Origin of the sequence: Pseudomonas sp. LH21 (assembly GCF_036549575.1) — a bacterium.
Classification (GTDB): domain Bacteria; phylum Pseudomonadota; class Gammaproteobacteria; order Pseudomonadales; family Pseudomonadaceae; genus Aquipseudomonas; species Aquipseudomonas peradeniyensis.
Map to the genome: position 1 here is coordinate 3,563,032 of NZ_CP144367.1, position 115,343 is coordinate 3,678,374.

At 64.8% G+C, this 115,343-nt stretch carries 95 protein-coding genes, 2 tRNA genes and 5 pseudogenes (2 of these 102 only partly in view); 56 read left to right on the forward strand and 46 right to left on the reverse strand.

Annotated features, from left to right (window positions below):
* From VUG52_RS16090 to VUG52_RS16110, 5 genes and pseudogenes are all read right to left on the reverse strand, one after another.
* Positions 1–4,960: the 5' portion of an amino acid adenylation domain-containing protein gene (locus tag VUG52_RS16090; protein ID WP_331831755.1), read on the reverse strand. 3,683 nt of this gene lie to the left of the window's left edge; only the first 4,960 of its 8,643 coding nucleotides appear in the window; the start codon lies at positions 4,958–4,960; its stop codon lies off the left edge, out of view.
* A 1-nt stretch (position 4,961) separates the two neighbouring features.
* Positions 4,962–14,495: pseudogene (locus tag VUG52_RS16095) on the reverse strand (amino acid adenylation domain-containing protein); the annotation flags it as partial.
* A 153-nt stretch (positions 14,496–14,648) separates the two neighbouring features.
* Positions 14,649–25,601: an amino acid adenylation domain-containing protein gene (locus VUG52_RS16100; protein ID WP_331831757.1), complete on the reverse strand. Its 10,953-nt coding sequence runs from the start codon at positions 25,599–25,601 to the stop codon at positions 14,649–14,651.
* Positions 25,598–29,002, reverse strand: coding sequence for a non-ribosomal peptide synthetase (locus tag VUG52_RS16105; protein WP_050706529.1), 3,405 nt, complete (start codon positions 29,000–29,002; stop codon positions 25,598–25,600). Before VUG52_RS16105 ends, VUG52_RS16100 begins: the two co-directional genes overlap by 4 nt.
* A gap of 186 nt (positions 29,003–29,188) precedes the next feature.
* Positions 29,189–30,172 carry a TauD/TfdA family dioxygenase gene (locus tag VUG52_RS16110; RefSeq protein ID WP_050706530.1) on the reverse strand — a complete coding sequence of 328 codons (984 nt, stop codon included), beginning with the start codon at positions 30,170–30,172 and terminating at the stop codon, positions 29,189–29,191.
* Positions 30,173–30,488: 316 nt separating this feature from the next.
* Here VUG52_RS16110 and VUG52_RS16115 point away from each other — a divergent pair, with 316 nt between their 5' ends.
* The 9 genes from VUG52_RS16115 to VUG52_RS16155 all read left to right on the forward strand — a co-directional run bounded on the left by VUG52_RS16115 (position 30,489) and on the right by VUG52_RS16155 (position 37,842).
* The gene (locus VUG52_RS16115; RefSeq protein WP_262974622.1) at positions 30,489–31,682 is read left to right on the forward strand and encodes a PepSY-associated TM helix domain-containing protein; all 1,194 of its coding nucleotides are present in this window, start codon (positions 30,489–30,491) and stop codon (positions 31,680–31,682) included.
* Positions 31,683–31,796: 114 nt separating this feature from the next.
* The gene (locus tag VUG52_RS16120) at positions 31,797–32,999 is read left to right on the forward strand and encodes a PepSY-associated TM helix domain-containing protein (protein WP_262974621.1); all 1,203 of its coding nucleotides are present in this window, start codon (positions 31,797–31,799) and stop codon (positions 32,997–32,999) included.
* Positions 32,996–33,532, forward strand: a complete 537-nt coding sequence (locus VUG52_RS16125; protein ID WP_262974620.1) for a thiamine pyrophosphate-binding protein — start codon at positions 32,996–32,998, stop codon at positions 33,530–33,532. Before VUG52_RS16120 ends, VUG52_RS16125 begins: the two co-directional genes overlap by 4 nt.
* A complete protein-coding gene (locus VUG52_RS16130) occupies positions 33,529–33,846 on the forward strand; it encodes a hypothetical protein (RefSeq protein ID WP_050706534.1) in 318 nt (105 codons plus the stop codon). Before VUG52_RS16125 ends, VUG52_RS16130 begins: the two co-directional genes overlap by 4 nt.
* Entirely contained in the window at positions 33,843–34,412 is a 570-nt protein-coding gene (locus VUG52_RS16135) for a DUF6162 family protein (RefSeq protein ID WP_262974619.1), read from the forward strand. The genes VUG52_RS16130 and VUG52_RS16135 overlap by 4 nt, the downstream gene beginning before the upstream one ends.
* 10 nt (positions 34,413–34,422) lie before the next feature.
* Positions 34,423–35,334: a metal ABC transporter substrate-binding protein gene (locus tag VUG52_RS16140; protein ID WP_050706536.1), complete on the forward strand. Its 912-nt coding sequence runs from the start codon at positions 34,423–34,425 to the stop codon at positions 35,332–35,334.
* Positions 35,331–36,077 (forward strand): metal ABC transporter ATP-binding protein, encoded by a 747-nt coding sequence (locus VUG52_RS16145; RefSeq protein ID WP_050706537.1) that lies wholly within the window; start codon positions 35,331–35,333, stop codon positions 36,075–36,077. The genes VUG52_RS16140 and VUG52_RS16145 overlap by 4 nt, the downstream gene beginning before the upstream one ends.
* On the forward strand, positions 36,077–36,976 hold the full coding sequence (locus tag VUG52_RS16150; protein WP_050706538.1) for a metal ABC transporter permease: 900 nt from the start codon (positions 36,077–36,079) through the stop codon (positions 36,974–36,976). Before VUG52_RS16145 ends, VUG52_RS16150 begins: the two co-directional genes overlap by 1 nt.
* A complete protein-coding gene (locus VUG52_RS16155; protein ID WP_050706539.1) occupies positions 36,973–37,842 on the forward strand; it encodes a metal ABC transporter substrate-binding protein in 870 nt (289 codons plus the stop codon). Before VUG52_RS16150 ends, VUG52_RS16155 begins: the two co-directional genes overlap by 4 nt.
* 168 nt (positions 37,843–38,010) lie before the next feature.
* Here VUG52_RS16155 and VUG52_RS16160 read toward each other — a convergent pair whose 3' ends face one another.
* Both VUG52_RS16160 and VUG52_RS16165 read right to left on the reverse strand, forming a co-directional pair.
* Positions 38,011–39,093 (reverse strand): DUF1615 domain-containing protein, encoded by a 1,083-nt coding sequence (locus VUG52_RS16160; protein WP_305728808.1) that lies wholly within the window; start codon positions 39,091–39,093, stop codon positions 38,011–38,013.
* Positions 39,090–39,641, reverse strand: a complete 552-nt coding sequence (locus tag VUG52_RS16165) for an isochorismatase family protein (RefSeq protein WP_331831759.1) — start codon at positions 39,639–39,641, stop codon at positions 39,090–39,092. The genes VUG52_RS16160 and VUG52_RS16165 overlap by 4 nt, the downstream gene beginning before the upstream one ends.
* 984 nt (positions 39,642–40,625) lie before the next feature.
* Here VUG52_RS16165 and VUG52_RS16170 point away from each other — a divergent pair.
* The gene (locus tag VUG52_RS16170) at positions 40,626–41,000 is read left to right on the forward strand and encodes a DUF2784 domain-containing protein (RefSeq protein WP_331831760.1); all 375 of its coding nucleotides are present in this window, start codon (positions 40,626–40,628) and stop codon (positions 40,998–41,000) included.
* On the opposite strand, the gene tam is transcribed toward VUG52_RS16170, so the two are convergent.
* Positions 40,977–41,753: a trans-aconitate 2-methyltransferase gene (gene tam, locus VUG52_RS16175; RefSeq protein WP_331831761.1), complete on the reverse strand. Its 777-nt coding sequence runs from the start codon at positions 41,751–41,753 to the stop codon at positions 40,977–40,979. The genes VUG52_RS16170 and tam overlap by 24 nt on opposite strands.
* 153 nt (positions 41,754–41,906) lie before the next feature.
* On the reverse strand, positions 41,907–43,316 hold the full coding sequence (locus VUG52_RS16180; protein ID WP_331831763.1) for an amino acid permease: 1,410 nt from the start codon (positions 43,314–43,316) through the stop codon (positions 41,907–41,909).
* Positions 43,317–43,754: 438 nt separating this feature from the next.
* Between VUG52_RS16180 and VUG52_RS16185 the strand changes: the two genes are divergently transcribed.
* On the forward strand, positions 43,755–45,179 hold the full coding sequence (locus tag VUG52_RS16185; RefSeq protein WP_050705242.1) for an aminotransferase-like domain-containing protein: 1,425 nt from the start codon (positions 43,755–43,757) through the stop codon (positions 45,177–45,179).
* 115 nt (positions 45,180–45,294) lie between these two features.
* Here the strand turns inward: VUG52_RS16185 and VUG52_RS16190 are convergent, their stop codons facing one another.
* From VUG52_RS16190 to VUG52_RS16215, 6 genes and pseudogenes are all read right to left on the reverse strand, one after another.
* Complete coding sequence (locus VUG52_RS16190; protein ID WP_162232962.1) at positions 45,295–45,645, reverse strand: EF-hand domain-containing protein; 351 nt, start codon at positions 45,643–45,645, stop codon at positions 45,295–45,297.
* 210 nt (positions 45,646–45,855) lie between these two features.
* A pseudogene (locus VUG52_RS16195) lies at positions 45,856–46,418 on the reverse strand (hypothetical protein).
* Between the two features lie 26 nt (positions 46,419–46,444).
* On the reverse strand, positions 46,445–46,726 hold the full coding sequence (locus tag VUG52_RS16200) for a type II toxin-antitoxin system RelE family toxin (protein ID WP_050705241.1): 282 nt from the start codon (positions 46,724–46,726) through the stop codon (positions 46,445–46,447).
* On the reverse strand, positions 46,716–46,961 hold the full coding sequence (locus VUG52_RS16205; RefSeq protein WP_050705246.1) for a type II toxin-antitoxin system Phd/YefM family antitoxin: 246 nt from the start codon (positions 46,959–46,961) through the stop codon (positions 46,716–46,718). The genes VUG52_RS16200 and VUG52_RS16205 overlap by 11 nt, the downstream gene beginning before the upstream one ends.
* Positions 46,962–47,026: 65 nt before the next feature.
* Positions 47,027–47,767 carry a hypothetical protein gene (locus VUG52_RS16210; protein WP_050705240.1) on the reverse strand — a complete coding sequence of 247 codons (741 nt, stop codon included), beginning with the start codon at positions 47,765–47,767 and terminating at the stop codon, positions 47,027–47,029.
* Between the two features lie 267 nt (positions 47,768–48,034).
* On the reverse strand, positions 48,035–48,781 hold the full coding sequence (locus tag VUG52_RS16215; protein ID WP_262950063.1) for a sulfite exporter TauE/SafE family protein: 747 nt from the start codon (positions 48,779–48,781) through the stop codon (positions 48,035–48,037).
* A gap of 244 nt (positions 48,782–49,025) precedes the next feature.
* Here VUG52_RS16215 and VUG52_RS16220 point away from each other — a divergent pair, with 244 nt between their 5' ends.
* The 4 genes from VUG52_RS16220 to VUG52_RS16235 all read left to right on the forward strand — a co-directional run bounded on the left by VUG52_RS16220 (position 49,026) and on the right by VUG52_RS16235 (position 55,723).
* The gene (locus VUG52_RS16220) at positions 49,026–52,421 is read left to right on the forward strand and encodes an Ig-like domain-containing protein (protein WP_050706234.1); all 3,396 of its coding nucleotides are present in this window, start codon (positions 49,026–49,028) and stop codon (positions 52,419–52,421) included.
* Between the two features lie 145 nt (positions 52,422–52,566).
* Positions 52,567–53,532, forward strand: a complete 966-nt coding sequence (locus VUG52_RS16225) for an SCO family protein (protein WP_050706235.1) — start codon at positions 52,567–52,569, stop codon at positions 53,530–53,532.
* 75 nt (positions 53,533–53,607) lie between these two features.
* On the forward strand, positions 53,608–54,885 hold the full coding sequence (locus tag VUG52_RS16230; RefSeq protein WP_331831765.1) for a bifunctional O-acetylhomoserine aminocarboxypropyltransferase/cysteine synthase: 1,278 nt from the start codon (positions 53,608–53,610) through the stop codon (positions 54,883–54,885).
* 64 nt (positions 54,886–54,949) lie between these two features.
* Complete coding sequence (locus tag VUG52_RS16235) at positions 54,950–55,723, forward strand: hypothetical protein (protein ID WP_331831766.1); 774 nt, start codon at positions 54,950–54,952, stop codon at positions 55,721–55,723.
* A 141-nt stretch (positions 55,724–55,864) separates the two neighbouring features.
* Here VUG52_RS16235 and VUG52_RS16240 read toward each other — a convergent pair whose 3' ends face one another.
* Complete coding sequence (locus VUG52_RS16240) at positions 55,865–56,161, reverse strand: DUF3077 domain-containing protein (protein WP_050706238.1); 297 nt, start codon at positions 56,159–56,161, stop codon at positions 55,865–55,867.
* 416 nt (positions 56,162–56,577) lie between these two features.
* Between VUG52_RS16240 and VUG52_RS16245 the strand changes: the two genes are divergently transcribed.
* The 4 genes from VUG52_RS16245 to VUG52_RS16260 all read left to right on the forward strand — a co-directional run bounded on the left by VUG52_RS16245 (position 56,578) and on the right by VUG52_RS16260 (position 61,275).
* Positions 56,578–57,633 carry a GlxA family transcriptional regulator gene (locus tag VUG52_RS16245; RefSeq protein ID WP_331831767.1) on the forward strand — a complete coding sequence of 352 codons (1,056 nt, stop codon included), beginning with the start codon at positions 56,578–56,580 and terminating at the stop codon, positions 57,631–57,633.
* 131 nt (positions 57,634–57,764) lie between these two features.
* Positions 57,765–58,970, forward strand: coding sequence for an NAD(P)/FAD-dependent oxidoreductase (locus tag VUG52_RS16250; RefSeq protein WP_331831768.1), 1,206 nt, complete (start codon positions 57,765–57,767; stop codon positions 58,968–58,970).
* Positions 58,971–59,231: 261 nt separating this feature from the next.
* A complete protein-coding gene (dkgB, locus tag VUG52_RS16255; RefSeq protein ID WP_262950068.1) occupies positions 59,232–60,035 on the forward strand; it encodes a 2,5-didehydrogluconate reductase DkgB in 804 nt (267 codons plus the stop codon).
* A 58-nt stretch (positions 60,036–60,093) separates the two neighbouring features.
* Positions 60,094–61,275, forward strand: coding sequence for an MFS transporter (locus tag VUG52_RS16260; protein WP_050706242.1), 1,182 nt, complete (start codon positions 60,094–60,096; stop codon positions 61,273–61,275).
* A 105-nt stretch (positions 61,276–61,380) separates the two neighbouring features.
* Here VUG52_RS16260 and ahpF read toward each other — a convergent pair whose 3' ends face one another.
* The 7 genes from ahpF to VUG52_RS16295 form a co-directional block, all read right to left on the reverse strand.
* A complete protein-coding gene (gene ahpF / locus VUG52_RS16265) occupies positions 61,381–62,943 on the reverse strand; it encodes an alkyl hydroperoxide reductase subunit F (RefSeq protein WP_050706243.1) in 1,563 nt (520 codons plus the stop codon).
* A gap of 124 nt (positions 62,944–63,067) precedes the next feature.
* Positions 63,068–63,631, reverse strand: coding sequence for an alkyl hydroperoxide reductase subunit C (gene ahpC / locus VUG52_RS16270; protein ID WP_008090543.1), 564 nt, complete (start codon positions 63,629–63,631; stop codon positions 63,068–63,070).
* Positions 63,632–63,879: 248 nt separating this feature from the next.
* On the reverse strand, positions 63,880–65,235 hold the full coding sequence (gorA, locus tag VUG52_RS16275; protein ID WP_331831769.1) for a glutathione-disulfide reductase: 1,356 nt from the start codon (positions 65,233–65,235) through the stop codon (positions 63,880–63,882).
* A 97-nt stretch (positions 65,236–65,332) separates the two neighbouring features.
* A complete protein-coding gene (galU, locus tag VUG52_RS16280) occupies positions 65,333–66,172 on the reverse strand; it encodes a UTP--glucose-1-phosphate uridylyltransferase GalU (RefSeq protein ID WP_050706245.1) in 840 nt (279 codons plus the stop codon).
* A 231-nt stretch (positions 66,173–66,403) separates the two neighbouring features.
* A complete protein-coding gene (locus tag VUG52_RS16285) occupies positions 66,404–67,318 on the reverse strand; it encodes a c-type cytochrome (protein ID WP_050706246.1) in 915 nt (304 codons plus the stop codon).
* Complete coding sequence (locus VUG52_RS16290; RefSeq protein ID WP_050706247.1) at positions 67,315–67,965, reverse strand: c-type cytochrome; 651 nt, start codon at positions 67,963–67,965, stop codon at positions 67,315–67,317. The genes VUG52_RS16285 and VUG52_RS16290 overlap by 4 nt, the downstream gene beginning before the upstream one ends.
* A gap of 145 nt (positions 67,966–68,110) precedes the next feature.
* Positions 68,111–68,470 (reverse strand): hypothetical protein, encoded by a 360-nt coding sequence (locus VUG52_RS16295; RefSeq protein WP_050706248.1) that lies wholly within the window; start codon positions 68,468–68,470, stop codon positions 68,111–68,113.
* Between the two features lie 164 nt (positions 68,471–68,634).
* On the opposite strand from VUG52_RS16295, the gene VUG52_RS16300 reads away from it, so the two are divergent.
* The 8 genes from VUG52_RS16300 to csrA all read left to right on the forward strand — a co-directional run bounded on the left by VUG52_RS16300 (position 68,635) and on the right by csrA (position 74,385).
* Positions 68,635–68,937, forward strand: a complete 303-nt coding sequence (locus VUG52_RS16300) for a DUF1883 domain-containing protein (protein WP_050706249.1) — start codon at positions 68,635–68,637, stop codon at positions 68,935–68,937.
* Positions 68,938–68,952: 15 nt separating this feature from the next.
* Complete coding sequence (locus tag VUG52_RS16305) at positions 68,953–69,123, forward strand: hypothetical protein (protein ID WP_177330847.1); 171 nt, start codon at positions 68,953–68,955, stop codon at positions 69,121–69,123.
* Positions 69,124–69,157: 34 nt separating this feature from the next.
* Positions 69,158–70,222, forward strand: coding sequence for an NAD(P)H-dependent flavin oxidoreductase (locus VUG52_RS16310; RefSeq protein ID WP_331831772.1), 1,065 nt, complete (start codon positions 69,158–69,160; stop codon positions 70,220–70,222).
* Between the two features lie 103 nt (positions 70,223–70,325).
* Complete coding sequence (modA, locus tag VUG52_RS16315; protein ID WP_262950072.1) at positions 70,326–71,084, forward strand: molybdate ABC transporter substrate-binding protein; 759 nt, start codon at positions 70,326–70,328, stop codon at positions 71,082–71,084.
* Entirely contained in the window at positions 71,084–71,764 is a 681-nt protein-coding gene (gene modB, locus VUG52_RS16320) for a molybdate ABC transporter permease subunit (protein WP_198742694.1), read from the forward strand. The genes modA and modB overlap by 1 nt, the downstream gene beginning before the upstream one ends.
* 1 nt (position 71,765) lies before the next feature.
* Positions 71,766–72,857 carry a molybdenum ABC transporter ATP-binding protein gene (modC, locus tag VUG52_RS16325; RefSeq protein ID WP_050706253.1) on the forward strand — a complete coding sequence of 364 codons (1,092 nt, stop codon included), beginning with the start codon at positions 71,766–71,768 and terminating at the stop codon, positions 72,855–72,857.
* A gap of 58 nt (positions 72,858–72,915) precedes the next feature.
* Positions 72,916–73,938 (forward strand): DNA topoisomerase IB, encoded by a 1,023-nt coding sequence (locus VUG52_RS16330; RefSeq protein ID WP_331831773.1) that lies wholly within the window; start codon positions 72,916–72,918, stop codon positions 73,936–73,938.
* Between the two features lie 252 nt (positions 73,939–74,190).
* Positions 74,191–74,385 (forward strand): carbon storage regulator CsrA, encoded by a 195-nt coding sequence (gene csrA, locus VUG52_RS16335; RefSeq protein ID WP_023628788.1) that lies wholly within the window; start codon positions 74,191–74,193, stop codon positions 74,383–74,385.
* A 76-nt stretch (positions 74,386–74,461) separates the two neighbouring features.
* On the opposite strand, the gene VUG52_RS16340 is transcribed toward csrA, so the two are convergent.
* From VUG52_RS16340 to VUG52_RS16355, 4 genes are all read right to left on the reverse strand, one after another.
* The gene (locus tag VUG52_RS16340) at positions 74,462–74,821 is read right to left on the reverse strand and encodes a response regulator (protein WP_331831775.1); all 360 of its coding nucleotides are present in this window, start codon (positions 74,819–74,821) and stop codon (positions 74,462–74,464) included.
* A gap of 4 nt (positions 74,822–74,825) precedes the next feature.
* Positions 74,826–76,271, reverse strand: coding sequence for an ATPase domain-containing protein (locus VUG52_RS16345; RefSeq protein WP_262950075.1), 1,446 nt, complete (start codon positions 76,269–76,271; stop codon positions 74,826–74,828).
* A 6-nt stretch (positions 76,272–76,277) separates the two neighbouring features.
* A complete protein-coding gene (locus VUG52_RS16350; RefSeq protein ID WP_331831776.1) occupies positions 76,278–77,438 on the reverse strand; it encodes a two-component system sensor histidine kinase NtrB in 1,161 nt (386 codons plus the stop codon).
* 80 nt (positions 77,439–77,518) lie between these two features.
* Positions 77,519–77,803 (reverse strand): hypothetical protein, encoded by a 285-nt coding sequence (locus VUG52_RS16355; RefSeq protein WP_050706258.1) that lies wholly within the window; start codon positions 77,801–77,803, stop codon positions 77,519–77,521.
* Positions 77,804–77,905: 102 nt separating this feature from the next.
* Between VUG52_RS16355 and VUG52_RS16360 the strand changes: the two genes are divergently transcribed.
* From VUG52_RS16360 to VUG52_RS16370, 3 genes are all read left to right on the forward strand, one after another.
* A complete protein-coding gene (locus VUG52_RS16360) occupies positions 77,906–78,118 on the forward strand; it encodes a hypothetical protein (RefSeq protein ID WP_050706259.1) in 213 nt (70 codons plus the stop codon).
* A gap of 93 nt (positions 78,119–78,211) precedes the next feature.
* Positions 78,212–78,296: transfer RNA gene (locus VUG52_RS16365), tRNA-Leu, on the forward strand.
* 105 nt (positions 78,297–78,401) lie between these two features.
* Positions 78,402–78,815: a DoxX family protein gene (locus VUG52_RS16370; protein ID WP_050706260.1), complete on the forward strand. Its 414-nt coding sequence runs from the start codon at positions 78,402–78,404 to the stop codon at positions 78,813–78,815.
* 17 nt (positions 78,816–78,832) lie between these two features.
* On the opposite strand, the gene VUG52_RS16375 is transcribed toward VUG52_RS16370, so the two are convergent.
* Positions 78,833–79,021, reverse strand: coding sequence for a hypothetical protein (locus tag VUG52_RS16375; RefSeq protein WP_050706261.1), 189 nt, complete (start codon positions 79,019–79,021; stop codon positions 78,833–78,835).
* Positions 79,022–79,260: 239 nt separating this feature from the next.
* Here VUG52_RS16375 and VUG52_RS16380 point away from each other — a divergent pair, with 239 nt between their 5' ends.
* A complete protein-coding gene (locus tag VUG52_RS16380) occupies positions 79,261–79,935 on the forward strand; it encodes a polysaccharide lyase family 7 protein (RefSeq protein WP_331831777.1) in 675 nt (224 codons plus the stop codon).
* Positions 79,936–80,231: 296 nt separating this feature from the next.
* Here VUG52_RS16380 and VUG52_RS16385 read toward each other — a convergent pair whose 3' ends face one another.
* Entirely contained in the window at positions 80,232–80,669 is a 438-nt protein-coding gene (locus VUG52_RS16385) for an anti-virulence regulator CigR family protein (protein WP_050706263.1), read from the reverse strand.
* Positions 80,670–81,153: 484 nt separating this feature from the next.
* Between VUG52_RS16385 and VUG52_RS16390 the strand changes: the two genes are divergently transcribed.
* Positions 81,154–81,873, forward strand: a complete 720-nt coding sequence (locus tag VUG52_RS16390; protein ID WP_256206007.1) for an META and DUF4377 domain-containing protein — start codon at positions 81,154–81,156, stop codon at positions 81,871–81,873.
* A gap of 55 nt (positions 81,874–81,928) precedes the next feature.
* Here the strand turns inward: VUG52_RS16390 and VUG52_RS16395 are convergent.
* Positions 81,929–82,270: pseudogene (locus tag VUG52_RS16395) on the reverse strand (nuclear transport factor 2 family protein); the annotation flags it as partial.
* A gap of 47 nt (positions 82,271–82,317) precedes the next feature.
* Entirely contained in the window at positions 82,318–82,968 is a 651-nt protein-coding gene (locus tag VUG52_RS16400) for a DsbA family protein (RefSeq protein ID WP_050706266.1), read from the reverse strand.
* A 112-nt stretch (positions 82,969–83,080) separates the two neighbouring features.
* Between VUG52_RS16400 and VUG52_RS16405 the strand changes: the two genes are divergently transcribed.
* Together VUG52_RS16405 and VUG52_RS16410 are read left to right on the forward strand one after the other, a co-directional pair.
* A complete protein-coding gene (locus VUG52_RS16405) occupies positions 83,081–83,974 on the forward strand; it encodes a LysR family transcriptional regulator (protein WP_050706267.1) in 894 nt (297 codons plus the stop codon).
* 91 nt (positions 83,975–84,065) lie between these two features.
* A complete protein-coding gene (locus tag VUG52_RS16410; protein ID WP_050706268.1) occupies positions 84,066–84,272 on the forward strand; it encodes a DUF6434 domain-containing protein in 207 nt (68 codons plus the stop codon).
* Positions 84,273–84,340: 68 nt separating this feature from the next.
* Here VUG52_RS16410 and VUG52_RS16415 read toward each other — a convergent pair whose 3' ends face one another.
* The 4 genes from VUG52_RS16415 to sohB form a co-directional block, all read right to left on the reverse strand.
* The gene (locus VUG52_RS16415) at positions 84,341–84,556 is read right to left on the reverse strand and encodes a hypothetical protein (RefSeq protein WP_050706269.1); all 216 of its coding nucleotides are present in this window, start codon (positions 84,554–84,556) and stop codon (positions 84,341–84,343) included.
* 324 nt (positions 84,557–84,880) lie between these two features.
* Positions 84,881–85,843: a hypothetical protein gene (locus VUG52_RS16420; RefSeq protein WP_050706270.1), complete on the reverse strand. Its 963-nt coding sequence runs from the start codon at positions 85,841–85,843 to the stop codon at positions 84,881–84,883.
* A gap of 386 nt (positions 85,844–86,229) precedes the next feature.
* Positions 86,230–86,303, reverse strand: a tRNA-Cys gene (locus tag VUG52_RS16425).
* A gap of 144 nt (positions 86,304–86,447) precedes the next feature.
* Positions 86,448–87,464: a protease SohB gene (gene sohB, locus VUG52_RS16430; protein ID WP_050706271.1), complete on the reverse strand. Its 1,017-nt coding sequence runs from the start codon at positions 87,462–87,464 to the stop codon at positions 86,448–86,450.
* A 199-nt stretch (positions 87,465–87,663) separates the two neighbouring features.
* Between sohB and VUG52_RS16435 the strand changes: the two genes are divergently transcribed.
* From VUG52_RS16435 to VUG52_RS16450, 4 genes are all read left to right on the forward strand, one after another.
* The gene (locus VUG52_RS16435; protein ID WP_050706278.1) at positions 87,664–88,377 is read left to right on the forward strand and encodes a histidine phosphatase family protein; all 714 of its coding nucleotides are present in this window, start codon (positions 87,664–87,666) and stop codon (positions 88,375–88,377) included.
* Between the two features lie 54 nt (positions 88,378–88,431).
* Positions 88,432–88,749, forward strand: coding sequence for an SCP2 sterol-binding domain-containing protein (locus VUG52_RS16440; protein ID WP_050706279.1), 318 nt, complete (start codon positions 88,432–88,434; stop codon positions 88,747–88,749).
* A 197-nt stretch (positions 88,750–88,946) separates the two neighbouring features.
* Positions 88,947–90,014: a phosphotransferase family protein gene (locus tag VUG52_RS16445; protein WP_050706280.1), complete on the forward strand. Its 1,068-nt coding sequence runs from the start codon at positions 88,947–88,949 to the stop codon at positions 90,012–90,014.
* Positions 90,015–90,041: 27 nt separating this feature from the next.
* Positions 90,042–90,809, forward strand: a complete 768-nt coding sequence (locus VUG52_RS16450; protein WP_046856224.1) for an SDR family oxidoreductase — start codon at positions 90,042–90,044, stop codon at positions 90,807–90,809.
* Positions 90,810–90,935: 126 nt separating this feature from the next.
* On the opposite strand, the gene VUG52_RS16455 is transcribed toward VUG52_RS16450, so the two are convergent.
* Positions 90,936–91,757, reverse strand: a complete 822-nt coding sequence (locus tag VUG52_RS16455) for a class I SAM-dependent methyltransferase (RefSeq protein ID WP_050706281.1) — start codon at positions 91,755–91,757, stop codon at positions 90,936–90,938.
* Positions 91,758–91,893: 136 nt separating this feature from the next.
* Between VUG52_RS16455 and VUG52_RS16460 the strand changes: the two genes are divergently transcribed.
* Entirely contained in the window at positions 91,894–92,928 is a 1,035-nt protein-coding gene (locus tag VUG52_RS16460) for a PAS domain-containing protein (protein ID WP_331831780.1), read from the forward strand.
* A gap of 19 nt (positions 92,929–92,947) precedes the next feature.
* On the opposite strand, the gene VUG52_RS16465 is transcribed toward VUG52_RS16460, so the two are convergent.
* Positions 92,948–93,298, reverse strand: coding sequence for a hypothetical protein (locus VUG52_RS16465; protein WP_186733684.1), 351 nt, complete (start codon positions 93,296–93,298; stop codon positions 92,948–92,950).
* Positions 93,299–93,475: 177 nt separating this feature from the next.
* Between VUG52_RS16465 and VUG52_RS16470 the strand changes: the two genes are divergently transcribed.
* From VUG52_RS16470 to VUG52_RS16485, 4 genes are all read left to right on the forward strand, one after another.
* A complete protein-coding gene (locus tag VUG52_RS16470; RefSeq protein ID WP_046855050.1) occupies positions 93,476–93,655 on the forward strand; it encodes a hypothetical protein in 180 nt (59 codons plus the stop codon).
* A gap of 74 nt (positions 93,656–93,729) precedes the next feature.
* Positions 93,730–94,110, forward strand: coding sequence for a glycine zipper domain-containing protein (locus VUG52_RS16475; RefSeq protein WP_050706284.1), 381 nt, complete (start codon positions 93,730–93,732; stop codon positions 94,108–94,110).
* 275 nt (positions 94,111–94,385) lie between these two features.
* On the forward strand, positions 94,386–96,215 hold the full coding sequence (locus VUG52_RS16480) for an SLC13 family permease (RefSeq protein ID WP_262950085.1): 1,830 nt from the start codon (positions 94,386–94,388) through the stop codon (positions 96,213–96,215).
* 115 nt (positions 96,216–96,330) lie between these two features.
* On the forward strand, positions 96,331–97,749 hold the full coding sequence (locus tag VUG52_RS16485; protein ID WP_262950086.1) for a GGDEF domain-containing protein: 1,419 nt from the start codon (positions 96,331–96,333) through the stop codon (positions 97,747–97,749).
* A 1-nt stretch (position 97,750) separates the two neighbouring features.
* Here the strand turns inward: VUG52_RS16485 and VUG52_RS16490 are convergent, their stop codons facing one another.
* Positions 97,751–98,512 carry a sulfite exporter TauE/SafE family protein gene (locus VUG52_RS16490; RefSeq protein ID WP_050706287.1) on the reverse strand — a complete coding sequence of 254 codons (762 nt, stop codon included), beginning with the start codon at positions 98,510–98,512 and terminating at the stop codon, positions 97,751–97,753.
* A gap of 101 nt (positions 98,513–98,613) precedes the next feature.
* On the opposite strand from VUG52_RS16490, the gene VUG52_RS16495 reads away from it, so the two are divergent.
* Positions 98,614–99,531 (forward strand): LysR family transcriptional regulator, encoded by a 918-nt coding sequence (locus VUG52_RS16495; RefSeq protein WP_331831781.1) that lies wholly within the window; start codon positions 98,614–98,616, stop codon positions 99,529–99,531.
* Between the two features lie 121 nt (positions 99,532–99,652).
* Here the strand turns inward: VUG52_RS16495 and VUG52_RS16500 are convergent, their stop codons facing one another.
* On the reverse strand, positions 99,653–99,844 hold the full coding sequence (locus tag VUG52_RS16500; RefSeq protein ID WP_028691846.1) for a hypothetical protein: 192 nt from the start codon (positions 99,842–99,844) through the stop codon (positions 99,653–99,655).
* A gap of 614 nt (positions 99,845–100,458) precedes the next feature.
* On the opposite strand from VUG52_RS16500, the gene VUG52_RS16505 reads away from it, so the two are divergent.
* On the forward strand, positions 100,459–101,019 hold the full coding sequence (locus tag VUG52_RS16505; protein WP_331831783.1) for a cysteine hydrolase family protein: 561 nt from the start codon (positions 100,459–100,461) through the stop codon (positions 101,017–101,019).
* Between the two features lie 2 nt (positions 101,020–101,021).
* Here the strand turns inward: VUG52_RS16505 and VUG52_RS16510 are convergent, their stop codons facing one another.
* The 3 genes from VUG52_RS16510 to VUG52_RS16520 all read right to left on the reverse strand — a co-directional run bounded on the left by VUG52_RS16510 (position 101,022) and on the right by VUG52_RS16520 (position 102,697).
* A complete protein-coding gene (locus tag VUG52_RS16510; RefSeq protein ID WP_220689834.1) occupies positions 101,022–101,375 on the reverse strand; it encodes an SH3 domain-containing protein in 354 nt (117 codons plus the stop codon).
* 47 nt (positions 101,376–101,422) lie between these two features.
* The gene (locus VUG52_RS16515) at positions 101,423–101,914 is read right to left on the reverse strand and encodes a GNAT family N-acetyltransferase (protein WP_050706290.1); all 492 of its coding nucleotides are present in this window, start codon (positions 101,912–101,914) and stop codon (positions 101,423–101,425) included.
* A gap of 78 nt (positions 101,915–101,992) precedes the next feature.
* Entirely contained in the window at positions 101,993–102,697 is a 705-nt protein-coding gene (locus VUG52_RS16520; protein WP_331831784.1) for an SDR family oxidoreductase, read from the reverse strand.
* Between the two features lie 103 nt (positions 102,698–102,800).
* Here VUG52_RS16520 and VUG52_RS16525 point away from each other — a divergent pair, with 103 nt between their 5' ends.
* From VUG52_RS16525 to VUG52_RS16545, 5 genes are all read left to right on the forward strand, one after another.
* Complete coding sequence (locus VUG52_RS16525; protein WP_331831785.1) at positions 102,801–103,742, forward strand: LysR substrate-binding domain-containing protein; 942 nt, start codon at positions 102,801–102,803, stop codon at positions 103,740–103,742.
* 269 nt (positions 103,743–104,011) lie between these two features.
* Positions 104,012–105,040: an alpha/beta fold hydrolase gene (locus VUG52_RS16530; protein ID WP_331831787.1), complete on the forward strand. Its 1,029-nt coding sequence runs from the start codon at positions 104,012–104,014 to the stop codon at positions 105,038–105,040.
* A gap of 297 nt (positions 105,041–105,337) precedes the next feature.
* Positions 105,338–105,523, forward strand: coding sequence for a hypothetical protein (locus VUG52_RS16535; protein WP_052895982.1), 186 nt, complete (start codon positions 105,338–105,340; stop codon positions 105,521–105,523).
* Positions 105,524–105,859: 336 nt separating this feature from the next.
* Positions 105,860–106,819, forward strand: coding sequence for a nucleoside-specific channel-forming protein Tsx (locus VUG52_RS16540; RefSeq protein ID WP_331831788.1), 960 nt, complete (start codon positions 105,860–105,862; stop codon positions 106,817–106,819).
* Positions 106,820–106,842: 23 nt separating this feature from the next.
* Positions 106,843–107,886 (forward strand): purine-nucleoside phosphorylase, encoded by a 1,044-nt coding sequence (locus VUG52_RS16545; RefSeq protein ID WP_331831790.1) that lies wholly within the window; start codon positions 106,843–106,845, stop codon positions 107,884–107,886.
* Between the two features lie 89 nt (positions 107,887–107,975).
* Here VUG52_RS16545 and VUG52_RS16550 read toward each other — a convergent pair whose 3' ends face one another.
* A complete protein-coding gene (locus tag VUG52_RS16550; RefSeq protein ID WP_442964607.1) occupies positions 107,976–108,173 on the reverse strand; it encodes a hypothetical protein in 198 nt (65 codons plus the stop codon).
* A 694-nt stretch (positions 108,174–108,867) separates the two neighbouring features.
* A complete protein-coding gene (locus tag VUG52_RS16555; RefSeq protein ID WP_331831792.1) occupies positions 108,868–109,170 on the reverse strand; it encodes an ArsR/SmtB family transcription factor in 303 nt (100 codons plus the stop codon).
* A 66-nt stretch (positions 109,171–109,236) separates the two neighbouring features.
* Here VUG52_RS16555 and VUG52_RS16560 point away from each other — a divergent pair, with 66 nt between their 5' ends.
* The 3 genes from VUG52_RS16560 to VUG52_RS16575 all read left to right on the forward strand — a co-directional run bounded on the left by VUG52_RS16560 (position 109,237) and on the right by VUG52_RS16575 (position 112,949).
* On the forward strand, positions 109,237–110,052 hold the full coding sequence (locus tag VUG52_RS16560; RefSeq protein WP_331831793.1) for an alpha/beta fold hydrolase: 816 nt from the start codon (positions 109,237–109,239) through the stop codon (positions 110,050–110,052).
* 108 nt (positions 110,053–110,160) lie between these two features.
* Entirely contained in the window at positions 110,161–110,490 is a 330-nt protein-coding gene (locus VUG52_RS16565) for a DHCW motif cupin fold protein (RefSeq protein ID WP_331831794.1), read from the forward strand.
* 1,574 nt (positions 110,491–112,064) lie between these two features.
* Positions 112,065–112,949 carry a hypothetical protein gene (locus VUG52_RS16575; RefSeq protein WP_331831796.1) on the forward strand — a complete coding sequence of 295 codons (885 nt, stop codon included), beginning with the start codon at positions 112,065–112,067 and terminating at the stop codon, positions 112,947–112,949.
* A 121-nt stretch (positions 112,950–113,070) separates the two neighbouring features.
* On the opposite strand, the pseudogene VUG52_RS16580 reads toward VUG52_RS16575, so the two are convergent.
* A pseudogene (locus VUG52_RS16580) lies at positions 113,071–113,398 on the reverse strand (transposase); the annotation flags it as partial.
* On the opposite strand from VUG52_RS16580, the pseudogene VUG52_RS16585 reads away from it, so the two are divergent.
* A pseudogene (locus VUG52_RS16585) lies at positions 113,393–113,761 on the forward strand (helix-turn-helix domain-containing protein). The pseudogenes VUG52_RS16580 and VUG52_RS16585 overlap by 6 nt on opposite strands.
* A 90-nt stretch (positions 113,762–113,851) precedes the next feature.
* Here the strand turns inward: VUG52_RS16585 and VUG52_RS16590 are convergent.
* Positions 113,852–114,934 carry a GTP pyrophosphokinase gene (locus tag VUG52_RS16590; RefSeq protein ID WP_331831797.1) on the reverse strand — a complete coding sequence of 361 codons (1,083 nt, stop codon included), beginning with the start codon at positions 114,932–114,934 and terminating at the stop codon, positions 113,852–113,854.
* Positions 114,935–115,041: 107 nt separating this feature from the next.
* Between VUG52_RS16590 and VUG52_RS16595 the strand changes: the two genes are divergently transcribed.
* Together VUG52_RS16595 and VUG52_RS16600 are read left to right on the forward strand one after the other, a co-directional pair.
* Complete coding sequence (locus VUG52_RS16595; protein ID WP_331831798.1) at positions 115,042–115,290, forward strand: hypothetical protein; 249 nt, start codon at positions 115,042–115,044, stop codon at positions 115,288–115,290.
* Positions 115,224–115,343, forward strand: the start of a protein-coding gene (locus tag VUG52_RS16600; RefSeq protein WP_331831799.1) for a hypothetical protein. It continues 177 nt past the right edge of the window; only the first 120 of its 297 coding nucleotides appear in the window; it begins with the start codon at positions 115,224–115,226; its stop codon lies off the right edge, out of view. Before VUG52_RS16595 ends, VUG52_RS16600 begins: the two co-directional genes overlap by 67 nt.

A 115,343-nucleotide genomic window follows, 5' to 3' on the forward strand; every position in this document is an offset into this window, starting at 1 on the left:
GCAACGCCGTCGGCAAGTCGGCCTGGTCACGCCAGTCCAGCTCCACCAGCGGCAGGCGCGCCTCGCGCAGGACCACTTGCAGCGACTGGTCGTAGCCGCTGACAAAGCTGCTGCGCAGCACCTCGTGGCTGTCCAGGGTGGCCTGCCAGGCCGCGACGAAGCGCGGCACATCCAGGCCCTGCACCTCGACCCGCAGCTGGTTGATGTAGTTGCCCGCCGCCTGCTCGTAGAGGCTGTGGAACAGCATGCCCTGCTGCATCGGCGACAGCGGGTAGATGTCCTCGATATTGCCCGCCGCCACCGGCAACGTCGCCAGCTGGCGCTGGTCAAGGCGGGCCAGCGGGAAGTCCGACGGCGTCACGCCCGCCACGCCCGGGGTGATGCAGTGGGCGATGAGCAGGCGCAGTTCCTCGGCGTATTCGTCGGCCAGGCGCTGGATCTGCCCACGCTCGAACACCGCGCTGCTGAAGCTCCAGTCCAGGGCCAGTTCACCGGCATAGACCTGGCCATCGATGCTCAGCAGGCTGCCCAGCGGCGCCTCCGGGCTCTGCCCCTGCCCCGCGCCTTCCGGCGCCGGGACGAACAGGCCTTGCTCGCTGTCGAAGCTGCCGTCGAACTGCCCCAGGTAGTTGAACACGATACTGCCCTGGGCCAGGGCGCCGAGGGCCTGGCGGGCCTGCTCGTCACCCAGGTAGCGCAGCACGCCGTAGCCGATGCCCTTGGCCGGCACGGCGCGCAGCTGTTCCTTGACCGCCATGATCGACGCACCCAGGTCGCTCGCCGGGATCAGTTTCAATGGATACAGGCTGCTGAACCAACCCACCGTGCGGGTGATGTCGAGGTCGTCGAACAGGTCTTCACGGCCATGGCCTTCCAGGCGGATCAGCGCGTGCGCCTCGCCGGTCCAGCGGCGGATGACCCGCGCCAGCGCCGTCAGCAGCAGGTCGTTGACCTGGGTGCGGTAGGCGGCTGGCGCCTCCTGCAGCAGTTGCCGGGTCAGCTCGGCGTTCAGCAGGGTGCGCACCGAGATCTCATGCTTGCGTTGCTGGCCGCCCTGCGGGTTGGCCCCAGGCAGGGCGTCGCTGACGCCCTGCAACTGCGCCTGCCAGTAGGCCAGCTCGGCCACCAGCGCAGGGCTGCGGGCATGCTCGCGCAGGTGCTCGGCCCAGGCCTTGAGCGAGCTGCTCTTGGCCGGCAGCACTGGGGTCTTGCCGGCCGCCAGGGCCTGGCAGACCGCCTGCAGGTCTTCAAGCAGAACGCGCCAGGACACACCGTCGACCACCAGGTGGTGGATCACCACCAGCAGGCGCTGCTGGCCTTCGGGCAGGTCGATAAGCACCACCCGCAGCAGCGGGCCATGCTTCAGGTCCAGGCTTCGCTGGGCTTCGTCAGCCAGTTCCGGCAGGCGCGCCGCATCGTCCAACTGATGCACCCACAGCAACTGCTGCGCATCGACCGACGCGAACTGCCCCTGCCACTGCCCCTGCTCCTCACTGAACCGCAGGCGCAGGGCGTCGTGCTGCGCCACCAGCAACTTGAGCGCAGGCTGCAGCAACGCCACCGTCAAGGGCTGGCGCGGGCTCAGCAGCACCGCCTGGTTCCAGTGGTGACGCTGGGGAATCGCGCTGTCGAAGAAACGCGCCTGGATCGGCAGCAACGGCAGACTGCCGCTGACCTGCTCGACCACCTCGGCCGCCGGTTTCTTCTCGATCAGCTTGGCCACCGCCGCCAGTTGGCCGATGGTCTGTTTCTCGAACAGTTGCTTGGGGCTGAGCTTGATGCCCTGGCGCTTGGCCCGGGCGATGATCTGCAAGCTGAGGATCGAATCGCCGCCCAGCTCGAAGAAGTTGTCGGTGCTGCCCACTTGCTCGCGCTTGAGCACTTCGCACCAGATCGCGGCAAGTTTCTCCTCGATTTCGCCCACCGGCGCGATGTAGCGCTGCTTGGCCACGCCTGGTTTGGGCAGCGCCTTTTTGTCCAGCTTGCCGTTGGCGGTCAGCGGCAGGCGCTCGAGCAACAGCACCTGCGCCGGCACCAGGTACTCCGGCAGGCGCGCCTGCAAGGCCTGGCGCAATGTCTCGGCCTGCAGTTCGACGCCCGCCGCCGGCACGGCCCAGGCCACCAGTTGCAGGCGCGACGGATCGCTGTCCAGAGGCAGCGCCAGCACCACGGCCTCGCCGACCCCGGGCAGGCCTTGCAGCACCTGGCCGACCTCGCCCGGCTCGACCCTGTAGCCGCGGATCTTCACCTGGTCGTCGCCACGGCCCAGGTATTCCAGCACGCCCTGATCCAGGCGCGCGCGGTCACCGGCACGGTACAGCCGCTCGCCGTCCTGGCCAAAGGGATCGGGGACGAACCGCTCGGCGGTCAGTCCCGGCTGGCCGACGTAGCCCTGGGCCAGGCCCTGGCCACCCAGGTACAGCTCGCCGGCCACCCGCTCGGGCAGCGGGTTGAGGTAGGCATCCAGCACCCGCGCCTGGCCGTTGTCCAGCGGCCGCCCCACCGGCACGCTGCGCCAGCCGGGCAGGCGCTCGCCGACTTCGTGGGTGAGGATGCCCACGGTGGTCTCGGTCGGGCCGTAGTGGTTGATGATCCGGCAGCCGGGCTTCAGGCGCCGGACCTGTTCGATCAGTGCCCATGAGCTGGCCTCGCCGCCGAGGATCAGCAGCTGTTCGGGCAACACCCGCTCAGGCTGCGCGGCCTGCAGCAGACCCTGCAGGTGGCTGGGCACGATCTTCAGCACATCGACCCGGTGCTCGGCCATGTAGCTGGCAAAGCCGTCCGGGTCGAAGCCCTGGTCGTGGCCCAGCAGGTGCAGCAACCGGCCCGAGGCCAGCGCGCCGAACAGCACGGTGTGGCCCAGGTCCGCGGCCACGGTGGAGACCATCGCCAGGCTGGCGCCGGGTTGCAGGTCGAGGCGTTGCAGCACGCCCTGCAGGTAGTTGGCCAGTGCACCGTGGCTGATCACCACGCCCTTGGGCTGCCCGGTGGAACCCGAGGTGTAGATGATGTAAGCCGCTTGCTGCGGTTCAATGCGTACCGCCGGCGGCTGGTCGCTGCAGCCAGCGTGCTGCGCCGCGTCAAAGGCCAGCGTCGGGCATGCGCCCAGCCCCGCCGCCTGGGCATCGCCCAAGGCATGCACCAGCAGCCGCGCGCCACTGGCCTGCAGCAGTTGCTGCAGGCGTTCGGCGGGCTGGCGGCTGTCCAGCGGCAGGTATACCGCGCCCAGCTTGAGCACCGCCAGCAGGCTGGTCACCCACTCGATGGAGCGCTCCTGGCACAGCGCCACGGTCATGCCTGGGGCGATACCCTGCGCCTTGAGGTAATTGGCGAAGCGGTTGGCCTGCTGCTCCAGCTCCGCGTAGCTGACCATGCGATCACCCGCGCGCAGCGCTGGCTGCCCGGCACCGGCCAGCAGGCCTTGGCGCCACAGGGCGAGGAAGTCCGGCCGCGACCAGTCCCGATGGTTGGCCTCGACCTGCGCGGCCTGGGCATCGGGATGCTCGAACAGCGCCGCCTCAGGATACTCCACGAGGGTGCGCAGCACCGCCTGGAATGAAGCAGCGATGCGTTCGATGGTCGCGGCTTCGAACAGGTCGGTGCTGTAGGTGAAGTAGCCTTGCAGGCCGTCGGGGGTTTCGGAGAAGTCGAAGGCCAGGTCGAAGCGGGCATCGCGGCCTTCGACCGAAAAACCGCTGACGCTCAGGCCGCCCAGGGTTTGCCGGGCCTGGGCGGCGGCTTCGCTGTCGGCCAGGTTCTGGTTGATCTTCACTTGGAACAATGGGTTGTGGCCCAGCGTGCGCTCCGGCGCCAGGGCGTCCACCAGGTGCTCGAACGGCAGTTCCTGGTGCGACTGCGCGCCGCTGACCACCTGTTTCACCTGCTCCAGCAGGGCCGCGCCGCTCTGGCGCTCGTCCACCTGTACCCGCAGCACCTGGGTATTGATGAAGAAGCCGATCAGGCCTTCGACTTCCTTGCGGTTACGCCCGGCGTTGGGCGCACCGATGCGGATGTCGGCCTGGCCGCTGTAGCGCGCCAGGGTCACGGCCAGGGCCGCGAGGGTCAGCATGAACACGGTCTGCCCCTGGCTGCGCGCCTGGGCCTTGAGCTTGGCCGACAACGCCGCCGGCACATCGCTGCGCAGGGTCGCGCCGCGGTAGCTGGGGTGCGCCGGGCGCTCATGATCCAAAGGCAGCTCCAGCACCGGGTGCTCGTCGCCCAGTTGCTGTTTCCAGTACTGCAACTGGCGCTCGCCCTCGCCGGCCTCGAGCCAGGCGCGCTGCCAGATCGCATAGTCGGCGTACTGCACCTCGAGCGGCGGCAGGTCGGCGGCACGGCCCTGGGACAGCGCTTCGTACAGGTGCACGAACTCCTGCACCATCAGCTCGCCCGACCAGCCGTCGGAGACGATATGGTGCATGCACACCGTCAGCACATGTTCGCTGGGCGCCAGGCGCAGCAAGCGGACCCGCAGCGGCGGCCCTTCGAGCAGGTCGAAGGGCGCATCCAGCGCCTCGCGAACCGCGCCGCGCAGGCACTGTTCGAGATCTTCGCCCGGACCGGCCTGCACCTCGCGCACTTCCAGGCTAACGCCCGACTGCTCAAGGACCTGCTGGTGGAACTCACCCTCTTCTGAGACGAAACGCGTGCGCAGGCTTTCGTGGCGCCGCACCAGCGCGTCCAGGGCCTCGGCCAGGGCCTGCTGGTTCAGCGAGCCACTCAGGCGCACCGCCATCGGCACGTTGTAGAAACTGCTCTGCGGCTCCAGCTGCCAGAGGAACAGCATGCGCTGCTGGGCATAGGACAGCGGGATGCGCGGGCTGTCGTGGCGAGTGACGGCGATCGGCAGCAGGCGGAAGCTCTGCCCGGTCTCGCGCATCTTGTCGAGGATCTGCCGACGCTGCTCCAGGGCAAGGCCGACAAAGCGCTTGGCGATACGTTCTGCTGTGCTCTTGTCCATCTCAGACGCCCGCCATTTCATTCATCATTCTTTCGATATCGGACAAGCCGTCGTCACTCAACGACAGGCCGGTGGAGGCACAGGCCTGGGCAAAATCATTCAATTGCGGTTTCTCGAATAGCAGGCGCAGCGGGATGTCGATCCCCAGGCCCGAGTTGATCTTGGAAATCAGCTGGGCCGCCAGCAGCGAATGCCCGCCCAGCTCGAAGAAGTCATCCATCAGGCCCACCCGCTCGACCTCCAGCACCTCGGCCCAGAGCGCCGCCAGCTGCTGTTCCAGCTCGCTGACCGGGGCCACGTAGGCCGACTGCGCCTGGCGGGTATCGGGGGCCGGCAGCGCCTTGCGGTCGAGCTTGCCGTTGGGCAGCAGCGGCATGCGCTCGAGCAGCACCAGGTACATCGGCACCATGTAGTCCGGCAGGCTGGCGCCCAGGTGCGCCTTCAGTTCGGCGCGCAGGCCAGCGTCCTCCTCGGGCATCGCGTCGGGCACCAGGTAGGCGGCCAGCTGCTTGCCGCCCGGGCCGTCGATATCGACCACCAGCACTTCGCGCACCGCCGGGTGCTCGCGCAGGCGCGCCTCGATCTCGCCCAGTTCGATGCGAAAGCCCCGGATCTTCACCTGGTGGTCGATACGCCCGGCGTACTCGACCACACCCTGCTCGCGGTAACGCGCCAGGTCGCCGGTGCGATACAGGCGGGCACCCGGCGTGGTGGCGAACGGATCGGGGATGAAACGTTCGGCAGTCAGCCCCGGGCGGTTGTGATAACCGCGAGCGAGCAGCTCGCCACCCACCAGCAGTTCGCCGATGGCCCCCGGCAGGGCCAGGTCGCCGTCGGCATCCACCAGGTGGATCGAGCGGCCGGCCAGGGCCTTGCCGATCGGGATCTGCACCGGCAGGGGCTGCTCGCCAGTGACATAGGCGCTGCAGTCATGGCTCATGACACTGACGGTGGCCTCGGTCGGCCCATAGGTGTTGAGCAGGCGCACATGGCCGAGCCCGGCCTGTTGCCAGGCCAGCACGGCGTCGGCGGCCATGGCTTCGCCGCCCATGTGAATCTGGCGCAGCACACCGTAGTCACGCGGCCCCTTGGCCGCGAAGTCCTTGGCCAGCAGGTGCCAGTAGGCGGTCGGCAGGTCGGCGAAGGTGATGCCTTGGGTCACCACTTCGCGGTAGAAGGTCTCGCTGTCCCACAGCGTCGGGCCGCGCACCACCACGCTGGCGCCGCAGATCAGCGCCGGGTACAGCTGCTCGACGAAGGCGTCGAAGTTGAAGGTGGAGAACTGCAGCACCCGGTCGGCCGCCGACAGCCCGCAGAAGCCCTTGGCGACATGGGCGTGCCGACTCAGGGCCGCGGCGCTGATGCCCACGCCCTTGGGGCGGCCAGTGGAACCGGAGGTGTACATGATGTACGCCAGGTTGTCGGGGTTGCCCAGTTCAGGCAGCGCATGGTTCGGCCAGGCGTCGAGGGGTTCGCTGTCCAGGCACAGGCAGCGTACCTGCGGCGCCACCGCCAGGCCTTGCAGCTGTGCGCTGTGGCCGAGCAGCAGGACGATGCCGCTGTCCTCCATCATGTACGCCAGGCGCTCGTGCGGGTAGTCGGGGTCCAGCGGCACATAGGCGCCGCCGGCCTTGAGCACCGCCAGCAGGCCGACCACCATGTCCAGGCTGCGCGGCAGGGCGATGCCCACGCGCACGTCCGGGCCGATGCCTTCCTGGCGCAGGCGGTGGGCCAGCTGGTTGGCGCGCAGGTCCAGGGCCTGGTAGGTGAGCTGCTGCCCTTCGCAGATCAGCGCCGTGGCCTGCGGCGTGCGCGCGGCCTGGTCGGCGATCAGCTGCTGCACGGTGCGCTGGTCGGGGTAGACCGCCTCGTGTCGGCTCCACTGCCCAAGGATGGTCTGGCGCTGCGCCGCGTCCAGCAGCGGCAGCTCGACAATGCGCTGGGCCGGCTGGGTGCTGACCGCCTGCAACAGGTTGAGCCAGTGCGCGGCCATGCGCTCGATGGTGGCGTGCTCGAACAGGTCGCAGACGTAGGTCAGGGTCGCACCCAGGCCATCCTCGCTTTCGAAGGTGTCCAGGGCCAGGTCCAGGTGTGCCGTTGGATTGCCCCAGCTCAGGCCTTCGATGCTCAAGCCCGGCAACTCGCGGGCCTGATCCGAGCGCTGGGCCTGGTGGTTGAACATCACCTGGAACAGCGGGTTGTGGCTCAGGCTGCGTTCGGGCTGCAAAGCCTCGACCAGTTGCTCGAACGGCAGGTCCTGATGGGCCTGGGCCTGCAACGCGGTGTGCTTGACCTGCTGCAGCAGCTCGCTGAAGGTCGTGTGCAGCTCGAACTGCGCCTTGAGCACCTGGGTGTTGACGAAGAAGCCGATCAGCCCCTCGGTCTCGGCGCGGGTGCGGTTGGCGATCGGTACGCCGACGCGGATGTCGGCCTGCCCGGTCTGGCGGTGCAGCAGGCTCTGGAACGAGGCCAGCAGCAGCATGAACAGCGTCACCCCTTGCTGGCGCGCCTGGGCCTTCAGGGCCTGGACCAGCGGCGCCGGCACCTCGATGGCGAGGCTGCGTCCGGCGTGGCTCTGCACGGTGGGACGCGGGTGATCGGTGGGCAGTTGCAGCACATAGTGCTCGCCGCCCAGCTGGGCCAGCCAGTAATCGAGCTGGCGGGCCTGCTCGCCGGCCGCCATCCACTGGCGCTGCCAGGCGGCATAGTCGGCGTACTGCACGGCCAGGGCCGGCAGCTCGGGCTGGCGGCCCTGGCTCAAGGCCAGGTAGGCGCTCACCACCTCGTCGACCATGATCGGCATCGACCAGCCGTCGGCGACGATATGGTGCAGGGTCAGCACCAGCACATGCTCGTCTTCGGCCAGGCGCAGCAGGCGTACCCGCAGCAGCGGCCCCTGGGTCAGGTCGAACGGACGCTGGATCTCGCGGGCCACGCGCTCGCGGACCGCCTCGGTGGAGGTGTCCTGCAGCGACTCCATGACCAGGGTGAAGGTCGCGGGCGCCTGGATACGCTGTAGTGCCTCGCCCTCCTGTTGCTCGAAGGTGGTACGCAGGCTCTCATGCCGCGTGACCAGCGCCTCGAAGGCCTGGCGCAGCGCCTCCAGGTTGATCCGGCCCTTCAGTTGCAGGGCTGCGGGGATATGGTAGGCGGCGCTTTCCGGCTCCAGCTGCCAGAGGAACCACTGGCGTTGCTGGGCGTAGGACAGCGGCAGCGGTTGGCTGCGGTCCACCGCAGTGAACGCCGGCGCCTGGCTGGCCGAACCCTGGCCTGCGGCCTGGGCGAAGGCCAGCAGGTCGGCGGACTCGAACAGGCTGCGCAGCGGAACTTCCAGGTCCAGGCGCTGGCGGATACGCGAGGTCACCTGGGTGGCCAGCAGCGAGTGGCCGCCGAGTTCGAAGAAGTTGTCGTGCAGGCCGACCTGCTCGACCTTCAGCACTTCGCTCCAGATCGCGGCCAGTTGCTGCTCCAGCTCCGTACGTGGGGCCACGTAGCCCTGTTGCAGCTGACTGGCATCCGGTTTCGGCAGGGCCTTGCGGTCCAGCTTGCCGTTAGCGGTGAGCGGCCATTGTTCCAGCACCAGGAAGTGCGTGGGGACCATGTAGTCCGGCAGGTTGGCTTTCAGGTGTTGTTTCAGCGTGTCACGCAGCGTTGCGTGATCGGCGTTAGTGTCCTGTGCGATCAGGTAAGCGGCCAGTTGCTTGCCCCCTGCCCCGTCGATATCCAGCACCAGCACTTCGCGCACCGACGCATGCTCTTGCAGGCGTGCCTCGATCTCACCCAGTTCGATACGGAAGCCACGGATCTTCACCTGATGGTCGATCCGGCCCACGTACTCGATCACGTCCTGACCGCGATAACGCGCCAGGTCGCCAGTGCGGTACAGGCGCCCACCTTCGCTGGAAAACGGGTCCGGCACGAAGCGTTCGGCAGTCAGCGAAGCACGGTTGTGATAACCACGCGCCAGACCGGCATGGCCGACGTGCAGCTCGCCAGTGCAGCCCTTGGCCACCGGATTGAAATCGGCATCCAGCACGTACATCGACAGGTCCGGGATCGCCGCACCAATCGGGCTGCCCGGCTGTTGCGTATCGGCGAAGCGAATCGGCCGGTAGGTCACGTGGACCGTGGTCTCGGTGATGCCGTACATGTTGATCAGGTTGTCGCAATCTTCGCCGAAGCGCTCGAACCATGGTTGCAGCGCGGCCACATCCAAGGCTTCGCCGCCGAAGATCACGTAGCGCAGTGCCAGATCATCAGCGCTGTCACAGGCCACCCGCATCAGCGGCTTGAACGCCGACGGTGTCTGGTTCAGCACGGTGACACCCTGCTCCACCAGCAGCTGGTGGAAGTCTTCCGGCGAACGCGTGGTTTCACGCGGCACGATCACCAGACGACCACCGTGCAGCAGCGCACCGAAGATCTCCCATACCGAGAAGTCGAACGCGTACGAATGGAACAGCGTCCACACATCCTGCGGACCGAAGCCGAACCAGGCATCGGTGGCCTTGAACAGGCGCAGCAGGTTGTGGTGCGGCAACAAGGTGCCTTTCGGCTTGCCGGTCGAGCCCGAGGTGTAGATCACGTAGGCCAGGTTATCTGGCTGAGTCAGGTGCTCGGGGTTTTCCTCGCTGTAACCAGCCAGATCATCTTCCAGCTTCAGGCTGCGGACCTGCGCCGGTACAGGCAGATCGGTCAACAGATGACCTTGCGTCAGCAGCAAGGCGATGCCGCTGTCTTCCATCATGTAGCTCAGGCGGTCCTGCGGATACTCCGGATCCAGCGGCACATAGGCGCCCCCGGCCTTGAGGATCGCCAGCAGGCCAACGATCATCTCGAAGCCGCGCTCTACGGCGATGCCCACCAGCACATCCGGCCCCACGCCCTGCTCGCGCAGCTTGTGCGCCAGGCGGTTGGCGCGGCGGTTGAGCTGGTCGTAGCTCAGCGCCTGCCCGGCGAAGGCTACGGCAATCGCCTCAGGCGTACGTGCCACCTGCGCCTCGATCAACACATGAGCGCACTCGGCACTAGGATAACGCTGCACATCCGCTTGCAGCTCGACCAACTCGGCCGCATCGAGCAACGGCAGTTGCGCCACGCGCTGGCCACTGTCCTGGCAGATGCCCTGCAGCAGATTGCGCCAGTACCCGCCCAGACGCTCGGCCGTGGCCGGGTCGAACAGCGCGGTGGCATAGGTCAGGATGGCGCTCAGCCCGGCGCCGTGCTCGACCGTGTTGAGCACCAGGTCGAACTGGGCGGTGCGCTCTTCCCAGTCCAGCCCCTCAATCCGCAGCCCGGGCAACTCCTGGGCCATGCCGGGGTTTTCCGTCTTGTGGTTGAACAGCACCTGGAACAGCGGGCTGTGGCTCATGCTGCGCTCGGGCTGCAGCGCCTCGACCAATTGCTCGAACGGCAGGTCCTGGTGCGCCTGGGCCTGCACGGCGGTCTGCCTGACCTGTTGCAGCAGCTCGGCGAAAGTGGTGCGCAGGTCAAAGCGGGCGTCGAGCACCTGGGTGTTGACGAAGAAGCCGATCAGGCCCTCGGTCTCGGCCCGGTTGCGGTTGGCGACCGGCACGCCGACGCGCACCTGCGCTTGACCGCTGAGGCGGTGCAACAGTGTCTGGAACGAGGCCAGCAGCAGCATGAACAGGGTCACGCCCTGCTGCCGCGCGGTAGCCTTGAGGGCCTCGACCAGCTCGCGCTCCAGACCGATGTCCAGGCGGGCGCCGGCGTGGCTCTGCTGCAAGGGCCGCGGACGGTCGGTCGGCAGCTCCAGCAGCGGTTGCTCGTCACCCAGCTGCCGGCGCCAGTAGTCGAGCTGGCGAGCCTGCTCGCCGGCCTCCATCCACTGGCGCTGCCAGGCGGCGTAGTCGGCGTACTGGAACGCCAGGGCCGGCAGTTGCGGGGCGATGCCCTGGCAATGAGCGGCATACAGGCGCACCACTTCATCGACCATGACCGGCATCGACCAGCCATCGGCGACGATATGGTGCAGGGTCAGCACCAGCACGTGGTCGTCGGCGGCCAGACGCAGCAGGCGGGCGCGCAGCAGCGGGCCTTGCTCCAGGTCGAATGGCTGGGCGGTTTCCTCGACAATACGTGCCTGCAGGGCTTCGGCATTGACCGTTTCGACAGCCAGGTCGAAGTCGCTGGCCGGGTGGATGCGCTGCCAGGCTTGGTCGCCCTCCTGATGGAAGGTGGTGCGCAGGGTTTCATGACGGGCGATCAGCGCGGCGAAGCTGCTGCGCAGAGCCTCGATGTTCAGCTCGCCCTTCAGGCGCAGGGCCGAAGGGATGTTGTAGGCGGCGCTGTCCGGCTCCAGCTGCCAGAGGAACCACTGGCGTTGCTGGGCGTAGGACAGCGGCAGCGGCTGGTTGCGGTCCACGACAGTGAACGCCGGCGCCTGGCTGGCCGAACCCTGGCCTGCGGCCTGGGCGAAGGCCAGCAGGTCGGCGGACTCGAACAGGCTGCGCAGCGGAACTTCCAGGTCCAGGCGCTGGCGGATACGCGAGGTCACCTGGGTGGCCAGCAGCGAGTGACCGCCGAGTTCGAAGAAATTATCGTGCAGACCGACCTGCTCGACCTTCAGCACTTCGCTCCAGATCGCCGCCAGTTGTTGCTCCAGGTCCGTGCGTGGCGCCACGTAGCCTTGTTGCAGTTGGCTGGCATCCGGTTTCGGCAGCGCCTTGCGGTCCAGCTTGCCGTTGGCGGTCAACGGCCACTGCTCCAGCACCAGGAAGTGCGTCGGGACCATGTAGTCCGGCAGGTTGGCTTTCAGGTGCTGTTTCAGCGTGTCGCGCAGGACTGCATGATCGGCGGATGGGTCTTGAGCGATCAGGTAGGCCGCCAGTTGCTTGCCCCCTGCCCCGTCGATATCCAGCACCAGCACTTCGCGCACCGATGCATGCTCTTGCAGGCGTGCCTCGATCTCACCCAGTTCGATACGGAAGCCACGGATCTTCACCTGATGGTCGATCCGGCCCACGTATTCGATCACCTCCTGGCCGCGATAACGCGCCAGGTCGCCAGTACGGTACAGGCGCCCGCCTTCGCTGGAGAACGGATCCGGCACGAAGCGTTCGGCGGTCAGCGAGGCACGGTTGTGGTAACCGCGTGCCAGACCGGCGTGGCCGACATGCAGTTCACCCGTGCAACCCTTGGCCACCGGATTGAAATCGGCATCCAGCACGTACATCGACAGGTCCGGGATCGCCGCACCGATCGGGCTGCTCGGCTGTTGCGTATCGGCAAAGCGGATCGGCCGGTAGGTCACGTGAACCGTGGTCTCGGTGATGCCGTACATGTTGATGAGGTTGTCGCAATCTTCGCCGAAGCGCTCGAACCACGGTTGCAGCGCGGCCACATCCAGGGCTTCACCGCCGAAAATCACGTAGCGCAGCGAAAGGTCAGATGCACTGTCACAGGCCACTCGCATCAGCGGTTTGAACGCCGATGGGGTCTGGTTCAGTACGGTCACGCCCTGCTCCACCAGCAGCTGGTGGAAGTCTTCCGGCGAACGGGTGGTTTCACGCGGCACGATCACCAGGCGACCGCCGTGCAGCAGCGCACCGAAGATCTCCCAGACCGAGAAGTCAAACGCGTACGAGTGGAACAGCGTCCACACATCCTGCGGGCCGAAGCCGAACCAGGCATCGGTGGCCTTGAACAGGCGCAGCAGGTTGTGGTGCGGCAGCAGCGTACCTTTCGGCTTGCCAGTCGAACCCGAGGTGTAGATCACATAGGCCAGGTTGTCCGGCTGAGTCAGGTGCGCGGGGTTTTCCTCGCTGTAGCCGGCCAGGTCGTCTTCCAGCTTCAGGCTGCGAACCTGCGCCGGCACGGGTAGATCGCCCAGCAGATGCCCCTGAGTCAGCAGCAGTTGAATGCCGCTGTCTTCCATCATGTAGCTCAGGCGGTCCTGCGGGTACTCCGGATCCAGTGGCACATAGGCGCCACCCGCCTTGAGGATCGCCAGCAGGCCAACGATCATCTCGAAGCCGCGCTCCACCACAATACCGACCAGCACATCCGGCCCCACGCCCTGCTCGCGCAGTTTGTGCGCCAGGCGGTTGGCACGGCGGTTGAGCTGGTCGTAGCTCAGCGCTTGCCCGGCAAAAGTCACGGCGACCGCCTCAGGCGTACGCGCCGCCTGCGCTTCGATCAACTCCTGGGCACAAGCCGTGCTTGGATAGCGCTGCACATCGACTTTCCACTCGCCCTGCTCTGCCACATCGAGCAACGGCAACTGCGCCACACGCTGCGCGTGGTCCTGGCAGATGCCCTGCAACAGGTTGCGCCAATGCCGGCCGATGCGCTCGACCGTGGCCGGGTCGAACAGCGAGGTGGCGTAGGTCAGTGCCGCGATCAGCCCGCCGTCATGCTCGGCGGTATTGAGGATCAGGTCGAACTGGGTGGTCTGCCCTTCCCAGCTCAAGCCCTCGACCTGCAGCTCGCCCAGCTGACGGGCCATGCCCGGGCTTTCGGCCTGGTGGTTGAACAGCACCTGGAACAACGGGTTGTGGCTCATGCTGCGCTCAGGCTGCAGCGCCTCGACCAGTTGCTCGAACGGCAGGTCCTGGTGCGCCTGGGCCTGCAGCGCGGCCTCGCGGACCTGCTGCAGCAACGCGGTGAAGGTGGTCTGCGGCGCGAACTCGGCCTTGAGCACCTGGGTATTGACGAAGAAACCGATCAGCCCCTGCGTTTCGGCCCGGGCACGGTTGGCCACCGGCACGCCGACACGGATATCGGCCTGACCGCTGTAGCGGTGCAACAGCGTCTGGAACGACGCCAGCAACAGCATGAACAGGGTCACCCCCTGCTGGCGCGCCAAGGCCTTGAGCGCCTGGGCCAGGGAGGCATCGATGTCGATGGCCAGGCGCGCGCCGTGGAAGTTCTGCACCGACGGCCGCGGACGGTCGACAGGCAGTTCCAGCAACGGCTGCTCGCCGGCCAGCTGCTGGCGCCAGTAGCCGAGCTGGCGCTCCTGCTCGCCCGCTTCCATCCAGTCGCGCTGCCACAACGCGTAGTCGGCGTACTGGATCGGCAGCTCGGCCAGGGTCACCGGCGAGCCCTGGCGCAAGCCTTGGTAAAGACGGATCAGCTCGTCCACCAGGATCGGCGTGGACCAGCCATCGGAGACGATATGGTGCACAGTGAGGATCAGCACATGCTCATCAGGCCCCAGCACCAGCAGCCTGACCCGCAGCAGCGGGCCCTGTTGCAGGTCGAAGGGTTGCTGCACCTCGGCTTCCACCCGCGCGCGGATGGCCGCTTCCAGATTCGCCGGATCGGCAACCGCGAACGGCTCCACCGTCAATGCCAACGGCATCGGCGGATGGACGATCTGCACCGCGCCGTCACCCTCCTGGCGGAAGGTGGTGCGCAGGGTCTCGTGGCGCGCCACCAGGCTGTCGAAGCTGCGCTGCAACGCCTCGATATCCAGCGCGCCCTTGAGTCGCAGCGCCGCCGGAATGTTGTAGGCGGCGCTGTGCGGATCGAGCTGCCAGAGGAACCACTGGCGCTGCTGTGCGTATGAAAGCGCTGCCCCGTCCGCAGATTCCCTTCTGAAGATCGGGGTGACCCCGTAGAGGTTGACACCCTGGCGCTTGAGCAAGGCTGCCAATGCCTTGCGCTCCCTGGTGGACAGCGACTTTACGGAGTCGAGCAGCTCTTGCACTTTGAATGTCTCCCGCTAAGCGATCAGATTATCTATTTCCTGTGCAGTAAGACGTTTCAAGGCCTCCAGGGATTTAGTCAGTTCGTCATGGGCATTGGCGACCTGCCCCGACTTGCGCTCGACCACCTGGCTGAAATCGGCCAGGGTGGCCTGCTCGAACAGCTCGTTCAGGCTCAGGTCGACGCCCAGTTGCTCGCGCACCCGACCGATCACCTGGACAATCAGCAGCGAGTGCCCACCCAGGTCGAAGAAGTTGTCCTGTAGGCCCACCCGCTCGACGTGCAGCACCTCGGCCCAGATCGCCGCCAGCTTGCGCTCCAGCTCCGTGACCGGCGCCACATGGGCCGGCTGCAGCTGGCTGGCATCCGGCAGCGGCAGGGCCTTGCGGTCCAGCTTGCCGTTGGGGGTCTGCGGCATGCGCGCCAGGCCCACCAGGTGACTCGGCACCATGTAGTCCGGCAGCCCGGCCTTCAGGTGCGCGCGCAGCTCGCCGCGCAGCGCTTCCACGCCTTGCTGCGCGTCGTGCAGCACCAGGTAGGCGGCCAGCTGCTTGCCGGCCGGGCCGTCGATATCGATCACCGCGGCCTCGCGGATCGCCGGGTGTAGCAGCAGGCGCTCCTCGATTTCGCCCAGCTCGATACGGAAGCCTCGGATCTTCACCTGATGGTCCAGGCGCCCGACATACTCGATCACACCGTCGTCGCGGTAGCGGGTCAGGTCGCCGGTGCGGTACAGGCGCGCGCCCGGCTCGCTGGCGAACGGATCCGGCACGAAGCGCTCGGCGGTGAGGCCCGGACGGTTGTGGTAGCCCCGCGCCAGGCCATCGCCGCCGATCAGCAGCTCACCGCGCGCGCCTTGCGGCAACAGGTCCAGCTCGGCACCGAGCACATGCAGGCGGGTGTTGGCCAGCGGACGGCCCAGCCACACGTCATCGCTGGCGGTCAGGTAGTGGCAGGCCGACCAGATGGTGGTCTCGGTCGGGCCATAGACGTTCCACACATGCCCGGCCTGGGCGATCAGGCGCTGGGCCAGCTCGGCGCTCAGCGCCTCGCCGCCGCACAGCACCTTCTTGCCGACGAAGGCCCCGGGCGTGGCGGCATCCAGCAGCATGCGCCAGGTCGATGGCGTGGCCTGGACGACACTGACCGCCTGGGCCTGGATCACCGCCAGCAAGGCCTGCGGGTCCTTGTTCACCTGCTCGCCCAGCAGCACTACGCTAGCGCCGCACAGCAACGGCAGGTACAGCTCAAGGCCGGCGATATCGAACGACAGCGAGGTCAGCGACAGCACCTTGTCCGAAGCGTCGATGCCCGGCTGGCGGGCCATGCTGCACAGGAAGTTGACCAGCGCGTCGTGGCGGATGGTCACGCCCTTGGGCTTGCCGGTGGAGCCGGAGGTGTAGATCACGTAGGCGAGGTTTTCCGGCAGTGCCAGCTGGCGCGGGTTGTCGTCGCCATGCTCGGCCGGCAGCGGCTGGTCCAGGCACAGGCTGTGCACCTGCGGCGGAATCGGCAGGCGCTGCAGCAGGCCGGACTGGGTCAGCAGCAGCGCGATGCCGCTGTCCTCCATCATGTAGGCCAGGCGGTCCTCGGGGAACTGCGGGTCCAGCGGCACATAGGCGCCGCCGGCCTTGAGCACCGCCAGCAGGCCGACCAGCATGTCCAGGCTGCGCTCCACGGCGATCCCCACCAGCACATCGGGGCCGACGCCCAGGCTGCGCAGGTGATGGGCCAGTGCGTTGGCGCGACGGTTCAGTTGCTCATAGCTCAGCGACCGCTCGCCCAGCACTGCGGCGATGGCCTGCGGCCTGCGCGCGGCCTGCGCCTCGATCAACTGCTGGACGGTCTGCCCGCGTGGGTAGTCGGCGACGCTGTCATTCCAGGCATGCAGGGTGCGCTCGCGCTCCTCGCGGCTCAGCAGCGGCAAATCGGCAACCCGCTGAGCCGCGTCCTGGCAGATGCCCTGCAACAGGTTGCGCCAGTGCTCGGCCATGCGCGCCACGCTGGCAGCCTCGAACAGGCTGGTGGCGTAGGTCAGGGTCGCGCTCAGGCCACCTTCATGCTCGGCGGTGTCCAGGGCCAGGTCGAACTGCGCGGTCTGCTTGTCCGAGACCAGCCCCTGCAAGCTGAGGCCCGTCAGCTCGCGGGACTCGCCCAGCACCTGGGTCTGGTGGTTGAACATCACCTGGAACAGCGGGCTGTGGCTCAGGCTGCGCTCCGGCTGCAGGGCCTCGACCAGTTGCTCGAAGGGCAGCTCCTGGTGCGCCTGGGCGCCCAGGGCGGTGTGCTTGACCTGTTGCAGCAGTTCGTCGAAGCGCAGTTGCGGCTGGAAGCGGGCATCCAGTACCTGGGTGTTGACGAAGAAGCCGATCAGCCCTTCGGTCTCGGCCCGGGTGCGGTTGGCCACCGGCACGCCGACGCGAATGTCCGCCTGTCCGGAATGGCGATGCAGCAAGGCCTGGAACGAAGCCAGCAGGAGCATGAACAGGGTCACGTCCTGTTGCCCGGCCAGCGCCTTGAGCTGGGCGACCAGGCCCGGCTCCAGGCTCACTTGAAGGCGGGCACCGTCGTATTGCTGCACGGCCGGACGCGGACGGTCAGTGGCCAGTTCGAGGATCGGCTGAGTGCTGCCCAGGCGCGCTTTCCAGTAGTCCAGCTGGCGCTGTTGCTCGCCGGCCTCCATCCACTGGCGCTGCCAGGCGGCGTAGTCGGCGTACTGGAACGCCAGGGCCGGCAGCTGCGGGGCCTTACCCTGCAGATGGCTTTCATAGCCGCGCACCAGTTCGTCGACCATGATCGGCATCGACCAGCCGTCGGCGACGATATGGTGCAGGGTCAGCACCAGCACGTGGTCGGCGGCGGCCAGGCGCAGCAGGCGGGCGCGCAGCAGCGGGCCGTGCTCGAGGTTGAACGGCTCGCGCACCTGGGCCTCGACCCAGGCCTGCAGCGCCGGTTCATCCAGGGCAGCGGACACGACCTGCAGCGGTACTTCGAGCGTCGGGTGCACCACCTGTTCGGCACTGTCGCCCTGCTGCCTGAAGGTGGTGCGCAGGGTTTCGTGACGGGCGATCAGCGCGGCGAAGCTGCTGCGCAGTGCCTCGATATTCAGCTCGCCCTTCAGACGCAGGGCCGAAGGGATGTTGTAGGCGGCACTTTCAGGCTCCAGCTGCCAGAGGAACCACTGGCGTTGCTGGGCGTAGGACAGCGGCAGCGGCTGGTTGCGGTCCACGATGGTGAACGCCGGTGCCTGGCTGGCCGAGCCTTGGCCTGCGGCCTGGGCGAAGGCCAGCAGGTCAGCGGACTCGAACAGGCTGCGCAGCGGGACTTCCAGGTCCAGGCGCTGGCGGATGCGCGAGGTCACCTGGGTGGCCAGCAGCGAATGACCGCCGAGTTCGAAGAAGTTGTCGTGCAGGCCAACCTGCTCGACTTTCAGCACTTCGCTCCAGATCGCGGCCAGCTGTTGTTCCAGCGCCGTACGCGGGGCCACGTAGCCCTGTTGCAGCTGGCTGGCATCCGGTTTCGGCAGGGCCTTGCGGTCCAGCTTTCCGTTGGCGGTCAGCGGCCACTGCTCCAGCACCAGGAAATGCGTCGGGACCATGTAGTCCGGCAGGTTGGCTTTCAGGTGTTGTTTCAGCGTGTCGCGCAGCGCTGCGTGGTCTGCATGTTCGTCTTGAGCGATCAGGTAAGCGGCCAGTTGCTTGCCCCCTGCCCCGTCGATATCCAGCACCAGCACTTCGCGCACCGACGCATGCTCTTGCAGGCGTGCCTCGATCTCGCCCAGTTCGATACGGAAGCCACGGATCTTCACCTGATGGTCGACCCGGCCCACGTATTCGATCACCTCCTGGCCGCGATAACGGGCCAGGTCGCCGGTGCGGTACAGGCGCCCGCCTTCGCTGGAGAACGGGTCCGGTACGAAACGTTCTGCAGTCAGCGAGGCACGGTTGTGGTAACCGCGTGCCAGGCCGGCGTGGCCGACGTGCAGTTCACCCGTGCAGCCCTTGGCCACCGGATTGAAGTCGGCATCCAGCACGTACATCGACAGGTCCGGGATCGCCGCACCGATCGGGCTGCCCGACTGCTGCGTATCGGCAAAGCGGATCGGCCGATAGGTCACGTGGACCGTGGTCTCGGTGATGCCGTACATGTTGATCAGGTTGTCGCAGTCTTTACCGAAGCGCTCGAACCACGGTTGTAGCGCGGCCACATCCAGGGCTTCGCCGCCGAAGATCACATAGCGCAGCGACAGGTCGGACGCACTGTCACAGGCCACTCGCATCAGCGGCTTGAACGCCGACGGGGTCTGGTTGAGCACGGTCACGCCCTGCTCCGCCAGCAGCTGGTGGAAGTCTTCAGGCGAACGGGTGGTTTCACGCGGCACGATCACAAGGCGACCGCCGTGCAGCAGCGCGCCGAAGATCTCCCACACCGAGAAGTCGAAGGCGTACGAGTGGAACAACGTCCATACATCCTGCTGGCCAAAGCCGAACCAGGCATCGGTGGCCTTGAACAGGCGCAGCAGGTTGTGGTGCGGCAGCAAGGTGCCTTTCGGCTTGCCGGTCGAGCCCGAGGTGTAGATCACATAGGCCAGGTTGTCCGGCTGAGTCAGGTGCTCGGGGTTTTCGTCGCTGTAACCGGCCAGATCGTCTTCCAGCTTCAGGCTGCGAACCTGCGCCGGTACGGGCAAATCGGCCAGCAGGTGGCCTTGCGTCAGCAGCAGTTGAATGCCGCTGTCTTCCATCATGTAGCTCAGGCGGTCCTGCGGATATTCCGGATCCAGCGGCACATAGGCGCCACCCGCTTTGAGGATCGCCAGCAGCCCGACGATCATCTCGAACCCGCGCTCTACGGCGATGCCCACCAGCACATCCGGCCCCACGCCCTGCTCGCGCAGCTTGTGCGCCAGGCGGTTGGCACGGCGGTTGAGCTGGTCGTAGCTCAGCGACTGCCCGGCGAAGGTCACAGCGATCGCCTCAGGCGTACGCGCGGCCTGCTCTTCGATCAGTTCCTGGGCACACGCCGTGGTCGGATAGCTGGCCACCACCTGCTGGTCTTCCACCGGCAGGCTAAGCGCACCCAGTGCACGCTGACCGTCAGCCGCCAACTGCGCAAGCAGGTGCTGGAAGTGCCCCGCCAACTGGTCGATGGCCTGCTCGCTGAAACACTGGCGATCGAAACTGAAGCTCGCCTCCAGCCGCTCACCCACTTGCACCACCAGGGTCAGCGGGTAGTTGGTCTGCTCCTGGTTGAGCACCTCGCCGAACTGCAGCCCCTGCGGCGCGCCCTGTTGCAGCGCCTCGGCGACCGGGTAGTTCTCGAACACCAGAATGTTGTCGAACAGCGCCTCGCCGCTCCAGCCGGCCCAGCGCTGGATCTCGTACAGCGGCGTGTGCTCATGCTCTCGCAAGGCCAGGTTCAGCGCCTGGACCTGCTGCACCCAGTCGCCCACGGTCTGTTCCGGGCGCGGGCTGGCGACCACCGGCAAGGTGTTGATGAACAACCCCAGCTGCTCCTCGACGCCCGGCAATTCGGCCGGACGACCGGCCACGGTGGCACCGAAGGTCACGCTGGCCTGGCCGGTGTAACGCTGCAACAGCAGCAGCCAGGCGGCCTGGACCAGGGTGTTGAGGGTGACGCGCTGGTCCCGGGCGAAGTCCGCCAACTGCCGGGTCTGCTGCGCCTCGAAGCGCAGCGCCAGGGCGCCATGGCCCTGCCCCTGGACCGAGGACTTGAACGCCTGGACCAGACGGGTCGGCTCTTGCAGCTCGGCCACCTGCCCGCGCCAGAAGGTTTCGCTGGCCTGCTGGTCCTGGCCTTGCAGCCACTGGATATAGTCACGGTAACGGCTGGTCTTGCCGCCCGGCGTCACGCCGCTATAGCGCTGCAGCACCTCGCCCAGCAGGCGCGAGCTGCTCCAGCCGTCCATCAGAATGTGATGGCTGGTGTAGATCAGATGATGACTGTCATCACCCGTGCGGATCAGCGTCAGACGCAGCAGCGGGCCGCTGGCCAGGTCGAAACCGGCCTGGCGCTCGGCCTGGGCCACGGCATCCGGGTCCTGCACCTGGTCAAGCTCGACGAAAGGCACCTGTACCTGACGGCGCACCACCTGCACCGGTGCCGGCAGATCCTGCGGGAAGCAGCTGCGCAGCACTTCGTGGTTGTCCACCACCGCCTGCCAGGCCGCACGGAAGCGCGCCAGGTCCAGCCCGCGCACATCCACGCGCAGCTGGTTGATGTAGTTGCCCGCCGCCTGCTCGTAGAGGCTGTGGAACAGCATGCCCTGCTGCATCGGCGACAGCGGGTAGAGGTCCTCGATCTCCCCGGCTGCCAGCGGCAGGCCATCCAGTTGCGCCTGGGTCAGCTCGGTCAGCGGGAAGTCCGATGGCGTGACGCCCTGATGCGGCGCCTGGGCGCAGTGCTCGACCAGCTCGGCCAGCACCTGCTCGTAGCGGCGCGCCAGAGCCTCGATGGTCTCGGGACGGAACACCTCGCGGCTGAAGCTCCAGTCCAGCTCCAGCTCACCCTGGTAGACCTGCCCGGTGATGCCGAGCCAGTTGCCCAGCGGGCTGTCCAGGTCCTGGGTGGCGCCGCTGCCCTCGCTGGCCGGGGTGAACAGGGCGCCCTCGGCCTCGGCGAAGCTGCCGTCGAACTGCCCCAGGTAGTTGAAGGTCACCCGTGGCTGTGGCAATACCGCCAGGCGCTCACGCAGGTCGGGCTCGCCGAGATAGCGCAGCACGCCGTAGCCGATGCCTTTGTTCGGCACCGCCCGCAGTTGCTCCTTGATCGCGCACAGACCCGCGCCCAGCCCATGAGCCGGCGTCAGACGCACCGGGAACAGGCTGCTGAACCAACCCAGGGTGCGGCTGAGGTCCAGCTCCGGGAACAGGTCCTCGCGGCCATGGCCTTCGAGCTGGATCAGCACCGATTCCTCTTCGGTCCAGTCGCACAGCACCCGCGCCAGGGCCGCCAGCAGCAGGTCGTTGACCTGGGTGCGGTAGGCGGCGGGCGCCACCTGCAGCAGCTTGCGAGTCAGCGCCGGGTCCAGGCGCGACGAGGCATGGGCGACGTGACGGTTGGTCTGGGCGCCCGACGGATTGTCCCGTGGCAACTCATCGCCGGCGGCTGCGAGGCCGTCCAGCCAGTAGTCGGCCTCGGCCAGCAGTTCAGGGCTGCGGGCATAGGCGCCAAGGCGCTCGGCCCAGGCCTTGAGCGAACTGCTCTTGGCCGCCAGCGTCAGCGGTTTGCCCGCGGCCAGGGCCGTGTAGGCCAGTTGCAGATCTTCCAGCAGCACCCGCCAGGACACCCCGTCGACCACCAGGTGGTGGATCACCAGCAGCAAACGCTGCTGGCCTTCGGGCAGGTCGACCAGCAGCGCCCGCAGCAGCGGCCCCTTGGCCAGGTCGAGGCTGCGCTGGGCCTGCTCGGCCAGGGCCGGCAGCTCAGCCACATCGCTCAACGCGCGAACCCAAAGAATGTCCTCGGCCTTGCCGGCCTGGAACTCGGCCTGCCAGGCATCACGCAGGGTGAAGCGCAGGCGCAGGGCGTCGTGCTGGTCGACCAAAGCCTGCAGCGCGCCCGTCAGGCAGTCGGCGCGCAACGCCTGGGTCGGCTTGAGCAGCAGCGTCTGGTTCCAGTGCTGGCGCTCGGGGATGTCGGTTTCGAAGAAGCGCGCCTGGATCGGCAGCAACGCCAGCGTGCCACTGACCTGCTCGACCGCCGCAGCCTTTTTCTCGATGCGCTTGGCCACCGCCGCCAGCTGGCCAATGGTCTGTTTCTCGAACAGTTGCTTGGGGCTCAGCTTGATGCCCTGGCGCTTGGCCCGGGCGATGATCTGCAGGCTGAGGATCGAGTCGCCGCCCAGTTCGAAGAAGTTGTCGGTGCTGCCGACCTGGTCGAGCTTGAGCACCTCGGCCCAGATCGCCGCCAGGGCCTGCTCGATCTCGCCGACCGGCGCGGTGTACTGGCGCCGGGCGACACCCGGTGCCGGCAGGGCGCGCTTGTCGAGCTTGCCGTTGGCGGTCAGCGGCAGGCGCTCCAGGACCAGGATCTGTGCCGGCACCATGTAGTCCGGCAGGCGGTCCTGCAGTTGCTGGCGCAAGGCTTCACCCTGCAGACCCGGCCCCACGCACCAGCCCACCAGTTGCAGGCGGCTCTCGTCACCGTCCACCGGCTGGGCCAGGACCACCGCTTCGGCGACCCCGTCCAGCCCCAGCAGCACCCGCGCCACTTCGGCTGGTTCGACACGATAACCGCGCACCTTGACTTGGTCGTCGGCGCGACCGATGAACTCTACCTGGCCCGCGCGGTTGCGTCGCACGCGGTCGCCGCTGCGGTACAGGCGCTGGCCCGGCCTTGTCGGGTCCGGCACGAAGCGTTCGGCGGTCAGGCCCGGTTGACCGAGGTAACCCTGAGCGACGCTGGCACCGCCGATATACAGCTCGCCCGCGACCTGGTCGGCCACCGGATTGAGCACATCGTCGAGCAGCAGCACATGGGCGCCCGGCAGGGCCGTGCCCACCGGCACGGCGCGGGCCTCGGCGGCCAGGGTCGAGACCTCATGGGTCAGCACGCCCACCGTGGTCTCGCTCGGACCATAGTGGTTGATCAGGCGGCAGCCCGGCTTGAGCCGACGCACCTGCTCCACCAGGGCGGGCGTACAGGCCTCGCCACCGACGATCAGCGCCTGCTCGGGCAGCACATCGGCGGGATTGCCGGCCTGCAGCAGCGCCGCGAGGTGCCCGGGGACAATCTTCAGTACGCCAACCCGGTGTTCGGCCATGTAGCGGGCGAAGGCATCCGGGTCGAAGCCCAGCGCCTCGGGCAGCACGTGCAGCAGGTGCCCGCCGCACAGGGCGCCGAACAGCACGGTGTGGCCCAGGTCGGCGGCGATGGTCGAGACCAGCGCCATGCTCGCCTCCGGCGCCGGCGCCAGGCGCTCGAGCAGGCCGGCGACGTAGCTGGCCAGGGCGCCATGGCTGACCAGCACGCCCTTGGGCTGGCCGGTGGAGCCGGAGGTGTGGATCACATAGGCCGGCGATTCGGCCCACAGCGTGATGGCCGGCGCGCTGACCGGCAGGTCTTGCCATTGTTCGGGCACATAACCCACGGTCAGGCGATCGGCGGTGGCCAGGCTGGTCAGTCGCGCATCGCCGGCGGCGCACAACAGCACCTTGGCCTGCGCCGCGTCGAGCATCTGCCGCAGACGCGCTTCAGGCGCCTTGGTATCCAGCGGCATGTACACGGCGCCGGCCTTGAGAATGCCGAGCATGCCGGTCAGCCAGTCCAGCGAACGCTCCATCAGCACCGCTACAGGCTCGCCGCGGGTCACTCCCTGGCGTTGCAGGTGGTGAGCCAGCCGGTTGGCGGCCTGGTCCAGGGCGGCGAAGCTCAGGCTGTGCTCCAGGCTACGGGCGGCGAGCGCCTCGGGCTGCCGACGTACCTGCTCTTGCCATTGCTCCACCACCAGTACCGGCGCCTCGCGCTCCGACTCCTGCCCGACACGCAGCGGCGCGGCCAGGCGGTGCAGCGGCAGTTGCGGCGCATCAAGCAACTGCCCCAGCAGCTCGATGAACGCCGGAATGAACGCCTCCACCGTGGCGCGCTGGTAGAGGTCGCTGGCGAAGGTCATCTCGCCGTGGATCAGCTGGCCGTCGTCGGTGATGTCCAACGCCAGGTCGAAGTGGGTGCCGACCTTGTCCAGCGGGTACTCGGCGACGCTCAGGCCCGGCAGGGCCAGCGAGCGCTGGCGCTGCATGCCGACGTTCTGGTTGAACTTGACCTGGAACAGCGGGTTGTGGCCCAGGTTGCGCTCCGGCACCAGTGCGTCCACCAGTTGCTCGAATGGCAGTTCCTGGTGCGCCTGGGCGCCGAGCACCGCCTCGCGCACCTGGGCCAGCAGGTCGTCGAAGCTCAGGCGCTCGTCCACCTGGCAGCGTAGCACCTGGGTGTTGACGAAGAAGCCGATCAGCCCCTCGACCTCGGCGCGGCCACGGTTGGCGTTGGGCACGCCGATGCGGATATCGCGCTGCCCGGCCTGGCGCGAGAGGAACAGCGAGAAGCCCGCCAGCACCAGCATGAACAGGGTCATGCCCTGGGCGCGGGCGTAGCCGCCCAGGCGTCGGGACAGCTCGGCGCCGAAGTCGAAGCTCAGGGTCTGGCCGTCGAAGCTCTGGGTCAGCGGGCGGGCAAAATCAGCGGCCACCTCCAGCAGCGGCTGCTCCTGGCCCAGTTGCTGGCGCCAGTAGTCGAGCTGGCGTTCGCCCTCCCCGGCCTCCAGCCAGCTGCGCTGCCAGATCGCATAGTCGGCGTACTGCACCTCCAGCGCCGGCAACTGCGGCGCCTGGCCCTGGCTGAAGGCCTGGTAGCTGTGCACGAACTCCTTGACCATCACGTCCATCGACCAGCCATCGGAGACGATGTGGTGCATGCTCACCAGCAGCACGTAGTCTTCGGCCGCCAGCCGGTACAGGCTGGCGCGCAGCAGCGGCCCGTGCAGCAGGTCAAAGGGTTGGTGGCTGGCCTCGCGCACCTGCGCGGCCAGCTCGGCCTCGCGCCGCTCGCTGGCGACAGCGGTGAGATCGACCTGTTCCAACGGCACGGCCTGGGTCTCGAGGATCACCTGGCGCGGCTGTTCGCCATCGACCTGGAACACCGTGCGCAGCGCCTCGTGGCGCGCCACCAGGTGCTCGAACGAACGCTGCAGGGCCGCCACGTCGAGCCGGCCGCTCAGGCGCAGGCCGGCCGCCATGTTGTAGGCCGCGCTGTGCGGCTCCAGCTGCCAGAGGAACAGCAGGCGCTGCTGGGCGAAGGACAGGGGGATGCTGACGAAGTCGTGACGCGACTCGACCACCGGCAACAGGCTGAAGTCCTTGCCGTCCTCGCGCAGCTTGGCGAGGAACTGCCGGCGCTGCTCCAGGGGCAGGCTGACGAACCGTTTCGCAATGCGTACCGCCATGTTGCCACTCATGCCTCAACCCCTTCCAACGAACTCATGAACGCATCCATATCCGACCAGTCGTCATCCTTATCGCCGCCCTCCAGGCGGCCCAGCTCGGCGGCCAGGTCGCCCAGCGCCGGGTGTTCGAACAGGCTGCGCAACGGCAGCACCAGGCCCAGCTGGTCCTTGATCCGCGCCAGCACCTGGGCGGCCAGCAACGAATGCCCGCCCAGCTCGAAGAAGTGATCGTCCAGGCCGACCTTGGCCACGCCCAGCACCTGCATCCAGATCTGCGCCAGCTGCTGCTCGATGGCGCTCTGCGGCGCCCGATACTCAGCCTGCAACGCGCTGGGGTCCGGTGCCGGCAGGGCCTTGCGGTCCAGCTTGCCGCTGGGCGTCAGGGGCAGGCGCGGCAACAGCAACAGGTGGCCCGGCACCATGTATTCGGGCAGGCGCGCCTTGAGCAGGCTGCGCACCTGCTGGCGGAGCCGCGCCTGTTCAGCGGCATCCTGTTCGGCGGCGTCGGGCACCACGTAGGCGACCAGTTGCAGGCCGCCGGTCATCGGCAAGGCCAGCACCACCGCCTCACGCACGCCCGGGCACTGCTGCAGGCGCGCCTCGATCTCGCCGAGTTCGATGCGGAAGCCCCGCACCTTGACCTGGTGATCAACACGGCCGATGTATTCGATGGCGCCGTCGGCGCCCAGGCGCGCACGGTCGCCGGTGCGGTACAGGCGCTCGCCATGGGCGAATGGATCGGCGACGAAGCGCTGGGCGCTCAGCGCTGGTTGACCGTGGTAGCCGCGGGCCAGGCCCGGGCCGCCGATGTACAGCTCGCCCACGGCGCCCTGCGGCAGCAGTTCGAGGTCATCGTCGAGGATGTACAGCCGGCGCTGCGCCAGGCCCTGACCGATGGGGATGCCGCGCCAGGACACCGCCTCGTGGCCGAGCCCGGTGCAGTCGTGAATGGTCGAGACCACCGTGGCCTCGGTCGGGCCATAGGTGTTGAGCAGCCGTACATGGCCCAGCCCAGCCAGTTGCCACAAGCGCAGGCCGTCCACCGCCATCGCCTCGCCGCCGACATGGATCTGGCGCAGCGCACCGTAGTTGGCCGGTGGACGCGCCGCGAAGTCCTGCACCAGCCAGTACCAGTAGGCGGCCGGCAGGTCGGCCAGGGTCACGCCGTGGCTGATCAGCACCTCGTGCAGGGCGGCGCTGTCCCACAGGCGGGTATCGCGCAGTACCACACAGGCGCCATGGCACAGCGGCGGGAAGAACTGCTCGACGAAACCGTCGAAGCTGCTGGTGGCGAACTGCAGGACGCGGTCGCCTTCGCGCAGGTCGCTGTAGTCGATGGCGCGGGCGATGAACTCACTCAGGGCGCCGTGGCTGATGGCCACGCCCTTGGGCCGGCCGGTGGAGCCGGAGGTGTAGATCACATAAGCCAGGTTGTCGCGCGTGACGGTCAGCGCCAGGTCGCCCGCCGACTCATCGTCCAGCGCCAGCTGGTCCAGGCACAGGCAACGCAGCCCATCCTGCGCTGGCAGGCCGGGCAACTGGGCGGTGGTGGTCAGCAGCCATTGCAGGCCGCTGTCCTCGAAGACATGGCCCAGGCGTTCGGCCGGGGCCTGCAGGTCCAGCGGCACATAGGCGCCGCCGGCCTTGAGCACGGCCAGCAGGGCCACGGCCAGGTCCAGCGAGCGGTCCAGGGCCACGCCCACCAGCACATCGGGGCCGACGCCCTGGCGGCGCAGGTGATGGGCCAGGCGATTGCTGCGGGCGCTGAGTTCGACGTAGCTCATCGACGGCGCCGCGGCGCCGTCGGCCAGGATCAGCGCCAGTGCCTCGCCGCTGCGGGCGGCCTGGGCTTCGAACAGGCGCTGCACCGGCACCAGCGGCGGCACCTCGGCCACCGGGCACAGCAGCGCCTGACGCTCGGCCTCGGCCAGCAGCGGCAATTCGCCCAGGCGCTGACGCGGCGCCTGGCAGACCGCGCGCAGCAGGTTGCGCCAGTGCCCGGCCAGGGCGGCGATGGTGGTTTCGTCGAAGAGGTCGGTGGCATAGGTGAAGGCGGCGAACAACTGCTCGCCCTCCTCCCGGGTGTCGAGCATCAGGTCGCTGGTGGCGGCATGCTGGCGACGGCTGCCGGCCAGCTGCTCGGCGCTCAGGTAGCCCACGCGCAGGCCGCAGTCCAGACGCACATCATTGAGGTCGGTGACCAGCGGCTGGTGGTTGAACATCACCTGGAACAGCGGCGTATGGCTCTGGCTGCGCTGGGGCTGCAGGGCCTCGATCAGCGCGTCGAACGGCAGGTCCTGGTGCGCCTGGGCGCCGACCGAAGCCTGGTGCAGGCTGCGCAGCAGGTCGCTGAACGGTGTCTGCGCGGTGAACTGGCTGCGCAGCACCTGGGTATTGACGAAGAAGCCGACCAGCCCTTCGGTCTCGCTGCGGTTGCGGTTGGCGATCAGGCCGCCGACACGGATGTCGGTCTGGCCGCTGTAGCGGTACAGCAGGGTCTTGAACACGGCCAGCAGCACCGTGGACAGGGTCACGCCGTGCTGCTGGGCCAGTTGCTTCAGGTCCTCGCGCAGGCCCGCGTCGAGCGTCAGCTCCAGGCGCTCGCCGAGGTGGCTGGGCTGGGCCGGGTACGGCCGGTCGGTCGGCAGCTCCAGCAACGGGTGCTCGTCACCCAGCTGCTCGCGCCAGTAGTCCAACTGGCGGTCGCGCTCGCCGGCCTCCAGCCAGCTGCGCTGCCACAGCGCATAGTCGCGGTAGTGCACCTTGAGCTCCGCCAGCTGCGGCTCGCGCCCCGCCACCAGGGCATCGTAGCTGCGCATGAACTCGTCGATCAGGATGTTCATCGACCAGCCGTCGGCGATGATGTGGTGCAGGGTCAGCAGCAGCACGTGCTCCTGGGGCGCCAGGCGCAACAGGGCAATGCCGAACAGCGGCCCGCCCTCGAGATCGAAGGCCTGGGTGGCCTGGGCCGCCATCTGCTGGTGCGCGCGTTCCCAGCGCGTGTTTTCGGACAGGTCGGCCAGGTCGAACAGCTGGATGCTCACCGGCGCAGGCTCCGCCACCCGCTGCAACGCCCGCTCGCCGTCCTGGGCGAAGGTGGTGCGCAGGCATTCGTGACGAGCGACCAGCAGGCTGAACGCCCGCTCCAGGGCCTCGACCTGCAGCTCGCCGTCGAGGCGCACGGCCATCGGCAGGTTGTAGGCGGCGCTGTGGGGCTCCAGCTGCCAGAGGAACCACATGCGCTGCTGGGCGTAGGACAGGCCGTCGCGCTCGCTCAGGCCAACACAGGACGACATGGGCAGCTGCGCGAAATCGATGCCCTCGCGTCGCATCCCTTCGAGGAACAAGCGGCGCTTGTCCAGGGGCAACTCGATGAAACGACGGGAAAGTTTCTGGGCGTCTGCGGCATTCATGTGTGAGGTCCTTGCTGATCGGCGGCGCGACCGGAAGGTCCGGGCGCATCAACAAGAACGAATGGGCGGGGGGATGATTTAGCGGCAGGCGCTCGGCGCGGGAGCGATGGGGCGCTGTGCGCCCCTTTCGCGGCACAAGGCCGCTCCTACAGGAGGTCGCGCCGGCCCGCAGGAACGATCGACAGGTCAGGCCTGATCCAGCGAGTGCCCCTCGGCCATCGCCACGATCACCTTGCGCGGGCCTTCGAACGGCGCGCGGGCATGGGCGGCGAGCATATTGTCGAGCATCATCACGTCGCCCTCCTGCCAGGGGAAGCTGATCTTGCAGTCTTCCAGCACCTGGCGGATCTCTTCGAGCACCTCGTCCTCGATGGGCGAACCGTCGCCGTAGTAGACGTTACGCGGCAGGTCTTCCTCATCGACGATATCCAGCAGACTTTCCCGCACCTCGGGCGGCAGGTTGGAAATATGGAACAGGTGCGCCTGGTTGAACCAGACCATGTCGCCGGTCACCGGGTGCCGAGCCACCGCCTGGCACACCTGACGGGTACGCAGCTCGCCGTCATCTTTCCATTCGCAGGTGATGCCATGATCCTTGCAGTAGGCTTCGACCTCCTGCGGGTCATCGGTATTGAATACATCCTCCCACGACACATCCAGCCCGTTGCCGAAGTTGCGCACGTACATCAGCCCCTTGCTGACGAAACGCTCGCGAATATGCGCCGGCACGCGGCGATAGACCTCGCGGCTGTCGGCGATCGGCGTCTCGCCGCCACTGCGGGCGGCGATCATGCTGTAGAACCAGATCTTCATCGGCCAGTCGCGGGAATAGGCCTGTTCATTGTGCAGCGGAATATGCTGGTGCGCCGGGTACTCGGTGGAGGTGTAGACCCCCTGGGTAACGTTGGTGCGCGGCGTCGAGCCGAACTCGTAGTTGAGCAGGGGGTGACCGAAGCTGGCGGCGAACTGGCGGAACTGCTCGGCGCCCTCCAGGCGGAACCCGCGGAACAGGATGCCGCCGTCGCGCGGCAGGTGCTCATCCACCAGCGCCTTGAGCTCGTCGAACACCTCCAACAGGCTGGTGTCGTCGTCACCCGCCTCCACCAGCAACGGCAAACGTCCCTGCTCCGGCAACAGCGGACGCACTGTAAATCCCACAGCAACACCCATGACGGGCCTCCTGTACACATTCGATAAAGGGACCGGCGACCCATGGGCACGCTCGTGTCCGGTGATAGGAGGACGTTTCGAGGGGCAGGCAAATTAGTCCCCATACAGGAACAAGACCGGCACTGCAGCGCCTGGCACCGGCCTTGCCGGTGATCGCGGGGCAAGCCCGCTCCCACGAGCGCTTGTATCGCCAGTGCGGGACGCCCTGGAAACACTTGCTTGCAATTGATCCATCAGGTTTTGCCCTGCTCATGCGTCTCTTTCTGATACGGCCGGGCTTTTGCCCCTGAACTTCGCCATTGACACTGCGTACCCCATGTCGAAAAAGTCACGCTCGAAAATCTGGTTCCTCGTGCACAGCTGGCTGGCCCTGCCCATCTGGTTCTTCGTGTTGATCGTCTGCGTCACCGGCACCCTGGCGGTGATCAGCCGCGAGATCGTCTGGCTGGCCAACCCGGAAACCCGCGCCAACCCGCCTTCGGACGAGGCCCGGCGGCTGAACTACGACGAGCTGCTGGTGGCCATGCAACGCGACCAGCCCGGCATCGCCGTGGCCAGCCTGATGACCCTGAGCGAATCGCACTTCGCCATGCTGTCGGACGTCACCTACCCCGACGGCCGCACCCTGAGGGTCTACGTCAACCCCTACACCGGGCACATCCAGGGCGTCCCGCCATCGTTCAACTTCGAAGAGTTCACCCGCGCCCTGCACGGCTGGTGGCTGGTGCCCCACACCAACGGCTACAGCTGGGGCTGGTACCTGGTGTCGCTGCTCGGCCTGCCGATGCTGGCGTCGCTGGTCACCGGCCTGGTGATCTACAAGCGCTTCTGGAAAGGCTTCTTCAAGCCGACCCTGCGCTTCAACCAGGGCGCGCGGATCTTCTGGGGCGATTTCCACCGCCTGAGCGGCATCTGGTCGATCTGGTTCATCGCGGTGATCTCCATCACCGGCACCTGGTTCCTGGTCAAGGCGCTGCTCGCCGACAACCATATCGCCATCTCCAGCCAGCCCATCATTCCGGTGGTAGCCCGCGAAACGGTGCCACTGACCGCCGACGGCAGCCCCGCGCCGATGATCAGCCCGGACGAAGCGGTGAGGATCACCCAGCGCGAGATCCCCGGCTTCACCGTCGACTATGTCGGTTTTCCCAGCAACGCCTACGCCCACCTGAGCATCGGCGGCATGAGCTGGTATCCGCTGGTGTACCAGAAGGCCGAGATCAACCCCTACACCGGGGCGATGGAGGCCAGCCGCCTGCTGGGCGATCGCAAGGCCGTGGAGATCTTCACCGAGTCGATGCGCCCCCTGCACACCGGCGAGTTCGCCGGCCTGACGAGCAAGCTGATCTGGTTCTTCTTCGGCCTGCTGCTGAGCATGATGGTGCTCAGCGGCCTGCTGATCTGGAGCAAACGCACCGCCCTGGCCACCGCCAACGCGATCAAGCGCAGCCAGAAGCAGGCGCGCACGGCCAAGGCAGCGTTTTCGACGGAGGTCACGTCCAGTTCTTGAAACATTTTCTTTCATTTGCCTTGGCAGCTTTCTGATTCTCATTCGTCCTTACTTATGCAGCCTTCCAGGTTGAGCACAGACTCGACCGTATTTTCATATGCAGAAGACCGAGCGATGGCCCGACAATCGAGAAAGAAATCCAATTCCAAGCTGTGGTTCCTGGTCCACAGCTGGCTTGCCCTGCCGATCTGGTTCTTCGTCCTGATCGTCTGCTTCACCGGCATGCTCGCGGTGGTCAGCCAGGAGATCGTCTGGCTGGCCAACGCCGACGTGCGCGCCAGCAAGCCCGACGGCGACAGCCAGCGCCTGAGCTACCAGCAGGTGCTCGACGCCATGCACAAGGCCGAACCTGAGCTGGCGGTGCGTTTCTTCAGCCAACCGGACGGTTCGCACTTCGCCCTGCAGGCCTCGGTGACCCGTGCCGACGGCACCAACGCGCTGCTCTACGTCAACCCCTACACCGGGGCCATCCAGGGCCAGCGCCCGGACTTCGACTTCGAGGCCTTCACCCGGGCCCTGCACGGCTGGTGGCTGGTGCCCTTCACCAACGGCTACAGCTGGGGCTGGTACCTGGTGTCGCTGCTCGGGCTGCCGATGCTCGCCTCGCTGGTCACGGGGCTGGTGGTGTACAAGAAGTTCTGGCGCGGCTTCTTCAAACCGCTGCGCACCGGCCACGGCCCACGGATCTTCTGGGGCGACGTGCACCGCCTGGCCGGCGTGTGGTCGATCTGGTTCATCGCGGTGATCGCCATCACCGGCACCTGGTTCCTGATCCAGGCGATTCTCGCCGACAACCATGTGACGATCTCCAGCGAGCCGATCGTGCCGGTGATCGCCCGCGAACAGGTGCCGCAGAGCGCCGACGGCAGCCCCGCGCCGCGCATCGACCTGGACCAGGCGGCACGCATTGCCAGCCAGAAGATCCCCGGCCTGGACATCAGCTTCATCTCGCTGCCGGCCACCGCCTACAGCCACTACAGCATGGGCGGGCGCGGCTGGTACCCGCTGATGTTCCAGACCGCCGAGGTCAACCCTTACACGTCCAACGTCGACAGCCAGTTCCTGCTTGGCGACCGCTCGGCCCTCGAGTTCGTCACCGAATCCATGCGCCCGCTGCACACCGGTGATTTCGGTGGCCTGGCGATCAAGCTGATCTGGTTCTTCTTCGGCCTGGTGCTGACCCTGATGGTGTTCAGTGGCCTGCTGATCTGGACCAAACGCACCACCCAGGCCACCCTCGCCGCCCTCAAGCGCGGCGAGCATCCGGCACGCAAGCACGCCGCGGCCAGCCCAACCACCCTGGAGGCCCAACCTTGAGCCAGACCGATACCCTGCCGCCCAGCGGCCTGAAGCAGCTGTGGCTGAAATGGCGCTTCCACCTGAACATCCTGCTGATCCTCATTCCCCTGGGTTTCATGCCCAAGTACTTCGCCGACGCCAGCCTGTTCCGCGGCGACAGCGGCCTGGGCGCCAACATCGTCGAGGATATCCAGGTCGGGCGCTGGACCCTGGACCTGGCCGAACTGCGCGACGAGGCCCCGCGCGCCGAAGGCCCGGCCGGCTACTTCAAGGCCTTCAACGCCGCCTGTACAAGCTGCGACGAAGGCGTCAAGGCCACCTACCTGCGGGTGGGCAAGCCGCGCAGCCTGCGCGCCGCCGGCACGATCTTCTTCGGCGCCCCGGCGCGCATGGGCACCTCGCTGCCGATCCCGCCACGCACCCGGCCCGACGCCGACATCTGGATCACCATCGAAGGCTGGGACGGCAAGATGTACCAGGCCTCGGTGCCGCTGGCCAAGGCATCCCCCGCCACCGCGGCCTGGCTCGAGAAACAAGGAGGCAACAAATGAAACAGCTGATGCGCAGGCTCGCCCTGCCCCTCTTGGCCCTGGCCGCCACCCCGGCGCTGGCGCACAACCCGATGTGCGAGTGCACCGAGCACGGCGAGCAGATCACCTGCAAGGGTGGCTTCTCCGACGGCAGCGGCGCCCCCGGCGTGACCCTGGACGTGATCGGCTACGACGAACAGGTGCTGGTGGCGAGCAAGCTCGGCGACGACTCGACCTTGACCTTCAAGCGCCCCGAGGGTGAGTTCTACGTGCTGTTCGATGCCGGCCCCGGCCACGTGGTGGAAGTGGACCACGCCGACATCGGTGCGCCATGAGCTGCGCCCAGGTGGTGCGCCCGGCCGGCGCCGGGCACGAGACCCTCTATGTGCTGTTGGTTGCGCTGCTGATCGTGGTGCTGGCCGCCAGTGTGGTGGCCGTGCGCGGCGAGCGCGAGGATGAACAGGCCATCGCCGCCCACCAGCTCGACGCCCGTCGCGACCTCAATGCCGCCGAACAGGGCATCCACACCGACCTGTGGGTGGCCGTCGAGGAGATCCGCGCCCTACGCGAGGACAACGGCGTCGCCCCGGACGCCCAGGCCCTGGCCGACGAGGGGCTGCCGCCGTTCGTCAGCGACGCCAGCAGCCAGAGCCGCGGCAGCCACCAGTGGTCGCTGCTGGCCAACGGCGCCTACCTGGGCCGCAGCCAGGACGCCCAGGTGGCCGGCAGCTTCCTGGTGATCCTGCCCACCGCCAGCGATGCCCAGCCGGATGTCTGGCTGCGCCGCGACAGCACCGCCCTGCCCCCCGACGCGCTGGACAGCGATGCGCTGATCGCCGCCGGCTGGCAGCAGATCGTCACCCACTACGACGCCGGGGTCACCCGCCAACACCGTCACTAAGGACCTGCCCATGCTTCGCTTCGCCCGCCGCACCCTGGCGCTGCTCCTGGCCTGCACCCTGCCCGCCGTGGCCCTCGCCGACAACGGCAAGCCGCTGCGCATCGGCATCACCCTGCACCCCTACTACAGCTACGTGAGCAACATCGTCGGCGACAAGGCCGAGGTGGTGCCGCTGATCCCGGCCGGCTTCAATCCCCACGCCTACGAGCCCCGCGCCGAGGACATCAAGCGCATCGGCAGCCTCGACGTGATCGTGCTCAACGGCGTCGGCCACGACGACTTCGCCGACCGCATGATCGCCGCCAGCGAGAAGCCCGATATCAAGACCATCGAGTCCAACGCCAACGTGCCGCTGCTGGCGGCCACCGGCATTGCCGCCCGCGGCGCCGGCAAGGTGGTCAACCCGCACACCTTCCTGTCGATCAGCGCCACCATCGCCCAGGTCAACAACATCGCCCGCGAGCTGGGCAAGCTCGACCCGGACAACGCCAAGTTCTATACGCAGAACGCCCGGGCCTACGCCAAGCGCCTGCGCGCCCTGCGCGCCGAGGCCCTGGCCAAGGTCACCCAGGCGCCTGACGCGACCTTCCGCGTCGCCACCATCCATGCCGCCTACGACTACCTGGTGCGCGACTTCGGCCTGGAAGTCACCGCCGTGGTGGAACCAGCCCACGGCATCGAACCGAGCCCGGCACAGCTGAAGAAGACCATCGACCAGCTCAAGGCCCTGGATGTGAAGGTGATCTTCTCGGAGATGGACTTCCCCTCGGCCTATGTCGACACCATCCACCGCGAGTCCGGCGTGCGCATCTACCCGCTCACGCACATCTCCTACGGCGAATACACCACCGAGAAGTACGAGGTGGAGATGAAGCGCAACCTCGACACGGTGGTCCAGGCCATCCAGGAGAACCGCACGTGACCGCCGCCGCCAACCTCACCAGCGCCTGCGGGCCACGCATCGAGTTCGACGGCATCGACCTCACCCTTGGCCGCACGCGCATTCTCGAGAACGTACGCTTCAGCGTCGCCCCCGGCAGCGTGCACGCCATCGTCGGCCCCAACGGCGGCGGCAAGAGCTCGCTGATCAAGACCCTGCTCGGGCAGATGCCGCACCAGGGCCAGCTGACCCTGCACTGGCCCGGTGAGCGTGAAGTGATCGGCTACGTGCCACAGGCCCTGGAATTCGACCGCGGCCTGCCAATGACCGTGGACGATTTCATGGCCGCCATGTGCCAGCGCCGCCCGGCGTTCCTCGGCCTGTCCCGGCGCGTGCGCCCGGCGATCGACGCGGCGCTGGCGCGGGTGGGCATGCTCGACAAGCGCAAGCGGCGCATGGGCGCGCTGTCCGGCGGCGAGCGCCAGCGCGTGCTGCTGGCCCAGGGGCTGATCCCCGAGCCACAGCTGCTGGTGCTGGACGAGCCGATGTCGGCCCTCGACGAGGCCGGTATCCAGGTGTTCGAGCAACTGCTGCACGGCTGGCGCCAGGCCGGCACCACCGTGCTGTGGATCGAGCACGACCTGGAAGCGGTACTGCGCCTGGCCGACCGGGTCACCGGGCTGAGCCGCCAGGTGCTGTTCGACGCCCCGCCGGCCCAGGCCCTGACCCCCGAGCGCCTGCTCGGGCTGTTCTCCGTCCACCCGCGCAGCGAGAGCCTTGCCTGATGAGTTTCGAATCGTTCCGCCAGCTGGTCCAGGACTGGGCCACCGCTGGTTACCTGCCGGAGGCGCTGGCCTACGGTTTCGTGGTCAACGCCCTGCTGGCAGGCCTGATGATCGGCCCGGTGCTGGGCGGGCTGGGTACCCTGGTGGTGGTCAAGCGCTTCGCCTTCTTCTCCGAGGCGGTGGGCCACGCCGCGCTGACCGGCGTGGCCATCGGCATCCTGCTCGGCGAGCCCTACACCGGCCCGTACGGCAGCCTGTTCGGCTACTGCCTGCTGTTCGGCATCCTGCTCAACTTCCTGCGCAACCGCACCGGACTGTCCCCGGACACGCTGATCGGCGTGTTCCTGTCGGTGTCGCTGGCCCTGGGGGCGAGCCTGCTGCTGATGCTGGCCGGCAAGATCAACGTGCACATCCTCGAGAACGTGCTGTTCGGTTCGGTGCTCACCGTCAGCGCCCACGACCTGCTGGTGCTGGCCATCGTCGCCGTGCTGGTGCTGGCCCTGGCCCTGCCGCTGTACAACCGCATCATGCTGGCCAGTTTCAACCCGCAGCTGGCGGCGGTACGCGGGGTGGCGGTGAAGACCCTGGACTACCTGTTCGTGGTACTGGTGACCCTGGTCACCGTGGCCTCGGTCAAGGTGATCGGCGCGATCCTGGTCGGCGCCCTGCTGGTGATCCCGGCGGCGGCGGCGCGGCTGGTCAGCCAGTCGCTCAAGGGCTTCTTCTTCGTCTCGGTGATCATCGCCACCCTGAGCACCCTGCTCGGCATCCTGCTGCCGATCGTCTTCGACCTGCCGGTGCCCTCGGGCGCGGCAATCATCCTGGTCGCCGGGGTCTGCTTCGCCCTCGCCGCCCTGGCCCGCGCCCTCGTCCCCCGCCTGCAAGGAAACCCGGCATGATCCTGAAGAAACTCACCCTGGCCCTGGCCCTGAGCGGCCTGCCGCTGCTGGCCAATGCCACTGAAGTGCTGACCACCCTGCCGGTGACCCACAGCCTGGCCAGCGCCTTGCTCGACGGTACCTCGGTGCAGCTTCAACGCGCCGCGCCTGCCAACCTGCCGGCCAGCCGCCAGCCCTCGTACTTCAGCGGTCGTGGTGGCGTCAGCCTGCAGAAAGCGGCATCGAAAGCCGACGCGGTCATCGGTGTGCGTTCGATCTGGCGCGACGACCCGCTCTACCCCATGGCTCGACGCAGCAACATCCGCATCGTCGAGATCGACGCCGCGCGCCCGGTGGACGGCGCCCTGCCCGGTATCGCGGTCAAGGGTGACGAGGCCTTCGCCGCCTATCCCTGGCTGAACCCGACCAACCTGGGGCGCATGGCCGATGTAGTGGCCAACGATCTCGAACGCCTCTCGCCAGCCGACAAGGCGAAGATCCAGGGCAACCTGGCCGGCCTCAAGCGGCAGATGCTGGAGCTGACCGCCAACAGCCAGACACGCCTGGCCGAGGTCGACAACCTGACCGTGGTCAGCCTGTCCGAGCGCCTGGGCTACCTGGCCAGCGGGTTGAACCTGGATGTGGCTGAACAGCCGCTGCCGGCCGACGACAAGTGGGACGAGGCGATGCTCAAGGCGCTGGGTGAGAACCTCAAGGCACAGGATGTGGCGCTGGTGCTGCATCATCGTCAGCCGGATGCAAAGGTGGCCGAGATGATCGCCGCTTCCGGGGCGAAGTTGCTGGTGGTGGACAGCGATCCGGACGACACCGTGGCGGGGCTCAAGGCCAGTGTCGAGCAGGTGGTCAAGGCCCTCGGCGATAGTTGAGCGCCTTTGCAGGAAATCGCGAAGGGAACAAATACCCTGTGGGAGCGGGTTTACCCGCGAAGAAAGCAACACGGTGCATGGCACCGGCTTCGCCGGTGTTCGCGGCTAAAGCCGCTCCCACAGGCCTCTGCTAAATCAATGCGTCATGTTCAATTCCATAGGACCACCTCAACGCTTCATGCACCGCTGATACCGCTCATCCACCCTGCCGGCAAACCATGCGGTGGTCAGCTTGCGGGTGATCTTCGGGCTCTTCAGCTCGATCCCCGGCAAAACTGCCCGTGGCAGTGCCTTGCCCGCCTTCGCTTCGGCCAGGGCGAACACCCCGCGATACAACGCGGTGTCCTCCAGTTCCAGGCCATTCTCCTTCTCCAGCTGAGCCCTGATCTGCGGATTGCGCAGCCCCAGCTTCGCACCCAACTTGCGCGCCGCCTGCTCGGTGGTGCCGGGCAGGATGGCGCCGGGGGCGATCAGGTCGCCATCGAGCGCCAGCGACACCCCGCTCGCCCGGCTCAATGCCGCCTGGAACGCCGCGTTGCGGCTGGCGTACCAACCCGCGTTGAAATCGGCGAAGCGATACAGCTGGCGCTCATAGTGGGTGGGGTAGCCGAGCAGGTGGGCGATGCCGAAGTACATTCCGCCGCGGCGGCTGAACACCTCCTGGCGGATGCTGCCCGTGTGGTCGTAGGGATAGCCCTTGGCGTGCCGCTCGGCGAAGTCCACGCTGACCTGCATCGGCCCGCCAGTGCGCACCGGGTTCAACCCGCCCAGCAGCGAGCGTCCCAGCGGCAGGCCGCCGATCACCTCGTCGTACAGGGCGCTGAGCTGTTTTTCGCTGCGCACGGCGAGCAGCCGTTGCTGGTAGGTCTTACCGTTGGCCGAGGGCGTGTCCAGGGCGCCGTCGACCAGCAGCCTGGGCACATGCAGGCGCGCCGCCCGACGGTCGATCTCCTCGCGGGCGATGCGCCCCAGGTTCGGCACCTGCGGGTCGGCGTTGAAGGTGGATTCCTGCTCGGTCACCGCCAGCACCGCGCACAGGTTGCTCTTGCTCGGGCTGATGCCCTGGGCCTGGAACGCCACCTGGATATCCTCTGCCCAGCCCTGGCGGTCCTTGACCTGGGCTGGGAGCAGGCGCAAGAGCTGTGTGCGGACCTTGGCCGGGTCGGCCTCGGCGGCTTCCTCACGTCGCCCGGCGCAACCCTGGAGCAGGCCCAGGGCCAGCAGCGCGGTGGTCAGCAGGCGGGCGTTCAGGGCTGTTCACCGACCAGGTAGGTCTTGCTGATCTGGCGGAACTGCGGGTGGCTGGAGCTGCCCAGCAACTCGAACAGAACCATCTCGCGGGTGACCACCTGCGCCCCGGCATCGCGCATGCGCGTCAGGCCCGCTGCCTTGCTCTGTAGGGTGCGGCTGTCGCAGGCGTCCTCGACCACGTACACCTGCTTGCCCAGGGCGCGCAGGCCGAGCACGGTCTGCAGCACGCAGACGTGGGTCTCCATGCCGCAGACGATGACCTGTTCGCGGTCGAGCAGGCTGGAGGGCAGGCATTCGGCGGCGACGCAGGAGAAGTGCAGTTTCTCGACGATTTCGGCGGCTGGCGCCGCGGCCTTGAGGGCGGCCAGGGTGTGGCCCAGGCCCTTGGGGTATTGCTCGGAGATCACCGTTGGGAGTTTTAGTTCGGCGGTTGCCGCGAGGAGCCAGCGGGCACGGGCTGCGGTGCCTTCGGGGTCGCTCATGGCAGCGATGAGTTTTTCCTGGATATCGACGACCAGCAGCGTGGCCTTGCGGGGATCGATCAGCATTGGTGGTCTCATGGTTTGGGGGAGGGGGTAGCCTTACCCAGGCGGGGGGTGGCGTCAATCGGGGCTGCTGGTTTTGCAGGGTGGATTATGGGTTTTCCGTATAACTGAGGCCGGTTGTTTTGATAGTTGTATGCGCATTCGTAGGTGATGTCGACATTTAGTCACCTTTTCACCATTACGGCGACCTACTTTTCTCTAGGGAAAAGTAGGCAAAACCGTTCCGCTCCGTTCATCCGTCCCGCTCGTGGCGGGATTCCCTCACGCCTTTGTTTGCTCCCGGGAGGACCGCGCTGAACGCCCCATCCTGGGGCGCAGCGCTTGACGGGCATCCATGCCCGTCACCTCCCTTCGCAAGAACTCCGCTCGGCCTCCTGAAGTCGCAATTGGTGTTGCCTGAACTACTGCGCGCTTAGAAGCAAGAGCAAGAGCAAGAAACGCGAAGCTAGTTGTTTGACCATTAGTTATGTATTGGCTGTTCCGGCCCTTTCGCGGGGCAAGCCCGCTCCTACAGGGTTTTATATAACGGCGACTATTGCGTGGGAGCGGGCTTGCCCCGCGATGCGATCGAGAGATTAACTAAACCTCCAACTAGCGACAGCTGCGCCAGTTCAGGCGCCGCCCGTAACTTCGCGACTTCAGGAGGCCGAACGCAGGACTTGCGGAGGGAGGTGACGGGCATGGATGCCCGTCAAGCGCTGGGGCCCAGGATGGGCCCTGCAGCGCGGTCCTCCCGGGAGCAAGGCCGGAGTGAGGGAACCCGGAGCGAAGCGCAGGGCCGGATGAATGGAGCGCCACGGCTTTGGTTACTTTGGCCACGACCAAAGTAACCCGCCGCAAGGGCGGAAAGGTGAATAAGCGTCGACATCGCAAATGAATGCGCATACAACTACCAAAACAACCACCACCCAGCCCCAGAAACTCAAAAACTCAAAAACAAAAACCATGACAAACTAACCCAACTCCAACAGCAAGGCCCCACCCACCATGTTCTACCGCCTGGCCGCCGACACCCTGGTCCTGTTCCACCTCTCGTTCATCCTGCTGGTCCTGTTCGGCGGCCTGTTGGTGCTCTGGCGCCGCCGCGCCCTGCTCCTCCATCTCCCCGCCCTCACCTGGGGCCTTGCCGTGGAAGGCCTGCACCTGGAATGCCCCCTGACCGACTGGGAAAACCACCTGCGTAATGCCGCCGGCGACGCCGGCTACCACGGCGGTTTCGTCGAACACTACATCTGGCCAGTGATCTACCCCGCCGGCCTGACCCCACAGATCCAGCTGTGGCTGGGCACCGTCGTACTGCTACTCAACCTCGGCGTCTACGCCTACGTAATCTGGCGCCTAGCGCGTCGCCACCACGAATAACCGCGGGAACGGCAGCAACACCCTGCCATCGCTGGCCGGTGGGTAGTCACGCTGCATGGCCTGCAAATAAAGCTGCAGGAAACTCGCCTGGTCCTGCTCGTCCAGCCGCGCCAGGTAAGGCCGCAACGCCGAGCCCTTGAACCACTCCACCACCGCCTCGGCACCACCGACCAGCGGGTGGTGGTAGGTGGTGCGCCACACATCCACCCGCGCGCACAGCGGGCTGAGCAGGTCGTAGTAGAAACCGGCATTGTGCCGCGGCGGCAGGCTGAAATCGGCGAACTTCCCGGCCCAGGGCCCCTGGCTGGCAATCTCGCGCAGTTGCCGGTGCGCCGGCTCGTCGAGGTTGTCGGGCATCTGCACCGCCAGGCTAGCGCCCTCGCTCAGTTGCCGCACCAGGTGCGGGTAGAGGCTGGCGTGGTCCGGCACCCACTGCAGCGACGCGTTGGCCAGGATCAGGTCCTGGGGCTCATGGGCCGTCCAGCTGGCGATCTCGCCAATCTCGCAGCGTACCCGCGGAATGCTCAGCCGTGGCCGCTGCCGGGCCTTGTCGATCATGTCCGGATCGCTGTCCAGGGCCAGGACTTGGGCATCCGGGCAGCGCTGCAACAACACCTCGGTGGAATTGCCCGGACCGCAGCCCAGGTCCGTGGCATGCCGCGCCGGACGCGCCGGCACGGCGGCCAGCAGATCGCGCACGGCGCGGGTGCGTTCGTCTTCGAACAACGAATACTGGGTGGCGGACCAGGCCATGGGCAACTCCTCGTAGGGCAATTGTGTGCAGCATAAGCCATGTCGGCATGCTGCAACGTAAGGATGATCTGACTGGCGAACAAGGCTTTGCCCACAAACGAAAACGGCCGGACCCTCGAAAGGGACCGGCCGTCGCCAGAGGCACTAGCGCAATCAGTGACGCTTGGCGCTACGGATCTGGTGCACCACGCCCATGGCCACCACGATGGCCGCGGCGATGCCGGTGGAGATCACCAGGATCTGGTAGTCAGGCATGAAGGCCATGGTCACCAGGGCCGCCACGATGAACACGATCACCAGGTAGGTCAGCCACGGGAACAGCCACATCTTCAGGCGCACTTCCTTGCCCTCGGCGACCAGCTTGCGGCGCATGCGCAGCTGCGAGAAGGCAATCACCAGGTACACCAGCAGGGCGATCATGCCGGTGGTGTTCATCAGGGTTTCCAGCACGTCCTTCGGCCGCAGGGTCTCGCTGAAGTTGATCAGCGCGCAGAACACCGCCACCAGGCACGAGCCGATGATCGCGTTCACCGGCACGCCGGTACCGGTGCGGGTGAACTTGAACAGGCGCGGCGCGTCGCCGCGCTGGGCCAGGGAGAACAGCATGCGCGAAGCGGTGTAGTGGCCGGAGATCAGGCAGCTGCTTACCGAGGTCAGCACCACGAAGTTCATCAGCAGCTCGGCATACGGCACGCCCAGCAGCTCCAGGGTACGGCGGTAGGCGCCATAGCCGGAGACGCCCAACTGCGGGTCGTTCCACGGCACCAGGCAGACGATCAGGAAGATCGAGCCGACATAGAACAGGCACACCCGCCATACCACCGAGTTGGTCGCCTTGACGATCTGGGTGGCCGGGTCCTTCGCCTCGGAGGCGGCAATGGTGACGATCTCGGCGCCGAGGAAGGCGAACATCACCCCCAGCAAGGCCCCGATCACCGTGGTGATGCCGTTGGGCATGAAGCCTTCGGCGGTCAGGTGGGTGATGCCGCGCACTTCACCGAACTGCCAGATGTTCATCACCGCGGCGGTGCACACCACCAGGAAGCAGACGATCGCCACCACCTTGATCAGCGCGAACCAGAACTCGAACTCGCCGTAGTGCTTGACGTTGAAGAAGTTGACGGTGATCAGCAGCAGCGTGGTGGCCAGCACGAACACGTTGACGCTCACATCAGGGAAGAAACCGTGCAGGATCTTGCCCGCGACATAGGCCTCCCAGGCCATGAGGATCACCCAGTACCACCAGTACAGCCAGCCGATGGTGAAACCGGCCCAGCGGCCGATGGCGCGGTCGGCGTAGGTGGAGAACGAGCCGGTGTCCGGCGACGAGGTCGCCATTTCGCCGAGCATGCGCATGATCAGCACCACCAGGATGCCGCCGGCGAGATAGGCCAGGACGGCCGCCGGGCCGGCACTGTGGATCACGCTGCCGGAACCGACGAACAAGGCGCCGCCGATCACCCCGGCGATCGACATCATCGTCAGGTGGCGCGACTTGAGCGAGGCACTGAGCTTGCTCTCGTGCCCATCCTTCGCGGTGGTGGATGTGGATGTTGCGTCCATCAGTTATTTACCCCGTGCTTCTTTTTATCCAAGGAAAAACTGTGAAACCCCGATGGTTATCGGTCTCACCTGTACATCAGTGCTACTGCGGGCAGGGAGGTGTGCGGAGCACACGCAGGCCATCCGTGGCGGCCTGCTTACGCGGCCAGAGGCAATCCTCTGGACGAACTGAACCATGCTGGAGACGGGCGAGAAGCGCCCGGCCAGGCGAAAGGAAGGTGCGGGGCAAACCCCGAGGACAAAGCAGCGATGTTGTGATTATTCATGGCGCTGGTACGTGCTGTGTTGGCTATATCTGACACGTAATGTAAAAATGTCGAACACATTGAGCCATGCACAGCGGCATGAAAAACGCACTGCACTGTACAGGCCGCCGATGCAATACACCCGCGATACCCCTGCAGGCGCCTGTCGCCGCGCACACCTGAAGGCCCCCGAATGCTCCAGCTCCATCCGGACTCCTCCACCCCGCTGGTCAACCAGATCATCGACGGGCTGCGCGCGCTGATCGACGACCAGACGCTCAAGCCGGGGGCGAAGGTCCCGTCGATCCGGGCGTTTGCCTCGACCTACTCGGTGAGCACCTTCACCGTGGTCGAGGCCTACGACCGGCTGGTGGCCCAGGGCTTGCTGGTGAGCAAGGGCAATGCGGGGTTCTTCGTCAATCGTGCGGCGAACGAGCTGCTGGACAAGCACAACGTCGAGGTCGACACCAGCCGCCCCACCTTCAATTCCGAGTGGTACCTGCAGCAGATCTTCGAGATCCGCCAGTTGCCGTTCAAGCCGGGTTGCGGCTGGCTGCCCAACGACTGGATGTACGAGGAAGGCCTGCGTCGCGGCCTGCGCCAGGTGGCAGGCAGCCCGCTGGAGCTGTCCGGCTACGGCGACCCCCTGGGCCTGCCGGAGCTGCGCGCGCTGACCGCGCAGAACCTGCAGCAGGAACTGTCGATCGTCGCCAACCCGGCGCAGCTGATGCTCACCCACGGCGCCAGCCAGGCCCTGGACCTGGCCGTGCGCACCCTGGTAAGCCCCGGCGACGTGGTGCTGGTGGACGACCCCGGCTACCCCAACCTGATGAGCATCCTGCGCACCCAGGGTGCCACCCTGGTGGGCGTGCCGCGCACCCCGGCGGGTTACGACCTCGACCAGCTCGAGCGCCTGTTGGCCCACCACCGCCCCACGGCGTTCTTCACCCAGCCGCACCTGCACAGCCCGACCTGCTCGCGCACCCCGCTGGCGCAGTTGCACCGTTTGCTGCAACTGGCCAGCCAGCATGGTTTCCGCCTGGTGGAGAACAACCTCTACGCCGACATGATCGCCGACCCACTACCCTGCCTGGCCAGCCTCGACCACCTGCAGCAGGTGGTATACGTGGGCAGCTACTCGAAAAGCATCTCGCCCAATGTGCGGGTCGGCTACCTGCTGGCCAACCCCGAGCTGACCCAGCAACTGCTGCACCTGAAGATGCGCTCGGGCCTGACTACCTCGCAGGTGATGGAGCGGGTGGTCTACGCCGCGATCATCGATGGTCGCTGGCGCAAGCACCTCAAGCGCCTGCGCCAGCGCCTGGCCGAGGCGCATCAGGAAGTGGGCCGGCACCTGCACCGGTTGGGCTTCGAGCTGTTCATCGAATCGGACGAGGGGATGTATATCTGGACCCGCCATCCGGCGATCCCCGACAGCGCCGCGCTGCTGGACGATGCCCTGGAGAAAGGCATCATGCTCGGCCCCGGGCAGCTATTCATGGTCGATGCCAAGGCCACCGGGTGGATGCGCTTCAATGTGGCGTTCAGTACCGATCCAGCGATGTGGGAGTTGCTGGAGAAGGTGTTGGTGAAGCATGTGCGTAGAGGCAGCGTTTGAAAATACGCTGCGCGTCTGAGTCAAGCGCAATAAAAGAGACCCGCAGCGGTAGCAAGCAGCACTGAACTGTCACCTTCAAGTGCTCACCAAATCCAAAATCAGATAAGAGACAGCACTACTTGCGCACTGTAGTTGTGGTAATTTCCATCTCGGCTGTCCTGGCGCACTCCAAAAACTCTTCAAGCGTCACCACTCCATCGCCATTTTCATCCAGCACCTTTCGAAATTCAGATTCAAGATTCTGAAATTCTTGGACTTTCTCATGGAAGTATCTTCGAATCTCACTAACTGCAACCACACCATCACGATTGCGATCAAGAGGCTTGAATACATATTCCCAAAGATAGAAGTCTCCTAAACCCATAACGACCGATGTTTGGATCTGGACTACAGGCCTGCTTTTCTCCACCACCTGAGCATCAAGCGTAGTTTTCATCGGTGTACCTTTGTACATTTTATCTTCCATAATCATCACTCCAAAAGAAGAGATTCCATTTATCCCGCTACGCTAGGGTCTCACCAGGTCAAAAAAGGAACAACTAGTAAAATTACTAGGCCTCCCCCATATATTCAGGTGCCTTACTCTGAAAACAACGCTCAGCCCTCACCAACATTGATCACCTCCTAACGAGCAATGAGTTCGCCGAAAAAAGCTTCTGCGTTGATTTGAAGCGTTTCAAGGTGATAGCCCCCCTTCCTGCACGATCAGGCAGGGCAACCGCAGCGCTCGAATCCGCTCCCCCAACCGCGCAAAACCGTTGGTCGTCACCGCCACCTTGCTCTGCGGATCCAGCTCGTAGATATCGAAGCCTAGCGACAACACCAGCACTTGGGCACCAAATGCCTTCACCGCCTCGAGCGCGATCTCCAGCTGCGCCATGAAGTCCGCCTCGCTGGCTCCATGAGCCATCGGCAGATTAAGATTGCAACCCTCCCCCGCGCCTTGACCACGCTCGTCCGCAAAGCCCGCCACGCCGGGATAGAAGTTGGTCGGGCGCCGTGCACCAAGACATACAGCATATCGTCGTGCTCGTAGAAGATCTCCTGCATCCACTGCATGTCGGTGTCCAGGATAGCCACGCGGCTGTAGCGACTTCGCAGTACCTGGGCGGCTAAGGCGGCATTGTTGAGGTAGCAGAAACCACCGGCGGCATCGTAACGGGCATGATGCCCTGGCGGGCGGCACAAAGCGTACGCGGGGGTTCGCCATCGAGGCCTTACTGTCAGCCTGTACGCCAACGACCTAGCTGGGATGTTGCAGGAGCTCAGCGAATGTAAGCCGAGCGATAGGCCTGCCCGCGCTCGCGCTTGCCTATCGCCACTACCACAACCACCACCCGATCATCCTCGACGCGGTAGACCAGTCGATAGCCGCTGGCCCTGAGCTTGATCTTGTAGTGGTTGGGCAAATCACGCAGCGCATCCACCCCGACCTTGGGTGAGAGCAAGCGTTGCCGGAGCTTCTTTCTGGCCTGCTCACGCACGGTGTGCCCCAGCTTCTCCCACTCCTTCAGGGCCGAAGGCAGGAACTCGAGCCTATAGGTCATCCAGCTCGACCGGGATGCCTTTCTCTCCTGCACGCGCCTTGACCAATGCCACCAGTTCGATGTCTTCCAGTCGTTCCATCATCGCCTCGTAGAGTTCAGCAGGCACCATGTAGCCCATGACGCGGTTATGGTTGAGGACTGCCACTGGTTTCCCCTGTGCATCGGCCATGACTGCCGTAGGATTCTTCTTTAATTCCGAGACACTGACGGTGACGTCGGCAAAGATGTTCTGCATGATAATAGCCCTCATTCAAGCGCTATATTTTGGTCATGATTCAGGTCCTTTTCAAGCAGACCTGCCTACAGGGGAAGCGAATTACTCGCTGCCCTCGCCCGCCCCAGCCACGCATAGGCCAACGCCAGCACTCCCAGCACCAACCCGGCAAACACCGCCACCACCACTTGGCTGTAGCGCGCCAGCAGCGCCGGGAACCCCACCACCTCGCGGGTCACCTGGATATCGGCGCTGCCATCGGCATCGCGGATGCTGATCCCGCCCTGGCGGATCTGCGAATAGTCGGCGTCGAAGTACACCCAGACCTTGCTCTCGCTCACCCCGTCGATGGCCGGCAGGTCGATGCTGCTGGTGGGCGTCGGCACCAGCGTGTCGTTGCCGGCGGCGTCGCGCACCTGCACCAGGCCCTTGGCCGGCAAGCGGATGTGCACGGCCTTGAGCGGCGCCTGGGCGGGGTTGTACAGCTCGATGAGCAGGCCGGTGCGGTGATCCACCAGCCCGGCCTCGAACGGCCGGGCAAACAGTTGCAGGTAAGGGGCCTGCGCCAGGTCGACCAGCTTGTCGATCTGCGGATGACTGAGGGCGCCGGCGCCGATCTCGCTGATCTGCGAGTGCAGCCGCTCGTACTTGAGCAGGTCGTTTGCCTGGCTGATGCGCTCGTTGAACTGGCCTGGGTAGGTGAGATGGGCATAGGTCAGGCGCGCCTGCAGGCGGTCGTCGTCGCGCAGCACCGCGTAGAGCGTGGCAGCGACGATGGCCAGGGCCAGCAGGCCCACCAGGGATTTACCGACTTTTTCCCAATTCACCTTGAGGGTTCCTTGTTTTACGGGCGTGACGAGAGGCAAGGCAGGCAAGGGTGCCAAGAACACCGGGTTCGGGCAAGGGTTGGCTGCGTGTGATGAGGCTGCCTTGCACGATGACCGAAATGTACGCGCTCCCCTGTAGGAGCGGCCTTGTGCCGCGAAAGGGCTGCGCAGCAGCCCCGACGATTTTGCATGATGTAGAGATCGTGGGCCGCTACGCGCCCCTTTCGCGGCACAAGGCCGCTCCTACAGAGGGGGTGATCAGCTTGATCAGCCCCGCGCCAGCAACCCCGGCACCGCGACCACCAGCATCGCCACCCCGGACAGCGTCAGCAGCCCCAGCACGATCCGGCGAAACGCCAGTTCACTGATCCCCAGGTACAACCGCGTGCCCAGCAGCGTCGGCACAACCATCGCCAGCGCCACCACCGCGAACGCCGGCAGCAGCGTCGGGGTCACCAGCCCGCTGCCCAGGTAGGTGAGCATGGTCACCGCCAGCATCGACAGGTTGAAGTTCTGGATCACTGCCCGCTGGGTGTCGCGCTCGAACCCGCGCAGGGTACACCAGAGCGTCGGCACGGTGCCGGTAAAACCGCCGATGCCGCCCAGCACTCCGCCAACCATGCCCACCGCGCCATCGGCCAGGCGCCCGCCCTGCAGACGCGGCAGGCGCGGCGCCAGCAGCATCAGCGGGCACCACACCACCAGCAGCGTGCCGAACACCGCCTTGAACCACAGCATGTCCAGGTAAGGCAGCACCCACACACCCAGCGGAATCCCCGCCAGCCCCCCCAGCACGAAGGGCCACAGCAGCGTCCAGCTGAAGCCCCGACGCACGCTGAACACGGCGATCAACTGCCCGGTCAGGCTGCCGAACACGGTCAACACCGCCGCCACCCGCGGCTCCAGCCCCCAGGCCCAGAACGACATGGCCACCATGCCGAAGGCAAAGCCCGACAGGCCCTGGACGAAACCGGCGATGATGGCGCCAAGGGCGATGAGATAGAGCGGATCCATGTGGGCTCCCTGCGACGATCGATGACATCGGCTGGGGAGCATTCCCCACCCAGCAATGGGTGTCCAGCCCCATGTTTGCGGCAACACCTTGAGCGTTTCTCGTTCGCAACACTGCAACATCTTGAAACAACTGGCGTTTGGCCATTTACCGCTTGGCACAGCCGTTGCTGACCCCTGTTCAAGGCACATCGCCGCTTATTCAGCGGCAACAGATGCCAGTCTGTACAACACGGGGCACACGGCAATGAAGAAACCAGCTGCAACATCGACCCAGGTGTTCAGGTTGTCCTCCCTCACGGCACTGCTGCTCAGCCTGGGGCTGGCCAGCGCGGTCGCCGGGTCGCTCGACGACGTGAGCCAGCCACCACCCACCGATCCCTCCGCCTACAGCGACCCGCCCGCCACGCCAGAGGACCAGGCGGCGGCGCTGGAGGCCTTGAAATCAATGCCCGAGGCCAATGAGGGTTCGCTGGAGCTGACCAATGGCGTCTACGGCACCCGCGCCACGGTGACCAGCAACAACGTGCTGCCCCCCGCATTGCAGACTTCGCGCAAGTACCCCACCAACGGCAAGCCCAGCCCGCTGTTCGGCGCCGAGCCGTTCACTCAGCAACTGCTGTTGTTCGAAGAATTCGGCCCGGAGAAACTCGACCCGGCCACCCCGCCCTACTCGATGACCTTCCCGCCGCCCGTGATCGGCGCGGCCCCGGCCCAGGACCCCGACTACGCCGCCCGCAGCAGCCCCAACGGCAACGCCCTGGAGGCGTTCCTGACCCAACCGGGGCTGACGCCGTTCCCGTCGCAGTACGCTAACGTGCTCGACCGCAACCCATGGAAGGCGCAGATCGAGATGTTCCTCAACCGCAGCGGGATCGGCTCGCCCGCCGAAGGCCGTCCGCCGGGAAAAGGCTGGTCACACCAGCGCTGGAACGAGTTCTACCCCCAGGCCGCGTTCAAGACCGCCCAGGCCGGAGCGCGCATCAACCAGGGCCTGCGCGACCGCAAGCAGCTGCACAACTACGCCAAGGGTGAGTTCGCCCCGGGCGGGCTGTACTACCAGACCTCCGACATCCCCACCACCCTGGGCACCACCAAGGGCATCGACACCCGCTTCCATCCGAAAATGCCCCTGCAGGGCCACAAGGCGCTGTGGACCTTCGACGGGACCTTCCCGGTCAAGCTGCTGATGGTGCGCTACGGCCAGCCAGTGCTGATGCGCCACTACAACGCCCTGCCAATCGACCCTTCGGCCAACAACGGCTTTGGCCTGCATACCATCTCCACCCACGAACACAACGGCCACTCGCCGGCCGAGAGCGACGGCTTCGCCAACGCCTACTTCTTCCCAGGCCAGTACTACGACTATCGCTGGCCGATCCAGCTGGCCGGCTACGACACCATCAACACCCGCGCCCAGGACCCGCGCGCGGCCTTCCCCTGCGCACCGGGTGAAACCCTGTTCGTCAACGACGCCTCCCCGGGCCTGAAGACCTGCGAGAACGGCAGCATCAAGATCCGCGGCGACTGGCGCGAGACCATGAGCACCCACTGGTTCCACGACCACATGCTCGATTTCACCGCACAGAACGTCTACAAGGGCAACGCGGTGATGATGAACTACTACTCGGCCATCGACCGCGGCAACGAAGCTCTGCAGGATGGCGTCAACCTGCGTTTCCCCAGTGGCGCGGCGATGCCCTGGGGCAACCGCGACTACGACGTCAACCTGTTGATCGCCGACAAGGCCTGGGACGCCAACGGCCAGCTGTGGTTCAACCCGTTCAACACCGACGGTTTCCTCGGCGACCAGATCCTGGTCAACTGGCAGTACCAGCCCAAGCTCAAGGTGCGCGCGCGCAGCTACCGCTTCCGCATCCTCAACGGCTCGGTGTCGCGTTACTTCAAGTTTGCCGTGGTGCGTGAAATCGCCGGCACCAGCGGCGAGTTCAAGGGCCCGACCGGCTCCAACCTTTCCTACGCCCGGGTGCCGTTCCACATGATTGCCAACGACGGCAACATCATGGAACACGCCGTGCCATTCGACGGCACCCTGGACCTCAACGGCGACGGCAACCTGCAGGACAACAACGCCATCATGCCGCTGCAGGGCATTGCCGAGCGCTACGACATCATCATCAATTTCGCCAAGAACGGGATCAAGGTCGGCGACAAGCTGTACTTCGTCAACCTCATGGAACACGAGACCGGAAAGGGCCCGAAACAACCCATCGCCCTGGCCGACGTGCTGTCGGGCAAGTACAAGCCCGTGATCAAGCAGACCAGCAACGGGCCGGAATGGGATGGCGGCGACCCGGTGGTCGGCAAGTTCATGCAACTGATCGTGCAGCCCTACACCGGCCAGGACGTCAGCATGGACCCGAGCCTGTACGAACCGGCCAAGCCCGGCAAGGCCGCGGGCCTGGTGATGATCCCCCTGCCCATCGACCGCAACAGCGCCAGCGATCAGGTCAAGATCAAGGCCGCCCGCCACCGCGAGTTCATCTTCGGCCGCTCCGACGGCACCGACAGCGTACCCTGGACCATCAAGACCGATGGCGGCTTCGGTTACAGCATGGACCCACGGCGCATCAGCGCCGCCCCGCAACTGGCCAACGAAGCCACCGACGGCGGCTTCAGCGGCGACGGCACCCTGGAAGTGTGGAAGATCAAGAACGGCGGCAACGGCTGGAGCCACCCGGTGCACGTGCACTTCGAGGAAGGGGTGATCCTCAGCCGCGACGGCAAGGCGCCGCCGGAATGGGAAAAATGGGCGCGCAAGGACGTCTACCGCATCGGCCCGGATGCTGATTCGTCGGAAGAAGTGGAAATGGCCATTCGCTTCCGCGAGTTCGCCGGCACCTACATGGAGCACTGCCACAACACCCAGCACGAGGACACCTCGATGCTGCTGCGCTGGGACCTGGAACACCCCGGCCAGTTCCAGATGATGCCGACGCCGCTGCCCGGCTGGGATGGCGTGGAGTACGTCAACTCCGCCGCCCTGCCGACCTTCCGTACCGCCAGCAGTGGCCCCGGCGACGATGGCAACAAGCCGCCGGTGGCGGTGAACGACAGCGCCGCGACCATGGCCGGCAAGCCGATCGTGCTCAACGTGCTGGCAAACGACACCGACCCCGACGGCAACCTGCCGCTGAGCATCAGCAGCCTGGCCCAGCCCGACTTCGGCCAGGGCACGGTGAGCAGCAATGGCACCCAGCTGACCTATACCCCGCCGGCCACGGTCGCCACGGCGTTCACCGCCAGCTTCACCTACGCCGCGCGCGACGCCAAGGGCCTCGAGTCGCTGGCGCCGGCCACGGTGAGCATCGCGGTCTCGCCGGCGGTACCGATGGACCAGATCCAGGTCAGCAGCGCCACGGTGCAGTTGCGCAGCAACAGCCGCTGGACCTGGGAAATCGCCGGGACCACCTCGGTGGCCGCCGGCAACAGTATCCGGGTCTCCACCAACACCACCAGCGGGCCGCTCGACCTGGGCCTGGCGACCCTGACCGCCAGCGGCAGTGGCGCGCGCTGGAAGCTGTCGGTGACCACAACCGGCAGCGGCCCGGCCTCGCCACCGACGGTGACGGTCAAGTCGGCGCTGGGGCAGAGCGTGACGGTGCCGCTGAGTATCCGTTGATTTCGCCAAGAGCCCATGAGGATTGGCGTGGGAGCGGGCCTACCCCGCGATAGACGCACCGCGTGGCACCGGCTCTGCCGGTGTTCGCGGGGCAAGCCCGCTCCCACGCCGTCCTTGCCCTGTTCCCTGTCCAGAGGGTAGAACCATGCCCCGCCTCTGCCGCCTGCTGCTCCTGCTGTTGCTCACCCTCAGCCTTTCCTGGTCGCTGCCCCCCAGTACCCGCGCAACGCCCTCCACACCTTGGGGCGCCGACTACTTCCCCAACATCCCCCTGCTCACCCAGGACGGCCAACAGGTGCGATTTTTCGACGACCTGATCAAAGACAAAGTGGTGGCCATCAACTTCATCTTCACCGGCTGCGGCGACTCCTGCCCGGTGGAAACCGCGCGCCTGCGCCAGGTGCAGAAGCTGCTGGGCGAGCGCGTTGGCCAGGACATCTTCATCTACTCGATCAGCATCGACCCCTACAACGACACCCCCGCCACCCTCAAGCGCTACGCCGAGAAGTTCGCCATCGGCCCCGGCTGGACCCTGCTCACCGGCGAAGCCGCCGACATCGAACAACTGCGCCGCAGCCTCGGGTTGTACATCGAGGGCCTGGAGAACGGCCGCAGCAAGGACCACAACCTCAGCCTGATCATCGGCAACCAGGCCACCGGCCGCTGGATGAAGGCCTCGCCCTTCGAAAGCCCGTACATCCTCGCCGACCGCCTGGCCAACAGCCTGCACAACTGGAAGACCGCCAGCTCTCAGCGCCGCGACTACACCCAGGCCCCCGACATCCGCCCACCGAGCGCCGGCGAACAACTGTTCCGTACCCGTTGCTCGTCGTGCCATACCTTGGGCGACGCCGAGCCTGGCGCCACCCATGGCATCGGCCCGGACCTGCTGGGGGTGACCCGCCAGCGCGAGGAACAGTGGTTGAAACGCTGGCTGATGGAGCCGGACCGGATGCTGGCGGAAAAAGACCCGCTGGCGATGCTGCTGTACGCGCAGTACAACCAGTTGGCGATGCCCAACATGCGCCTGGGCGAAACCGAAGTGGCCGCGCTGATCGGCTACCTCGAAGAAGAAACACAACGGCGCCAGACACCCTCGGCGCAACGTTGAACCTCGACCCTTGACCACCACCGCCGCCCCGGCCCATGCTCAGCCGCTTCCACACCACGCTCAAGGAACGACCGCATGAAGCTGGAAACTCTCGCCATCCACGCGGGCTTCAGCCCCGACCCGACCACCAGGGCGGTGGCCGTGCCGATCTACCAGACCACCTCGTTCGCCTTCGACGACACCCAGCACGGCGCCGACCTGTTCGACCTCAAGGTCGCGGGCAACATCTACTCGCGCATCATGAACCCCACCAACGACGTACTCGAGCAACGCATGGCCGCCCTCGAGGGCGGGGTCGGCGCGCTGGCCGTGGCCTCGGGCATGGCCGCCATCACCTACGCCATCCAGACCGTCGCCGAAGCCGGCGACAACATCGTCTCGGTGGCCAAGCTGTACGGCGGCACCTACAACCTGCTGGCCCACACCCTGCCGCGCATGGGCATCACCACCCGCTTCGCCGCCCACGACGACATCGCCGCCCTCGAGGCGCTGATCGACGCGCGCACCAAGGCAGTGTTCTGCGAGTCGATAGGCAACCCCGCTGGCAACATCGTCGATATCGCCGCGCTGGCCGAGGCGGCCCACCGCCATGGCGTGCCGCTGATCGTCGACAACACCGTGGCCACGCCAATTCTCTGCCGCCCGTTCGAGCACGGCGCCGATATCGTCGTGCACTCGCTGACCAAGTACATCGGCGGCCACGGCACCAGCATCGGCGGCATCGTCATCGACTCGGGCACATTCCCCTGGGCCGATCACAAGGAACGTTTCGCCCTGCTCAACACCCCCGACCCGTCCTACCACGGCGTTACCTACACCGAGGCCTTTGGCCCCGCCGCCTTCATCGGCCGCTGCCGCGTGGTGCCGCTGCGCAACACCGGCGCCGCGTTGTCGCCGTTCAATGCCTTCCTGATCCTGCAAGGCCTGGAGACCCTGGCCCTGCGCATGGAGCGCCATACCGAGAATGCGCTCAAGGTCGCCCGCTACCTGCAGGAACACGACCAGGTGGCCTGGGTGAAATATGCCGGCCTGCCCGACCATCCCGAGCACCAACTGGCCCGGCGCTACACCGGCGGCAAGCCGGCGGCGATCCTGTCGTTCGGCATCAAGGGCGGCCAGGCCGCCGGGGCGCGCTTCATCGATGCGTTGCAACTGGTGGTGCGCCTGGTCAACATCGGCGACGCCAAGTCGCTGGCCTGCCATCCCGCCTCCACCACCCACCGCCAGCTCAACGACGAAGAGCTGGAAAAAGCCGGCGTGCCGCGGGACATGGTGCGCCTGTCGATCGGCATCGAGCACAGCGACGACATCATCGCCGACCTCGCCCAGGCCCTTGAGGCCAGCCGCGGCTGATCGACCCGCGCCCCACCCAATGCCGACGGCGGGCGCGTACCCTGCAGAACCGGAACCCCACGCAATGACCCTTTTCTACCTGAAACTCCTCGTCACCCCGCTGCTGATGTGGGCCATCTCCCTCGCCTCGCGGCGCTGGGGCGGCCTGCTCGGCGGGCTGCTGTCCGGTCTGCCGATCACCTCGGCCCTGGTGATGACCTTCCTGTGCCTGGAGCAAGGCACGGGCTTCGCCCTAGGCGCGGTGCCCGGCGCGCTGGGTGGGTTGGCGGCGGTGCAGGCCACCTACACCTTCTACCTGTTCGCCACGCGCAAGGTTGGCATCGGCGTGGCAGTCGCGCTGTCGATCCTGTTCTATGGCCTGGCGGCCTATGCCTTCACCCATTGGGGAGGGCTGTACCTGTCGGTGGCCGTGGCGCTGCTGCTGATCGGCGTGCTGATCCGCGCCAGTGGCCGCGAACCCAGGCCCGACACCCTCGCCCGCCCCCGACACCGCTATTGGGAAATACCCCTGCGCATGGTGTCCGCCACCTCGCTGCTGATGGTCACCACCAGCCTGGCCAGCTGGCTGGGGCCGGCCACCAGCGGCATGCTCGCGCCGATTCCGGTGATTGCCTGGCCACTGGTGGTGTTCGCCCATGTGCAAGGCGGGCGGGCCGGGATGGCGGCGATGGTGCGGGGCAATGCCATCGGTGCGGTGGGGGTGATTGCGTTCTACCTGGCGATGGCGGGGTTGCTGGAGCGGCTGGGGGTTGCCGTGACCATCAGCCTGGCGATGGCCTTGGCGGTAACGTTGACTGTCGCATTGGCGGCAACCCTGCGACGCCTGCGAAAAGACTGAGCTGTAGATCAGCTACATCGTGGGAGCGGGCTTGCCCCGCGATCACCGGCAAAGCCGGTGCCATACCCTGTACTCCTTCCAACCCAGACAAAAAAGCCGCTTTCGATTGCTCGAAAGCGGCCCTTCTCGGTGCACCGGACTTCAACTGTCACCTTGCTCCTGCATCACCGGCAACTGTCCATCGATCATCGCCTTGGCCATGCCACTGAGGTAATACGTGGCTCGCATCAGCGTCTGTGCCTCTTTCGGCTGGCTCAACGCCTGGTAGGTCAGGCTGGTGATGCAGCCGAGGATGATCGTTGTTTCCTGCAGTACGTCTTCGGTCGGCAACCCCGGGATCGCCTGCACCCAGTCACGCACCGCGTACCGCTTGCTGCGACCGACCAGGCTGACGATCTTCAGGCCCCCAGTGCCCTTTGCGTGTTCGTCCTTGTCCATAACCTTGCCCCCAGGAAAAAAGAAAGAGCCCGTCGCGGTTCATCCTCCGCAGCCGCCAGACCAAACCGCGCGATCCCTGCGCGGTAAGCTGCCCAGTGGTCCGGCCTGCTCCGGTGAAGTGAAGCGCGACGAGCAGCCCGAGACTAAAGCGAGCGTCAATCCGCTACAACGGGCTACCGGGGGAAAAGGCACCTTTAGGAAAAGGACTACATAAACAACGGAAGAAAGGCTGTAGGACCTGCAATATTCTCCGCAGATGTTGTCGGTTTAGACCCCAGTGCATCGCCGTTCGCTGCACTGGGACGGCAACGCAACCCATCGCCGGCAAGCGCCACATGCGCCTGTCGTGCCGCGCTTGATCGGCACAGCGCCAAGTGCTCGACTTAGGTTCATGCCCACGCCACAAGCAGCTTGCCATGACCGACATTCCGCAGATCCCCACCCCGCCCGTGCACGCCCTGGATCAGCCGCGTACCCTGCTGTTCCTCGCCTACCCGCAGATGGGCCTGCTCGACCTCACCGGCGCGCAGACGGTGTTCTGGGCCGCGACCAAGGCCCGCGCCGCCCGCGGCCTGCCGGGTTACCGCCTGGTCACCGCGAGCCTCGAGGGCGGCCTGGTGCCGACCGCCGAGGGCCTGGCGGTAGGTACCGAGCCACTGGCGCCTTGGCTGGGCGAACCCTTCGACACCCTGGTGGTGCCCGGCGCACCGGAGATCGTCCGCACCCTCCCCGATCACGCCGAGCTGATCGCCTGGCTGGCCCAGGCCGCCCAGCGTGCCCGACGCACTGCCTCGGTGTGCAGCGGGACCTTCCTGCTGGCCGCCGCCGGCCTGCTCGACGGACGCCGGGCAGCCACCCACTGGGCGATGTGCGATGCGCTGCACCGGCGCTTCCCGGCCATCGAGGTGGACGCCGAGTCGATCTTCGTGCAACAGGACCAGGTGTGGACCTCGGCCGGGGTCAGCGCCGGCATCGACCTGGCGCTGGCCCTGGTCGAGGCCGACTGTGGCCGCGAGGTGGCCATGCAGGTGGCCCGCGAGCTGGTGGTGTTCCTCAAGCGCCCCGGCGGCCAGGCGCAGTTCAGCGAACTGCTCAAGGCCCAGGGCGAGGACAGCGCCGCCTTCGAGGCCCTGCACCTGTGGCTCAACGAGCACCTGGGCGACCCGCGCCTGACAGTCGAGCGGCTGGCCGAGCAGGCACGCATGAGCCTGCGCAACTTCACCCGGGTGTACAAGCACAAGACCGGCCGCACCCCGGCCAAGGCCATCGAGGTGTTCCGCCTGGAGGCGGCGCGGCGCTTGCTGGAGAACTCCGACCAGCATATCGAGCAGGTCGCCCGCCACTGCGGGTTCGGTAGCGAGGAGCGCATGCGCCTGGCGTTCCAGCGCCACCTCGCGGTGACCCCGCGGGACTACCGGGCGCGCTTCGCCCGCAGCGTGCCGCTGGCCGAAATCCAGGGTTCTTTGGCCTAGGGGCAAGCCGGGGGCGCGCTTAGCATCTGCAGCACGCCTGTCGGGCCACGGTCCATGTCCTCCCGCAAGGCGTACCCTTTTCCCACTGCCGCAGCGACAACATCGACAATCGCGGCATCCAGGAGCACCCCATGAAACAGATCCTGATCATTGGCGCAGGCTTCGCCGGGCTGTGGAGCGCCCTCGGCGCCGCCCGCCTGCTCGACCAGCACAAACGCGACGACGTGCTGATCACCGTGCTCGCGCCCCAGGCCGAGCTGCACATCCGCCCTCGCTTCTACGAACCCGACGTGCACACCATGGCCGCGCCGTTGCAGGCGCTGTTCGACGCGGTCAACGTGCGCTTCGTCAAAGGCAGCGCCTACCACATCGACCAGGCCAGCCGTGAAGTGGCGTACCGCCAGCCCGGCGGCATCGAGGCCAGGCTTGGCTACGACCGCCTGATCATGGCCTGCGGCAGCCTGCTCAACCGCCCGGCGCTGGAAGGCTTCGACCGCCACGCCTTCGACGTCGACAAGATCGAGTCGGCCACCCGCCTTGAAGAACACCTCAAGTCCCTGGCCGCCCGCCCCGACAGCCCCGCACGCAACACCGTGGTGGTGGCCGGGGGCGGCTTCACCGGCATCGAGACCGCCACCGAGCTGCCCAGCCGGCTGCGGGCGATCCTCGGCGACAAGGTCACGCCACGCATCGTCGTGGTCGACCGCGGGGCGAAGATCGGCGCCGCCCTGGGCGCAGGTATCAGCCCGGCCATCGAGCAGGCCTCGGCGGCGCTGGGCATCGAGTGGGTCTGCGGCGCCACGGTGGCCTCGGTGGATGCCGGCGGCGTGCTGCTCGACAACGGCGAACGCATCGCCGCCAACACGGTGGTCTGGACCGTCGGTTTCAAGGCCAACCCGCTGACCGAGCAGATCACCGGCGAGCGCGACCGCCAGGGCCGCCTGCATGTGGACGGCCAGCTCAAGGTCATCGGCAACCCGGATGTGTATGCCGCGGGCGACGTGGCCTATGCGGCCTGCGACGAGGTCGGCAACTTTGCCGTGATGTCCTGCCAGCACGCCATCCCCCTGGGCCGCTACGCCGGCAACAACGCCGCCGCCGAGCTGATCGGCGTGGCACCGATGACCTACAGCCAGCCCAAGTACGTCACCTGCCTGGACCTCGGCGCCTGGGGCGCGGTGTACACCGAGGGCTGGGAACGCACCGTCTCGCCACCGACCGACAAGTTCGAGGCCAAGCAGCTCAAGCAGCAGATCAACTCGGTGTGGATCTACCCGCCGGCAGCGGACCGGGCCACCGCACTGGCAGCGGCCGACCCGCTGATTCCGGTCGCCTGACAGCACTGCTGAGCTCCGGGGCTGCGCTGTCGCTGAGAGCAGTCAGCGCAGCCCCTGCCGGCTTGCCCCGCGATGGCGGCAATAGCCGCTATTACCTCACCTCACTCACAATCCATCCAGGTATTCATGACTCCAGGTCAAAGGACCTTGGCGCGTCGACGCCTTAATCAATCCCGCCGAACACCGCACACTGCGCCTACCCGTTCGAACCCGTGCCCCACTGCCCGGGTCTCGATCCCCTCACTCGACAGGAGCAGTTGCATGAGCATTCCATCCTTTGGCCTGGGTACCTTCCGCCTCACCGGCCAGGCCGTCATCGATTCGGTCAAGTCGGCGCTGGAGCTGGGCTACCGCGCCATCGACACCGCGCAGATCTACAAGAACGAGGCCGAGGTCGGCCAGGCCATCGCCGAAAGCGGCGTGCCGCGCGACGAGCTGTTCATCACCACCAAGATCTGGGTCGACCACTACGCCGCCGACAAGCTGATCCCCAGCCTGTACGAAAGCCTGGCCAAACTGCGCACCGACCATGTCGACCTGCTGCTGATCCACTGGCCGGCGCCCGGCAACGGCGTCGAGCTGCCCGAATACATGCAGGCGCTGGCCGAAGCCAAGCGCCAGGGCCTGACCCGCGAGATCGGCATCTCCAACTTCAATATCGAGCTGACCCGCCAGGCCATCGCCGTGGTCGGCCAGGGCGAGATCGCCACCAACCAGATCGAACTCAGCCCGTACCTGCAGAACCGCAAGTTGACCGCCTTCCTGCAGGAACAGGGCATCACCACCACCTCCTACATGACCCTGGCCTACGGCAAGGTGCTGAAGGATCCGCTGCTGGCCGAGATCGCCGCCAAGCACAAGGCCACGGTGGCCCAGGTGGCCCTGGCCTGGGCCTTGCAGCTGGGCTATGCGGTTATCCCGTCGTCCACCAAGCGCGAGAACCTGGCCAGCAACCTGCTTGCCCGCAGCCTGCGCCTGGACGCCGACGACATGGCGCGCATCGCCACCCTGGAACGCAACGGCCGCGAAGTCAGCCCGGACGGCCTGGCGCCGGCCTGGGACTGATATCCTTCGGGCATGGAGGCCCAGCGCCCCGCTCTCAACCGCTTTTTCGGAGCTCCCAATGAGCACGCTTTCCCCCAAACGGGTGCTGTTCGCCCTGGCCATCGGCGCCTTCGGCATCGGCACCACCGAGTTCACCCCCATGGGCCTGCTGCCGGTGATCGCCGATGGCGTCGGGGCCAGCATCCCCAGCGCGGGCATGCTGATCACCGCCTATGCCATCGGCGTGATGGTCGGCGCGCCGATCATGACCTTGCTGTTCAGCCGCTTCGGCAAGCGCGCCGCGCTGATGATGCTGATGGGCATCTTCACCGTCGGCAACCTGCTCTCGGCCCTGTCGCCGGACTACTACACCCTGCTGCTCTCGCGCCTGATCACCAGCCTCAACCACGGCGCCTTCTTCGGCCTGGGCGCGGTGGTGGCCGCCAGCGTGGTGCCCCGGGACAAGCAGGCCAGCGCCGTGGCCACCATGTTCATGGGCCTGACCATCGCCAACATCGGCGGCGTGCCAGCCGCCACCTGGCTCGGCCAGCAGGTCGGCTGGCGCATGGCCTTCGCCGGCACCGCGGTGCTCGGCGTGCTGGCCATCGCGGCGCTGTGGTACGCCCTGCCCAAGGGCGAGCGTGGCAGCGTGCCCCATGTACGCAAGGAGCTGGCGGTGATCGCCCGCCCCAACGTGCTGCTGGCCATGGCCACCACGGTCCTGGGCGCAGGCGCCATGTTCACCCTGTACACCTATGTCGCCCCGGTGCTCGCCGAACTGACCGGTGCCTCGGACAGTTTCGTCACCCTCGGCCTGGTGCTGATCGGCGTCGGCTTCACCCTTGGCAACAGCCTGGGCGGCAAGCTGGCCGACTGGTCGCTGGACGGTGCCGCGCGGATCTTCCTCGGTGCGCTGGCGGCGATCATGCTGCTGATGCCACTGGTGCTGGGTAGCCATGTCGGCGCCGCGCTGGCCTTGCTGGTGTGGGGGATGTTCACCTTCGCCGTGGTGCCGCCGCTGCAGATGCGGGTGATGATCGCCGCAGCCGAGGCACCGGGGCTGGCGTCGTCGATCAACGTGGGCGCCTTCAACCTGGGCAATGCCGTCGGCGCCGCCCTGGGTGGCGCGGTGATCAGCCTGGACTTGGGCTACGCGGCGGTGCCGATGGCCGGTGGCCTGCTGGCGGCGACCGGATTGCTGCTGGTATGGCTGGGCGGGCGCGGCAAGGCCGCCGACAAGGCGCTGAGTAATCCCGCCTGACCAGGATCACCCACATAGGGCGAGCTTGCCCGCGATAGCCGCAACACAAAAACGCCGCCATCCCCGAAGGAATGGCGGCGTTTTCACGTTTACACCCCGCTGGGGTCAGGCCGGCGCCGAAGTGCGAATCAGATGATCGAAGGCTGCCAGCGACGCCTTGGCGCCCTCGCCCACGGCGATGACGATCTGCTTGTACGGCACCGTGGTCACGTCACCGGCGGCGAACACGCCGGGGATGCTGGTCTGGCCCTTGGCATCGACGATGATCTCACCACGCGGCGACAGCTCGACCGTGCCCTTGAGCCAGTCGGTGTTCGGCAGCAGGCCGATCTGCACGAAGATGCCTTCCAGCGCCAGGTCATGCAGCGTGTCGCTGGTGCGGTCCTTGTAGCGCAGGCCGGTGACCTTCTCGCCATCGCCGACCACTTCGGTGGTCAGCGCGCTGGTGATCACCTTGACGTTCGGCAGGCTGTGCAGCTTGCGCTGCAGCACGGCATCGGCGCGCAGCTGGCTGTCGAACTCGATCAGGGTCACCTGGGCGACCACGCCGGCCAGGTCGATGGCCGCTTCCACGCCGGAGTTGCCGCCACCGATCACCGCCACGCGCTTGCCCTTGAACAGCGGGCCGTCGCAGTGCGGGCAGTAGGCCACGCCACGGGCACGGTATTGCTGCTCGCCCGGCACGTTCATTTCCCGCCAGCGGGCGCCGGTGGCGAGGATCACGGTCTTGGCCTTGAGCGAGGCGCCGCCGGCCAGTCGTACTTCGTGCAGGCCGCCATCGGTGGCCGGGATCAGCGCTTCGCCGCGCTGCAGGTTCATGATGTCGACGTCGTACTGCTTGACGTGCTCTTCCAGGGCCGTGGCCAGCTTAGGCCCTTCGGTCTCCTGCACCGAGATGAAGTTCTCGATCGCCAGGGTGTCGAGCACCTGGCCACCGAAGCGCTCGGCGGCGACACCGGTGCGAATGCCTTTACGGGCGGCGTAGATCGCGGCGGCAGCGCCAGCCGGGCCACCCCCGACCACCAGCACGTCGAAGGCGTCCTTGGCGTTGATCTTCTCGGCCTGGCGAGCGCCGGCATTGGTGTCGATCTTGCCGAGGATCTCTTCCAAGCCCATGCGGCCCTGGCCGAACACTTCGCCGTTCAGGTAGATGCTCGGCACCGCCATGACCTTGCGGGCTTCGACTTCATCCTGGAACAGCGCGCCGTCGATGGCGACGTGGCGCACATTGGGGTTGAGCACCGCCATCAGGTTCAGCGCCTGGACCACGTCCGGGCAGTTCTGGCACGACAGCGAGAAGTAGGTTTCGAAGCTGAACTCGCCTTCCAGCGCCTGGATCTGCTCGATCACTTCGGCACTGGCCTTGGAGGGGTGGCCGCCGACCTGCAGCAGCGCCAGCACCAGGGAGGTGAATTCGTGGCCCATGGGGATGCCGGCGAAACGCAGGCTGATATCGCCCCCCGGGCGGTTCAGCGAAAACGAAGGACGACGGGCGTCATTGCCATCCGCGCTGAAGGTAATGAGGTTCGACAGGCCGGCGATTTCCACCAGCAGGTCGTGCAGTTCGCGGGACTTCGCGCCGTCGTCGAGGGAGGCAACGATCTCGATCGGCTGGGTGACCCGCTCCAGGTAGGTTTTCAGTTGCGATTTAAGCGTGGCGTCCAACATACGGGCGATTCCTTTTTCAAAACTCGGATACAAAAACGCCCAGGCGAGATCGCCCGGGCGTTTTTACGGGGCGGTGACAACTTAGAAGTGGCGGTTGCTCACCGCCCGCATCTGACGCATGGCCTTAGATCTTGCCGACCAGGTCAAGGGATGGAGCGAGGGTGGCTTCGCCTTCTTTCCACTTGGCCGGGCAGACTTCGCCTGGGTGGGCGGCAACGTACTGGGCAGCCTTGACCTTGCGCAGCAGTTCGCTGGCGTCACGGCCTACACCGCCGTCGTTGATTTCAACGATCTTGATCTGACCTTCCGGGTTGATCACGAAGGTACCGCGATCGGCCAGGCCGGCTTCCTCGATCAGCACGTCGAAGTTGCGCGAGATGACGTGGGTCGGGTCACCGATCAGCGGGTACTTGATCTTGCCGATGGTGTCCGAGGTGTCGTGCCAGGCTTTGTGGGTGAAGTGGGTGTCGGTGGACACGCCGTAGATTTCCACGCCCAGCTTCTGGAACTCGGCGTAGTTGTCAGCAAGGTCACCCAGTTCGGTCGGGCAGACGAAGGTGAAGTCGGCCGGGTAGAAGAACACGACGGACCACTTGCCTTTCAGGTCGGCTTCGCTGACCTGGACGAATTCGCCATTGTGGAAAGCAGTGGCGTTGAACGGTTTGACCTGGCTGTTGATGATTGGCATGAGAGACGCTCCTTCATGGGTTGAATTCGGTTGACGGAGAGAATCCTAACCGCTGGTCCCGATGAAGGCTCATTGGCAAAGCTCATGCTGGTGATTGGTTTTGGCTATAAGGCGAGATTATTAATAGAAGGGATTGGGCTGAGCAAAGGATTGCGGGGGCAAAATGCATCGCGGGGCAAGCCCGCTCCCACGCCAGGAGGTTTTCAGGCGTGGGGGCGGGCTTGCCCCGCGATCAGGGGTAACGCGTATCAGCGGGTGACGGTGCGCATGGTCACGAACTCTTCGGCGGCGGTCGGGTGCACGCCGATGGTCTCGTCGAACTGCTGCTTGGTCGCCCCTGCCTTCAGGGCGATCCCCAGGCCCTGGATGATCTCGCCGGCGTCCGGCCCGACCATGTGACAGCCCAGCACCTTGTCGGTTTCAGCGTCGACCACCAGCTTCATCAGGGTCTTTTCCTGGATATCGGTCAGGGTCAGCTTCATCGCCCGGAAGCGGCTCTCGAAGATCTGCACCTTGTGCCCGGCGGCCAGCGCCTGCTCCTCGGTCAGGCCCACGGTGCCGATTGGCGGTTGGCTGAACACCGCGGTCGGGATGTTCTGGTAGTCGACCGTGCGGTACTGCTCGGGTTTGAACAGGCGGCGGGCCACGGCCATGCCTTCGGCCAGCGCCACCGGGGTCAGTTGCACGCGGCCGATCACGTCGCCGATGGCCAGGATCGACGGGGCGGTGGTCTGGTACTGCTGGTCCACGCGGATGTACCCGCGCTCGTCCAGTTCCACGCCGGTGTTCTCCAGGCCCAGGTTGTCCAGCATCGGCCGGCGGCCGGTGGCGTAGAACACGCAATCGGCGACCAGCTCGCGACCATCCTTGAGGGTGGCCTTGAGGCTGCCGTCCTCAAGCTTGTCGATACGCTGGATGTCGGCGTTGAATTGCAGGTTCAGGCCGCGTTTTTCCAGCTCTTCCTTCAGGTGCGTGCGCACCGAGCCGTCGAAACCACGCAGGAACAGGTCGCCCCGATACAGCAGCGTGGTGTCGGCGCCCAGGCCCTGGAAGATCCCGGCGAACTCCACGGCAATGTAACCACCGCCCACCACCAGCACGCGTCGCGGCAGTTGCTTGAGGTAGAACGCCTCGTTGGACGTGATGGCCAGTTCCTTGCCCGGAATGTCCGGCACCTGCGGCCAGCCGCCGGTAGCGATGAGGATGTTGGCGGCACTGTAGCGCTGGCCCTCGACCTCCACCTCATTGGCGCCGGTGATGCGTGCGTGGCCCTGCAACAGGGTGACGCCGCTGTTGACCAGCAAGTTGCGGTAGATGCCGTTGAGGCGCTCGATCTCGCGGTTCTTGTTGGCGATCAGCGTGCCCCAGTCGAAGTGGCCCTCTTCCAGGGTCCAGCCGAAGCCTGCAGCCTGTTCCAGTTCGTCGGCGACATGGGCGCCGTACACCAGCAGTTTCTTCGGTACGCAACCGACGTTGACGCAGGTGCCGCCGAGGTAGCGGCTCTCGGCCACCGCCACCTTGGCGCCGAAGCCTGCGGCGAAACGCGCCGCGCGTACACCGCCAGAACCGGCGCCAATCACGAACAGATCAAAATCGTAAGCCATGCATTGAGTCTCCTAGGCAGGCGCCCAGCATAGCGCCGTTGGCCGCCGCAAACAAAAAAGCCACCCGAAGGTGGCTTTTCCAGACAACGCCGGGGACTCAGTAAGCCTTGCCGGTCTTGTAGAAGTTCTCGAAGCAGAAGTTGGTCGCCTCGATATAGCCTTCGGCGCCACCGCAGTCGAAACGCTTGCCCTTGAACTTGTAGGCGATCACGTTACCTTCGGCGGCCTGCTTCATCAGCGCGTCGGTGATCTGGATCTCGCCACCTTTGCCCGGCTCGGTCTGCTCGATCTTCTCGAAGATGTCCGGGGTCAGGATGTAGCGACCGATGATCGCCAGGTTGGACGGTGCGTCCTCTGGCTTGGGCTTCTCGACCATGGCGTCGACACGGAAGATGCCGTCCTTGATCTCTTCACCGGCGATGACGCCGTACTTGTTGGTTTCCTGCGGATCGACTTCCTGGATGGCGACGATCGAGCAGCGGTACTTCTTGTACAGCGCGACCATCTGCGCGAGCACGCCGTCACCGTCGAGGTTGACGCACAGGTCGTCCGCCAGCACCACGGCGAACGGCTCGTCGCCGATCAGCGGGCGGCCGGTCAGGATGGCGTGGCCCAGGCCTTTCATTTCGGTCTGGCGGGTATAGGCGAAGGAGCACTCGTCGAGCAGACGACGGATGCCGACCAGGTATTTCTCCTTGTCGGTGCCCTTGATCTGGTTTTCCAGCTCGTAGCTGATGTCGAAGTGGTCTTCCAGGGCGCGCTTGCCACGACCGGTGACGATGGAGATCTCGTTGAGGCCGGCGTCCAGTGCTTCTTCAACGCCATACTGGATCAGTGGCTTGTTGACCACCGGCAGCATTTCCTTGGGCATGGCTTTGGTAGCGGGCAGGAAGCGGGTGCCGTAACCGGCTGCCGGGAACAAGCATTTCTTGATCATATACGTCCTTAACAAGGGCTTTGCGTACGAAATTCGGCGCAGTCTAATCAGGCGGCGGTCACCTTACAATGCCCCCCGCGCTGGCCGATGCCATCATAGAGACATTCCAGTGTAGATAGTTCCGCCGGGGCGTGAATTTCAGGCGACCGGCAGCATCATCGCGGGACGGGCCCGCCCCACGATCATCCCTTGCAGGGCGTGGGAGCAGGCTTGTCCCGCGAGGGTTTCAGCTCAACCGCCGATCCCCTGCCCGATCAACACGCCATCGACTTTCTGCCCATACAGATTGACCCCGTCGTTGGCATGGAACTTCAGTCGGGTCTTCTCGATCGAGCCTTCGACCAGCCGCGGATCCTGCGGCCGCTCATGGCGGTTGATCCACGCCGCCACGTCCCAGGCCTGCTGGTCGCTCAGGCTGCCGGGCTTGCCCAGTGGCATGTTGTACTTGATGAACGACGCCGCGGTATTGATCCGGTGCATGCCGGCGCCCCAGTTATAGGAATCCTTGCCCCACAGCGGCGGCATCACGTATTCCCCGGCCACCTTCTGCCCTTCGCCATTACCGCCGTGGCAGATCGCGCATTGCTCGTCGTACACCTGCTTGCCGCGCTTGAAGTCGTAACCGCCTTCGGGCTTGGGCACCTCCGGGTAGCCGCGACCGGCAATCTCGACGCCGGTCGGCGCCTGGGTCGACAGCCAGTAGGCGTAAACGCTCAAGGCGGTCATCTGCGGGCTGTCGGCCGCCGGCGGCTTGCCGTTCATGCTGAAGGTAAAGCAGCCCTGGATACGCTCGGCAAAGGTGTTGACCTTGTCGTTCTTCTTGCGATACGCCGGATACATCGGGTAGGCACCCCACAACGGCGCGGAATGCGCCAGGCGCCCCTGGTCGAGGTGGCAGTTGCTGCAGTTCATGCCGTTGCCGACCGCGTCGGGCATCAATCGTCGCGTATCGACGAACAGCGCGTGGCCTTCACGGATCATCTTGCCGAAAGCGTTATCCGGGATCGCGCTTTCCGCCGGCGGCACGAACTGCGGGGCGGCCTGCACGCCCGGGACCTTGAGCTGGGACTGGTCTTCCATGGCGATGGGCGCGGCCTGGGCAGTGCCCATGGCCAGCAGCAGGAGGGTTGGCATCAGGACTCTCATGGCTTGACCTCCTGGCTGGTCGGTTGGGCGAAGTAGTCGGCGACCGCCTTGACCTCGGCATCGGTCATCGCCTTGGCCACGTTGACCATCAGCTGGTTGGGATCGTTGCTGCGGCTGCCATCGCGCCAGGCATTGAGTTGCGCCACCAGGTAACCGGCAGGCTGCCCGGCCAGCGGCGGGAAGTGTTCGCCGACGCCACTGCCGCCCGGGCCGTGGCACTGTACGCAACCGGGGATCAACCGGCTCCAGTCGCCATAGATGGCCAGGCGGGTCACCGGATCGTTGGCGATCTGCTGACGGCGCGTGTCCGCCGCGGCATCGGCCGGCAGCTTGGCCAGGTAGGCGCTGACCGCCTCGATCTCGGCATCGTCCAGGGCCTTGGCCAACGGTTCCATCACCGCCTGCTTGCGGCTGCCGTTGCGAAAGTCATGCAATTGCTTGCTGAGATAGCCGGCAGGCAGGCCGGCAAGACGGGGAAAACCGGCGGCGGCAATACCCTTGCCATCCGGCCCATGGCAGCCCAGGCAGGCCATGGCGGCGGGGTTCTGCCCGCCCTGGTTGAAGATTTTCTGGCCATCGGCAGCGTGCGCCGAGGGCCAGGCCAAGATCAGCAGGCTGCCGATCACGACATGGCTCAGGGGTTTCATCACGGAGGCTCCATTTCCTTGTTATAAGCTTAGGCTTAAACGATATAAGCCCAGAAATACTAGGCCTATTCCCCGACGTGCGACAACGCGTCACCGGGAAGGAAAGTGGCAAACCGCCAGCTAATTGCCGATTAACTGAGCTGGATCAAGAACCGGAGATGCACTGGGTCGCCGAGGTGCGCACATCCCCCAGGCGCAGCGGGAAGTTGTTCAACCGCTCGTACACCTTGATCGCGCTGCCGCTGCCGCGCTTGTCGATATCGAGCAGCGCCGCCGGGCCGACGCCGGCCGACACCTTCTGCGGCACGGTCAGGCGCAAGCCATCGCCACGCACCTCTTCCTGCAAGGGATCACGCGTATCGGCCAGCTTGCGCTTGACGCAGTCGGCATACTCGCGCGGCGTCTTGCCGGAGATCACATCCAGCGTCGCGTGGGACTGCTCGAGCTCCGTCACGCTGACACAGCCACCCAACGTCAGCGCCACCGCTGCTGCTACCCATTTCATCTACATCGTCTCCAGCTTCTTCAAAGTCATCCTCTGACCACATCCAGGCGGTTTTGCTCCCACGTCTGGCAGAAATCTCCTTGGCTTGGCCAGCCCGGGCGCAAGTGTAACCTCACATCGTGGTATCTTTCGCGTTTGCTGAAACAATCCTTGCGGAGCACCCCATGAAATTCGTACACCAGCGCGAGCACCTGAACGAGGACGACATCGTCGTCATCGAGTGCTCCCAGCGCTGCAACATCCGCCTGATGAACGACGCCAACTTCCGCAGTTTCAAGAATGGCGGGCGCCACACCTACCACGGCGGCCACTTCGAGCGCTTCCCGGCGAAGATCACCGTGCCCAGCACCGGCTTCTGGAACATCACCATCGACACCGTGACCACCCGCCCGATCTCGGTGACGCGCAAGCCGGCCCTCAGCCACAAGATCAAGATCATCCGCCGCTCGTCGTCGAAACTTGGATAACACTCGGATAGCCGCATGACCCAGACCATCAAGTACGTGATCAAGTACAAGCTCGACGGCGAACGCCGCTGGGACTTCGCCCAGATGCCCGACGCCTCCCTCGAGCAGGCGCAGCAGGCCCTGCGCAAGATCCACGGCGACGACGCCGACAAGATCAGCGACATCCAGGTCAGCAAGGCCCTGTAACCACGCAGCACGCCCCGCACTCAAGGAGTCGCCCATGAGCCCCTGGCAAGACCGCCGCATCCTCGACCTGCTGGGTATCGAGCTGCCCATTCTCCAGGCCCCCATGGCCGGCGCCAGCGGTTCGGCCATGGCCATTGCCGTCGGTAACGCCGGCGGCCTGGGCGCCCTGCCCTGCGCCATGCTCAGCGCCGAGCAGGTACGCGGCGAGATCGAGGCCTTTCGCACCGCCTGCCGGGGCCCGCTCAACCTGAACTTCTTCTGCCACCAGCCGCCGGCGCCCGACCCCGAGGGCGCCGCCCGCTGGAAGCAGGCGCTCAAGCCCTACTACGAGGAAGTCGGCGCGGACTTCGAGGCGCCGACGCCGGTGTCCAATCGTGCCCCCTTTGACGAACTGAGCTGCCAGCTGGTGGAGGAACTGCGCCCGGAAGTGGTCAGTTTCCACTTCGGCCTGCCGGTGCCCGAGTTGCTGCAAAGGGTCAAGGCGACCGGGGCCAAGGTACTGTCCAGCGCCACCACGGTGGAGGAAGCGCTGTGGCTGGAACAGCGCGGCTGCGACGCGATCATCGCCATGGGTTACGAGGCCGGCGGCCATCGCGGCATGTTCCTCGGCAGCGACATCACCAGCCAGATCGGCACCTTCGCCCTGGTGCCGCAGGTGGCCGATGCCGTGCGGCTGCCGGTGATCGCGGCGGGCGGTGTCGGCGATCACCGCGGCCTGGTCGCCGCCCTGGCCCTGGGCGCTTCGGCGGTGCAGGTCGGCACCGCGTACCTGTTCTGCCCCGAGGCCAAGGTGTCTGCGGCGCACCGCAGCGCCCTGGACAGCGCGTCCGCCAGCGATACCGCGCTGACCAACCTGTTCACCGGCCGCCCGGCCCGCGGCATCAACAACCGCCTGATGCGCGAACTGGGGCCGATGAGCACCCTCGCCCCACGCTTCCCGTTGGCCGGCGGCGCGCTGATGCCGCTGCGGGCGATCACCGATCCACAGGGCAACGCCGATTTCAGCAACCTGTGGTCGGGACAGGCGCTGCGCCTCGGGCGGCATATGGCGGCGGGCGACCTGACCCGCTTGATTGCCGGGCAGACAACAAAAAGCTGACTCGTAGATCAGGAAATTTTCAGACCCCCTCTTCCCGACGGATGGCGTATCGCTATATAGTCCACGCCATAACGATAACCCGCCGTCCCTAGGAGCCGTTTGCATGCGTATTCGCCTGCCCCACCTGGCCTTCAGCGCCCTGGCCACCCTGATCGCCGTCAATGCCGCCCAGGCCGACGAAGTCCAGGTCGCCGTGGCGGCCAACTTCACAGCGCCCATCCAGGCCATCGCCAAGGACTTCGAGAAGGACACCGGCCACAAGCTGGTCGCCGCCTACGGCGCCACCGGCCAGTTCTACGCGCAGATCAAGAACGGCGCACCGTTCGAAGTGTTCCTCGCCGCCGACGACAGCACCCCGGCCAAGCTCGAGCAGGAGAAAGAGACCGTCGCGGGCTCGCGCTTCACCTACGCCATCGGCACCCTGGCGCTGTGGTCGGCCAAGCCGGGCTACGTCGACGCCAAGGGCGAAGTACTGAAAAAGAACGAATACAAGCACCTGTCCATCGCCAACCCCAAGGCCGCGCCCTACGGCCTGGCCGCCACCCAGGTGCTGGACAAGCTGAAGCTGACCGAAGCCACCAAGGCGAAGATCGTCGAAGGCCAGAACATCACCCAGGCCTTCCAGTTCGTGTCTACCGGCAATGCCGAGCTGGGCTTCGTCGCCCTGTCGCAGATCTACAAGGACGGCAAGGTCAGCGAAGGCTCCGCCTGGATCGTGCCCGCCGAGTTGCATGACCCGATCCGCCAGGACGCGGTGATCCTCAACAAAGGCAAGGACAACCCGGCCGCCAAGGCCCTGGTCGAATACCTCAAGGGCCCGAAGGCCGCCGCAGTGATCAAGTCCTACGGCTATGAGCTCTGATGCCGCTCGACGCCAGTGACCTGGGCGCGATCTGGCTGACCATCAAGCTGGCCAGCCTGACCACCGCCATCCTCCTGGTGCTGGGCACGCCCATCGCCTGGTGGTTGGCGCGCACCCGTTCCTGGCTGCGCGGGCCGATCGGCGCGGTGGTGGCCCTGCCGCTGGTGCTGCCACCGACGGTGATCGGCTTCTACCTGCTGTTGGCCCTCGGCCCTCATGGCTGGATCGGCCAGGCCACCCAGGCCCTGGGCCTGGGCAGTGTGGTGTTCAGCTTCACCGGGCTGGTCATCGGCTCGGTGGTGTACTCCATGCCCTTCGTAGTACAGCCGTTGCAGAACGCCTTCGGCGCCATCGGCCAGCGCCCGCTGGAGGTGGCCGCCACCCTGCGCGCCAGCCCCTGGGATACCTTCATTCACGTGGTGCTGCCGCTGGCGCGCCCCGGCTTCGTCACCGCCAGTATCCTCGGCTTCGCCCACACCGTGGGCGAGTTCGGCGTGGTGCTGATGATCGGCGGCAACATTCCCGACAAGACCCGCGTGGTCTCGGTGCAGATCTTCGATCACGTCGAGGCCATGGAATACAGCCAGGCCCACTGGCTGGCCGGTGCCATGCTGGTATTCTCGTTTCTGGTGCTGCTGATGCTCTATGCAGGCCGTCGCGGCAAGGCTGGCTGGAGCTGACATGAGCGCATCGATACAGGCGCGCCTGAAACTGGCGCGCGACGATTTCACCCTGGACGTCGACCTCGACCTGCCCGGACGCGGCATCAGCGCCCTGTTCGGCCATTCCGGCTCGGGCAAGACCTCGTGCCTGCGCTGCCTGGCCGGCCTGGAACGGGCCGCCAGCGCCTACATCGAAGTCAATGGCCAGGTCTGGGAAGACAGCGCGCGCGGGCATTTCATCCCGCCGCACCAGCGCCCGGTCGGCTACGTGTTCCAGGAGCCCAGCCTGTTCCCGCACCTGTCGGTGCGCGGCAACCTCGAGTTCGGCTGGCGCCGCATCGCCCCCGAGGCGCGCAAGATCAGCCAGGAACAGGCCTGCCAACTGCTGGGCATCGGCCACCTGCTGGCGCGCAAGCCGGCGACCCTGTCCGGCGGCGAGGCGCAGCGGGTCGGCATCGCCCGGGCCCTGCTCAGCAGCCCACGGCTGCTGCTGATGGACGAGCCGCTGGCCGCGCTCGACAGCGCGCGCAAGCGCGAGATCCTGCCGTACCTGGAGCGCCTGCACGACGAGCTGGACATCCCGCTGATCTACGTCAGCCATGCCCAGGACGAAGTGGCGCGCCTGGCCGACCACCTGGTCCTGCTCGAACAGGGCAAGGCCGTGGCCAGCGGTCCGATCGGCCAGACCCTGGCGCGCCTCGACCTGCCGCTGGCCCAGGGCGAGGATGCCGGCGTGGTGCTCGAAGGCGTGGTGGTAAGCCACGATCCGCATTACCAGCTGTTCGAGCTACGCCTGCCCGGCGGTGACGGCCAGCGCTTGCGCATCGCCCACCCCGGGCTGCACATGGGCAGCACCCTGCGGCTCAAGGTACAGGCCCGGGATGTCAGCCTGGCACTGACCGCAGACGGCGCCTCGAGCATCCTCAACCGCCTGCCGGTGCGGGTCCGCGAGTGCCGCCCGGCGGACAATCCGGCCCATGTGCTGGTCAGCCTGGATGCCGCCGGCAGCGCCCTGCTGGCGCGCATCACCCGCTATTCGGCGGACCAGCTCGCGGTGCAGCCGGGCCAGATGCTGTGGGCGCAGATCAAGTCGGTGGCGCTGCTGGGTTGAGCAATGCTGCAACGGGCGCGGTCCATTGCAGCAACAGTGCCCTCCATGGACCGCACCCATGCCCGACTGCCCGCTGCCTGCCGCCCTGCACTACGTCGATGACAGCCAGCCCGGCCTGACCCGGCGGCGCTGGCGCGATGGTTTTCAGTATTTCGACGCCGGCAACCAGCGGGTCCGCGATGCCGACACCCTGGCGCGCATCGCCGCCCTGGTGATCCCGCCGGCATACACCGATGTATGGATCTGCGCCGACCCGCAGGGACACTTGCAGGCCACCGGGCGGGATGCCCGGGGGCGCAAGCAGTACCGCTACCACGCGCAATGGCGCGAGCTGCGCGACCAGCACAAGTACGGGCGCATGCTGGCCTTCGCCGAAGCGCTGCCGAAGCTGCGCAAGCAACTGGATGCGCACCTGGCCTGCCCGGGGCTGGGCAGGGAGAAGGTCATGGCGCTGGTGATCAGCCTGCTCGACAGCACGCTGATCCGCATCGGCAACCGCCAGTACCTGCGCGACAATCGCTCTTATGGGCTGACCACGCTCAATACCCGCCATGTCCAGGTCAAGGGCAGCCAAATCCGCTTCCAGTTCCGTGGCAAGCGCGGTGTCGAGCACAACGTCACCCTGACCGATCGGCGCCTGGCCGGGCTGGTCAAGCGCTGCATGGAGCTGCCCGGCCAGGCCTTGTTCCAGTATCTGGACGACCAGGGCCAGCGCCATGGCATCGGCTCGACCGAGGTCAACCAGTTCCTCCAACAACTGACCGGCGCCGATTTCACCGCCAAGGACTACCGCACCTGGGCCGGCAGCAGCCTGGCCCTGAGCCTGCTGCGGCCACTGGCCTGGGAACCCGACAGCGAAGCCCGGCGCCAGGTCGCCGAGACCGTCCGCCAGGTGGCCGCGCGCCTGGGCAACACGCCGGCGGTGTGCCGGCGCTGCTACATCCATCCGGCAGTCCTCGAACACTTCCAGCTCGGACGCCTGGCGAACCTGCCCCGCGCACGGGCGCGCAAGGGCCTGGAACTCGAGGAAGTGTCACTGCTGCGCTTCCTCCAGGCCATTGAGCGCCAAAACGATCATTGAGCCCCACTATTTAGTTCATCGAGCAGAGAAATTTCCCATATGGCGCCAAGCACCCTATCCTTGCCACCGAGCACCTTGGCCAGTGGAATGCGTAGCACCCCCACTGGCACCTGCAACTAAAGATCGATAACAGAATTTGTCTGTCGGGGAATTACTATCCGCCGAAAGCGTCTTTAATGAGAAGGAAGAGGGACAGGCTCCCACCGCAGACCATCAGGCTCGGCGGTTTTCTACATCACCAAGGAGAACTACATGCTGATACTCACACGCAAGGTTGGCGAAAGCATCGTCATCGACGACGACATCAAAGTCACCATTCTGGGCGTCAAGGGGATGCAGGTGAGGATTGGTATCGATGCGCCGAAGGATGTCCAGGTGCACCGTGAAGAGATCTACAAACGGATCCAGGCCGGCAGCCCGGCACCGGAGAAGAGCAACGACGAGTAACCCCAAGCCAACCGCATCATGCCGCACGGATGCGCCTGATCGATTGCCCGCCCATGCGGGGAGCCTCTCCCGAACCTCAGGTGCCGAGCAGTTCGCGCACCGTGGCGATCATCCGGTCCATGTCGAAGGGTTTGTCGAACACCGCCGCAAACTTTTTTGGGCAGGCCCGAAAATCGTTGGCCTGGGCGCCGCTCATGAGAATCACCGGCAATTCCGCCATTTGCAGTTCGTCACGAATCGCGTTCAGCAATTCCTCGCCATTGAGCACCGGCATCATGTAGTCGGTGATCACCAGGTCCACGCGCTTTTCTCTCAAGGCCTCCAGGGCCTTGCGCCCATTGCTGGCCTTTTCCACCAGGTAGCCCTCATCCTCCAGGGCAAAGCCGAGGATATCGGCGATCAGGTACTCGTCGTCGACGATCAGGATGCTGTTCATCCCATCAGCGGTCTCCTGGCGTTGTCGCCGAGCCGCTGAGCACGCCGCTGGCGCCATCGAACGCCCGCGCCAGGCTGATGCCCTTGGGCCCCAGGTTCAACGCCTGCAGGGCCGGATCATGGTCGCTGTCGCGTACCTTGATGATCGACAGGGCACGGTGCAGTTGTGCATCGAGCTCGGCGAAGCGCATGAGGATCAGGTTGTCGACGATGCTCGACAGGTCCGGCGCCGGTGCGGTGATTTCCGAGCCGAAGATATCGCGCATCTCCCAGGTCAGCAGCACCGTGACGCCGCGGGCGCGCAATTCGCCGGTCAGCGCGCGGAAGAACGCGTTCAGGCGGGCGGGCTCCAGCGCCAGGCGGCCAAAAGCGCCCAGGCTGTCGATCACCACGCGCCGCGCGCCCAATGCCTCGACCTGCGCCAGCAGACGGGCGCCGAGCTGGTCCAACAGGCCCTCGGTGGTCGGCTGCCAGCTCAGTTGCACCGCCCCCTCGCGCTCCAATGCCGACAGATCGTAGCCCAGCGCGGCCGCCTTCAAGCGCAACCGTGCCGGCGTCTCGTAGAAACCGAAATGCAGGCCTGGCGCGGCCTTCGTCGAAGCGGCGAGAAAGGCGATGCCCAATGCCGTCTTGCCCACGCCGGATGGCCCCATCAGCAGGCTCACCGAGGCTTCGGCCAGCCCGCCACCAAGCATGCCGTCCAGGTCAACGACCCCGGTGGCGACCCGCTCCAGGATTTGCGCATCCTGCTGGCTGGGCCGGCTATAGAGCGCCTCGAGGCGTGGATAGACCTGCAACCCCGACTCGTCGATCTGGCATTCGTGGCGCCCGGACAGCGCGCTGCTGCCGCGAGTCTTGCGCAGCTGGACATGCCGTACTGCGGTACTGCCGACCAGGTGCTCGCCCAGTTCGATCACGCCATCGACCATGGTGTGCTCGGGGCTGCCCTCCTCCAGCCGGGCACTGGTCAGCAGCAACACCGTGCAACCGGCGAACGCCGCATGCCCCTGCAGCTCGGAGACGAACTTCTTGGTGTCCAGGCTGGTTTCCGCCCGCGAGCGGGCGTTGAGCAGGCCATCGACGACCAGCAAGGTGGCCTGCTGCCGGGCGATCTCCTGGCGTAACAGCCTGACCACCGCGTCCAGGCCATCCTGCTCGAGGGTGTCAAAGGCGCTGACGAACTGGATGCTGTCGCCGACCAGCGCCGGGTCGAAGAAGGTCAGCGTCGACAGGTACTGGAACAGACGCTCATGGGACTCGCTGAGCAGGGTCGCCACCAGCACCCGGCCACCGTCGCGCACATGGTTGCAGGCCAGCTGGTTGGCGAGGATGGTCTTGCCCGAGCCCGGATGCCCCTGGACGATGTAGGAGGCGCCGACCACCAGCCCGCCCTTGAGCAGTGCATCGAGCCCTTCGATGCCGGTGGCCAGCCGCTTGAGTTGCTCTACCATGGTCGTCTATCCGTCGCTCGCTGGGGTATCGGTGCCCGTTCGGGCAGGTAGGTACAGGCTCATGCAGGTGCCTTCGCCGGGGCGGCTGGAGACGCTGATCGCGCCCTCACTCTGGCGGGCGAAACCATAGGCCTGACTCAGCCCAAGGCCCGTGCCCTTGCCGAAAGCCTTGGTGGTGAAGAACGGCTCGAAGATGCGCGGCAGCACCTGGGGGTCGATGCCCTGCCCGTCATCACGCACATCGAAGCGCACGAAGTGCCCGTGCAGCCCCTCCACCTCGCCGGCCAGGCGAACGCTTTCGACCGCCAGGTGGATCTGCCCGGTCGCCGCGATGGCGTCGCGGGCGTTGAACACCAGGTTGAGCAGGACCATCTGCAACTGACCGGCGTCCACCTCGATCAATGGCAGGTCCGGCTGCACCTGCGGCAGCAGTTCGATGTCCCTGGGCAGCGCGTGCTCCGCCAGCCCGCGGGTGGTGTCGATCACCTGGGCCGGGGCGATGCGGGTGACGTTCAGTTGCCGATGCCGGGCAAAACTGAGCAGTTGCTGGGTCAGTTGGGTGCCGCGCTGGCCGGCGTCGAGAATATGCTCGAGCAGGCGCCGCACCCGTGCCGGATCGTGGCTGCCACAGGCCAGCCGGGCGGAACTGAGGATGATCGTCAGCAGGTTGTTGAAGTCATGGGCCAGGCCACCGGTCAGTTGCCCCAGGGCCTCGAGCTTCTGCGCCTGGAACAGCTGCGCGCGCATGGCGTCCAGTTGCAGGGCGGATTCGCGGCGGTCGGTGATGTCGCGGGTGACCTTGGCCAGGCCGATGACCTCGCCATGTTCGTCACGAATGACATCCAGCGCCGCCAGCGCCCAGAACTGCGTACCGTCCTTGCGCACGCGCCAGCCCTCGTCCTGCACCTTGCCCTCTTCCAAGGCCTGGTTCAGCAACTGTTGCGGACGGCCTTCGGCACGGTCCTGGTCAGTAAAAAACAACGAGAAATGCCGACCGATCACCTCGTCGGCGCGATAACCCTTGATCCGCTGCGCACCCGCGTTCCACGACACCACATGGCCGGTCGGATCGAGCATGTAGATGGCATAGTCCACCACTGCCTGGACCAACTGCTCGTAGCGCGCCTCGGGCATCACCGAATGGGTGGGGCGGTCTGTCGACACCATGCAAGCTCCACAAGCACCGCGAAAGGACATATTGAGCGTAGTCAAAAGTCCCGTCTACACCGTCCTTCAGGCGACGATCGTCAGTGCTCGCGCTCCACCACCGTCGGCACCAGCCGGCGCGGCATCGCCACCTTCAGCAACCACAGCCCCAGCAACAAGATCGACGCCCCGCCGCCCAATGCCAGCAAGCGCTGTGGTTCCGGGTGTTCCTGATCGAGCCCGAGCATCAGCAGGTAGCCGCCCAGGCTCATGAAACCGGCGTACAGGAATGCCGCCAGCAGGCAGACAAGCAGGAACAGCAGACGCCAGAACAACTTCGGCCGTACACGCCGGACTGCCTCTGGGTCGGGGGAACGCGATGACATGGCGACACGACCAGTTGGATCCAATGTCTGAACAGTGGCGTAATGGCGGCATCCTGTCAATTGACCTATAGTGGCCCCGCCCCGACCCCATAAGGACGCGCCATGACTTCGAACCTTCGCATGCAAGGGTTGCAGGACGACCTGGTGCGCAGTGCCGGCGAACTCGACGAACTGTGCCAGGCCCTGGATGGCCATGCCCGGTTCCTGCGCCACTCGATCCACCAGGCTGATGCACAGGCCATGGACGGGCATGTCGATGACCTGCGCCACTCGGCCTGCGAGATGCGCGACATCGCCCGCAGCATCGAACCCTGAACCCTGGGGCCGGTTGACGCTTCTATAACAATGGGTTATAAAGCGCGCCTGATTGCCTTGGCCCTGCTGCTATGTAGCATGCCGGTCAATCGTGCGAGTGTGGTGGAATTGGTATACACAGCAGACTTAAAATCTGTCGGCGTGAGCCTTGCGGGTTCGAGTCCCGCCACTCGCACCATCCTCTGTCGATCAAGGCGCCCTTGCGGCGCCTTTTTCATGCCCGCCGGAAAACCGCCGCGCAGCTGCTAGAGTGGAACCTGTCACTGTCCACTGGAGCGCCGCCATGCGCTATAGCCTGCTCGACGGTCAACGCGACGTCATCCTGCTGCTCGCCCGCATCCTGCTGATGATCCTGTTCGTGCTCTCCGGCTGGAGCAAGCTGAGCGGTTTCGAAGGCACGGTCGGCTACATGACCTCCCTCGGCGCGCCGGCGCCCATGCTGGCGGCGGCCGTCGCCGTGATCATGGAGCTGCTGGTCGGCATCCTGCTGATCCTGGGCTTCTACACCCGCCCGCTGGCCCTGCTGTTTGCCCTGTTCGTGCTGGGCACCGCGCTGCTCGGGCACCCGTTCTGGAACATGGTCGAGCCCGAGCGCAGCGCCAACATGACCCAGTTCCTGAAAAACCTCGCCATTGTCGGCGGCTTGCTGCTATTGGCCATCACCGGCGCCGGGCGCTTCTCCCTCGACCGTCGCTGAACGCGACTGCGGCGATTTCAATCGTCGCAGTCGTCGTGCCAGGCTGGATGGTCGTCCTCATCATCGAAGTCGTCGAGCGACTCTTCGTCCTCCTCGACTTCATCCAGCGCCCCGTAGGCGTCCGCCTCGGGGTCGAAGTCTTCGTGGAATTCGGGGTCGAGCAGGTGGTCGTGCTCGGGTTCGGGCAGATCGTCTTCGTCGTGCATCGCAGGCTCCGGTAACAACGGCACGCCTGTATAGGCGCATCGGCGCGGGCGGTCAATCCTCGCGGCGCTTAACCCCGCCTTAACCGACAAGGCGCAGGGTGCAGGCTCTCCCTTCAAAAACGCACTTTGCCCGCCGCCCTGGCGGGCTTTTTTTGCCCGGCCCTCCCGCGCACCAGTGAACCGCCCGCCATTTCAGCGCTCGCATGGGTGCAGGATCTTTTTCATCAAGGAGCTTTCCCATGGCCGTGAACATCGACCAGCTGATCATTACTACCCCGGTGCCCAAATCCGCTACCGACCCTGTGGCCCTGGAGGTCACCGGCGCCCAGGCCCTCGCCAGCCTGCCCCAGGTTGTGAGCCGCCTGAGCAGTGGCGCAGTGCGCATGACCGCGCCCACCAAGGGTGCATCGAGCAAGAGTACCCACCGAACCCGCTGCGAGTGGAAGGAGGCCACTTATTGGGCCATGAGCAGCGCCAGCCGACATTTCTGCCACCAGCGCATGCTGCTGGAGCAGGTCAACTCGGCACAGAAGGTGGTGATCGCGCAGCTGCATGTGAAGGGCGACGACAGCCCGGCGATCAAGGTGTTCTGGAACAAGGGCAAGATCACCCTCGGCTTTCGCCAGGACTTCAACCAGGCGACGCCGGCCAACAGCACCCTCCTCGTCGATGTGCCCCTGGGCACGCCCTTCGACATCACCCTCGAAGTCACTGCGGCCAGGGTCGCGACGGTAACCACTGCCTGCAACGGCCGCAGCGGCGACTCCGGCCTGCTGCAAATGACCTCGGGCTGGAAGGACCACACCTTCAACTTCCATGGCGGCGTGTACAACCAGGTGGACTTCAGCGATGACACCCCGTCCACGGATGCGTCTGTCTGCGTGATCAGCCAGCTGGAACTGCTGCACCGTTAGAGGTTCGGGAGCCGTTGCCGGGAAACGTTCGCCGGACTTATGAAAAACTCAGTAACGTTTACTGCACGATTACCCGGGTGGCCTTCACGAAATTCTGACAAACACCCAGGCAGACTGACCTGGCTTCGATACGTTCTGTTCAACCCGCCTTTTTGGCGGGTTTTCTTTTTTGTGTTTTCCGTACAAATCAGAGCGTGCCAATTGACAACTTTTTCACCTCAGCCGTGCCAAGGTAATGACTCATCCGTGAAACACTTGGCCCGCCCTCCCCAGCGGGCCTTTTCTTTGCCTGCGCGCTAGTCGAAAGCGCCGTTGAGTACTTCGTATATCACCCCCGTGGCGACTGCCACCAGAATCAGGTCGACACCCGCCTGCATCCATTCATAACCGTCATAACGCGGCAGCTGGCCCAGCAACCGGCCATCGAGCTTCTTGGCGATGCCTGGGGGCAATGGCTTGCCACGCGCCAGGTTCTTCTGGATGCCGGGAGGCAATGCAGGCCCCGGGCTCCAGTAATCGCGGTGCCCACCCAGGATACCGAGCACATCGCCACGGTCGATCACGGGACCACCGTGACCGCCATCGTGCTTGCCCGCCCCTTGGTTGCCATGGTTCTGCTGGGATTGCCCCTTGCCGTGCCCCTTGCCATTACCCGGGTCGGCGAAAGATATGCAGGGCGCCAGTGCCAGTGCGATGGATGTCAGTGTGGCAATGACTGTGCGGCGTTTGCTCATTGCTGCTTGCCTCTGAGGATTGGGGTCTGTGCAATCCTAGCCCATGACAATGACATGGGCTTCGCCATGACCCTGCTTGAGCAATCAGGCCTATCGGCACCACAGGCCGCGATAATGAGTGGATATCCCTGCAAAGGTCCGCAGGTCTGGAGGCGCGGGCTGCCCTGCAAAATCTGGCAACACTTGCCGGCCACCCCGTCGATGAAACTCAATGGGATCGATGCTGTCCCATTGCCATCGGTTACTGCCGAGGCCATCCGATAACGCTCACAGACGTGGCAAGGTCCACGTCGCGAAGCGATCCTGAAACGGCCTCGATATCCCGGTCTACCGGCGCGCGCATCCCGACTGTCGAGGATGCCGCCCCCATTTTTCAAGGCTGAAAGAGCGAACCATGAAACAGAACATTCTCCTCGTTGCCGTCTGCGCCGCCCTGCTCCAGGCATGTGCCCCGGCTTCCACCTCCCATGAAGGGACGCCTTCCATGCCTGCCACTGCCGCATCCAGCGCAACCCAGCCCAAACTCTCGGCCTACTACTGGAACCTGGTAGCGGCCAACGACGCGTCGGGCAAGCCCATCACCGCCATGGCCCCAGGCATCGAAGGCAAACTGCGGTTGAACTTCGCCGAACGCAACCTGAACATCAGCGGCGGCTGCAACAACCAGTTCGGCGGCTATTCCTACCAGGACGGCGTACTGAAGGTGCAATCACTGGCCTCGACCATGAAGGCCTGCGACAAGCCCCTGATGGAACTGGACGCCCAGGTCGGGCGCCTGTTCAAGGGCGACCTGCGCACCACCCTCTCCGACGATGCCGGGGAGCCAGTGCTGCAACTGACCACCCAGGACGGCTCGGTGCTGAAGTTCCAGGGTGAAGCCACCCCGGAAACCCGCTATGGCAGCAAGGGCGAGATCAAGTTCCTGGAAGTGGCCGCCAAGACCGTCAAGTGCAGCCACCCGCTGATCCCCAACTACCAGTGCCTGCAAGTGCGCGAGCGTCGCTATGACGACGCCGGCCTGCAGCTGGCGACCCAGGACAGCTGGCACCCGCTGTACCAGTCCATCGAGGGCTTCGAGCACCGTGACGGCGTGCGCACCGTGCTGCGCGTGAAGCAATACGAATGGAAGAACCCGCCGGCCGACGCCCCGTCGCAGGTCTATGTGCTGGACTTGGTGGTCGAGCAGGACGCTTCGGGCAAGTAATTGCCAGTCGGCACAGGCCGCCCTGCAGCGGCCTGTGCCTGGAACCGACGGCGGCTCAGGTAAGCGCCGCGTTGACCTGCGCACTGTCGACGTATTGCTCCATGCTGACGATCTTGCCGCTGTCCAGCCGGTACAGGTGGGCAAAGGTTGCGGTCATCGCCTTCCCGGTCTTGCGATAGGTGCCCGAGTAGACGCCAAAGGCGGCAACCCTGTCGTCCTCGGCCACATAGGTATGCACCTTGGCCTGGTAGCCATCCCATTCGCTGGCCAGGCGATGGAACACACCCTCCATGATCGCCTGCGGGCCGACATAGGTACCGGCATAAGGGAAGCCGGCCGCCTCGGTCCAGATCACGTCCGCAGCCAGCGCCGCCAGCAGATTCCGGCCATTCTGTTCGGCTGAGCCTTCGTACTAGGCTCGGATGATGTCCAGGTTGCTCTTGCTCATGGTTTTACCCCCACCTTCAGCTCGCGAATGAAGGCCTGAGGATCTGAAAAGATAGCGCTGGCAGGTAACAACTGCATGGCGTCGTCCGCTTGTTGCAGAACGAATGTCGGCACGCCTCGGCCGCCCACGCGACCCAGCAAGGCACGCCCCTGCCCCACACGATCGTCGTTGGCCTGCAGCAAGGCCGAATCCGGGCGCGTCAGCCGCTCGGCGGCGGCATTCAAGCCCAGGTTCGCCAGCACTGCTGTCAACGTCTCCAACCGGGTTACATCCAGGCCATCAACATAGCGCGCCGCCTGAATCGCCTTGAGCGCTTCGAACTCGTGCTCAGGCGAAGTCAGGTTCACTGCGCTGAGCGCCAGGGTAGACGGACCACTGTCGAACGCCTGAACACGGTCGGCGAGTACCTGGTCGCGGTAGCGTTCAGTGAAGGTTTGCCCGGTCAGGCGCTCGATACGCTGGTCGTTGCTCCAGGCGTACGCCGCAAAGTCATCATCCATGGCGCGAGCACCGCTGCCGGAAAACAGCCCCGTCGGTATCAGGCGCAACACAAGGCCCGTGGATTCGAGAACCTGGGGCAAAGGTCCCCCTGCACCGTAGCACCAGCCGCACAGTGGATCGTAGAGGTAAACCAGGGTCTTGTTCATGGTGAAACGCCTTGAATGGAATGCCTCGAATCTTATAGTGCATGTATTGACATTTAAACGCATACAAAATAAACACACTGTATGTTAAATACAGACATTAAAGAGTGTATCAATGACCGGCGCTTCCAGCCTGAACAGGCTTGCGTACTTCACCGCGGTGGTCGAAACCGGCTCCTTCACCGCAGCAGCAGAGCGCCTCGGCATCACCAAGGCCGTGGTCAGCCAACAGGTGGCGCGACTGGAAAGCGACTGTCGCACCACACTGCTGGTACGAAGCACGCGAAAAGTCCGCACCACCGAGGCGGGCCAACAGTTCTACCACCGCTGCGCCCTGATCCTCAAAGAGGCTGAAGAGGCTTTCGAGGAACTGTCCGAAGCCGCCAGCGAGCCGACGGGCACCCTACGCCTGACCGCCCCCTTCGATTACGGCATCGGTGTCGTGGTACCGGCCATCACCGCATTCTCGCAGCGATATCCGCAGTGCAAGGTCGAGGCACACTTCAGCGACCAGACCCTGGATCTGGGCGCCAACGATCTGGACCTTTCCATTCGCGTTGGCTGGATTACCGAGCAACATCTGCAGGCCCGGCGAATCGGCGAGTTTGCGCAACGGTTGGTGGCCGGCCCTCAGTGGCAAGCGCGAGTGGACAAACTGCAGGCCCCGGCGGATCTGGCCGAGCTACCGATCGTGGCGAACCTGGCGCTGCGAGAACCGACCCGTTGGCTATTTGCCAAGGGTGCCTCGCAACGCGAAACAGTGGAGATGAGAGCCAGCCTGTCGCTCAACGCCACCTTGGCGGTACGCGAAGCCACGCTGCTCGGGGCCGGGCTATCGGTCCTTCCGGACTATGTGGCGGAACCTGACCTGCAGGCAGGCCGGCTGATCGAGGTGCTGCCGCAGTGGTCGCTGCCTCGAGGCGAGATCCATGCGGTCTTCCCGACGGCTCGCTTTCGACCGGTCAAGGTGCGGGCATTCATCGAGCTTCTGGCAAGCCACCTGGCTTGATTAGATGGCACAGACCGTCAGGTCAGGGCACGCCCACGCAGCCGCCGACAATGCTACGCTCCTGGGATCACAGCCATCCAAGGGAATGGAGATGAGCTTCGACTGGCATGCTGGACCGATCACCCGCGCCACCCCGCTGGACCGGCACTACCGGAACACGCAGAAGGTCCGGCGGTTCCTGGTCGGTGAATGTGGCGAGACCTTCAAGTTCGACCGCGCTTTCATGGCCTGGATCAAGAGCGCAGCGCCTGCCACCATGGGGGAAGTTGCGGATGAGTGGCTACGCAGACGCGGCTGATCCAGGCCGCTTGCTGTCCCACGCTGGCCGCCCTTGCTCCCACCCTGGATGCTACCCGGTAGCCGCCTTCAGGATTGGCCTTTTTTAGCGTGGAACGGTGCGAAGGTCATACCGAAGAACCAGCCGCCGATCATTGCCAGCCAGATCGATTTGTATCCCTCCACGTTGTAGGCGCAGCAATAGTTGATCGCCGTAATCACAACGAAAATCGAGAAAAACTGCTTGCGGGAGTACCTGCTCAGGTAACGGGTGGCGGCTGCGTCCAGTTCTTTGAGCTTTTTCATTGCGTTTCATCCTTGAATAACCCGTAGAGGATCACAGCGAATTTACCGGTGGTCACACACTTTCCTTCGTGGCCCAAGATTGCCCCAGATGGCGGGGCGACGAACAATTCGCAGGCATTAAAAAACCGCAGCCCCAGATCTGCGGGGTTTTGCCAATCTTCCAGCCTGTCCGCCAATGGGCTTGCAGCGCTGGCACCCAACTGAACCAGTCTCGCCGCGCGTCCAAGCATCCCCCGAAGGGCCACCCTGGCTGTGGCGAGCCTGAATCAGAAATGAAAAAGCCCAGCGCGACGGCTGGGCTCTATTACGCAAGGAGATAGAAGATCATGGAGTCCAGTAAGCAATCTTGCCGGCTGCACCAACAGCTACAAAATTGCCGTTGCCGTAGGCGACGCTCCGGATATCGGTTCCTGCGAAAGTGTTGGCTTGCTGAACCCAGCCGATCCCATCCTCGGAAACGGCTGTTTTGCCGCCGTCGCCGACAGCTACATACTTGCCATTACCGTAAGCAATGTCGCGGATGATGGTTCCACCGAAACTGGTATCTTCAACAGCAGTCCAGGTAAGCCCATCGGATGAATATGCCATCTTGCCATCCGCACCAACGATAAACATTTTCCCGTTGCAAAGCTTCATGGAAAGGATGGTGCTAGTGCCGAAGGTGCTGGTTCTGGTCGCGAATGATTGCGGATTACCCGTTGGCATCTTCACAGCGCTAAGCAGCTTCCCATTCGATCCCGCAATCAACACAAAAACGCCAATGACGTTGACGCAGTGCACAGTCTCGCTAGAAGTGAAGGTCGTAGTGCGCTCCACCGTGCCTGACCAATCCTCATAACGGGAAAAGACTTTACCGTTAGACCCAACCAGTATCCAGGTCGCGATGTCGCCGTAAATTGGCTGATAATACACAATGCCATGCAAGTCTACATACGCGCGAGCAGCTGCCGTAAGGTCTGTCCAAGCATTTAAAGGGCGTGCAATGCTGCCGTGGACCACATTGCCGGATTGAGAAAGGCCTTGAAGCGTTGTCCCAAGACCGTTCCAGTACAGCTCGTTGAGGACCTTTCCGCTATCAGAGGTGACGGCGCCCTTAAGCTTGGTCCACGCTGTACCAGTTGCGTCTCCAGTGACAACCTGAGTGGTTGTGGGAAGACCGTTGCCACCAGCCGCATAAAACTTGCCTTGCGCAAAAACCACGCGCCTAAGCATGCCGGTGTTCTCCACCGGGTCTACTTGAGTCCAAAGATCTTGCAAGGTTTGAGACGCCGAGTTTGCGTTATCCATTTTAAACTCCGTTACTGAGCTGATTTAAGTTCAGGCCTCTGTATTGGGCGTATGGCGCTCATGGGCGATGGTTCGAGACTCGAGGTCCTCTGGCGAAGATCAGGGGTGATGAGGTTTCACCAACCTCAGACTTGTCGCTGATGTAGGTAACTATGCCACATAAGTACTGTATATTCAACCAGTATTCTGGGTTTTTGTTCAGCGAACTTCGGCGCATCCACCGCACTTGAGTGGACTCGCTGATCGACATGCTCCGGTGATGCCCGGCTTGTGGGACGCGAAATTTCCTTCGATGTCCCAGATTTGTCCCAAATAGGACGTCCCGGGACAATCCGCAGACATGAAAAAAGCCCCGCAACCAAAATGATTGCGGGGCTTTCGAATGGTGGAGGCCGAGGTCGGAATCGAACCGGCGTAGACGGATTTGCAATCCGGAGCATAACCACTTTGCTACTCGGCCTCAAAGTCGGAGTCAGCTTTCGCTATCTCCTTGAAACCGCTGGGCTTTTTCAAGTCAGCTGCGTTTCGATGGACGCCATTATGTCGGCATTCGATGCACCTTGCAACCCCCTTGAAGAAAAAAATCTTCAAGGGGTTCAAGGTGTTAGCGCAGACGCCCGAGTTTGCTCCACAAGCCGACCAGGGTGTTCTCCACCGCCCCGCTGGCGGCAACGCCGATACGCTCCTGCAGGCTCTTGCGCTCGGCGAATCGCAGGTGGAACACATTGGCCTCGCGGGCACTGCGGCTCAGGTACTCGTCGCTGGTGCCCAGTTCGTCGACCAGCTGGCGATTGAGCGCGGCGATGCCCAGCCAGACTTCGCCGGTCGCCACCTCGTCTATATGAAGCTGCGGGCGATAGCGGGCGACGAAGTCCTTGAACAGCTGGTGAGTGATGTCCAGGTCTTCCTGGAACTTCTCCCGGCCCTTGTCGGTGTTCTCGCCGAACACGGTCAGGGTGCGTTTGTATTCGCCGGCAGTCAGCACTTCGAAATCGATGTCGTGCTTTTTCAGCAGGCGGTTGACGTTGGGCATCTGCGCCACCACGCCGATCGAGCCCAGCACCGCGAACGGCGCACTGACGATTTTCTCGCCGATGCAGGCCATCATGTAGCCGCCGCTGGCGGCAACCTTGTCGATGCAGATGGTCAGCGGGATGCCGGCCTCGCGGATGCGCGCCAGCTGCGAAGCCGCCAGGCCATAGCTGTGCACCAGGCCACCGCCGCTCTCCAGGCGCAACACCACCTCGTCACGCGGGGTGGCCAGGGTCAGCAGCGCGGTGATCTCGTTGCGCAGGCTCTCGGTGGCCGAGGCCTTGATGTCGCCGTCGAAGTCGAGGACGAACACCCGGCGCTTGTCCTCGGGCTTTTTCTTCTGCTGTTTTTCCGCCTTGGCCTGCTGCTTGCGCAGGGCCTTGAGCTGGGCCTTGTCGAGCAGGCCCGATTCCAGGCGCTCGCGCAGTTCCTTGTAGAACTCGTTGAGACGGGTAACCTGCAACTGCCCACCCGGCTTGCGCCGCCCTTTGCCACGCAGGCCGGCGATGGCCGACAGCACCACCAGGATGGCGATCACCAGGGTGGCGGTTTTGGCGAGAAAGCTTGCGTATTCGGCAAGAAACTCCACATTGACTCCTTGATAAACCAGCGCCGCAAGGGCGCGAACTGGATGCAAGCATACCGGGGCGCCAGAGCCGCTGCCAGCCGGTGAAAATGCTGGCAACACAGTTCAAACGACCTTTTCAAACGCTTGTATGTTTTTTCGTTGACAGCCCGCCTGGGGCAACCTAACCTCGCAGCAACCTCCAACCGGGCCGGACTTCAACGTGGGCAATCTCTACCTGATCCGACATGGCCAAGCCTCCTTCGGTGCCGCTGACTACGACGTCCTCTCGCCGGTGGGCGAGCGTCAGAGCCAGGCACTGGGCGAGCACCTCGCCCAGCTGGGCCTGCGCCTGGACCGTTGCGTGGCCGGCACCCTGCGTCGCCAGCAGGACACCGCCCGCCTGGCCCTGGACGCGCTGCAGGCCCATGGCGAGGCAGTCCCGACCATAGAGACCGACGCGGCCTTCAACGAGTTCGACGCCGACGGCGTGATCCGCGCCCTGCTCCCGGCCCTGCTGCCCGAAGAGCCCGAGGCCCTGCATGTGCTGCGCAACGGCGCCCAGCACCGCGGCGAGTTCCAGCGCCTGTTCGCCCTGATGGTGCAGCGCTGGCACGACGGCGAACATGCCCACGACGAACACCTGGAAACCTGGCAGGCCTTCACCGGCCGGGTCGGCGATGGCCTGCGGCGCCTGCTCGACAGCGCGGCCAGTGGCGACAACATCGCCCTGTTCACCTCCGGCGGCACCATCGCCGCCCTGCTGCACCTGGTAAGCGGAATCACGCCGGCTCAGGCGTTCACCCTGAACTGGCAGATCATCAACACGTCGCTCAGCCACCTGAAGTTCCGTGGCCGCGACGTCACCCTGGCTTCCTTCAACAGCCAAGCCCATGTGCGGCTGTTGCGGTTGCCGGAGCTCGTCACCTACCGATGAGCCCGGTCTGTTGTGTCCTTGCGGACGCGAAAATCACTTAACAAGGAATACACCATGAGCGATGTAGCTAAAGCCGTCGAGGCGATGAAGGCAAAATTCAACCCATCCGCTGCCGCCGGCCTGGACCTGGTGTTCGGCTTCAACATCACCGACGAAGACAAGCACTACGCCCTGCTGGTCAAGGATGGCACCTGCGAGATCCAGGAAGGCGAGAACGCCGACGCCAACTGCACCCTGGTACTGGACAGCGACACCCTCAAGGGCATCGTCAGCGGTGACACCGACGGCATGCAGGCCTTCATGAGCGGCAAGCTGCGCGTCGAAGGCGACATGATGCTGTCGATGAAGCTCAGCGAGCTGTTCCCGGCCTGATCGGCGCGGCGAATCGCCAATGAAAAAACCGAAGCCGCATGTGCTTCGGTTTTTTTTCGCCTGCCGCAAGGCCCGCCCATCAGGGCCATTGATCGCCCGGCAACACCCAGGCCAATAAACGTCTGGCACGCTTGTACCAGCTTTGACAGGAAATTAGATTAGCCAATAGTCCTTGCTACCGATCATAAGGAAATCGCATGACGCTCACCGACCAGTCCACCCAGGTACGCCCCGGCGAAGAACTCGACGCGGCCGTCATCGATCCGTACCTCAAGGATCACATTCCCGGTCTCGCGGGCACACCGAGCATCAGCCAGTTCCCCGGCGGCGCCTCCAACCTGACCTACCTGGTCAGCTACCCGGACCGGGAGTTCGTGCTGCGCCGCCCGCCGTTCGGCCACAAGGCCAAGTCGGCCCACGACATGGGCCGTGAGTTCCGCATCCTCAACCAGCTCAACGCCGGCTTCCCCTATTGCCCCAAGGCCTACGTGCACTGCACCGACGAGTCGCTGATCGGCGGCGAGTTCTATGTGATGGAACGGGTCAACGGCATCATCCTGCGCTCGGACATCCCCGCCGAACTGGACCTGGACGCCGGCCGCACCGAAGCCCTGTGCAAGAGCTTCATCGACCGCCTGGTCGAGCTGCACCAGGTGGACTACCACGCCTGTGGCCTGGCCGACCTGGGCAAGCCGGAAGGCTATGTGCAGCGCCAGATCGAAGGCTGGGCCAGCCGCTACGAAGAAGCCCTGACGCCCGACGCGCCGCGCTGGGAGCAGGTGATCGCCTGGCTGCGCGAGAAGATGCCCGCCGACCACCCGCGCCCGGGCATCGTGCACAACGACTACCGCTTCGACAACGTCATCCTCGACAGCGCCAACCCGATGCGCATCATCGGCGTGCTGGACTGGGAGATGGCCACCATCGGCGACCCGCTGATGGACCTGGGCAACAGCCTGGCCTACTGGATCGAGGCCGGCGACCCGGCGCCGGTGCAACTGATGCGCCGCCAGCCGAGCAATGCCCCGGGCATGCTCACTCGCCAGCAGTTCGTCGACTACTACGCCGAGCGCGCCGGCATCCGCATCGACAACTTCGACTTCTACTATTGCTACGGCCTGTTCCGCCTGGCCGGCATCGTCCAGCAGATCTACTACCGCTTCTTCCACGGCCAGACCCAGGACAAGCGCTTCGCCCAGTTCATCCACATGAACCGGCTGCTGGAGCAGATGAGCCTGCAACTGATCGGCAAATCCAGCCTGTAATCCCGGCAGACAACAAGGAATACGCGCATGTCCAAGACCCACCTGTTCGACCTCGACGGCAAGATCGCCTTCGTTTCCGGCGCCAGCCGCGGCATCGGCGAAGCCATCGCCCACCTGCTGGCCCAGCAGGGTGCCCATGTGATCGTCTCCAGCCGCAAGCTCGACGGTTGCCAGCAGGTGGCCGAGGCGATCGTCGCCGCCGGCGGCAAGGCCACCGCGGTGGCCTGCCACATCGGCGAGATGGAGCAGATCCAGCAGGTGTTCGCCGGCATCCGCGAGCAGTTCGGCCGCCTCGACATCCTGGTCAACAACGCCGCCACCAACCCGCAGTTCTGCAACGTCCTGGACACCGACCTGGGCGCATTCCAGAAGACCGTCGACGTCAATATCCGCGGCTACTTCTTCATGTCGGTGGAAGCCGGCAAGCTGATGCGCGAGCACGGCGGCGGCAGCATCATCAACGTGGCCTCGATCAATGGCGTCTCGCCCGGGCTGTTCCAGGGCATCTACTCGGTGACCAAGGCGGCGGTGATCAACATGACCAAGGTCTTCGCCAAGGAGTGCGCGCAGTTCGGCATCCGCTGCAACGCCCTGCTGCCGGGGCTGACCGACACCAAGTTCGCCTCGGCGCTGGTGAAGAACGACAGCATCCGCAACGCCGCGCTGCAGCAGATCCCGCTCAAGCGCGTGGCCGACCCGAGCGAGATGGCCGGCGCGGTGCTGTACCTGGCCAGCGATGCCTCCAGCTATACCACCGGCACCGCACTCAATGTCGATGGTGGGTTCCTGTCCTGAGGACGCTGGCCCCTGGCTGAAATGGTGCGGGGTTCGTGGGAGCGGGCTTGCCCCGCGATTGCAATGGCGGCCCTTATCGCGGGGCAAGCCCGCTCCCACGACTCGCGTACACGCAATTCTCGACCTCTACCCCTTGACCGCCTGCAGTGTATAGCTCAGCGGCAACCGCCACGGCGCCTCGTTCAGGCGCCACTCGCCGTCATCGCCCAGCGTCATCTGCCCCGGCAGCGCTTCCCAGGGGATGCTCTGGTGCTCCTCCAGGCCGGTGATGCGCAGGCCGTTGTTCAGCAGCGCGGTGATCACCTCACCCAGGCCATGGTTCCACTCATGGGTTTCGGTCTGGGTCAGTGCCCGGTCGGTTTCGACATACGTCTCGTCGCTGTGCCACACCGTCGGTGCCTCGCGCTCGAAATACGGGTACTCCAGTTGCAGGCGGTCCTGATGGTCCTCGTTCACGGCCATCAGCATCGGGTGGCCGTCGCGCAGGAACAGCCGCCCGCCCGGCTTGAGCAACGCCGCCACGGTCTGCGCCCAGCGCTCGATGCTCGGCAGCCAGCACAGCGCGCCGATGCCGGTGTAGACCAGGTCGAAAGCCCCCACAGGCAATACCTGCGCGGCCTGATAGACGTCCGATTCGACATAGGCGATGCCCGCGCCACAGCGCTCGGCCAGCTGGCGTGCCTGGGCCAGGGACGCCGCGGAGAAATCCAGGCCGCAGACCTCGGCGCCCAGTCGCGCCAGCGACAGGGTGTCGGTGCCGATATGGCATTGCAGGTGCACCGCGCGCAGGCCGTGGATATCGCCCAGGCGCGGCAGGTCGAAGCGCACCACCTCGGACAGGTGCCCGGGCTCGGCGATGAAGCGCTCGACCTCGTAGTCCCCGGAGGCGGCGTGCAGGGGTGCGCGCTCGTCCCAGCTGGCGCGGTTGAGTTCCAGTGATCGGCTCATTACGGTGCTTCCCTGTCCTGAGTGAGTCAGGCGCCACGTTAACCGGCCCCGACAAACCCGGCAACCACCCCGTCAACCAGAAGTTGACGGCTCGGGTATACTGCCCGCTTCGTGCCCGCCCAAGGATCCAGCGCCCATGACCGAAAACAGCTTCGCCTTTCGCCTCAAGGAACTGCTCGAACACCACAAGCTGACCCTGCAGGCCGTGGGCACGGCGCTGGGGATCTCGCGCACGGCGGTGCACAAGTGGACCCGCGGCGGCGAGATCGACTACGACAACCTGCGCCGCCTGGCCGACCTGCTCAAGGTCAACTGGATCTGGCTGCGCTACGGCGAGGAGGCCCTGCACAGCGTGCAGCAGGCCGAGGTGGTCGAGCTGCCGATGACCGACGTGCGCCGCCGCTACACCGCCGAGATCATGGAAAGCGAGACGCGCATGAAGCTGGCCCAGGAAGGCGCGCGCATCGTCACCTGGGAATGGAACCTGGTCACCGACGAAGTGACCTACTCGCCCAACGTCGAGGCGGTCTATGGCTGGCCGCTGCGCCGCAACGAGGACTTCTGGGAACACATTCACGCCGATGACGCCCGCCACATGCAGGGCATGTATGCCCAGGCGGTGGCCGATGGCACCGGCTGCGAATGCGATTTTCGCATCACCCGCCCCGATGGCGGCCAGCGCTGGATCGCCTCGCGCGCCACAGTGCTGCGTGACAGCGTCGGGCGCCCGGTGAAGATGGTCGGCATCAGCATGGACAACACCGAGCGCAAGGTGGCCGAAGAAGAGCTGCGCCAGAGCGAGGCGCGTTTTCGCACCATCTTCGAACTGGCCTGGGGCGCGCTGGCCTACATCGACCCGGATGGCAGCTGGCAGCGGGTCAACGGCAGCTTCTGCGAGCTGCTGGGCTACCGCGAGGACGAACTGTACGGCACGACCTTCCAGCAGCTCACCCACCCCGACGACCTGCCAGGCAACCTGGCGTTGCTGCAGCGCATGCTGGCCGGCGAGATCGAGCGTTACGAGGTGCAGAAACGCGTGCGCCACAAGGACGGGCACTATATCTGGGTGCGGGCTCGCACCTCGCTGGAACGGCGCGCCGACGGGCAGCCGGAGCACCTGATCAGCGTGTTCGAGGACATCACTGCCGAGCGCACGGCACAACCAGACTAAGTAGTCGACCCGCTCGGCATTACAGGCAGGTGGCCGCCGCCGCCCGGCGCTGCAACGCCACGCCGTCATTCTTCTGCGCGTAATAGTCCACCCGCGTGCCCCCCGCCTGGGCGTAGACATCGACGAACGACTCCGCCTCCCGGGTATACACGGTGAACCCGCCCTGCTTGCGCGCCTCCAGGTAGCCGCTGGCATCGACCCCGAAGGTGTTCTCTTCCTGCCAGCTGAACTGGATGCACTGGGCGACCAGGTCCGGCGTCTTGTGCGAATCCAGGCGTGCGGTAGGCGAGCCGTTGCGCGCCGCTTCCATGGTCGACGATGCACAGCCCGCCAGCAGCAGCGCCACGGTGATCGGCAGAATTGCTCGCATGTTCCATCCTCGGGACAAAAAAAGAAGCTGACTCTAGCACTGCCGGGCCGGCCGGGGAATCGCTCATGCCGCTCATCGCCGTCGCGATAAAAGTTTGCGCGACAAAGAACCAAATCGATCGCCACAGGTCACAGGAAGTACCGCGTAAACCGTTGCGGATCAAGGACCTATAACGTGATGAAACGCCTTGCAAGCCTTTCGATGGTCGCCACCCTGCTGCTGCTCGGTGGCTGCTACAGCAACCACTACCACGACGATGACGACGGCTGGCGCGACCGTGACCGCGGCCACCGTCATCACCATCGCCACGACCGTGACGATGACGATCGCCAGTACCGTGACCGCTACTACCGCTGAAGCGTCTTTCACACCCTGACTCGCCGCCGACCACGCGGCACCCTACCCCTGATGATTCCCCTGAGGTTCACAACATGCGTCTGACTCTGCCTTCCCTCGCCCTCGGCCTGCTGCTCTGCCAGGGCGCTTTCGCCGGTGACGGCACAGCGGCCATCGGCGGCGGCCTGGGCGGCGCCCTGGGCAACGTCGTCGGCAAACAGATCGGCGGCAGCACCGGCGCGGCCATCGGCGCAGGCCTGGGCGGCGCGGCCGGCAGCGCGGTGGGCGCACGCAAGGGCAACCGCACCGAAGCCGCCATCGGCGGTGGCCTGGGTTCGGCCGGCGGCTCGCTGATCGGCGGCAAGCTCGGCGGCTCCAACGGCTCGACCATCGGCGCAGGCCTGGGCGGCGCGGCGGGCGGTGCGATCGGCAACCACATGGGCGACAACAACCGCAAGCACAAGCATCGCCACTAACAAGTAATACGGACGGGCCTGCGGGCCTTGTGGGAGCGGGCTTGCCCCGCGATGAGGTCAGCCTGGACAACATCGCCTCCAGGTCAGCCGCCATCGCGGGGCAAGCCCGCTCCCACAAAGTTGGCTTCAACACATCCGCCCCCAAGCACTCTCTCATCGCGCACCTGGTCACCACCCGGAAAAACACTGCAGCACGTCAACGACGCATTCGCGTCAAGCTGCCACACTAGGGCCATCGCCTTTCGTGCCCCTGTGTGAAGGAACATCCCCTCCCCATGAACCATGAGCTGCTCTGGGTCCTAGGCCTGCTGGCCGTCGTCGTCGTCCTGTTCATCATCAACCGTCCGCGCATGGACGTGGTCGCGCTGCTGGTGATCCTCGCGCTGCCGCTGTCCGGCATTCTCACCGTCGAGCAGGCCCTGGCCGGTTTCAGCGACCCCAACGTGGTGCTGATCGCCGCGCTGTTCGTGATCGGCGAAGGGCTGGTGCGCACCGGCATCGCCTACCGCATCGGCGAATGGATGAGCGAGCGCGCCGGCAACAGCGAGGCGCGCCTGCTGGTGCTGCTGATGGTGGCAGTGGCCGGCCTGGGCTCGGTGATGAGCTCCACCGGCGTGGTGGCGATCTTCATCCCGGTGGTGCTGAGCATCGCCGCGCGCCTGCAACTCTCGCCCAGCCGGCTGATGATGCCGCTGAGCTTCGCCGGCCTGATCAGCGGCATGCTCAGCCTGGTGGCGACCCCGCCGAACGTGGTGGTGCACAGCGAGCTGGTGCGCCACGGCGAAAGCGGCTTCGGCTTCTTCAGTTTCACGCCCTTCGGCCTGGTGGTGCTGGTGCTGGGCATCGGCTACATGCTGCTGACCCGCCACTGGCTCAACGGCGAGGTACGCAAGGACGGCCGCGTCGAGAGCCGCCGCACCCTGCTCGATCTGGTGCTGGACTACAAGCTCAGCGGCCGCGAGCGGCGCCTGCGCATCCGCCCCCATTCGCCGCTGATCGGCCACACCCTGGGCGAGCTGGAACTGCGCACCCGCCACGGCGCCAACGTGATCGGCATCGAGCGCCAGCACAAGTTCACCACCCGGGTGATCACCGCCGACTCCGGTACCCTGTTGCAACAGGACGACGTGCTGCTGCTGGACCTGTTCGCCAACCGCGACGACCTGCGCAGCCTGTGCCAGTCGATGTTGCTCGAGCCCCTGCACTTCAAGGCGGCCTATTTCATCGACCAGTCCCAGGAAGTGGGCATGGCCGAGATCTCGCTGCCTCCGGGCTCGCAACTGATCGGCAAGACCCTTCTCGAGCTGACCTTCCGCACCCGCTATGACCTCAACGTGGTCGGCCTGCGCCGCGACCAGCAGGCGATCGAAGGGCAGCTGGTGGAAGAAAAGCTGCGCCTGGGCGACACCCTGCTGGTGGTTGGTCCGTGGAAGGCAGTGCGCCAGCTGCAGGGCAAGCCCCGCGACTTCCTGGTGTTGAGCCTGCCGGCGGAGATCGACCAGGTCGCCCCGGCTCGCGCCCGCGCGCCCTACGCGCTGATCAGCCTGGCGGTGATGGTCGGGTTGATGGTCAGCGGCCTGGTGCCCAACGTCATCGCCGCCTTGATCGGCTGCCTGCTGATGGGCGCCGGCCGTTGCATCGACATGAACAGCGCCTACCGCGCCATCCACTGGCAGAGCCTGGTGCTGATCGTCGGCATGCTGCCCTTCGCCCTGGCCCTGCAGAAGACCGGCGGCATCGACCTGGCCGTCGGCGCGCTGGTCGGTGCCCTCGGCGGCGCCGGGCCGAGCGTGATCCTCGCCTGTCTGTTCGCCCTCACCGCGCTGATCGGCCTGTTCATCTCCAACACCGCGACGGCCGTGCTGATGGCCCCGGTGGCGGTCAGCACCGCTCACCAACTGGGCATGTCGCCCTACCCGTTCGCCATGACCGTGGCCCTGGCGGCGTCGGCGGCGTTCATGACGCCGGTGTCGTCGCCGGTCAACACCCTGGTGTTGGGCCCCGGCCAGTATCGTTTCGCCGACTTCGTCAAAATCGGGGTGCCCTTCACCCTACTGGTGATGCTGGTCACCGTGCTGATGGTACCGTGGGTGTTCGGCCTGTAGTCGGCGGCACGATCCAGGCGATTTGCGGCGAATTGACATCAATTGGCGACTTGAAAGACACTCACAGACTATCGTCCCAGGTGCCTACAGCCGTTTTCCTGGATTCTGTCTTCGCTTGCCGGTCGAGCCCATGGTGTCACCAGCCCCGTCGCGCCTGCTGCCCCTGCTGAGTCTGTTCGGCCTGACCCTGGCCTTGACCCTGGCCGGCATCCTCGCCCGCCCCATCGAATCGCTGTCGCTGTTCTGGCCGGTGAACGCGGTGCTCGCCGGGGTGCTGCTGCGCAATCCGCGCCGGGCCACCCCCTCCGGCTTCGCCCTGATCTACCTGGCCATGGTGGTCGCCGACCTGGCCTGCGGCAGTGCCTGGAAGCCAGCCCTGTGGTTCAACCTGTGCAACCTCGGCGCCATCATCAGCATCTGGTACCTGATGGCCCGCCTGGCACGCGTGCATCGACGCCTGCGCACGCCCCACGGCACCCTGTGCCTGTTCGGCGCCTGCGCGGTCGGTGCCATTGTCGCCGCCAGCCTGGCCTGCGTGATGGCCACGCCCTGGTTCGAACAATCGCTGAGCGCTACCTGGCTTGCCTGGTTCAGTGAACAGTTCTCCACCAGCGTGCTGGTCCTGCCCGTGCTGCTCACCGCCCCCTCGCCACGCGCCCTGAGCGGCCACAGCAGCGCCAGCCAGCCGATCCGCCTGGCACCGCTGCTGGTGCTGCTGGCCTCACTGGCGGTCAGCATCCTCTTCGGCGGCCCCGGGGCGATCGCCTTCCCGATCGCCGCGCTGTTGTGGTGCGCGCTAAGCTACTCACCATTCCTGGTGGCGCTGCTGGCGCTCACCGCCGGCAGCACGCTGATCGTCGCCGTGGCGCAGAACCTCATGCACTTCAGCATCCCGCAGAGCGAATCGGGGGTCACCACCCTGATGTCGGCGCGCCTGGGCATCGCCATGCTGGTGCTCGGCCCGCTGGTGCTGGCCTGCGTCAGCAGCGCCAACCGCAGCCTGATGGCGCGCCTGGCGCATCAGGCGACCATCGACCACCTGACCGGGACCCTCAGCCGCAGCGCCTTCATCCGCCGCGCCCACGCCCTGCTCGACAACCGCCAGCAAGCGCCGCTGACCTTGATGATGCTCGACATCGATCACTTCAAGACCATCAACGACCAGCATGGCCACGCAGTCGGCGACCAGGTGCTGCGCCAGTTCGCCACGACCCTGCAGGACCAGTTGCACGACGGCGAGCTGTTCGCCCGCCTGGGCGGCGAGGAATTCGTCATCGTCGTCCCGGGGCTGGCGCCGGAGCTGGCCAGGTTCACCGCCGAGCGCCTGCGCCGGGCGGTACAGGACCAGCACATCGCGCAGCCCGGGCAGGCGCTGCGGATCACCGTGAGCATCGGCGTAAGCGGCTGCGCCGCCGACACCCCCGCGCCCAGCCTGGACGAACTGCTGGCCAGCGCCGACCAGGCGCTCTACCGGGCCAAGGCCCAGGGCCGCAACCGGGTCGAGCAGGCCGAAGGGCAGCGCCAGGTGGTGTGACTCAGCCGGCCAGCAGGTCCCAGCTCAGCTTGGCGATCAGCACGCACAGCAACACCAGGAACAGACCGCGCACGAACCCTGCCCCCTTGCGCACCGCCAGCCAGGTACCCGTCAACGCACCGAGGATGTTGAACAGCGCCATCGGCAACGCGATGGCCCACAGCACATTGCCCGACGGAATGAAGAACACCAGCGCGGCCAGGTTGGTGGCGATGTTGACCAGCTTGGCCGAGGCCGAGGCATGCAGGAAATCCAGGGCGAAGAAGCGGATGAACAGGAAGATCAGGAAGCTGCCGGTGCCTGGTCCGAACAATCCGTCATAGAAGCCGATGGCGCCACCGATCAGCACCGCCAGGCACTGTTCCTTGCCGCCAATCACCCTGGGTTTGTGCAAGGTGCCGAAGTCCTTCTTGCAGAAGGTGTAGATGGCCATCAGCACGATCAGCACCAGCACCATCGGCCGCATCACGCTGGCCGGCACCAGCGACACGGTGGCCGCCCCGCAGAACGACATCACGAAGGCGCTCAGCGCCGCCGGCACGATCAGCCCCCAGTCCAGCTTGACCTTGCGAATGAACGACCGCGCCGCAAAGCTGGTGCCGCACACCGAGGCCAGTTTGTTGCTGCCCAGCAACGCCGCCGGCTGGGCGTTGGGCAGCACGTTGAACAGCGCCGGGATCTGGATCAAGCCGCCGCCTCCCACGGCGGCGTCGATCAGGCCAGCGGCGAAGGCAAACAGTGAAAGCAGGGCGATATCCATCATCTCGGGGGTCCGGGCGGCATAAAACAGGCTGCCAGACTAATCAAAGCGGCGCGCTTGTGTTGAAATGCCATATTGCGAAAACTGCAATAAGGATCCTCGCGATGGCACTGGACATGCTGCGTGAAATACAGGCGTTCGTCAGCGTCGCGCACAAGCGCAGCTTCGTCAGCGCCGCCCGTGCCTTGGGTCGCTCACCCAGCGCGGTAACACGGGCCGTGCAGGCCCTGGAGGATAACAGCGGCGCCAAGCTGTTCAATCGCAGCACCAGCTCGGTATCGCTGACCGAAGCTGGCGAGCGACTGCTGCCCCACGCCGAACGCTTGCTGGATGTGCAACGGGACGCCGCCGACGAACTGGCGGCGCTGACCGGCGACGCCCAGGGCTGGATCCGCCTGGCCGCGCCCGAGGTGCTGGCCCAGCAAGTGCTGCCGGCGGTGCTGGCCGAGTTTGCCCGGCACCACCCCCACGTCACCCTCGACGTACAGTACGGCGACCAGGCCTTCGACCCGCTGCAAGGCAAGCTGGACTTCGTGATCCGCGGGGCCTTCCCGCAGTCCAGCGAGCTGATCGGCTATCCCCTATGGCGCTACCGCCGCCATCTCTACGCCAGCCCTCAGTACCTGGCATTGGCCGGCACACCGCAGGTGCTGGAAGACCTCGAGCGGCATACGCTGATCCTGCACACCGCGCCGCGCATCCTGAAGGCCTGGCATTTCAGCAAGGACGGACACATCGTCAGCCTGCGCCCGCGACCACGGCTGCGCCTGGGCTCGGGGGTGGCGGTGCTGCAAAGTACCCTGGCGGGAGCCGGTATCGCCCGGCTGGCGGATTGGCTGGGGGAGCCGGAGGTACGTGCCGGGCGCCTGGTGCGGGTCTGCCCCGGCTACCACCTGACATCCAGCACCGGGCAGGACCCGCAGATGCACGCCGTGTACCCGGCCGGCGACCTGCCGGCGAAGGTCCGTGAGCTGCTGCAGACCCTGCGCGAGGCAGGCGCGCGGAGTGTTGAACAGCCCTGAACAGGGCTGCTCAATTTCTGCTCAATCTAACAGAGGCCCTGAAAACCATGGCCTGTAGCGCTTTATCCACAGACCTACCCACGATTTTTGTGGACAGTTTCTGCAAGCCTTGAAGGAATTTTTACAAGCGCAGCAAGGCCGCATTGGCCAGCTTGACCAACTCGATCCATTCGCTTGCGCTGATCACACCGGAACGCTCCAACTCTTCGGCACGGCGCAGTGCCTGATCGTAGTCCGCTTCGTGAAGGATGCCCTCACCGAGAAAACGACCGCGCCACTCCAGCATCGCTGCAGTGCCTTTCTTGCATTCCATAGTGTGTATTGTCTCCAAGGCAAGTAAACGGCCCGTGTACCCGGGCCCTGGGATTGGGGGCGGGAGATTACACGAGCGACTTGTACTTGAGAACGACTTGCAGCTACCGCTTGTCTAGACGACTGCGGCCTGGGGGCGGGAAAATCTTGGGGAAGGGTCTGGCCCGCCATTGCGCCAGGCGGGCCGGGACAGGAAAATTTTACGGCTCAGCTTGGCGGAATGGTGCCCAGCAGGCCAATCATGATAGTCAGCAGCAGAAAACCACCCAGAAACAGCGCGAGCTTGCCCATCGGAACCTCTACAGTGTGATGACGTAACGGCGGGGCTGGCCGCTGCGGCAGTGCAGCGGGGCAGCCTGCCCAGCGCACACCGGGTTGGAAGGCTGGGCCTGGACGTATTGTCCGGCAGTGGCTGATACGGTTACAGATTCAGATTCTTGGAAAAAAAGCATATCAGATGATGATTTCTCCCATCGCGGGGCAAGCCCGCTCCCACGGGTAAACGACGCGAGGTTAAGGCGATCGGCGTGGGAGCGGGCTTGCCCCGCGATGACATCTGCGCAGGCAACACACCTGTGCTACGGTCCAAAGCCCAGACAAGGAGAACTCCCGGAGATGACCGCGCCCGCCAGCAACGCCGCCCTGCTGATCATCGACATGCAGAACGGCATCAACCACCCACGCCTGGGCCGTCGCAACAACCCCGAAGCCGAACAGCGCATCAGCGAACTGCTCGCCGCCTGGCGCGCAAGCACCCGTCCGGTGATACACGTGCGGCACATCTCCCGCGATCCGGATTCAGTGTTCTGGCCTGGCCAGCCCGGTTGCGAGTTCCAGCTCGCCTTCACCCCGCGGGCCAGCGAGACCGTGTTCGAAAAACACGTGCCCGACGCCTTCTGCAACAGTGGCCTTGAACGCTGGCTGCACCAGCGCGGCATCAGCCAACTGGTCATCGTCGGCGTGATCACCAACAACTCGGTGGAGTCGACCGCGCGCTCGGCGGGCAACCTGGGTTTCGATACGGTGGTGGTGGCCGATGCCTGCTACACCTTCGACCAGCACGACCTGCAGGGTCGGTTGTGGCCGGCGGAGGATGTCCATGCCCTGGCCCTGGGCAACCTGGCCATGGACTATGCGCGGATTCTCGACAGCGCGGCTGTACTGGCCGTGGCCTGAGCTCAGTCCTGCAGGCGCAGCTTCGCCAGCGGCACCCAGCCCAGCTCCCCGTTGCCAGCCCGACGGCACCAGAGCCAGCCGTTCAGGGGCCGCAGGCCCTCCAGCGACTGGCCGGGGTCGACGTCCAGCTCATGGGCTGAATAGGCCTCCACCGCCCTGCCCCGGCCAACGCCAAGCCGCTCGATGAGCTGGCCGGGCACCCATCCCGGCTCCTGGCCCTGGCAACGGCACAGGTACCAGTCCTCCCAGTGCTCGTCGCCTTCGTAACGCTGGCCGATGTCCAGCAGCGTGCCTCGGGCGAAGGTGATGGGCGCAGGATACTCACTGCGGTGTGCGGCAATCACGACGTAGTTCACAGGCCTCTCCCTGGCTGCGAAAAGCGTCGATGCTAGTCGAAGGCCCTTCAGAGCACCATGATCATTTCGTGCCAGGCCATGCCACCATGATCGGAGGCCGACGGGCGTACATAGGCGTAGCCCATCTTCTCGTACAGCCCGACATGCCGCTCCTTGCACATCAGGTGAATGGTCGCCTTGCCGCGCTCGCGCATCTGTTCGACGAAACGCGCCATCAGCCGACTGGCATGGCCCAGGCCCTGGAACGCAGGGTCGAGCACCACCGACATAATGACCACGTTGGGCGCCAGCGGATCATGCCCGACCAGCTCCTTGAAGGCCTCGTCCGACATCACCACCTGGTCGGCGCAGCCGCTGTTGATGAAGCCGATCACCTGGCCATCGGCCTCCAGCACCAGGAAGCCCTCCGGGTACTGGGCGATGCGCGTGGCGATCTTCTCGCGGGTGGCGGCTTCGTCGCCTTCGTAGGCGCTGGTTTCGATCTGGTAGCAACGGTCCACGTCGGTTGCCGTGGCCTGGCGGAACATCGGGGTGCTCATGGGGCGGATCCGGATAGCGGGAAACAGGGACGACATGCTAACGGAAGTCGCCGCCCAGCTGTATGCCCGCCACGCCAGTTACACCGAACGGGTGATGCCGCCATCGACCCGCAGGTTCTGCCCGGTGATGTAGCCCGCGCCCTCGGAGGCCAGGAAGGCGACGGTGGCCGCAATTTCCTCGGCCTTGCCGTACCGCTCCATGGGAATCCGGCTACGGAATTCCGCTTTCTCCGGCAGGCTGTCGATAAAGCCCGGCAGCACGTTGTTCATGCGGATGTTCTCGGCCGCGTAACGGTCGGCGAACAGCTTGGTGAAGGCCGCGAGCCCGGCGCGGAACACCCCGGAGGTGGGGAACGCCGGATCCGGCTCGAAGGCGGCGAAGGTCGAGATGTTGATGATGGCGCCGCCGCCCTGGCGCTGCATGATCGGCGTCACCAGGCGGGTCGGGCGCACCACGTTGAGGAAGTACACCTCCATGCCACGGTGCCAGTCGTCGTCACTCAGCTCGAGAACCGGCGCACGCGGCCCGTGGCCTGCGCTGTTCACCAGCACATCGACCCGCCCCCATTGCTGCATCACGGTATCCACCAGACGCTGCAGGTCTTCTACCGACTGGTTGGAGCCGGTCACGCCGATGCCGCCCAGCTCGGCCGCCAGCGCCTCGCCCTTGCCGGACGACGACAAAATGGCCACCCTGAAGCCATCGGCGGCCAGCCGCCGTGCGGCCTCGGCACCCATGCCACTGCCACCTGCGGTAATGATTGCGACTTTCTGCGAAGACATATGCTGCTCCTTCGGGGAGTTGATCAAGTAGGCCCATGAAGCCAGAATCCGGCTGACCGCACCAATCACAAATACTGGCAGCAGCCTGCAGGAAATCTACTGGATGAGCGCGCCCAAACGACGCAACGCCCCCGCCATCGTCAACCACCTGGTGGCCTTCGAGGCCGCCGCCCGCCTGGGCAGCTTCCGCGCTGCCGCCGACGAGCTGCACGTCACCCCCGGCGCCGTCGCCCAGCAGGTACGCACCCTCGAGGACAAGCTCGGCCGTCCACTGTTCGAGCGCCTGCCCCGGGGCCTGCGGCCCAACCGGGACGGCGCCGACTACCTGACCCGCGTGCGCCTGGCGCTGGACATCATCGAGGACGCCACCGGCGAACTGCTGGAGCGCGACAGCCAGCGTGATCCCCGGCAGATCCTGCTCAGCACCACCCCCGCCTTCGCCAGCCGCTGGCTGATCCCGCGCCTGGGCCTGCTGGCCCAGGCCCACCCGCAGGTGGCACTGATGATCGATGCCTCCGACAGTACCCGCCCGTTGAGCGGCAAGGGCGCCGTGGACCTGGCCGTGCGCTGGGGAGTGCCGCCCTTCGCCGACGCCTACGCCCTGCCCCTGCTGCCCGGCGTGGCGGTGCCGGTGTGCGCACCAGCGTTGCGCGGCGAGCGCCCTTGGCGGCAAGCCGCGGATCTTGCGCAGCAGCCGCTGATCTCCGACAGCCACAACAACTGGAAGCGCTGGTTCGATCACTACGCGCTGCCCGGCACGCGCTTCAGCGGCCCGGTGTTCTCCCAGACCATCCTCGCCATCGAGGCCGCCGAGCAAGGCATGGGCATCGCCCTGGTGCCCCGACTGCTGGTGGAAAATGCCCTCAAGGCCGGCACCCTGATACTGGCCCTGAAAGGCCATGAACTGCACAGCGATGCAGGCTTCCATCTGCTCGCCGGGCATGCTCCGCAGGCAGGCTCAGCCGCCGAGCAGGTGGTGCGCTGGCTGCAGGCCCAGGCGAACGATGAAACCCACGGACGGCCAAATCTCAACACTCTGATGTAGCGAACTAGCGAGATCTGCGTGGGAGCGGGCTTGCCCCGCGATCACCGGCCTGGCCGGTGCCATCCACTGCATCCCGGGCCAAGCCCGCTCCCACGCCGATAGCTGAAACTGCTCACGAAGCCCTGCCCTTTTGTAGCTTTCTGTGTACCAACCGCCTCCCGATACACACAAATGTCCACCCCACCACCACCCGACACACCCCGGACACAGCCACCTCCTTAACTACACGCCATCCAGCCCACACCGATGGCCCGCCAAGGAGATGCACCATGTTCGCCACCGCCAACCGCCTCAACCGCTCAGCCCTGCTCGCCTGCGCCCTGCTGCCCCTGGCCCTGCTGGCTGCCACACCCAGTCAGGCCGAGGAAACCAGCTCGCCTGCCGCAGCCCGCCAGTCCACCCCCTTCGGCCCGCTCAAGCATGTCCAGGCCGGCGTACTGGACGTCGCCTACGTGGAACAAGGCCCCGCCGACGGCCCGGTGGTGATCCTCCTGCACGGCTGGCCGTACGACATCCACAGCTACGAGCAGGTGGCGCCGCAACTGGCCGCCCAGGGCTACCGGGTGCTGGTGCCCTATGCTCGCGGCTACGGCGACACCCGTTTCCTCTCCGCGAACACCCCGCGCAATGCCCAGCCCGCCGCCCTGGCCAGCGATGTCATCGCCTTCATGGACGCCCTGGGGATCAAGCGCGCCGTGCTCGGCGGCTTCGACTGGGGCGCGCGTACCGCCGATATCGTCTCGGCCCTGTGGCCCGAGCGGGTCAAGGCGCTGGTGTCGGTCAGCGGCTACCTGATCAGCAGCCAGGAAGCCGCCAAGGCCCCGCTGCCGCCCAGCGCCGAACTGCAGTGGTGGTACCAGTACTACTTCGCCACCGAGCGCGGCCGCGCCGGCTACGACAGCAACCGTCACGCCTTCGCCCGGCTGATCTGGCAGACCGCCTCGCCGCAGTGGGCCTTCGACGACGCCACCTTCGAGCGCAGCGCCAAGGCCCTGGACAACCCCGACCAGGTCGCCATCACCGTGCACAACTACCGCTGGCGGCTCGGCCTGGCCCAGGGCGAGACCCGCTACGACCCGCTGGAGGCGAAGCTGGCCACCTTCCCCGCCATCGGCGTGCCCACCATCGCCCTCGAAGGCGATGCCAACGGCGCGCCGCATCCACCGGCCGAGGCCTACGCCAAGCGCTTCACCGGCAAGTACGCCTACCGCCTGGTGAGCGGCGGCGTCGGCCACAACCTGCCGCAGGAAGCGCCCGAGGCGTTCGTCAAGGCCGTGGTGGATGCGGACCATCTGTAAGGGCAATTGCAACATATCGTTTCGGCGGCGCGTGTCGGGTGCCGGGATGCGCGGATTGTCTCTGCAACCCGTCTGTTCCGTGACAGGCCTTGTACTCCGGGGCCTGCCGAAAAATGAGCGGACGCATGTCGAAACATTCACCCCGGCCATCCTGTAAGACGGCTCTTTTGTCGCTGTAGGACGTTTCTACGTGTTTGTGATCCAGTGTATGAATAATCAGTATTGGCTGGGGAATTGACCTGATACCGTCGAGCCTTTCCTACAACGGCACGGATGCCCACGGCCAGCGAGAACGACATGGACAACTACGACAGCTCGGCGCTTGGACTGCAGAAATGCCTGCTGAACCTGCGGCGGGATCATGCACGGATGAAAGCGTCGGGAGAGCAGGAAAGAGCGGCGATACTGGCGCAGATAATCGGGCGGATGGAACAGGGATTGAAGGAGGCCTCCAAAGGGAGGAAGCCCGAGACCCTGCAGTGAAGTGATGCCAGCAAGATGGCGATGGATTTGCGGCTCGCCCCTCTGATGAGACGCCGCAAGCCCATCGCTTAAACCACCCGCGTTCAATCAACTCCCCATTACCTGCGCAGCAAGACCGCCCCATGCGTGTGCCTGCCCCCATCCCTCGCCCATTTTCCGTGCAGCTTTCTAACCGGAAGGTCAGCTAATACCCCGGATTCAGCTTTATTTGAAAGACCTCTGGCAGGTTGGTACAGAGTATGCAAACGTTTGCTCAAAACAATTAAGCGAACAATCGCCGAAGCTTTCGCTCACCTCAGCCTCTTGGGGCTACCACCGCATGAACAAGGACTTTCAATGCGTCAACCTGCTTCCCTCCACCCAGCGGCTCGCGCCCCCCTGGCTGTCTCCTTGCTACTGGGCGCTGTTACGGGACTACTCAGCGTCACCACCCAGGCCCAGGACAATCCCCCCAGCGAGTCAGCCCAGGGCGAGCCCCTGAGCCCGGCCGCCGCACCGACCAAATCGGGGCCCTATCTGTCGGACTGGTACAACCAGAACTTCACCCTGATCGGCACCAAGGACATCAGCTTCGGCCCCCGCCCTGTCGACGATATCTACCTCGAATACGAGTACTTCGGCCGCAAGGGGCCGTTCGAGCTGTACGGCTACATCGACATCCCGAAGATCCTCGACATCGGCAACAGCCATGACAAAGGCGCGTGGGACCACGGCTCGCCGCTGTTCATGGAGCACGAGCCGCGGATCTCCATCGACTACCTGGCCGGCCGCAGCCTGGCCGTCGGCCCGTTCAAGGAGTGGTATGTGGCCTTCGACTGGATCTACGACCACGGCAGCAACAGCGCCAACCGCGCCAACACCCTGTACAGCGGCCTGGGCACCGACATCGACACCCATTCACGGGTCAACCTGTCGGCCAACTTCTACGGCCGTTACCAGTGGGAAAACTACGGAGCCAGCAACGAGTACTCGTGGGACGGCTACCGGGCCCAGCTCAAGTACATCGTGCCCCTCGGCAAGTTCGACAACGGCGCCTCGCTGACCTATATCGGCTTCACCAACTTCGATTTCGGCTCGGACCTGCACAAGGACAACCCCAACCGCACGGCCAATGCCACGGTATCCACCAACGTGTTGCTGTACGCCTTCACCCACCTGCGCTTCACCCTGGTGGGCCGCCATTTCCACAATGGCGGCAACTGGCAGGACGGCAGCCAGCTGAACTTCGGCGACGGCGATTTCCGCGGCCGGTCCGATGGCTGGGGGTATTACGCCGGGGTCGGCTACCAGTTCTGATCACTTGCGCCATGGAGGCTCGCATGCACCCGATGCATCGTCTTTCCCTCGCCGTGGGCCTGGCCTGCGGCATCCTGCTCACCTCGCCGGCCCAGGCCGGCGAGACGGCTGCGCCGCCAATCAAACCCAAGGTGATGCTGATCGCCATGTTCGCCCCCGAGGCCCAGCACTGGATCGAGCGCCTGGAGCTGAAGCAGGAGGTGCGTGTGCCGGGCCTGTCGGCTGAGTATCCAGTGATACGTTGCAACAGCCAGGACGTCTGCCTGCTGGTGACCGGCATGGGCCAGACCAACGCCGCAGCCTCGACCCTGGCACTGGCGCTGTCGCCAAGGTTCGACCTGCGCAAGAGCTACTTCCTGGTCGCGGGAATTGCCGGGATCAACCCGAAATACGGGACCCTCGGCACCACCGCCTGGGCCCATTACCTGGTGGAATTCGGCACCCAGTGGGAGCTGGACTCACGGGATGCGCCCAAGGACTGGCCGACGGGCTACCTGGGGATCAACACCAAGGGGCCGAACGAGAAGCCGCCGCTGGACTACAAGACCGAGGTCTTCGAGCTCAATCCGAAGCTGCAGGCCAAGGCCTATGCCCTGTCACACGGGGTGAGCCTGAGCGAGAGCAAGGAGTCGGCGGCCTGGCGGCTCAAGTACCCGATGGCGCCGGCCAACCAGCCGCCGGTGGTGACCCGGTGTGACACCGTGGCGGGCAACACCTGGTTTTCCGGGACGCGCCTGAGTGAGCGGGCCGAGGTCTGGACTCGGTTGCTGACGGATAACAAAGGGGAGTACTGCACGACACAGCAGGAAGATAACTCCACCTATGAAGCGCTGCTGCGGGCCAGTCGTGAAGGGTTGGTGGATGTGCAGCGGGTGGCGGTGGTGCGGGCGGGATCTGATTTTGATCGGCCTGAACCGGGGGGCAGCGAGGTTGAGAACCTGCTCAAGTATGCCGACCAGGGCGGTTTTGTTCCGGCACTGGAGAATCTCTACCGGACTGCCAATCCGCTGGTGCAGGAGATTCTGACGAATTGGGCAGCCTGGGAAAAAGGGATACCGGAAGTTTGAGCGCATCACCCCACTCGGCATCCAACCAGCAGCAGCTGACGCCTGGACTAAAAACCCGCCGGATGGCGGGTTCTACACGCGGGCAATGATCAGTTTGGCTGAATGCCTTTGATCAACTGAAGGCGCATTGGGTAGCCCTGACCAGGCTGCACAACAGTCTCGGTTTCAACGGTCTGCACGACTTTTCCCTCGGCATCCTTCGTGACAGCAATGGTCTTACTGTAGGAGCTTTGGACAACGCAGCCGCTCAAAACAGCGCTGGTCGCAATAACTGCCAGAAAAAGCATTGGTTTCATGTTGAGCTTCAATCCTTGGAAATGGGCGGTGCGGAATGTAGCAACATGCCATCAGCAAAGGAAGTCAGCGGTTCAACTGAGCTCAACTGAGCTTGTTCGCCAATCCAGCGTGATGCACCAGGCGGCCCTACGCCAAGAGCAGTGGGAATTGCTCTCCAACTGGAGGTACGACTGGGAGGACCATGTAGCCGGTCCATACAGAGGACGAGAAGTAAATGAGAGATCGCCCAGCCCTTTGGAGCTGCACTGTCGCGCAGGGAACTGTTATCTCTGTGGGAGCGGGTTTACCCGCGAACACCGGCGGAGCCGGTGCCATACACCGCGCTGGATTCTTCGCGGGTAAACCCGCTCCCACAGGGCCAAGCTAAATCAATGGTTTACGTGTTGTTCCATAGGAGAGATGCGCGCCAGCGCTTTATTGTCTTCTGGTCGGCTCGGGCATGAGGCCGCCTATGAGGAAAACGGCTGCTGGCCCTATCAACCAATCCACCGTCGTTCCTGAACTGACTGCCGGAATCAAAAAAAACGCGGCTAACAGACCTACGCCTGCCCAGATGCGCCTGCGTGGCGTGAGCCACTCTCGGACCTTTTCCAACCTTTTGCCCATTGGCACTCACTCTCCTTGTTTGGTTTGCGGTGAAGCGGATCGCCTGCGGTGCTGCGCGGCACCAGCGAAGCAAAATTGCTAGACACATCCACCCAGCGACAACTCAATCCTGAGCCACTCCAGGTACCCGAGAATCTCGGCATCGTTACGCTTGCAATACGACCATTTTTGCTGCTTTGAAACCGAGATGAACCTCGCCTGCCTGAGAATCTCAAGGTGCCGGCTCGCTGTTGGCTGGGCGATACCCAGCGCACTTGCGATAAGGGTCATGCAGACGCCGAACTCGACGGGGTCTGCCGACCATTGTTCAGCGAAGTGGTCACGAGGCGCTGCGAGCAGGCGAAGGATCGCCATGCGAACCTCACTGCTCATCGCTTTCATCTGTATTGATCTGTCCATGCCTGCATCATATAGTCATTTAGCTAAATGACAATGTGAGGTGAGCCCATGTTGGATCTACCCTACGCATCGAGCATCGAAGGCAACACCGTCAGATGGGGGAAAATAGGGACCGGCACGCCGCTGGTTGCCATCCATGGCACCCCCTTCTCTTCGCAGGTATGGAGGCGCGTCATACCTCATCTCGCTGACCGCAGGACCGTGTATTACTTCGACCTGGTTGGCTATGGCCTGTCTGAAATGAGAGAGGGCCAGGACGTTTCATTGGCGATGCAGAACAACGTCTTGGCTGCGCTTTTCGAGGAATGGGGCATCGAGCGACCTGACGTCCTGGCCCATGACTTTGGAGGCGCGACAGCACTGCGCGCTTATTACCTGAACGGTCTGCGCTATGCATCCCTCACCATTTTCGATGCCGTAGCCCTGGCACCCTGGGGCTCTCCTTTCGTTCAGCATGTCCGTCAACATGAGGCCGCCTTTGCCGGGATGCCCGACTACATGCACCGGGCGCTGCTGGCAGCCTATCTGCAAACCGCTGCGGCCAATCCCCTCAGTGACGAAGCCCTGCAAGCGTACAGCGCCCCATGGCTGGGGCCGATTGGCCAGGCTGCCTTCTACAGGCAGATCGCACAGATGAATCAGCGCTACACCGACGAAATCGAACCGATTTACGGGAAGCTGGATTGCCCCGTATCGGTGCTTTGGGGCTCGGAGGACGACTGGATTCCCTATTCCCAAGGGGAGCGTCTTGCTGGGCTTATCTCCCGACAGCCCTGCGTGCGAGTAGAGAATTCAGGCCACTTGATGCAGGAAGACAGGCCGGAAGCGATTGTGGCGGCGGTGTTGAAGCAGCTTGGCCCCTGAGGCTGGTTCGCTGGACTGTCTGTATGTCCAAATTCCCAGCGGTCTGTGCCTATCGACAGAGCGATTTCATCGGTACGGTTCTGGCCTCACTGTTTCTGCGAGGTTGTCATGGAGCTGACAGCAATCCCATTTGGTACTACGGACTGGTCAAAAATCGATCCTGTTGCTTATCCGGGCGAGAACGGTACGGCGTATTGGCGAACCTGTCTGTTTGGGGAAGTTCGGGTTCGATGGGTTGAGTACACCCCAGGATATGTGGCCGATCATTGGTGCCGGAAGGGTCATATTCTGTTCTGCCTGGAAGGTCGGCTGGAGACCGAGTTGGAGGATGGTCGGACTTTCACCTTGCAGCCGGGCATGAGCTATCAAGTGGGGGGCGATGCGGAGGCGCACCGGTCGTCGACGGCTACTGGAGCCAAGCTCTTTATTGTGGACTGAGCCTGAACGATCTGGACTCAGGCTCTATGCTTGCGCTTCGGTATGAACCCATCCGGCAACGCCGGGATTAGCTTGGGACGAAAGGGTCGAAATTACCAAGTAGTTCCCGGGCAACGGGCACTGCATACTCGAGCAGCTCCAAAGGAACGTCACGCTCGAACAGCGTCACCTCGAATCTGAGTGTCTCGTCGTTACGAAAGATCTCGAAAATGATCTGGTCGCCGCGGACACACTCAAGCCCCAGGCCATCGTGGCCTAGAGTGACACTTGAGGCCGTGCAGAAGTGGTACTCAACTCCATGAACAATCACGTGGGGTTCTCCTGAAAAACGGGAAAGTACCCGGAAATACTTCTGCTGTAACCCCCCTTCTGTATCACTGAGGCGATTTGGCTTTGAGGGAAAGCAAGCAGGGAAGCGAATGTCTGCCGAAGAGGGGCTTTTGTCAGCATCCCGTAATGGCAGGCACTTCGAAGTCGTATCGTTGACGTTTGCATCGCAGTTCTGATGGAGACCACTCCATCAACGCCAGCCCGCTGCATGCGCGGGCTAGGGTTTCGGGCTTGCCGAGCCTTTCAGGTAGGTCAGCGCATCGCTAAATCGCTGTGCTCGCTCCAGGCTACCGGTCCTGACTGAGCCAAGCTCTCTGCCGTCGTCACCACGAATGACCACCGTGAAGCGGTTAGACCTGCCGCGCTTCTGATAGATGGTGATTTCATCAATGGAGCTCAGATAGATGCGCCTGCTGGCGTCTTTGGTGACACTCCTGCTGCTTCCAGCAGCGATTGCGCCCGAACCTAGAACTGGGCGTTTAATGTTCTCTGGTTTCTCTCAGTGATTCCACGCGAGTAGGCTTCGTCCTACTTAAGCTTCTTGTGATTTTTCATACCTTGAAAAATCAGCAACCGAGCCATTGCCGCTAAGGAGCGCATTTCAGAGGCGGCAACCTCTTCCAGCCGCTCACGGTCGGTAACAGAAAGATGAGTCATGAACGGATTGCTGCATCCGCACGGGGATGGTGATCGCAAAGTTGTGGAGTTATTGGCCGACACGATCTAGGATTCCTTGAACTGTGTATGGCTATTTAAGGGTTGCTATGGCAAAACCACTGATCCAAAAGCTTAATGAGGTTGCTCGTGGGTCGCTGTCAGACGAGTACCTTGTAATGGCTTACACCGTTGAGCTTTCTCTGATCTCGGCCGGTGCTGAACCTTGAAAGGACTACGCGCTTCTTGACCTGTACAAGCTGGCCCAGCCGTTTGCTCTCGGCTTTGTACGAAAAGTGCCTGCGCGGCGATCATGCTGTGTTAGAAACAGGCTCGGAATTCTCATTTACAACCAGTAAACTCGCTTCCTCACCTGTTTTCGCCTTGCCTGATCGCCGCTCGGCGAATTTTGTACTAACCCTAATCATGGAGGAGAAAATTTGCCTTGAGCGTAGGTTTTAGAATTGTTTCGGTTGCTGAATGAACAGCAGCGTCGTGACGTGCTACGCACAATGGAAGCGCTTAGTCTGCTTTCGATAAAAATATTATTAAATAGTTTGTTGTTCGAAAAATGAATTGGGTGGTGCGAAATGAGTTACCTGAGGAAGGATGTTGGCAGCCATAAACATTTGATTAAAACTTCTTTGTTTTGGTGGGCATTGCTATTGCCGGTGCTGTCTGGTGCGATCTTGGCTGGATTGATCGGCTGGGGGTCGGATTTGGGGCAGGCCTGCATATCCTCTCGCTGTGTCCAGAATTTCGTTGGGCATTTCAAGTTCCCTATCACCATTGCCGGGCTGTCTTTACCTTTGGTGGCCATGCCAGCAGCTATACATCGGTCAATGGAAGCGGCGCTTCAGATAGATCTGGCTTCAAAGCAGTACGGTGAGGCTATAAAAAACAATAGATTTGGAAACTATTTAAAGCATCGTGAAAGCTTCGAAAAAGTACTTGATGGGTTTATTGCGAAACACAATGTTGGTGGATCTACAAACGTGGGGCTAAGTACCTACAGGCTGTACGCTAGGCTGTTTCCTGGAAGTGGATATGGACGGATCCAGTGGGCAGGTGAATTTGATGAGGTTTTTTGGGGCAAAATAGAAGATTCTTGTAAAGTCATGCACACTCAGATGGGACAGGCTGAGGATGGGTTTAATGCTGATAAATTTATTTATGCAGTGTCTTACCTGATTGGCGAACTGGAGGTTGATTATGTGGATTTTATTACTATTGAATACACTTCTAGTGCTTCAAGGCCTGTAAGGCTGCATGCTCCAAACAAGGATGATGATTTTGAGGCGATTGCGTTTGCTGCATTCGATTTGGGTGAGATAATAATAGCTATTAGGGGGTTCTTAGGAATTAATGAATTCGATGACCTTCTTGGAGGATATACAATAGATGCAGTTAGCAATGCACTGAGGGCGTATAGAGACAGACTGGAAGTGACAAGATATGATCAGGATGATGATTGAGACTTGATTCCAACTGCTCTCGTCTTTAGTAACGAGCGTTCCTATTATCGATAAATATATGGTGTTTACGTCTTAATTTTTCTTTTTTACCAACGATAAACGATTTCACCTTCCCGGTGCCCTAGGCACTGTACGAAAAGTAATGTCGTAAACACCGCCGCCAGCAAGCCAGCTTGACCATCGCAGCAAAGCTTTCCGCTAGCCAGGCGGCGGTGCTCCTTTAACCAACCAAATCGCCTTTCGATAGCGTTCCGCTGCCGATACTTGGGCCTGTCAAACAGGCGCGGTAAGCCCGGCTTCGGCTTGCGCTTCATGTCACGCAGCAGAATCACCGGCTGCATCCGATAGCGGTCGCAGTATTGCCGCAAGGATTCTGCGTCATAGCCTTTGTCGGCCAGGAGCCAGCGGCAGCGCTTGCGCGGTCTACCTCGGTTCGAGGGGATGTGGACACATGGACAGGCCACCTTGGCAAAGGGCTGGCTCCACACGAGCTAGAGGCGCTGCTTGGCATCGCCCAGGGCATGACCGCCAAACAGATTGCGCAGCAGATGTAGATCACACCTGGCACCGTGGCCAACCGCATCGAGAACGCCATGTTCAAGCTCGGCGTAGCGCGTCGAGCAGCCGCCGTGGCCGAAGCCATGCGACGGCAGATCATTAGCCCGCTATGCATCGCCCTCGCCGGCCTTATCGCTATGCAAGCGGTCATCGACGACAGCGACCCATTGCGCCACGACCGCAGAGCGCCCGAGCGGCGCACTGCCCAGACTCGAATCCTTCGCAAAGCCGAGGTCTTCGAGCACCAAGTCTAAATCCCTCACGAGCCCCCTCACGCTACACACTGCTGCGTCAATCATTCACTAAGGGTATATGCCCACCTCGAGCGCAGGAGATGGTCGATATTATTCAGCTGCCAAAATTTCGAGCTGCTTCAAAAAAGCTTCTGTTGTCGCAAAATTTTGCTCCTTCAAATAATTTTCCCTATGTTCAGCCGGTACTCGCTTGGCTATCAGCACATGAATAAACATATATAAGGAAATGCCATGCTCAACAGGGAATTGTGCTGGAACGACAAAATCCTCCGCCACCTGGCTTATTCTTTTGAGCACAAGCGACTCATAGGAACTCAGCGTTTTCTTTAGATCACCCAACGTAGCCATATTAAAATGAGAAAGGCGAGATATGTCTACTGAATCAAAAACCCTCCACCCCTCAATTTTGGTCCCCAATGCATCTGCCATTGCAGCATCCAATCGTGCAACAACTGGATCATAAGAGACAAAACTTTCAAGGGTTACCCTATCTATCGGCAATAGTAGCTCATCAGAAAAATCAAGATCCGCAATAGATTTTTCCATTGCCTGTGCGACTTCGACAGAGTACGCTTTCAGTTCATCCCTGATATTTATGAACTCACGATCCGCGATTTCTAGCAGACCCGCGAGCCTCGAAAATCGCCGCCTAATGTGCCGAGGTATCTCAACCTCTGACTTATAGCCAGTATCGTGTTCAATTTCAGCCCAGCTATGTTGAAGTATTGATCTAACTTGTATCTCAGCCTTTAGACCCGCAAATGATCTGTACTCTTTTAGCGCGGAACGTTCGGCATTTAGAGAAACAACATAATGCAGAGACAGATAACCAAATCTATCTGGATCCATTGCGACCCGTTTATCTATTGAGTTAACCGCATCAACTTTAAACTCATTTTCTATTAGCCTAGCTATACGATCAACATCATCCTCATAATGGGTAATGAGCCTTATCCCAGCAAGATCTGTAACCTCGTCAAGCGAGCTGTAAACTCTCTTTTTAGAAACCTTGCCCTTAAGGCTTGCGAGTGTCTTACACCGATAGCTCACGGAATGAATCTCAATCGACTCCAGCTTAAGCAGACGCTCAATAAGGGAGCTTAGAGTATTTGAGAAAGATAGATAATTACTCCTATTATCTTCATACCTCTTTACTATATCTTCCAACGCCACGCCCCCCTGCTATTACGAACGAATTTGGAGTAGTAAAAACCATTCCGCCTCAAATTGCCACCATGCCGCATCCAGCACGGAGGCGGCGCGTGCCCAGGAGACACACCATGCAACTCGACATCAACATCGACGGAATCGTAGCCGACTCGGTAGTCACCGCACTTAGCCCGGAAAAGTTGCAGCCGATCATCGACAAGAACGTCCAAAGCGCGGTCACCAGCGCCATCCAAGAGCAATTCAACTGGAATTCGCCATTCAAGAAGCTGCTGGAAGAGAGCCTGGCGGGCGCATGCCTACCAAGATTGCGGGCCTGGGCCGCTACGGGGATCTGGTGCTCAAGACCGTCTCTGCGATGATCAATGACTATCAGGAACAGGCGCTACGCCAGACCATCACGGAAAAGCTCGCC

Excerpts from the sequence above, each read along its gene's own strand:
- VUG52_RS16575 (WP_331831796.1), top strand. The coding sequence starts at position 112,065 with ATGAGTTACCTGAGGAAGGATGTTGGCAGCCATAAACATTTGATTAAA.
- VUG52_RS16230 (WP_331831765.1), top strand. The coding sequence starts at position 53,608 with ATGAAGCTGGAAACTCTCGCCATCCACGCGGGCTTCAGCCCCGACCCG.
- VUG52_RS16565 (WP_331831794.1), top strand. The coding sequence starts at position 110,161 with ATGGAGCTGACAGCAATCCCATTTGGTACTACGGACTGGTCAAAAATC.
- VUG52_RS16240 (WP_050706238.1), bottom strand. The coding sequence starts at position 56,161 with ATGGACAAGGACGAACACGCAAAGGGCACTGGGGGCCTGAAGATCGTC.
- VUG52_RS16380 (WP_331831777.1), top strand. The coding sequence starts at position 79,261 with ATGGCCGTGAACATCGACCAGCTGATCATTACTACCCCGGTGCCCAAA.
- VUG52_RS16410 (WP_050706268.1), top strand. The coding sequence starts at position 84,066 with ATGAGCTTCGACTGGCATGCTGGACCGATCACCCGCGCCACCCCGCTG.
- VUG52_RS16390 (WP_256206007.1), top strand. The coding sequence starts at position 81,154 with ATGCCTGCCACTGCCGCATCCAGCGCAACCCAGCCCAAACTCTCGGCC.
- VUG52_RS16360 (WP_050706259.1), top strand. The coding sequence starts at position 77,906 with ATGACTTCGAACCTTCGCATGCAAGGGTTGCAGGACGACCTGGTGCGC.
- VUG52_RS16505 (WP_331831783.1), top strand. The coding sequence starts at position 100,459 with ATGACCGCGCCCGCCAGCAACGCCGCCCTGCTGATCATCGACATGCAG.
- VUG52_RS16405 (WP_050706267.1), top strand. The coding sequence starts at position 83,081 with ATGACCGGCGCTTCCAGCCTGAACAGGCTTGCGTACTTCACCGCGGTG.
- VUG52_RS16200 (WP_050705241.1), bottom strand. The coding sequence starts at position 46,726 with ATGACCTATAGGCTCGAGTTCCTGCCTTCGGCCCTGAAGGAGTGGGAG.
- VUG52_RS16520 (WP_331831784.1), bottom strand. The coding sequence starts at position 102,697 with ATGTCTTCGCAGAAAGTCGCAATCATTACCGCAGGTGGCAGTGGCATG.
- VUG52_RS16285 (WP_050706246.1), bottom strand. The coding sequence starts at position 67,318 with ATGAGAGTCCTGATGCCAACCCTCCTGCTGCTGGCCATGGGCACTGCC.
- VUG52_RS16220 (WP_050706234.1), top strand. The coding sequence starts at position 49,026 with ATGAAGAAACCAGCTGCAACATCGACCCAGGTGTTCAGGTTGTCCTCC.
- VUG52_RS16515 (WP_050706290.1), bottom strand. The coding sequence starts at position 101,914 with ATGAGCACCCCGATGTTCCGCCAGGCCACGGCAACCGACGTGGACCGT.
- VUG52_RS16165 (WP_331831759.1), bottom strand. The coding sequence starts at position 39,641 with ATGCTGATCGATCCCCGCAAGGCCACGCTGCTGGTCGTCGATATCCAG.
- csrA (WP_023628788.1), top strand. The coding sequence starts at position 74,191 with ATGCTGATACTCACACGCAAGGTTGGCGAAAGCATCGTCATCGACGAC.
- VUG52_RS16460 (WP_331831780.1), top strand. The coding sequence starts at position 91,894 with ATGACCGAAAACAGCTTCGCCTTTCGCCTCAAGGAACTGCTCGAACAC.
- VUG52_RS16560 (WP_331831793.1), top strand. The coding sequence starts at position 109,237 with ATGTTGGATCTACCCTACGCATCGAGCATCGAAGGCAACACCGTCAGA.
- VUG52_RS16110 (WP_050706530.1), bottom strand. The coding sequence starts at position 30,172 with ATGGGTGTTGCTGTGGGATTTACAGTGCGTCCGCTGTTGCCGGAGCAG.
- VUG52_RS16300 (WP_050706249.1), top strand. The coding sequence starts at position 68,635 with ATGAAATTCGTACACCAGCGCGAGCACCTGAACGAGGACGACATCGTC.
- galU (WP_050706245.1), bottom strand. The coding sequence starts at position 66,172 with ATGATCAAGAAATGCTTGTTCCCGGCAGCCGGTTACGGCACCCGCTTC.
- VUG52_RS16340 (WP_331831775.1), bottom strand. The coding sequence starts at position 74,821 with ATGAACAGCATCCTGATCGTCGACGACGAGTACCTGATCGCCGATATC.
- modA (WP_262950072.1), top strand. The coding sequence starts at position 70,326 with ATGCGTATTCGCCTGCCCCACCTGGCCTTCAGCGCCCTGGCCACCCTG.
- VUG52_RS16205 (WP_050705246.1), bottom strand. The coding sequence starts at position 46,961 with ATGCAGAACATCTTTGCCGACGTCACCGTCAGTGTCTCGGAATTAAAG.
- VUG52_RS16310 (WP_331831772.1), top strand. The coding sequence starts at position 69,158 with ATGAGCCCCTGGCAAGACCGCCGCATCCTCGACCTGCTGGGTATCGAG.
- VUG52_RS16480 (WP_262950085.1), top strand. The coding sequence starts at position 94,386 with ATGAACCATGAGCTGCTCTGGGTCCTAGGCCTGCTGGCCGTCGTCGTC.
- VUG52_RS16455 (WP_050706281.1), bottom strand. The coding sequence starts at position 91,757 with ATGAGCCGATCACTGGAACTCAACCGCGCCAGCTGGGACGAGCGCGCA.
- VUG52_RS16525 (WP_331831785.1), top strand. The coding sequence starts at position 102,801 with ATGAGCGCGCCCAAACGACGCAACGCCCCCGCCATCGTCAACCACCTG.
- VUG52_RS16100 (WP_331831757.1), bottom strand. The coding sequence starts at position 25,601 with ATGAGTGGCAACATGGCGGTACGCATTGCGAAACGGTTCGTCAGCCTG.
- VUG52_RS16465 (WP_186733684.1), bottom strand. The coding sequence starts at position 93,298 with ATGCGAGCAATTCTGCCGATCACCGTGGCGCTGCTGCTGGCGGGCTGT.
- VUG52_RS16375 (WP_050706261.1), bottom strand. The coding sequence starts at position 79,021 with ATGCACGACGAAGACGATCTGCCCGAACCCGAGCACGACCACCTGCTC.
- VUG52_RS16345 (WP_262950075.1), bottom strand. The coding sequence starts at position 76,271 with ATGGTAGAGCAACTCAAGCGGCTGGCCACCGGCATCGAAGGGCTCGAT.
- VUG52_RS16105 (WP_050706529.1), bottom strand. The coding sequence starts at position 29,002 with ATGAATGCCGCAGACGCCCAGAAACTTTCCCGTCGTTTCATCGAGTTG.
- VUG52_RS16595 (WP_331831798.1), top strand. The coding sequence starts at position 115,042 with ATGCAACTCGACATCAACATCGACGGAATCGTAGCCGACTCGGTAGTC.
- VUG52_RS16130 (WP_050706534.1), top strand. The coding sequence starts at position 33,529 with ATGAAACAGCTGATGCGCAGGCTCGCCCTGCCCCTCTTGGCCCTGGCC.
- VUG52_RS16135 (WP_262974619.1), top strand. The coding sequence starts at position 33,843 with ATGAGCTGCGCCCAGGTGGTGCGCCCGGCCGGCGCCGGGCACGAGACC.
- modB (WP_198742694.1), top strand. The coding sequence starts at position 71,084 with ATGCCGCTCGACGCCAGTGACCTGGGCGCGATCTGGCTGACCATCAAG.
- VUG52_RS16550 (WP_442964607.1), bottom strand. The coding sequence starts at position 108,173 with ATGCTTTTTCTGGCAGTTATTGCGACCAGCGCTGTTTTGAGCGGCTGC.
- VUG52_RS16500 (WP_028691846.1), bottom strand. The coding sequence starts at position 99,844 with ATGGAATGCAAGAAAGGCACTGCAGCGATGCTGGAGTGGCGCGGTCGT.
- VUG52_RS16400 (WP_050706266.1), bottom strand. The coding sequence starts at position 82,968 with ATGAACAAGACCCTGGTTTACCTCTACGATCCACTGTGCGGCTGGTGC.
- VUG52_RS16540 (WP_331831788.1), top strand. The coding sequence starts at position 105,860 with ATGCGTCAACCTGCTTCCCTCCACCCAGCGGCTCGCGCCCCCCTGGCT.
- VUG52_RS16495 (WP_331831781.1), top strand. The coding sequence starts at position 98,614 with ATGGCACTGGACATGCTGCGTGAAATACAGGCGTTCGTCAGCGTCGCG.
- VUG52_RS16170 (WP_331831760.1), top strand. The coding sequence starts at position 40,626 with ATGTTCTACCGCCTGGCCGCCGACACCCTGGTCCTGTTCCACCTCTCG.
- ahpF (WP_050706243.1), bottom strand. The coding sequence starts at position 62,943 with ATGTTGGACGCCACGCTTAAATCGCAACTGAAAACCTACCTGGAGCGG.
- VUG52_RS16190 (WP_162232962.1), bottom strand. The coding sequence starts at position 45,645 with ATGGAAGATAAAATGTACAAAGGTACACCGATGAAAACTACGCTTGAT.
- VUG52_RS16530 (WP_331831787.1), top strand. The coding sequence starts at position 104,012 with ATGTTCGCCACCGCCAACCGCCTCAACCGCTCAGCCCTGCTCGCCTGC.
- VUG52_RS16475 (WP_050706284.1), top strand. The coding sequence starts at position 93,730 with ATGCGTCTGACTCTGCCTTCCCTCGCCCTCGGCCTGCTGCTCTGCCAG.
- VUG52_RS16450 (WP_046856224.1), top strand. The coding sequence starts at position 90,042 with ATGTCCAAGACCCACCTGTTCGACCTCGACGGCAAGATCGCCTTCGTT.
- VUG52_RS16535 (WP_052895982.1), top strand. The coding sequence starts at position 105,338 with ATGGACAACTACGACAGCTCGGCGCTTGGACTGCAGAAATGCCTGCTG.
- VUG52_RS16250 (WP_331831768.1), top strand. The coding sequence starts at position 57,765 with ATGAAACAGATCCTGATCATTGGCGCAGGCTTCGCCGGGCTGTGGAGC.
- VUG52_RS16185 (WP_050705242.1), top strand. The coding sequence starts at position 43,755 with ATGCTCCAGCTCCATCCGGACTCCTCCACCCCGCTGGTCAACCAGATC.
- VUG52_RS16440 (WP_050706279.1), top strand. The coding sequence starts at position 88,432 with ATGAGCGATGTAGCTAAAGCCGTCGAGGCGATGAAGGCAAAATTCAAC.
- ahpC (WP_008090543.1), bottom strand. The coding sequence starts at position 63,631 with ATGCCAATCATCAACAGCCAGGTCAAACCGTTCAACGCCACTGCTTTC.
- VUG52_RS16295 (WP_050706248.1), bottom strand. The coding sequence starts at position 68,470 with ATGAAATGGGTAGCAGCAGCGGTGGCGCTGACGTTGGGTGGCTGTGTC.
- VUG52_RS16305 (WP_177330847.1), top strand. The coding sequence starts at position 68,953 with ATGACCCAGACCATCAAGTACGTGATCAAGTACAAGCTCGACGGCGAA.
- VUG52_RS16120 (WP_262974621.1), top strand. The coding sequence starts at position 31,797 with ATGGCCCGACAATCGAGAAAGAAATCCAATTCCAAGCTGTGGTTCCTG.
- dkgB (WP_262950068.1), top strand. The coding sequence starts at position 59,232 with ATGAGCATTCCATCCTTTGGCCTGGGTACCTTCCGCCTCACCGGCCAG.
- VUG52_RS16245 (WP_331831767.1), top strand. The coding sequence starts at position 56,578 with ATGACCGACATTCCGCAGATCCCCACCCCGCCCGTGCACGCCCTGGAT.
- VUG52_RS16470 (WP_046855050.1), top strand. The coding sequence starts at position 93,476 with ATGAAACGCCTTGCAAGCCTTTCGATGGTCGCCACCCTGCTGCTGCTC.
- VUG52_RS16115 (WP_262974622.1), top strand. The coding sequence starts at position 30,489 with ATGTCGAAAAAGTCACGCTCGAAAATCTGGTTCCTCGTGCACAGCTGG.
- VUG52_RS16330 (WP_331831773.1), top strand. The coding sequence starts at position 72,916 with ATGCCCGACTGCCCGCTGCCTGCCGCCCTGCACTACGTCGATGACAGC.
- VUG52_RS16225 (WP_050706235.1), top strand. The coding sequence starts at position 52,567 with ATGCCCCGCCTCTGCCGCCTGCTGCTCCTGCTGTTGCTCACCCTCAGC.
- VUG52_RS16180 (WP_331831763.1), bottom strand. The coding sequence starts at position 43,316 with ATGGACGCAACATCCACATCCACCACCGCGAAGGATGGGCACGAGAGC.
- VUG52_RS16370 (WP_050706260.1), top strand. The coding sequence starts at position 78,402 with ATGCGCTATAGCCTGCTCGACGGTCAACGCGACGTCATCCTGCTGCTC.
- gorA (WP_331831769.1), bottom strand. The coding sequence starts at position 65,235 with ATGGCTTACGATTTTGATCTGTTCGTGATTGGCGCCGGTTCTGGCGGT.
- VUG52_RS16140 (WP_050706536.1), top strand. The coding sequence starts at position 34,423 with ATGCTTCGCTTCGCCCGCCGCACCCTGGCGCTGCTCCTGGCCTGCACC.
- VUG52_RS16445 (WP_050706280.1), top strand. The coding sequence starts at position 88,947 with ATGACGCTCACCGACCAGTCCACCCAGGTACGCCCCGGCGAAGAACTC.
- VUG52_RS16415 (WP_050706269.1), bottom strand. The coding sequence starts at position 84,556 with ATGAAAAAGCTCAAAGAACTGGACGCAGCCGCCACCCGTTACCTGAGC.
- VUG52_RS16350 (WP_331831776.1), bottom strand. The coding sequence starts at position 77,438 with ATGGTGTCGACAGACCGCCCCACCCATTCGGTGATGCCCGAGGCGCGC.
- VUG52_RS16155 (WP_050706539.1), top strand. The coding sequence starts at position 36,973 with ATGATCCTGAAGAAACTCACCCTGGCCCTGGCCCTGAGCGGCCTGCCG.
- modC (WP_050706253.1), top strand. The coding sequence starts at position 71,766 with ATGAGCGCATCGATACAGGCGCGCCTGAAACTGGCGCGCGACGATTTC.
- VUG52_RS16260 (WP_050706242.1), top strand. The coding sequence starts at position 60,094 with ATGAGCACGCTTTCCCCCAAACGGGTGCTGTTCGCCCTGGCCATCGGC.
- VUG52_RS16545 (WP_331831790.1), top strand. The coding sequence starts at position 106,843 with ATGCACCCGATGCATCGTCTTTCCCTCGCCGTGGGCCTGGCCTGCGGC.
- tam (WP_331831761.1), bottom strand. The coding sequence starts at position 41,753 with ATGGCCTGGTCCGCCACCCAGTATTCGTTGTTCGAAGACGAACGCACC.
- VUG52_RS16420 (WP_050706270.1), bottom strand. The coding sequence starts at position 85,843 with ATGGATAACGCAAACTCGGCGTCTCAAACCTTGCAAGATCTTTGGACT.
- VUG52_RS16290 (WP_050706247.1), bottom strand. The coding sequence starts at position 67,965 with ATGAAACCCCTGAGCCATGTCGTGATCGGCAGCCTGCTGATCTTGGCC.
- VUG52_RS16490 (WP_050706287.1), bottom strand. The coding sequence starts at position 98,512 with ATGATGGATATCGCCCTGCTTTCACTGTTTGCCTTCGCCGCTGGCCTG.
- VUG52_RS16555 (WP_331831792.1), bottom strand. The coding sequence starts at position 109,170 with ATGAAAGCGATGAGCAGTGAGGTTCGCATGGCGATCCTTCGCCTGCTC.
- VUG52_RS16385 (WP_050706263.1), bottom strand. The coding sequence starts at position 80,669 with ATGAGCAAACGCCGCACAGTCATTGCCACACTGACATCCATCGCACTG.
- VUG52_RS16150 (WP_050706538.1), top strand. The coding sequence starts at position 36,077 with ATGAGTTTCGAATCGTTCCGCCAGCTGGTCCAGGACTGGGCCACCGCT.
- VUG52_RS16355 (WP_050706258.1), bottom strand. The coding sequence starts at position 77,803 with ATGTCATCGCGTTCCCCCGACCCAGAGGCAGTCCGGCGTGTACGGCCG.
- VUG52_RS16235 (WP_331831766.1), top strand. The coding sequence starts at position 54,950 with ATGACCCTTTTCTACCTGAAACTCCTCGTCACCCCGCTGCTGATGTGG.
- VUG52_RS16215 (WP_262950063.1), bottom strand. The coding sequence starts at position 48,781 with ATGGATCCGCTCTATCTCATCGCCCTTGGCGCCATCATCGCCGGTTTC.